Source organism: Paenibacillus tengchongensis (assembly GCF_008973665.1).
GTDB classification, from domain to species: Bacteria; Bacillota; Bacilli; order Paenibacillales; family Paenibacillaceae; genus Paenibacillus_AQ; species Paenibacillus_AQ tengchongensis.
This window is the reverse complement of the sequence record NZ_WACP01000018.1, coordinates 1-115,343: the sequence shown is the minus strand read 5'-3', so window position 1 is coordinate 115,343 and position 115,343 is coordinate 1. Positions and strand designations below refer to the sequence as shown.

Genomic DNA, 115,343 nt, shown 5'->3' with positions numbered 1-115,343 from the left:
ATTACGAAGAGCTGGACAAGGTGTTCCGCGTCAATGCGCTGGGGGCGCTGCGGATGTCGAACGGGCTGATTGGGCCTATCCTGCGGAGCGGCAGCAAGCTGATTGTTAATATATCCTCCGAAGCCGGCAGTATCGGGAGCTGCTGGCGGACAGGCTGGTACGCCTATTGCATGTCTAAGGCGGCCCTGAATATGCAGTCGCATTTGATCCATAACCAGATTGCGCCGCAGGGCGGCAAGGTGATGGTCCTTCATCCCGGCCATGTGCAGACTTACATGCAGGGCAAGCTGGATACGGAAGGGAAGCTGACGCCGGATGAATCCGCCGGACATATTCTTGCGCTGGTGGACAAGCGGCTGGACCCCGGCTATACCGGTGAGGGATTTACGCTCATTGATTATGAAGGCAACACGCTTCCCTGGTAAGAGGGAACCGCCGCCCTTATGCACCAGGATTGAACAATGAATCTATTAGGGAGGTTGAAGTAATGGCAATCCGAACTCTGCTTATCGGAACTTATACAGAGGCTCCATATCATCCGCTGGGAGCTATAGAGGATCGTCTCCTTGAAATCCTGAAAGATACCGCTGAGGTAACTTCAGCAGAAGGTACCGGGCTGCTGCGCCGGGAGACGCTAGAGCCATATGAACTCTGCATTTCTTATACAGACAGCTGGAACCAGGCGCCGGCGGCGGAAGAGACGGCCGGTCTTCTGCAATTCGTGGCCGGCGGCGGAGGACTGCTGGTGATCCATAACGGGATTTCCTTGCAGGCCAGTCCGGAGCTGTGCCAGCTGATCGGGGCTAAGTTTACCGGACACCCGCCGTACACAACGCTTCCCTTTCAGCTTGCTGATTCCGGCCACCCGTTAACGGAGGGGCTGGAGGCCTTTACGATGGACGAGGAGCCGTACCGGTTTGAGCTGGACCCGCTGGCGGAGATTACTGTTCTATTGACGTACGAACATGAGGGGCAGGAGTGGCCGGCAGCGTGGGTACGGAATTACGGGCTGGGCCGCGTCGTATTTCTGATGCCCGGGCATCATCGGCCCTCCTTCGAACGGGAAGCCTACGGGCGCTGGATCGTGAACGCAGCGAAGTGGGCGGCAGAAAGGTTATAGCAACATGGGATTTATTGAAATTCCGCAGTTACTCTATCATTCTCTAAACAGAGATATCCGGCGTTCATTGCAGACGCTGGTGTATCTCTGTTTTTTTGGTATACCGCCGCATTTACCAGGAACAAAATTCCAGTATGCTGCGTCTAAGCCTATAAGACTAGCAATGCACTGGAGGGGAGTCGATATGAGAGCAGTACAAATCCACCGGAAGATCAGACAGGCTGCACTTATAGCATTATGTATACTGCTGGTAACGTTAAGAGGCAGGGCTATGGCGGAGCCGGTTGCTGTAACCAAGTCAACCGAGTTGTTCACTGCGGATATGCAGCAGGCACTGGATGGGGCGGGCGACGATTCAGGTGGAGGTCCCGGCGGCACGCTTGCCGGAGGACGCATCTCGGGCGGCGATGCGGTAAAGGCGGCCGCAGGCTTTCTGCAGTCCCGGGCGTATCGGGCTCGCCGATGTATCCGGCTTGCCGGAGGCGAGCCGCCGGGCGATACAGGCGGTACATGAACACGAAGTTATGAACGGCAGCGGCGGCCGCTTCGAGCCGAAGCAGGTTCTGGTGCGTGAGCAGGCGGCAGCGATCCTCGTCCGGTTGCAGAAGCTGCTTCCAGATACTTTTACTAATCCAATAACCGCCAGCGGTAATGTGAAAGGATGAGACTATGATGTCGGCTCAACAGGATCACAGCAATATACAGGAAACGATAGATGAGTTCTATGCCATCATTTCGGGAAGAAAAGGGGAGGAAAGAGATTGGGATACATTCCGGTCGTTATTTCTATCGGGAAATTCAATTTTAAATCCTGTGAAATTTAATGCCGAGAAAGAGCCGGTGTCCAAACCGCTAAATGTGGATTCATACATCCATGGGCTGAAGAGTTTTCTGCTTGCCAATGATTTTTACGAATACGGATTAAACTATGAAATTAGCGTGTTTGGCCACATTGCACAGGTCTATAGTGAATATGAGGCAAAAAGAAGCAAAGAAGATCTGGATATCATTAAGCGGGGCATCAATCTGGTTCTACTGACTTATGACGGGGCAATGTGGAGAATTCACAGTATGCTCTGGCAGGATCGTTAATGATCTAAGATAACGGTGACCACCTTCGCTTTAGGGTCTGCTGTCAAGGAGAGGGGGCTATTTCCCCCTTTTCCTCCGCAGCAGCATCACAGCAAACAGCAATACAGGAAGAACCGCCTGAAAAACCGGCGCAATGTAATTGACTATCACGCCCCGGCCGAGCTGAATATGATGGGTATAGTTAGGCGATATAAAGGACATCGCGAAGAGGGCAGCCCCAACCGGTATCACCCATTTTTTGTAACCCACGCCTGTGATTCTTTCCAGACCGATTACCGCTCCGCTGAAGAAAGCGGCCAGCTTGATGCCAAGGCCCAGAAATAACAGCAGGGTGAAGAGCGCATCCATCCGTTCCAGGATTTCCGCCAGGTCAATCATTTGCACGGTTTCCAGAAGAGGCAATGTGCTGTATACCGCAAGCTTCGGACCCATCACAAAGATGATCAGCTGATTGATGAACGTCAGCGCGACCGCCGTTAACAAATAAGCCGTAATGACCACTCTGTTGAGATGCCCTTTCTGATTCGCATGCGGGTAGAATACCAGGAACAATACTACCTGGCCGAAGGGGAAGGAGACAATCTCGGGAATTGCCGCCTGAAAGGCAGGCTTCCATCCATTCTCCATGACTGGCAGCAAAAACTCGGAGTGAAAAAGGCCGGTAGCCGGTATCAGAATACTGATCAGCGTGTAGCCGAAGACTACGACCGGAAACAGGATCACGCTGACCCGAAAAAAAACCTTGAACCCGCAACGGACGGTATTCGATACGACGACAATTGAAATGAGAGTGATGATCCACAGAGGCGTATTGTTCAACAGCGTCAGGATCGTGATCTCGCTTAAATCGCGTAAATTCCGGGAGGCCTCGTAGCTGAAGTAGCCTACAAACAGAAGGTTCATGACGGTCCCTAAATATTTTCCCATATACCGCCTGAAGAGCAGGAAGAGGTCCAATTGAGGGTCCTTATGGTGGATAGCCAAATGCAGCAGCAGCAGAATCAGGCCGGCACAAGCCCCGGTAAGCATGGCCAGCCAGGCATCCTGCTTAGCTTCGCCTCCGATCAGAAACAAGGTAGTGCTGCCCACTTCAAACAGCGAGAGACCCATTGCCAATTCAGAGACTCGAATGGTATTGCGGCTCATTGATCTCTTCTCCTTCAGTTGAAATCAGGCCGGTCAGTCTTCTCCGAGCAGCCTGCTGAAAGAATCCTGGAATAACCCCGGCCGCGTAAGATCGACCTTCACCTGGATATCGATATCCATGGCTGCCAGCTCTTCAGGCCAAGTGTCTTTCAGCGTATTCCAGTCGCGGGGATACTTCCGGTGGATTTTATTCCCGATTCCGGCAAGGTCAAGTTTGGTTTGCTGAATGGAGGCCCAACCTTCCCTTATCTGGGCTTCGATCACGCTCTCTACCTGTGCCAGCAGTTTCTCCCAATCCGGAGTTGCTGAAATATGTTCGGAGGAGGTGCTCTCGACCAGCTGTGCCTTAACGTTCGCCTTAACGGCCAGTGTGTAATGCAGCGGCCCTTTGACCGGGGTCACCTTAACCTTTGCTTTGCGGACCTGAAAAGCGGACAGCCCGGAATCTGCATCCGAGCTAATGGTAGTAAATTGAACCTGGTCGTTCAGCCAGGAGAGCCCCAGGCTTTGCTGCTTGCTCAGCGTCCCGACCATTTTGTCTTTATTAAAAATACTGAGCCGCGAAATCCTTAACTTACCGGCCGGCGAGGTCTGCTGATAAACAGCGACGGATTCCAGCTTGGCCCCGTCCGGTCCGCTGACGGATAGCTCGGGCACCCCTGCAGCACCGCTTTCGGAGCTGATGTGCAGAGCGAGTTCATGGATCGATACCGCAGGGAAGAATGAAGCCAGCTGCTGATTCTGCTTCATAATATTGGACAGCGCTTTGCCGGGCAGCTTCTCCGGAGGTACCAGCTTCTTCAGGTAATCTTTGGCTTGTCCCTCCACAGTGAACACTTTGACCGTCTCCCGGGCATCGGGATTCCGGTAATAATTGTCGAGGATTTCGGCAATCCCGGCTTCGGCGGCCTCTTTGCCGATGACGATGATATTGGTGTGGGCAAAATACAGCTTGCGCGGATGCTCAAGGCTGCTGGCAGCAACGGCCTCGCGGATCGTGGTTCCTTGTGTGGAGAAGGTATGAACCGCTCCCTGAGACCCCCCGCCCCCGCCGCCGCCGGAGCCGCTGCCCGAGGACATCGCAGAAGGTACAATTACTTGGTACGTAATGGTCCAGTGGCCCTGATGCCCGTCATATCCGGTTGCCGTGGTGATTCCCAGCTCGTTCAGCTCCGTGCGGTTTCCGCAGCCGGCCAGGTAGAGACACAGAAGCAGCAGGATGAGAGTTCCGCAGTTGCGCCGCACATTGATCGCTCCTTTTATTGGTCAGAAGGGTCGGTGTCCTGAACCCGGCTAATGATGTTATTCGCGCCCTCAGGATATTGATGAGGCGTTTGTCTCGTAATTTTGTCGCCGGATTTCACCTTGGGCCGGGTCTTCATCGCCCACCAGGGCACGCGGATCAGCAAATCCTTCATATTGGATTTATAGAACGGGCTGTACGGCATGAAATAATCCGCGCCGAACGATTGAAGCGACAGCAGATGGGCCAGAATCGGGATCGTTCCTGCCATGATGCCGAATAGCCCCAGCGTTCCGGCCAGGAACATGAGAATAAACCGCAGCAGCCGGACGGAGATGGCCATGTCCACATATGGAATAACAAAGTTGGAAATCGCCGTGAACGAGACCACGATAACCATGGCCCCCGAGACAAGCCCTGCCTCCACCGCAGCCTGTCCGATCACGAGCGCGCCGACAATAGAGATCGCCGGCCCGATGGCGCGGGGCATCCGGACCCCGGCTTCACGGATGACCTCAAAGGTCAATTCCATCAGCAAGGCTTCCATCAAAGCGGGGAATGGCGAACCCTCGCGCTGTGCCGCCAAGGTTACGAGCAGCGTGGTGGGGATCATCTCCTGCTGAAAGGTCGTCAGGGCAATAAAGATGGAAGGCAGCAGCAGGGAGACCATAAATGAAATCAGCCGGACGATCCGCAGAAAGGTGGAGATGTCGTACCGCTGATAATAATCCTCCGGAGTCTGAAAGAAATTAAAGAAGGTGACCGGCGCGACCAGCGCAAACGGCGTTCCATCCACCAGAACCGCAAATTGCCCGTCCAGCAGGCTTCCGGCAACGGTATCCGGGCGCTCTGTATTGAGCATCGTCGGAAAAACCGACAGGGGCGCATCCTGAATGAATTCCTCGATATATCCGCTTTCCAGAATGCTGTCTGTCTTAATCGCCCGGAGTCGCTTATTGACCTCCTTGACCGCTTCCGCGTTGGCGATTTGTTCGATATAAACGACAATGACTTTGGTTTGTGTGATTTTGCCGATTGTATGCGTAACGAACCTCAGATCGGGACTGCGGATTTTGCGGCGGATCAGCGCCATATTGGTGGCAATCTCCTCCGTAAAGCCTTCCTTGGGTCCGCGGATGACCGTCTGGGAGGTCGGCTCCCCGACAGCTCTCCGTTCACCGCCGGTTATCGATACCTCCACGCCCGCTGGTATGCCTTCCGTAAGAATGACTGCGCTGCCCGAGAGGATGGCCGGATAAATCTCATTCTGTGTTTGGATGATTGCCGTATTACCCGAAGGCAGAATGCTCTGGAAGAAGCTCAAAGCTGTATGTTCCCCGGCCATGTCCGCAGGCGGGGATGTCACGACCTGAATCAATACCCCGATAAGCTCGGTCAATAGCGAGGCATCGATCAACCCTTCAATATAACAGACTGCATAGAGATCACTGCCGGATTGATCTCTGAAATTGCGGATGATAAAGTCAGGGCTATCTCCCATTTGGCGTTGCAGTACTGTCCGTGTATGGGAAAGGGAAGGATGGATGGCTTGCCCCGAAGACTGCTGAGCGGACGGGTTCACCTTCTCTTTGTTCCGTTTACCCTTCTGCGGAGATTTCATCACTTTCTTCAACCAGCGCATGAACATGAGAATCCTCCTGAATATTTCCTGATGCTGCCCTGGAATATAATGTGCGGCAAATCTATTTTTTTTATACAGGAACGATACTCTGGGTATGGTACAAGATGTATGAATAGCCGCTCCCGAACATAAAGTGTACAAGTCAGTACTTGCAAGGGGGAGTGAGGAGGTTGAGTGTCCAGCTATTGTTCAGTTATATCTTCCTGGGGTTAACCTTAGCTGCGCCTATGGGGCCGGTGAATTCCGCACGGCTCGACAAAGGGATTAAGAACGGGTTCTGGAATGCCTGGGTTGTCGGGGCCGGATCGATGATTGCCGACGGCATCTTCATGCTGCTCATCTACCTGGGGATGGTCCGGTTTCTGAATTTGCCGGAGGTCCAAATCTTTCTGTGGCTGTTCGGGGGGCTTGTGCTGGTGTATTCCGGGGTGGAGAGCATGGTCTCCGCGGAGAAAATCGATATTCAGGCTACGATGCGCAATAAAGAGTCCCTGTTCCGGAGCTTTATGACCGGCTTCATGGTCTCCATCACCAGTCCGCTGTCCATCCTGTTCTGGCTGGGCATTTACGGCTCAATTCTGGCTAAAACCGCTTCCTCCTACGGTACGGCCCACCTGCTAATTTACAGCAGCATGATCTTCCTGGGACTGGCACTGTGGGATCTGTGTGTAGCTTCGCTGACGACAGGGCTGCGGCGGTTCCTGAACGAACGGATGCTGAAGGGCATATCCATGATTTCCGGCGCCTCTCTGATCGGGTTCGGCATCTATTTTGGCATACAGGGGGTCATGGCGGTCTGGGGGTAATCTGCCCGGTTTGTAACCTTTTCTCCGGCGGCTCATATGATACATGGGTACAGCGAGGGCTTTTGCCCATAAATAGGAGATCAATTGGAGGAAACCTGACATGCCAACGGTAAGCATCCCCAAGGGTTACGAAACGATTTTGGATCTGCATCAGACGGAGCAGGCGATCAAAGCGGCGAAGGAATATTTTGAACAGAGATTAGGTCAAGCGTTGAATCTGCAAAAAGTGTCCGCCCCGCTGATTGTCAGAAACGGGAACGGAATCAATGATAATCTGAATGGCGTGGAGCGGATCGTTTCATTTGATGCGATCGACATAACGGACGGGGAGCTGGAAATTGTCCAGTCCCTGGCCAAGTGGAAGCGGGTAGCTCTGGAGCGGTATCATTGCAGCGTGGGCGAAGGTCTGTATACCAACATGAATGCCATCCGTAGAGATGAGATTCAGGATAACCTGCATTCCATCTTTGTGGATCAATGGGACTGGGAAAAGGTGATATCCGCTGAGCAGCGTGATCTCTACACCTTGAAGACGGCGGCCATTCAGATCTTCCAGGCTATCAAGGCTACGGAGATTTATCTGCAGCAGGCCTTCCCGGTGCTTAAGCCTGTTCTCCCCGAGACTCTCTATTTCATCACCTCGCAGGAGCTGGAGGCCCTGTATCCGGAGCTCTCGCCCAAGGAGAGGGAGAACGAGGTGGCCAAACGTTACGGCGCCGTGTTCATCATGCAGATCGGCGGCGAGCTGCTCTCCGGCGGGAAGCATGACGGCCGGGCTCCGGACTATGACGACTGGAAGCTGAACGGGGATCTGGTCCTGTGGTATCCGGTGCTGGAGCAGGCGTTCGAGGTGTCTTCGATGGGGATCCGCGTGGATAAGCAGAGCCTGATCGAACAGCTTCAATTATCCGGTGACGAAGAGCGGGCAGGGCTTGAGTTCCACCAGTTGATTCTGCAAGACAAACTGCCTCTCTCCATTGGCGGAGGCATCGGACAGTCGAGATTGTGCATGTTCCTGCTCAAGAAAGCCCATATCGGTGAGGTGCAGGCATCCGTATGGAACAAGCAGATTCTCCGGGAGTGCAGGGAGGCCAACATCGAGCTGCTGTAAGACGCAGCCGCCCGCCCATAAGCAGCCTGCTCAAGGAGCGGGCTGCTTATGATTTGACGCGGATTTCTTCCATACCCGGGTCATGATCCAGGTGACGATCGAGATTAACGCCACTAGCACCAGGCTGACGACAAACCCCAGACGGATGCTTTTCTCCATAATCGTTCCGGTTACTGCCAGGACAAGCAGCAATAGCCCGGCGATGGACAAGCCTTTCTCCTTCACTTTCAGCTTCAATATCTTGTAGGCGGAAAGAATAATGAACCCCCAATTGTACATCTGCAGAATGCCGGCTGCGGTGGTGATGTAGGCATAGATTTTTCCCGGCAGCAGCAGCGAGGTGACTACAGAAGCCGTTAATCCGGCTGCGGCCAGTGCCAATGAGGGCAGAGGCAGGCTGCGGAACTTGAGCTTCTTCCGGAAGATGCGTGGCGCATCGCCATCCTTGGCAAGCGTGACCAGCAGGTTCGTCACGGCGAACAATGAGGCCGTCATCGTGGAGAAGCCTGCGGTGAGGATTGCTGCGTTGAAGACATGGGGAAAGAAAGGAAGCTTATATTGGGAAAGCGCAGTCACAAACGGGCTTTCCTTCTCGGTAATGGCTTCATAAGAAACCATGGTGATGACGAACCCGATCGAAATGACATAAATTACGGTCAGCATAATCAGCATGACCTGCCCGGCCTTGGGAGCATCCTTCTTGTCCTTGAGCTGCATGGACATGAGGCCAATGGTCTCAATGCCGCCGTAGGCGAAGAAGGCATAGATCAGCGATGACCAGAACCCGCGGTAGCCTGCCGGAAAGAAGGCGCTCAGCGAATCCGGAATTCCTGGCCGGTTGTCACTGCCCCCGTGTACCCAGCCTATCAACGCAACAGCAGCGAGGATAATAAACATCATGATGGCGGCGGTCTTGGTCACCGCCAAGATGTTCTCAACCTTGTCGAAGCCCTTGGTCCCCAGCAGAACTACGGCGATGGAGAGCACGGCATAAATTGCGGCAAATATCCATAACGGGATATTCGGGAACCAGAACCGCGACAGAATCGCCAGGGCCGTCAACTGGCTGCCCATAATCAGAATTTTGGAGCTCCAGTAATTCCAGCCGCAGCTGAACCCGGCCCAGCGGCCGAAGGCCTTCTCGGCGTAGAAACAGAAGGAGCCCTCCTGGGGATCGGCGGTCGTCATCATAGCCAGCAGATGGTACACAATATACGTTCCGGCTGCAGCGAGCAGAAACGAGATCACCATGGACGGCCCCGTGATCCGGATGCCCAGACCCGACCCCAGGAAATACCCGGTCCCAATCGTACAGCCGATGCCCAGCAGGGAGAGCTGCCACCATTTCAGCTCCCCGCCCTGGCCGGATGTCTTCTCTTTCTTCTTCTTTCCAACCGATGGATTCATGACACACCTCCCTAAGAAGGTAATGTGTGTTAACGGAGGAGGGATTATGCGGGCGTACAGTTCTGGAAGCAGGAGTCATCCCTTTAAAACCGGCGAATCCATATCAGTTTAAGCCAATGAGTTGGAAAATCGCCACTTAATTTCAACGGTATGGGGCTTGCCGCAGGTTTAGTTAGATAATCGCTACTTAATTTGGCCCTTATTTATAATGTGCGCTGATATCCTCCGGATTAAGTGGCGAAAATCAAATTAGATCAGCGGAGACGGTGGAAACGGTACAATTAGTGGGCGGAATCCAACTGATGCATAACGATTATATGCGAAAGGCGGATTTTGGTTTTCAATTCCACATAGTATAATGAACTATATCCGGCAGAGAAAGGGCGATGAGTGAAAATGAAATTCTCCGAATATCCATACAAGCGTCCTGATATGGACAAATTCAAACAGGAATTTGCGATTCTGCTCAAAGGGCTCGAAGCAGACACGGTAGAGGAGCAGAAGGCATCCGTGTCAGCCATCAATCAGCTGCGCAGCGAATTCGATACGCTGCAGAACCTGGTTTATGTCCGTCATTCGATTAATACCGAGGACGAATTCTACAAGGCGGAGCAGGAATTTTTTGATGAAGTGGGGCCTGAATTCCAAGAGTACATAACCGACTACTACAGGGCGATCGTCCATTCCAAGTACAGGGCGGAATTCGAGCAGGAATGGGGCAAACAGCTGCTGGCGCTGGCCGAAATGTCGCTGAAGACCTTCAGCCCGGACATTATCGGCGATCTGCAGCTGGAGAACAAGCTGTCGACGGAATACACCCAGCTCATTGCCTCGGCCAAAATTAGCTTTGAAGGCGAAGAGCGTACGCTGTCCCAGCTCACGCCCTTTGACATGTCCCCGGACCGTGAGGTCCGCCGGGGTGCTTTTCACGCGAGATATGACTTTATGGCTGCGCACGAAAGCGAGCTGGACCGCCTGTATGACGAACTGGTCAAAGTCCGCACCGGCATTGCCCGGAAGCTCGGCTATCCCAGCTTTGTGGAGCTTGGCTATGACCGGATGAACCGCACCGCCTACGATGCCGGTATGGTGGCGGGCTTCCGTAAGCAGGTGCTCGAATATATCGTTCCCGTAGCACAGAAGCTGAAGCAGCGCCAGGCGGAACGCCTGGGTCTGGACCCGCTGAAATTTTATGATGAGGGCCTTAACTTTATCAGCGGCAATGCCGTTCCGAAGGGGGAGCCGGACTGGATCGTAGCAGGCGGCGCGAAGATGTACAAGGAGCTGTCGCCGGAAACGGATGAATTCTTCACGTTCATGCAGAACAATGAGCTTATGGATCTGCTGAGCAAGCGCGGCAAGCAATTCGGCGGATACTGCACGTTTATCAGCAAATACAAAGCCCCGTTCATCTTCTCCAACTTTAACGGAACCTCAGGAGATATTGATGTGCTGACCCATGAAGTGGGCCATGCCTTTCAGGTGTATTCCAGCAGGGAGCTGAATGTGCCTGAGTATGCATTCCCGACCTATGAAGCTGCGGAGATTCATTCGATGAGCATGGAGTTCTTCGCCTGGCCGTGGATGAATCTGTTCTTTGAAGAGGATGCGGACAAATACCGCTTCACCCACTTGGCCGACAGTCTGGAATTTATCCCGTACGGCGTGGCTGTCGATGAATTTCAGCATTATGTCTACAGCCACCCGGAAGCGACACCGCTGGAACGCAAGCAGGCCTGGCGGAAGATTGAGCAGAAATATCTGCCCCACCGCGACTATGACGGCAACCCTTATCTGGAGCAGGGCGGATTCTGGCAAAAACAGACCCATATCTACCGCAGCCCGTTCTATTACATCGACTATACCCTGGCCCAGCTCTGCGCCTTCCAGTTCTGGAAACGGGCAAATGAAGATTTCAGCGCCGCCTGGAGCGACTATCTGCGGCTCTGCAAGGCCGGCGGCAGCCAGGACTTTGTCAGCCTGGTGAAGCTGGCCGGGCTGATCTCACCGTTCGAGGACGGCTGCGTTCGCTCGGTCATTGGTGAAATTGAAGCGTGGCTGGATGCAGTGGATGATAAGGCGATGTAAGGTGAGGCTGACAGGCTGGTCTTTTGAGTAAACAAGATAAACCGTACCGTGCAAAGGGAGTTCTTTGCGGGTACGGTTTTCTTTTGCCCCCAATGACCTTGAGACTCTATATAATGTTATAATATTGAAAAAAATAATAAATTAAGTTAATATTTTTGAGTGAAATTCTGGAATATTCATGCTTTTATTACAAAATGGAGGTGGAGGTTTGAAGGATCCGGATGTACTGGAAACAGAATATTATCATGACTCCCATGGTAAGCCCATTCAATCAGTTCAATATTTAGGTAATTGTCTCACAAGGAATATTTATTTTATTTTGAAAGACAGAGTAGACAATCCTTATCTCTTAAAAAGTGCTTATATTGATGATTTTTCCATGAACCTCGTTACGGATTCAACAAGTACAATCATTAATATTCAAAACAACGATATAAAAAATCCTGCTTGTTATGTAACCGAACACAATAAAATCGGGCTGATTAATGATGGCCTCCAAGCGATAAAATACATAGAAATGCTGCTGGATCAAGGTGAAATTGTATTTGTTAATACCTTGATGAAGCAGGTTCCCTTCTACAAATCCTTTATAAACAATGCGGCCCAGGACCCCTACGAAGTAGCGGACTATCATTATTTTTTGATCTTAGGCCATACCGACCATGAATTTTACTATTTGGATAATCACGTGAATTACGGGAAGAAGCATAGGCCATATCCCGGCAATAAAAGCATAGGGGTGGATTCCAAATCCAATTTCATACATGCTTTTGATCTCCAGTTTAACTGCTTCACTCTGATGCCTGACTATTCTGAATTGGCAGGCTTAAACTCGCGGATACCCTATGTCATTGGGCAATCCATTGAGAACTATAAGTCTGTCGGCATCGGCTGCGAGGAGGATCAGACAGTGTACTTTGGAAGGAGCATGATTCATAAATTTATCGATGTATATACCGGAGGACAAATTCACTTGAACGATCGTATTCCTAACAGGGAGCATACCGTGTACTCCTTATCCAACACAGTCTTTAACCGGAACAATGACCGAAAAAGAGTGCTGCTCATGTTCCTGGAGAATTTGCCGGCCGGCCCATCCAAACAAAAACTGATTGATAACATTGAGAACAATCTGGTGAAGTGGGAGATCGTAAAAAACAAACTGACAAAAAAATATTTTCAGAATGCTTTTGGGTATGATGCGAAAATACGCCATTATCTTGAAAACGCTTTAGAAGCTGAAAATAGTTTATTTCAAACCTTAGAGGATGAATGGGATTGGATTTATACCTATTTAGTCTTTAAATAATGGAGGAAGAAAGCCGGCGTCTCCAAAAGCACGTCTCCAATGTGTTCAGCAAGAAACACCCGATCGGATCAGCCGTGATGAAGCGGGCGCTGTGAGCGGCTAAGGAGCTGGGGTATCATCCCACCTACTGGTCGCGCCAGCAGGGACTGCCGAGGAACCGGATGTTACATGCCAGGGGGGCTATTGTGTCAAAAAGCAAAGTAATTGGTTCATTATAGGTGTTATTGTAGTGTGATTTGCATTGACCTCTTCCGTTTATTTCTTTGCTTCAAATCATTAATACAGAAAATATAGCTTTAAAGAGCTTCTATGTAAGGGAAATAGAATGGACGGGAGTGAGTCCCGTCCCTGGCGGTAATGATAAGAAGACCTGAAAACCTTGTACAAACAAGGTTTTTTTATTTTGGATTCTAACAAAAAAGTATGCGAACGGGATAGATACTCGGATTCTCACAAGTTACTCTAAGACTTACTGGGTTTTTCAGAGAAATCGCTCAGTTTATGTGCCAGTTCTTCTTGTCCGGTTAAGACCTCGACCATGATGCCAGATCCCAGACGAAAACCATAAGTGAAGATGGATGCCAACTCCATACTATGGGTTTGATTATATAGGTCAAGTAGTTCCTCTAGTTCTCTAAACTCTTCCTCGGTGAGGTATCTTCCTTGAAATCAGAAGAAATATATGGACAAGTGCTAAAGACAATCCGGAAGAAACAAAAGATGAGCCAAGAAACACTTGCCTTCCGGAGTAATCTTGACCGTACGTATATATCCATGTTGGACGTGGTATTCATCAGCCAACTTTAAATTCATTGTTTGCTCTTGCTAAGGCTCTGAAATGATTTGGATAGATGCTTAATTACTGTTTTTAATAGGGGGAGAATGGAGATGTGGAAGTTTTCTGGAAAGTACATTCATTGTGTAATTAGGTTACAGGATTCCTGCTTAAATAATATAAGCAATAAAAAATGAATCCTGTAGCCTTAAAGTGCAAAAGATACTGCAAGAGTATTGGTATATTGATCTTAAGGTGGTACTGGCAGACGAACAGGACTTAAAATCCTGCGAAGATGACCATTGTATAGGTTGAATTTCTATCCTCAGCAATACAGTGAAAACCTTGAGCGATCAAGGTTTTTTGATTTTTGATTATTCTTTTATGCGTGATAGGTTTTTTCTTTTCTACACCATCCCCCAAGTGACCCCACTCACACCCCTCCGCAACAAACAGTGTATAGTCAGATTTGTAATATCTTTTCACCCCCCACCCCAAACTTTCAAAATTTGATTTCAATCCTCCTTTTGACCCCGGTGCCCATTATAGAATGAGGGTGTTGATAAACATTATCATTTGGAGGGTGAAGAGAGATGAGAGAAATGACTGTTGCGGATATCCAGATTGCGAAAAATACGTATTGGGTAGGCAAAATCGACAACCGGGAGGTTCCTTTTCACCGGCTGATTCTGGCCAAGGGGACGACCTATAATTCATATTTGCTCAAGACCGGCAAGCCTACGGTGATTGATACGGTGGACATGGAGTTTGGCCGGGAGTATGCGGACCGCATGGCGGAGCTGATTGATCCGCTGGACATTGCGTACATTGTGATCAACCACACCGAGCCGGATCATTCCGGCGGGCTGGCGGCGCTGGCGATGCGGGCGACGAACGCGACGATTGTGTGCACGGAGATTGCCGTGCCGGAGCTGCAGGAGATGTATAAGCTGCACAGCCGCAACTTCCTGGCGGTACGGGATGGGGATACGCTCGACATCGGCGGCAAAACGCTGCTGTTCAAGGAGACGCCCTACCTGCACACCGCGGAAACGATGATCACCTATTGTGTGGAGGATCAGATTCTGTATCCCTGCGATATCTTCAGCACCCATGTGGCGGTGGAGAAGCTGTTCAGCGATGAGGCCGGGTTCGATATTACCGACGATTTCAAGGGCTATTACAGCGCTATTATCCACCCGCACCGCAGATATGTCCGCACCCTGATGGAGGCCGTCAAGGATCTGGAGATTGCCATGATCGCCCCTTCGCACGGGTTCCTGATCCGCGAGGACGTCCGCAAGTACATTGACCTGTATGCCGAGCTGAGCCGGGAGACGACAGTGGGGAAGAAGGCGGCCATCGTCTACACCACGCTGAAAAATAACACGAAAAGAATGGCGGGCATCCTCCAGAGCACCCTCCAGGAGAACGGAATCGCAGCTGAAGTATGGGATGCGGATAAAAGCGACCCGTCCGCCATCCTGGACAGTATCGCCGCAGCGGACGCTGTGTTCATCGGCAGCTCGACCCGCTACGCCGATATGATCGGCAACCTGGAGCCGCTGCTGAAGGAGCTGCAGCAGATGAATCTGGAAGGCAAGCTGGCGGCGGCCTTCGGCTCCTATGGCTGGAGCGGCGAAGCCATCGAAGTCATTCAGGACTACCTGAATGGTACGAATATGACGGTGCAGAGCACCTCGGATGTCATCAAAACCACCGGGATGACCCATGTGGAATTCCCGATCCGCGTCCGTTTCTCGCCGAAGGACGCCGAGAAGACGCAGAAGATCAAGAACGCGGCCGAGTTCGTATCCGATCTGCTGCTGAGCGCGATCTAAGGGGGAGAGCGGAGATGAGCAAACATTATGTTATTGTCGGCAGCGGCGTCGCGGCAGTCCATGCCGCCAAGGCGATCCGGGACCGGGATGCGGAATCGGAGATTACGATTTACGGCGAAGAGAACCACCTGCCTTATAACCGCATCAAGCTGACCAAAGGCCTCTTCAGCGACCTGCACAGCGAGAAGGTGCTGATCAAGAAGGAGAAGTGGTACCGGGACAACCGGATCACGCTGCATACCTCCAGCCGGGTGACGTCGATCCATCCGGAGCGGCAGCAGATTGAGACAGCAGACGGCAAGGTGACGGCGTACCATAAGCTGCTGCTCTGCATGGGGGCGCGCAACCGGGCGTTGACTGTGGACGGGGCGGGCCTGAGGAATGTCCACACGATCCGCGAGCTGGGCGATGCCGACCGGCTGAAAGACAGCCTGACCAGCGGACAGCGTGTCGTCGTCATCGGCGGCGGGGTGCAGGGGCTGGAGACAGCCTGGGCTCTGCATGAAGGCGGCTACCCGGTAACGATTGTCGAAGCCGCCCCGCGCCTGATGGCCAGACAGCTGGACGAAGCTTCTTCGGAGAAGCTTCGCCTGATTCTGGAGCAATCCGGGGTACAAGTGAAGCTCCATACCGGAGTCACTGCGATCACGGGCGAAGAGGCAGTGTCGGGCGTAGTTCTGGATGATGCGACGGCCATCCCTTGCGGGCATGTGGTGTACTCCATCGGCATCGTGCCGAACACGGATGTGGTGCAGGAGACGGGCATCCGCACCCGTGCGGGCGTGGTGGTGAACAGCCACCTGGAGACGAGTGCTCCCCATATCTATGCTGCCGGAGACATCGCGGAGTTGGACGGATTGGTGGAAGGCTTATGGGGCGGGGCCATCGAGCAGGGCAAAGTAGCCGGAGGCAATATGGCCGCCGCCGAGCCTGCCGCTTACCGGCGTACGGTTCCGGTAACGTTGTTTAATGCCTTCGGCTGCTCGCTGTTCTCCATCGGGAACACGGATGAGCGCCAGTGCGACCGGACGGTGGCAGCAGAGGTGAACGGCGTGTACAAGCGGATCTATGTGAAGGACAACCGGCTGACGGGAGCGATCTCCTGGGAAGGCGCTGCGGCCTCGCTGCTCTATAAATCAGCCGTGGAACAGGGCGTCAGCCTGGAAGGGCTGGATGTGGAGAACGGCAGCCTCGAAGCGATTATGGCCGGTGTTGCGGCGCGGCTGCAGGAAATATTGTGATATAGATTGAACATGAATATTTCCAAAAAAGGGAAGAGTGGCGGAGGAGAAGTTTGAAACTGGAGGAGCGATAGCGTCCGCCTTTGTCTGCAGATTTCTACCGGAACCCGGTAACAATCAGAGAAATCTGCAGACAACAGCGGCCGGAAGTTCAAACGTTCTCTGGAGTCACTGCCACCCTAATTCAGAATAAGTTCAATAAATTACAGGAGGAATTAATCATGACCAAATATGTATGCAAGCCCTGCGGTTATATATACGACCCGGCGGTGGGCGATCCGGATGAGGAGGTGGCACCGGGTACGGCTTTTGCGGATTTGCCGGAGGATTGGGTCTGTCCGGTGTGCGGGGAGGATACGAGCCATTTTGAGCCGATCGCAGAGAAAGGGGCAGCTTCCTAGGAAGCTATCTCCTAGCTTCAGCCAGTAGAAGAATCAAGGAGGGATACGATATGCCGGAACATTCCTGCCGGGACGCTGCGGAGCCTTGTACCCGTAAGGTCCCGATCTTCGCCTCGCTCAGCGACGGGGAACTCGGGCGGATCAGCGCGATGATCAGGCACCGCAAATACGCCAAGGGACAGGCGCTGATTCTGGAGGAGCAGCCGACGGATACGCTGTATATTATCCAGCAGGGACAGGTGAAATTGTCCAAAATGACGCCGCAGGGCAAGGAGCAGATTCTGCATGTGCTGAGCAGCGGGGAATTTTTTGGCGAGCTGAACATTCTCAGCAGCGAAGAATTGAGCAACTTCAGTGCTTACGCGCTGACGGATACGGCGATCTGCATGCTGACCCGCACGGATATGGAGCAGCTGATGGCCGAGAACCCGGACATTACGATCAAGCTGCTGAAGACCGTCGCCAAGCGGCTGGCGCATACCGAGAATCTGGCGCAGAGTCTCGCGACCAAGGACCCGGAAATCCGCATCGCCTCCATGATTCTGGAGCTGAGCGATAAGTACGGCAAGCCGCGCAGCGGCGGCATTACGGTCAAGCTGCCGCTGTCCCGGGAGGAGCTGGCCAGCTACGTAGGCGTCACCCGGGAGACGATCAGCCGGAAGTTCGCCCGGTTCGAGGACTTGGGCCTGATCGAGCTGGTTGGCAACAAGCAGCTGATCCTGAAGGATCGCGTGTCCTTGGAGCGATATATGGCAATGGTTTAGAAGAGCACGGGCCGTCCCGGATTGTATCGGTGGCGGCCTGTTTGCATATGGATTCGCTGACTACTTGCTGAATGCGCCGATGGGTTATTTTGTTATACTTATGGCAAGAATTTAGAGTAGGAGGCAACTTAATGGACCCCATGAAAGACATGCATAAATTCATTAAACTTACCGGGGAACGGGCGAGGCTCGATGCCAAGGCAAATGGGACATATATTGTATATAAATCCAAGTAGAGGTCAAATCGTAAAGGAATTTTTTAACGGCGAAATAGTGGTTATCAGCGATCAAGAGACAACCCATGAATGAATCTTCCGCAATGATGCATGTATTTGCCGGAAACAATGGTAGCGGTAAAAGTACGATCCGGAATTTTGGGCAAACGGGCCAAATGTATGCGAAAAATCGAATACAATGCGCTCATGCGCGGGCAAACGGTCCAAATGTATTCGAAAAATCGAATACAATGTGCTCCTGCAAGGGTAAATAGCCCAATTGTATTCGAAAAATCGAATACAATGCGCTCCTGCGTAGGCAAACGGGCCAAATGTATTCGAAAAATCGAATACAATGTGCTCCTGCGTAGGCAAACGGGCCAAATGTATTCGAAAAATCGAATACAATGCGCTCCTGCAAGGGTAAATAGCCCAATTGTATTCGAAAAATCGAATACAATGCGCTCCTGCGCGGGCAAACGCACCAAATGTATGCGAAAAATCGAATACAATGCGCTCCTGCAAGGGTAAATGGTCCAAATGTATTCGAAAAATCGAATACAATGTGCTCCTGTGTAGGCAAATGGTCCAAATGTATTCGAAAAATCGAATACAATGCGCTACTTGCTTTCAGAGGGCCCGTATTTCATATACGCTTTGATCTCATGGATTAGAGCATCCACGCTCCTTCCATTCATTGGCTTACCGGGAAAGCTCATTTCGCCATGCTCATCACTCTCGTACGCTGACAATACATAGTTATCGTCTACCACATAATAGGTTCCAAATTTTGTGAAGCTATAATTGCCTTCAGGATGCGAAGGGGCCTTGAATAATATAGTAACTAACTTTGTGCCCGGTGCTAAATCCGGTTCAATATCCTGAAAGTCAGAGTTGTAGTATAGGTTAATATACTCCTCTACCGGGTCTCCGGCGATAAGTTCAGTAACTTTTACTCTAAATTGGGTGAACTGAGCCTCTGCAAAAGAAAAACCCATACTTCTATGTTTCTCGTCCAATTTTCCTTCAGGCGTATTTGCATCTCCAATCAGATTCAGCGTGTATTCGGGCAGCTTTTCCAATACCTCGACTACGGCCGCTGTTTGCGAGACATCCAGTATTTTGGGAAACGATAATTCTTTAGATACGGCTTCTGTCAGTGTGCCAAGAACCACCGGATACTCTTCCCTCAGCTCCGCAATACGTTCGGGTGAAAGTGACTTGTTCTCCGCTTCTCCGCTTCTCAATAAACTTACACCTGTACCACCGGCAGCGAAGATAAAGACAATAAGCAGCCATAAATATTTACTTGTTACAGTCTTCACTTCGTTCCTCCTTTCTTGGAATATCTGGTATAATTTCGCTAAGATGGATAGGGGGTATAGCTTTGAAGAAAGAATTCGGTGTGCTGATGCTTAGCGCCATTCTGCTTTCAGGGTGTGGAGCAGCCAGGCCCATAACAGATACGGTACAAGTGGACGATTCGCCCCGTGAACAAGCAACCATTCAGCCTAAGCATGGGACAGGTTTAAAGAAGAAGGAGCCCGATCATGTATTAATGAAACTTTATGCTAAAGACAGCGGAGCTGCACTGTATGTAAAGGGGAAGGAAAAGGATTTTGCATGGAACTTCCCAGGTGATACAGGGACTGCCCCGCAGATGTTCTATACAGACCTGACCGGTGACGGGAAGGAAGAAGCCGCCGTAATTATTCATATCGGAAAAGGAACAGGCCTGGATAACTATGAGATTCATGTCGTTAACGCCGGGGATCTATCCGAGATTAACGTCCAGACCTACGAGGATATTGTTGCAAGCCGGATTGAATCACAAGTTTCCAAGAATGGCGATGGCACACTGGCAATTAAAGTGCAGGTGCAGGAGAAGGAACTTAACTTTACTTACGGGTTCGATCCGGCGCCACATTACAACCAAGAAGAACTTGCCTTCGGCGGTATTACTATTTATTCCGTGGAAGATCAGACCATAAGACTAAGACTTCCAGGCTCAGTTGGAGTATCTCCCACCTATGTGTGCGATTTCGATATCACTTATAAATATGATAGCATCAACAGCAGATTTATTGCGGATCAGATTGAAGTGACTCCGGTTGAAGGTTAATATGACCATATTCCACCAGGGAGAATCCTGCATTCCGAAATCCGCTGCTCAGCGTTGCCTGCCCCGTCTTCCATGGCTTCGATGTTCAGGATGATGCGGCTACCGGCTGCTTCATCATGCGCTCTCAGAAGGATGTGAAACCACACCGTTCTACTAACGTATAACCCTTATTCAAATTTTTCCATTCTGGAGCAGAACCGGAGGTGAACTGGACTGGAGCATTTTTATGACTTGGTTCAATTGGTATTCTCAATCGCTCTCATCTCTTCCGTTGTGTTACTTCCATTAACTTATATCTCTTTACAAAAGGTACACCAGGGTCATGAAATTGCTGCAGCCGGTTCAACCTGGTTTGTGGCCGTCAGACTGCCTGAGCCCACCAGCATTCAGCGGTGGATCGCACGTATCGCCAGACGAAGAGAAGCGCCTGATGATGAAGACCATGGTCCTTCCCCACATTGAACTTCCATACTTTCAATTAGGGAGGACCACGATGAAAAAGTTTCAATGGCTGCAGCAATGGGCCAAGCCCATTCTCATTATGTTGATAGTAGTTATTCCAATCTTTATACTCAGCGGGTGTTCGGATGCATCCCAATTAAGCTCCATCAATGCCGATTCAACCGGGATATTTAACCAATTTATGATATATCCATTGTCGGTCTTGATTACATTCTTCGCGAATGCATTTCACGGAAACTACGGATTATCTATCGTGCTGATGACTTTCCTTATCAGACTGGCGATCATGCCGCTCATGATGAATCAGACCAAGAAACAAATGGACATGAAAGAAAAGATGGCCGTCCTCCAGCCGGAGTTAACTGCACTTCAGGAGAAGTATAAGAACGATGCTAGTGCGGAGGCCAAAAAACAACAGCAGGCCGAGATGATGCAGCTCTACCAGAAGCATCAATTTAATCTTTTAAACATGGGGTGTCTACCGATGCTTCTGCAATGGCCGATCACTCTCGCATTTTACTACGCCATCCGCCGTACTCCGGAGATTGCTGCTCACGATTTCCTGTGGTTCAGCTTGGGGAAGACGGATCTGATATTGCCGCTTATTGCCGCTGCGGTGTATTACGTTCAGTTCCGCGTGTCTCAATCCATGTCAGGGCAGAATCAGCAACATCCGAATAACCAGATGGCTTTGATCGGATTGTTGTCGCCGGTCATGATGGGGGTATTTTCTTTTCAGATGCCCGCTGCATTACCGTTATATTGGGCAGTTGGCGGTATATTCATTATCGTGCAAACGATCATACTTAATAAAATGTACAAGAAGCCTGATGGAGTACCATTAGTTCCAGAAACACCAGCAGAATAATTACAAGGAGCAGGACATCAGTGTCCTGCTCCTGTTGATGCAACCAGCTGTTCCCCCTGTCTGAAGAGATTGATGTTTATGCGGCAGAACAGGAGAGCGCTATGCGTGTAAAGGACGGCAAAATAGACATAATGGGTCCATTATATTTAATTTCCCGCTCCAAGATTCAGAAAATGAAAGAAGAGTGAAGCAGACTGAGGATGATGGAAAAGCATGATGTGAAATGCTCTAGACCTATTGAAATCGGGGTCCTTCCCGAACAACAACTAGGCTACATGATCGTCTCATTCATTGAGGGGAATTGAAGCATCAGAAGAGCTGCCGCTGTTAACAGAAGACGAGCAATTCAACATTGGTATTCAAGCGGGCTTGGAATTAAAGAAGATCAACCAGGTTACCTGTCCTGATCACATGGAGTCTTGGGATGAAAGAATGGCCGCCAAGCATCATCGATACCGAATGGAGTATACCGAATGCGGAGTTGTGATAGATAACGAAGAGAAGTTGTTATCCTTTATCGATGACAAACTGTATTTAATGAAGGAAAAGCCCAATATGTTCCAACACGATGATTACCATATTGGAAATCTTATCGTTAAGGATGGGGAGCTTGCAGGTGTCATTGATTTCAACAGGAACGACTGGGGAGATCCCATTCATGAATTTGTGAAAGTCGGTCTTATTGATGTAGAGGTTAGTGTGCCTTTTTCAGCCGGTCAAATTCTGGGATACAATAATAACAGTGAGCCTGACGATGAGTTCTGGCAACTTTATTCCCTCTATCTGGCTATGACTCTGATCTCATCAGTCGTATGGATCCTGAAGGTAAGGCCGGATGAGTTAGATTCAATGATGTTGAAGATCCACAAGGTTATGGATGATCATAACAACTTTGAATTAACTGTCCCTAAGTGGTACAGCGAGTATCAAGTTAAGGAGGAACGGAACGAAATGGAGTTCGACCTTCGAGAATTAGCGTGGTTTGCAGAACAGGCTGTAACAACAGCGGGTGACAGAATTTCCGAATTACGCAGCCGGGAACCCATTGAAGTGAATTACAAAGATGCGGGTGAACTTGTGACATCTGCGGATTTGTTATCGGAAAGAATCCTTCAAGAAGCCATCATGGATAAATTTCCAGGTCACCGAATTCTTTCGGAGGAAAATGGAGTACACCGCTGGGATAGCTTTAAGTTTGACGGCCCGGTTTGGGTGATGGACCCCTTAGATGGAACTGTTAATTTTGCCCGGAACCTGCCGCATTACGGCGTTTCATTGGCTTTTGCCCTTGATGGCGTAGTGCTGGCAGGAGCAGTATATGCGCCAGATTTAAATTGCACCTATGTTGGGATTAAAGGGGAAGGCTCCTACTGCAATGGTGAGCGTTTACGAATCCGTAAATGCACTTCGCTGTTAGATGCTGTCATTGGCACAGGTTATCCGCATGATCCGGTACAAGTGCAGCCAGCCATAGAAAGAGTAAATCGGCTCCGAAGAAACTGTCGTGACATTAGGCGTTTTGCCGCACCAACCGTAGATATTTGTTATGTGGCGTCCGGACAATTAGATGCGCATACGGAAAGCCTTTCACCGTGGGACGTAGCCGCAGCAGGCCTGATTGCACGGGAGGCGGGAGCATTGTATTCCCATGTACAATCGGTGCCCGATGGCATCCCTAATGAACTCTATGGTGAAGAGGTCGTATTCTCGACCCCTGGAATCTTCGATGATCTCTTGACATTATTGCGGATTTAAATTCAAGCATTACGTTATTTATCTGTACACGACTTCCGGGAGGTACTAAGTGAATACGATTAAGGGATACACCTGTAGTTGCTGTGGGGAGTATCGCAATGAACTTCCAATCAGTTATGGAACATTTGCTCCAGTTTATTATGAATACACTCATCCTGAGGAGCGGGAACAAAGGTTTGAACTGAGCGAAGACTTATGCGTAATGGACAACGAGCACTATTTCATTCGCGGGTGTGTTGAGATTGCGGTAATCGGGACTGATCAGACATTCATTTGGGGAGCATGGGTATCATTAAGTGAAGCGAATTTTAAAAAAGTACAAAAGTATTGGGATCGCCCGGAATTGTTAGAGCCGATGCTTGGATGGTTCTCAACGGTTCTTCCCTGTTATCCTGACACCTTAAATTTAAAGGCGAAGGTTCATCACAGACAGGGTATTAGACCCTACATTGAACTCGAACCAACAGAGCATCCGCTGGCAGTAGAAATCAATGATGGAATGTCTATTGAACGAGTTCAAAAAATAGCTGAAGATTTCTGTGAAAATAACAAAAGGCCTCCGTGGCCTTTTGAAGATTCACAAAATGTAGCTGTCATTACCTTAGAGAAGATCATGAACAGACAAAGTTCCGTTTTATATGTAACCCATGACGCGGAGGATGGAATGTGGCAATTTCTTGATGGTGACGAGGTAAATGAAGAAGAAGCGCGCTTGATATCATTAATGGAGATGGTCAACATTGATTCAACTTTGACTCAACTTTATGATCTTCCTCGGGGGTGGATGGCATGGAGAGAGAATGAGGAGAGTGAGTGGTTAAGAGCACCTAACAAGTGATATTAATGATTAAAAATTCACAATGTTTGATAGAAGATATCCACATGGCTAAGCTGCTCGCAGCTCAGCGTACGAAGAAAGCCGGGGGATCATCCCTTAACCAAAAGCTGGATTTCATAGCTCGCCTCATCAATATTGTCCGTAATCGAAAGATCGACCTGGATGACGTTCCAGGCTCCGCTCTGGACGGTCAAATGATGCCGGCGGCAGTATAGCAGCATGCTGCGCAGGGTTTGGCTGCATTTAGCATTGCTGAGTCCGGTGTAGTAGGAGCAGACATAGGTGCCTTCGGGCACCTTTTTTGTCTTGGTGCCAGCTTTGCTGTCCGGTTGTTCAAGGATAAGAAAAATTTCCGATTCCTTCACCTCGAGGGAGGTGTCCGGACCCGTCCGCTCATCCAGCAGTGCATTCACCTGTCTGGACTCAATGTAATGACCCAGCCGGTTGTTGGCGATCAGGGGGATGGACTCCTGGGCTATGGTCTCCAGCTCCAGGATCCCGTACGACAACGATTCCGGATTCTGCATGTCCACCGTCCGTGAGAGGGTGATGTAATGGCGTTCGGGCAGCTCTCGGATCACGATATCCGACTCGCGGTAGGTATCAACAAAATCCTCAATATAGCGGATGCGCTGCTCCAGAGTGGTCGAAATCTGCTGCATTCCGGCAATTTGTTCGTTTAGCCGCCGGGTCGTCTGCTTCAGGAGCTGGATGGACTGATTCATGTTGCGGTTATTCATAAACTGGCGGACTTCTTCGACGGACAGGCCGATCCTTCTTAACTCCATAATCGTACCAAGCACCTCGTACTGAAGAATGGAGTAATAGCGGTAGCCTGTATTTGTATCCGTATGTGCAGGATTGAACAGTCCGATCTTATCGTAATACCGGAGTGTATCGATGGGAATCTCGCGCAGCTTCGCCATCTGGCTAATGGTTAGTTTATCCTTTTTCATCGTAACTCCTCCATAATTAAAGATATAATACCTGACATCGATTGCGGATCATCGCCTGATTTTAGCGAAAACGAAATTATACGTTATATAATATAACATAAAGTTGTTGACTCTGGAGTAACTCCATAGTTTATTCTTTCATACATAGACAGACAATACTGATTGCTATGGGCGGTCAGCGAAAGGATGGAGTAGGATGGAGAACAACAAGTCTTTGAAAAGGGTTTTGTCACTAAGCGGGGTAACATTGTTCGGGCTTTCGTTTATGGCTCCGGCAACGGTATTCTCGACCTACGGCATTGCGGTATCGGCAAGCGGAGGAATGGTGGCTTCGGGGTATGTAATCACCCTGGCGATTGTGCTTCTGTCAGCGATATCCTATGCCAGACTATCGAAGGAATTTCCCGTTGCCGGTTCAACCTTCTCCTATGTACAGAGGATTATCGGTCCGAAATTTGGCTTTCTTGTCGGCTGGACGATGCTGCTGGATTATCTGCTGAGTCCGATGATCAGCTCCCTGCTGTTCGGAATCATGGTCAATGCCTATTTTCCGTCCATCTCCATATCGGCGTGCATTCTCGTCTTCCTCGTGTTTATTGTCGCCATCAACATTATCGGAATCCGGATCACCGCCACGTATAACATGCTGATCGTCATTTTCCAGATTGTGTTTATTGTGCTGTTCTCCGTATTATCGGCGTATGAGCTCATACAGGGCGGGGGCGCGGGTACTTTATGGTCGCTGAAGCCGTTCCTGGACAGCTCGGTATCCTGGGGGAATCTGATGACCATCATCCCCATCCTGTACTTCTCCTTCCTCGGGTTCGATGCCGTTACTACACTGGCTGAAGAGACGGTCAATCCGGCAAAAGTGCTGCCGAAAGCCATCTATATCGTCGTCCTTTCCGGCGGTGTGCTGCTGGTGCTGGCTGCTTACTTTATGCAGATGATCTATCCGGATTTCACCTCCTTCACGAATCCTGATGCAGCGGCGGTCCAGATCATCCAGCTGGTAGGCGGCAATCTGTTCGGGAGCTTATTCCTGGCCATGACGATAACAGGCGCGACAGCATCGGCGGCCTCATCCTGCAGCAGCGCCTCGCGGATGCTGTTCTCTATGGGCCGGGAAGGCATCCTGCCGAAACGGCTGTTCGCCTATCTTCATCCCAAATTCTCCACACCGGTCTGGAATATAGCACTGATTGGCTTAATCGGCTGCTCCGCCCTATTTCTGGACCTCACTTCCGCTACGCATTTAATCAGCTTCGGGGTGCTGATCGGATTCGGGTTCGTTAATCTCGCCGTCTTCATGTACTTCTATATCCAGAAGGGGTTACGGGGAGTCAGCGGGTTCATTGTGAATCTGCTGGTGCCGCTGATTGGGGCCGTGATTACGTTGGCTTTATTGTTCACCCTCGGCCAGGGAGCGCTGCTGCTTGGAGGGGGCTGGCTGGCCGCCGGATTTCTCTATCTGCTGATCCGCACCAAAGGTTTCGCGGAGGATACACCGCAGCTTGTTGAAGAAATGTGAACCCTGGCACTGAACTGAAACTCAAGTACTTCATCAAAAAGGAGCTAATGATGCAGCAGGAAATCTACGTTGAGAGTGAATTTGCCCCGCTTCGGCGTGTGGTATTGGCCGAGTCTGAGTTTGCAACGCCGGAACGGCCGCTGAGCGCAATGGACTCGGAGTTTCTGACACAGGAGGCCCAGGCCCTATTCCGGGATCAGCCCGGAAGAAATCACGCCGAGAGCTACCCGGAGCGGCAGGCCCGGTGGGAGGCGGAACGCCGGAGCTTTGAACAGGTACTGCAGCGTTATGGTGTCGAGGTGCTCCATCCCCGCAGGCTGACAGAAGCGGAGAAAGAGACATGCCGCGCAGAAGGCTACAGCAATTTTTTCGTACGTGATCCCTTCTTTACGGTTGGCCATGCGGTTGTGGAGGGCTCGCTGCGTTTCCGGCACCGCCGCCAGGAGGTGCTGCCCGTCCGTGAGATTATGAAGCAGCAGGTGATGCCGGCCGATTGTCTGTACGTCGCGGTTCCGCAGCCGGAGGTTGCGGACAAAGAGGACCTTACGCTGGGAGCAGGCCCGTTTCTTGAAGGCGGGGATGTCATTGTTCTGGGCAAGCATGTGTTTGTCGGTTCCTCGGGTCTGGCTTCCAACCGCTTCGGTGCGGAATGGCTCCGTAAACTGTTGACACCGTTCGGCTATACCGTTGAGCTGGTACGCCTGAAGTCAGGTGTGCTGCACTTGGACTGTGCCATGGGACTCGTGCGGGAAGGTCTGATGATTGCCTGTGAAGCTGTGTTCCTCGACGGCATTCCTGAAATGCTCCGTACATGGGACAAGATACCGGTCACGAAAGCGGAGACTTCCTTGCTGGCTACGAACGGGCTGCCGATCAATGAGTCGGTATATGTTCTGGACCCGGCATTCGGCCATTTAGGCGAACAACTGGAGCGCAGAGGCATTAAGGTGGAAGCCGTTGATTATGCCATTACCAGAAGCTTCGGCGGTTCCTTCCGGTGCAGCACCCAGCCGCTGAACAGAAGCTGAACAGGGGGAGATCAGACAATGACCATTACAGAGCCTCAACACCTGTTTCAATTAACAGAGGCTACCATTGACCAAATCCAAGCCGCTATGCAGGCAGGCGCATTGACCAGTGTGGAATTGACCGTTATGTATCTCAACCGGATCTACCATTACGACCGGAACGGCATCCGCTTGAACTCGATTCCAGTGATGAATCCGGATGTCTTGGAGGAAGCTGCCGCCATGGACCGCCTGCGTGCCGAAGGCGTCATTCTCGGGCCGCTGCACGGCATTCCCTTCACGGTAAAAGACAGCTATATGGTCAAAGGGCTTACGGTTGCCGCAGGCTCGCCCGCCTTTGCGAACCTGACGGCCGGAGTAGACTGCTTCATGGTCCAGAAGCTCCGCGAGGCCGGAGGTGTCCTGATTGGCAAAACCAATATGCCGCCGATGGCGGCTGGCGGTATGCAGCGGGGTCTCTACGGCCGTGCAGAAAGCCCGTATAACAAAGACTATCTGCCTGCGGCCTGGTTCTCAGGCTCCTCGAACGGCTCAGGTGTATCGACTGCAGCCAATCTGGCGGTATTCGGGATGGCCGAGGAGACGGTATCCTCAGGCAGATCGCCTGCCTCGAATAATGGCTTGGTGGCCTATACACCGTCCCGGGGGGTGCTTTCCATCCGCGGCAACTGGCCGCTTTTTCCGGTAAGGGATGTGGTTGTTCCGCATACCCGGTCTGTAGATGACCTGCTGCATGTGCTTGATGTAATCGCGGTCGAAGACCCGGTTACGGCAGGGGATTTCTGGAGGGCACAGACGGCAGTCGGCTTGCCTGGAGTAAGCGGGATACGGCCCGAAACGTATCTTTCATTGAAGGACAAGGAGGCGCTGCGCGGCAAACGGCTGGGCGTTCCTAAGCTATACATTGGAAAAGACACCGAAACCCCCATTCATATCCGTCCATCCATTCTGAAGCTGTGGGAATCAGCCGTGAAGGCTTTGGAGCAGCTGGGTGCCGAGGTTGTGGAAGTTGATCTGCCGCTGCTGAAACAGTACGATCAGGATCCGATTCTGCTTAAGCCTATGGAGGAGCGGGGGATGCTTCCACCGGGATGGATGATCCGGGAGTGGGATTATCTGAATCCGTATGCTGCCGAGATGTTTCTGCAGAGCGTCGGCGATCCCCATTATCCTTCCTGGTCTGAAGTAGATCCCGCTACGGTCTTCCCAAATCCAAGAGACTCCGTGGATGAGCGGCGGGGACGGAATAATGCCCGTTATGCAGAAAATATCGAAATGATCCGCCGGGGCATACAGCCGCTCGATGCTTTGCCCGGCTTTGCTGAGGCGCTGCGGGGACTGGAAGCCATCCGTAAAGCGGATTTTGAGGAGTGGATGACCCGGCAGGGACTCGACCTGATGGTGTTTCCAGCCAACTGCAACATTGGCAGGGCCGACGCGGATAAGGATGAAACAGCGTATGATGAAGCCTGGGAGAACGGCAATTTTTTCTCCAATACGAATCATCTGATGCGCCATCTGGGTATTCCCAGCATGTCTGTCTGCATGGGGATCATGGAGGATTCAGGCATGCCGGTCAATCTGACGATGATGGGAGCGGCATACAGTGATAATGAACTGATCCGCTGCGCCTATGCCTATGAGCAAGCTACACGTAATAGACGTGCACCATTGCGGACTCCGGCACTGCAGGGTGAGGTGGTGTATTACTCCCAAGGGAGGGGGTTCCCTATAATTAATCGCGTGTTTGGCGTTAAAGAGGGTACAAACATGACTACGAGGATACAAGGGAATACGCTGAAGGTGGAAGGTGAGCTTCCGGAGCCGGGAAGCCATGCAGAAATCAAGCTTTATGTGAATGGTGTGAAAGCTGTAGTAGAGAAGCGGGGGAATCTATGGGAGGCCTCCGTTCCGATAGCTCCTTTTCTGATGGACTGTAATCAGGTAACCCGTACGCTGAATCTCCTGTTACTCTGTGCACATGCGGACGGACAATCTTATGTGCAAAGCAAAACATTACCGCTGCCCTTCCTTAATCTTTCATAAGAGCTGTGAGGTACCTCAGAATCGGAGATGACATGCGATATTTAGCGCAACAGTTAGTGCATGTTTTGCGTTAAATGTTAGAGGTGATCTGATGAAAAAAACTTTGCTGTGCCTGCTGCTGATCGTAATGACTGGCTGTTCTGCCTCAGATTTATTTTCAAACACTCCTGCTGTGTCATCCGAATCGTCTTATGCTGATTTCATTAACGTAGGAGATAAGCATTATGTAAATGCTTGGGAGTTAGCGTTAGTGGACCCTGCGGGAATCGAGGAAATCGGTGAAGTTGAGCTGGGAACTGTAGTGCCGGAAGGCACCTCTGTGTACTCGCTTCCTGATTACCCGGAACACAATGTGGTTGTTGTAAAAACCGATAGCAAGGATGCCGGGATGTTAACCAATGTTACCGGTTATCTCGTCTATGTCCGCTATGAGGGGGACGGGGAATCTTACTACCCGGAAATTGAAGATCAAGCCGTGAGTCACATCCAAATTTATAAGGCGGGTGAATTGTTCAGAGAATTGAAGGGAGAAGAGGCAAATGCTTTTCTCCAGTTATTTGAACAGCATGGGGCATACAATGAATTTTCATTTGAAGACGCCCCCCAATACACCGTTCTATTTGTTGGTGATCATGTATTAGGCCATAACTACGGGATTATGGAAAAGAACGGGCAATTCGGGCTAACTCACCTTGAAAGTAAACTGCCGGATGCGATATACGGCTATTTCAAGTAGCTGTTGTTTAATCAATGCAAGTTCGACAGTCGAATAAACCATGAAGACAGCCGGTCGCATGATCGGTTGTCTTTGTTTTGGGATTTTTTTCAACTGAATTCTTGAGTAATATTGTTATTTGTGTTATACATGTAATATAACAAACAAACGAGGGGTTGGTTGGATATGGAACGCCGGAGCGCAGCTGCGGCCATAAGGAGGGATCATGTTGTTCATTGAGCTCGATCTGCAATCGGAAACGCCGATTTATACACAACTGGTTGACCAAATCGTCGAAGGGATCGCTTCCGGTGTCTTGCAGCCGGGGGATCCGCTTCCATCGATCCGCAGCTTGGCGGAGGACCTCGGGATCAACCTCCATACCGTTAATAAAGCCTACAATTTGCTTAAGCAGGAGGGCTTGCTTCAAGTACACCGGAAGAAGGGCGTTATCGTTCAACCGGACGGGATGCCTGGCGTGACGGAGGCGTTCGAGGAGAAGCTCCGGCGGCAGTTGCGGTCGCTTGCGGCGGCGGCTGCGGTACGGGGCATGGCGGAAGAGGTATTCGCGCAGGAGAGCAGGGCGGTGTACCGGGCGATGATTACGAACCGCGGGGGGGAATAATGTTGGCACAAGGACCAGTAATGATGATATCCAGCATTTATTTGATGATTGGGCTGATGCTTAGCTTACAGTCCTATCTAGGATTGCGGACCGTGCTGTTCGGCATTGTGCTGCCTGCGGAGTCTCTGCAGGACCCTGCCGTCCGTGCCATCCGCCGGAATTACGCTGTGCTTACCGGCGGCTGTGCCTTCGTCATCGGCGCGGGGGCCTGCTGGTTATGGTTGCGACACCAACCGGCGCGGGGTCTCCTGATTTGGACGGCAGCGATCCTGCTTTCCATTATTGCCTCAGGCTTCACTATGTGGATCAGCCGGAGGTCCGCGCAGCGCTTGAAGGCAGCCAGAGGCTGGGAGATTATTGTGCAGAGGAAGCGCGCAGCAAGCCTTGCGGCCGGATGGAAGCATAGCGCGGTGCTAAGCCCATGGTGGTATTCGGCAAATGCCGCCGTGATGGCGCTATGCATCTTCTTTGCTGTTGCGAGGTGGGATGCGATTCCGCAATGGTTGATTCTCGGGAATTTTCTCTTTAACAAATCCGTGTGGGTCGTGTTCATACTGAACATGGTGCAGGCGCTAAATATCACCGTGTTCCTCTGCTATCATGTGCTGATCAGCCGTGTAAGGACATCGCTGGATCCCGAGGACCGGGAAGGTTCGCTAAAGAAACAGCTAAAGCACAAGAGAATCCATTCCATTCTGGCTTGGGGTGCTTCGCTCCTAATGGTTATATTCTATGGGGTTGCGCAAGGCATAGCGTTGTACGGCTGGAAGGGAGATTTGCTCATGCTCTCCGGCATTTTGCTCTGTGCAGCCCTCTTCTCGGTACTGTTCGGCGTCATGCTGTACCTGCGAATCCAAGGCATTGATCAGATAAAGGACGTTCCGTCGATGGAGGAGAGACACTGGAAGTGGCTCGGCATCTATGTAAATCCGGAAGATCCGGCGTTGATCGTTCCGAACATTAACGGCTTCGGCTGGACGATCAATATGGCCAACCGCCGCGGTATACTCATCGTGGCCGCGACGTTAGCCATCCCGGTAATCGAGTTGATCTTGATTTGGCCTATTCTTAGATAAAAAAGGCTACAGCTGAAGGGGGATTTCAAATGTTCAAAAGCCGGCGGATCATCTTGGCTGTGTTCATTCTGTGTCTGTTGCTAACTGGCTGTGACGACAACACACCCGTGGAAGAGATGCAGAACATTGCAGAGGCACTGAATGCATCTGAAATTGAAGTGATCGGGTCAAATACTGCTCCGGGAACCGTTTCAACGGCGGAAATGGACTCGCCTGCTAACGAGGCTAAGATTACATACGAATTCACCATGAAAGCTGCACGGGAGAAAGCCGAGCTCCTCACGACAACCTATGGTACGAACAGTGTGCAATATGCCCTTATCGATCAGGGCCGCATCATCGTATCCGGCCAATTCGGCAAGAATGATGAGCAGGGACAGCGTCCGCTCACGAAAGACACGATGTACGGAATCGGCTCGACGAGTAAAATGTTTACCACGGTTGCCGTTATGCAGCTGGCCGATCAAGGGGAAATCAGTCTCGACACGCCGGTCGTCCAGTATATCCCCGGGTTTACGATGAAGGATGAGCGCTACAAGCAGATTACGCCGCGCATGCTGTTGAATCATTCCTCCGGGCTGAAGGGCTCATCGTTTACGAATGCCTATTTATTTGAAGATAACGATACTTATGCCCACGACACACTGCTGAAGCAGCTGTCCGCTCAAACCTTGAAAGCAGACCCGGGAGCTTATTCGGTCTACTGCAATGACGGATTTACGCTGGCCGAGATTCTGGTCGAGCAGGTCAGCGGCCTGGACTTCACCTCTTATATCCACCGTTATATTACGGAACCATTGGGTATGACCAATACGAAGACACCGCTTGATTCTCCGGATAATGCGAAGATGGCGGGACTCTATTATCCTACACTTACAGGGCAACTTCCGGGCGAGACGCTTAACGTGATCGGAACTGGAGGCATCTATTCTACGGCGGAGGATTTGGCCCGGTTCTCAATTGTTTTTACGGGAGGTGCGGAAGAAGTATTAGCCGGTACATCGGCTGCGGCCACGGCACAGGACGAGTACAAGACACCCTTGTGGCCTGATGATGCGGACAACTCCGTGGAATACGGACTAGGCTGGGACAGTGTCCATCTGTATCCCTTCAGCGAATACGGAATGAAGGCGTTGACCAAGGGCGGGGACGTTGCTCTCTCTCACGCGTCGCTCGTGGTGCTTCCCGAGCAGGACATGGCGGCAGCAGTTGTCACTTCCGGCGGGAGCAGCACGTACAATCAGCTTCTGGCGAACGAAATTCTGCTTCAGGCGCTGAAGGAGAAAGGGGCCATTGCTGAATTCAAGACTGAGAAGTCATATGGGGCACCGGTAAAGGCGGAAATGCCGGAGTCCGTGCTGCAGTATTCAGGTATTTATGGCGCAAGTGGTACAACAATGAACATAGATATTGCCGAAGGCGGCATCATGTCCGTTACTTCGGAGCAGCCATCCGGTAATTCAGTTCAAATGTACTGGTATTCGGCGGACGGCACATTCCGGAATGCGGAAGGGGATACGATGATCAGCTTTGTGACGGAGGAGAACGGCCGTACCTACCTATGGCTTCGTCAATACGCTGTAGTGCCGGGTCTTGGGCAAACGGCGATATCCATGTACAGCGCCGAGAAGCTCCAGCCCCAAGATCTTCCGGCAGAGACCCTGGAAGCATGGATGCAGCGCGACGGAAAGAAATATTATCTCCTGACTGAGAAGTATACGTCGCTCGCTTATTTGGTGTCGGCATCCAGCCCACTCCATGTGTCGAAACAACTGCCGGGGTACGTGCTGGATAAGCGGATCACCGGCCCGGATACGGCCGTCTCCGAATTGCAAATTCCGGGATCGAACGGACGGGATCTCACAGGCCTTACGTTCTTTACACAAGACGGCGTTGAATACCTGGAGACGGGGGGCATCCTCTTAGTGAACGAGGATGCCGTGAAGCCTTTTAACTTCGCCAAGAAGACAACCGTTACGATTCCGCCCAACGGATACGCCAGGTGGTATGCGATAAGCGACAAAGACGGGGGCAAGATGCTTAAGGTGAGCATGTCTCCGAACGCTTCCTACGCCGTATATGATGCCAAGGGAACCTGTGTCTACTTCAGTGTCATCGGAGGCAAGGAGCAGGTCGAACTGCCTGCGGGAGGAACCCTAGTGTTCGCCGGGGATGCCGGCACGGAGTTCGAGGTCTCCGCAGTAACGCCGCAATAGCTACCTGTATTATTTTTAAAAAGAGATTCCAGTCTTTGCGTATTGCCCTTTACTTAACGCGGATCGAGGCGTATAATCCGTTCAGTTATAGAGTTGAGAAGAGGGGATCTGAACATGAACAACGGGTTGGTCAACGCTATTCTTGCGTATATCATGTGGGGGGTTCTCCCGCTGTATTGGAAGCTGTTCAATGATGTGCCGGCAGGCGAGATTCTGTCGCACCGGGTGGTCTGGTCGTTCGTCTTCATGGGGATTCTCGTTGCCGTCCAGCGCCGCTGGGGAGACATGAAGCGGATTGCGGCCAGCCGTTCACAGCTGCTGTCACTTGCCGCCAGCGGACTGCTGATCGCTGCGAACTGGCTCATCTTCATCTGGGCGGTCAACAACGGGCATGTCGTTGAGACAAGCATCGGCTATTATTTAAATCCGCTCCTGAACGTGTTGCTGGCGGTTGTCTTCCTTCATGAGAAGCCAAACCGCGGCCAGTGGCTCGCAATCGCGATTGCCAGCGCGGCGGTGCTCATCATCGCCATTGACTACGGGCGCTTCCCGTGGATCTCGATCTCGCTGGCGACGACGTTCGGCCTGTACGGCCTGGCCAAGAAGAAAATGGTGCAGGACGCTTCCGTAGGCTTGCTGTCGGAGACGGCTGTAGTACTGCCCATCGCGCTCGGCTACTGGATCTATCTGGCGGCTGCAGGAGAGTCGACGGCTTGGACGCTATCTCCGTCCATGCTGATTGGGCTGCTGCTCTCCGGTGTGGTTACGGCCCTGCCGCTGCTGTTCTTTGCGCGGGCGGCCGCCCGGATGCCGCTGTCCACGCTCGGCTTCGTCCAATATATCGGGCCGACGATCATGCTATTGCTGAGCGTATTTGTGTTTAAGGAATCGGTCTCGCCGGTTCTGCTGATCGGCTTCGCGCTCATCTGGACAGCGCTCGTCGTCTATGCAACGTCATCGGTTCGCGCCGCGAAGCTCGCGAAGGCGAATTAGCGCATTGTGGCCGGACAAGCTTGGATCAAGCTAATTCCATATCTCCTGATAAAGTTAGAGCGGGAGGTCAACCTAAACGAAGACAGCCGGTCCCGAGGATCGGCTGTCTTCGTTGCGTTAGAGGCAGCTTTGCCTGGTGGAGCAAATGTAAACCGCACCCTAAGCGTTCACCAACCGTAATCTGCAAATAGTTGGATAATCGCACACTGATTTAGCTGTTTTTAAGGATTTCAACCATTTAATTCGATTATCGCCACTTAGTTTGGACCATTAGGGGGGAATCGTTAAGTTTCGGTGAGATTAAGTGGCGGTTATCCATCTAAGTTCGCGATTATGCCTGTACAGGTGAGATTAAGTGGCGATTTTCCAACTATGGGGGGACGGCGAATTGGGAACGAGGTGCTGCTAACAACGAACGGCGAACGGCGAACGGCGAACAGCGAACAGCTAACAAAGAACAAAGGCTCTCTTTCGTTCATCATAACTTTGCAGAGCGGGCTGCCGGCGGATTCTACAGCAAATGCGACTCACCTTAGCTTTTATAAGAAAACCGCATATTTTCCAACTATTATGTAATCTATCCACCCTATATAATCTGATCGCGGTTCAAGGATACCTTCGGCAATCCGATTTATTCCCAGGGCGGCAACATACTCAAGGTCGGCAAAACGTACTATTGGTACGGCGTCAAATACAACGGGGCTGTTACGTATTACAATACCCCAGTTCGAAGAACGGTGATACAAGCTTTGCAGCGGTTACCTGCTATTCTTCGACCGACCTGGTGAACTGGACCTTCCAGGGGAATGTCATCACAGCCGGAGCGGAAGGGACAATCTGGGACCCCGATTGGCTGGGCCGCCTCGGTGTCGTCTATAACACCAATACGAAGACCTATGTCTTAGTTACGCAATACGTCGGCCCTGCTGGCAGCGGAGTGGCCTTCGCTACCAGCAGCACGCCGACGGGGACGTTCGCCTTCCACCACGTTCAGACTTCAATAGCGAACGTAGTCAACAATATGTCGGGCGACCAGTCAACGTTTGTAGACGATAACGGCAAAGCTTATCTGATCTTCAGCATTATAAGCGGAAGAAACCGGACCTATGTATCGGACCTGCGCGCTTCGGACTATAATATCGAGCCCGCAACCGAGGTGTACCGCAGCACTATAGGCGACGCGAAGGCAATGCCATGTTCAAATATAACGGCAGATACTATATCGCATCCTCCGACTTGCATGGCTGGAATGCCTCTTATGCCTATGTAATTTCTGCGGCGAATATTAAAGGGCCGTACTCGGCAGAATCCATTATAGCGGGTTCGGAGAAAGACTACTCCCATGTCTCGCAGACCGGATTCTTCGTCCCTGTGCAGGGCAGCGCGGGAACGACGATTCTGTTCGCCGGGGACCGCTGGAGCGATTTTGCCGGCTGGTCGGTTATTTGCTCGTTGAAGCGCCCAAAGGCATGCCGGAGGTCATGGCGGCCGTCAACGAGAAGCTGAAGCAGGACATTAACGCTACGCTGGAAATCAACTATATCGGCTGGGGAGATGTGGCTTCCAAATATCCGCTGATTCTGGCTTCCGGCCAGGATGTCGATTTTGTCTTTGCCGCGGACTGGAACTTTTATGTCTCGGAATCGAATAAGGGGTCTTTCCTGGAGTTGTCCGAGGATATGATTAAGACGAATATGCCCAAATACTATGCGGGTCAGGACCCGGCTGCATACCAGGCGGCACAGGTCAACGGCAAACAGTATATGATTCCGACGACCACACCTGACCGCAAAGTGAATGTTATTGTCCTCCGCAAGGATATTATGGATGAGGCGGGACTGGTCAATCCGACAAAAATCTCTGAGCTTGAGCCGTACCTGGCTGCAGTCAAGCATAGTCATCCCGATATGATTCCGCTGAACCTGGATTCCCAGTATGACCTGCCGACTCCGTTCGGGGCACTGGTCAGCGAGAAGTTTGCTTTCCAGGGTGCACCGATTGACTCCGGCGATCCGTCCGCCGTTGGCCTGTTCACCGACAATGAGGATCCTGCGGGCAAAATACTGAGCATCACCGATGAGCCTGTGCAAAGCGCCTTCCAATATGCGGCGGAGACGATGAAGAAATGGTACGATGCCGGCTATGTGAATAAGAATCCGTACTCTAACAAGGTCCGGTCCAAGGATAATTTCGTCGAGGGCAAGGCAGGCGCTGCCTTCGGCAATTCCATTGATATTCAAGCCACCTTGGCCGCATGCACAGACAAAGGCATTGAAACCTATGTCATGCCGTGCTTTCCCCCACGGGGCATGCTCCTACAAGCAGCTGGCTGAACAACGGTGTGGCCATTGCCGCGAATTCAGCGAATCCGGAGCGGGCGCTGGAAGCGCTCGACCTGATCATGCAGGATGAAGCCTATGTATATTTGACGTACTACGGCATTGAGGGCAAGCACTATGCGGTGACGGCGGACGGTAAGCTGACCCTACCGGAAGGCGTAACTCCCGAGACGAATACATATCCGGCCGATGCCGCCGGGTTCTGGTTCGTCAATAAGGATTATTTCAAACCCGATGCCTCCTGGACCGATTCGTACATTGAGCTGAACAACTCGATTAAAGATTTCCTGGCTCCCGTCACCTATCTGGGCTTCTCCTTTAATTCGGAAAAGGTGAAATCGGAAATTGCCAATCTCAAGAATGTCTCGTCCCAATATTATCTGCCAATCACGATCGGAGCCGTCAAGGATGTAGGCAAAGCATTTGAAACGCTGAATGACAAGCTGAAATCCGCAGGAATTGACAAAGTGAGAGCGGAGGTTGAGGCGCAGACCAGCGCATTTCTGGCGGCGAAGAAATGAAGTCGAAATCCGGGACGGAATGTCCCGGATTTCTTGGTATGTGCGGTTGTTATCCGGGTTGATTTGCAGTCCAACCGGCAGACTCCGTCAGAGGAAGCCGAGCAAGGTACCGCCAGCGGCACCGGCAGCGACAACGATCCAGGGAGGCAGCTTCCAAAAGACGAGCAGGAGAAACAGAATGGACGCCAAAGCAAAATCCGCAGGAGACAACACCGCGGTAACCCAAAGCGGATTATACAGCGCCGCAAGCAGGATGCCGACCACGGCGGCGTTGATTCCGGCCAGCGCCCCCTGAGCTTTAGGGCTCTTCCGCAGGGCGTTCCAGAAGGGCAGCGCTCCAGCAACCAGCAGAAAAGCAGGGAGGAAAATAGCCGCCGTCGCGATCATGGCGCCCATTGCTCCATGGCTCACCGCCCCCAAATACGCAGCGAAGGTGAATAGCGGCCCGGGTACTGCCTGCGCGATGCCGTATCCTGCCAGAAAGTCAGCCTCACTTACCCAGCCTGCAGGGACAACCTCCCGTTCAAGCAGCGGAAGCACGACATGCCCTCCGCCGAACACCAGCGACCCCGACCGGTAAAAGCTGTCGAATAACGCCAGCCCGTCCGCAGCAACCGTTTGCCGGAGCAGCGGCAGCAGAATCAGCAGGCCCGCAAAGGCACTTAAGCAAAGAACGGCAAATCTGCGGCTAACGGGAACATCCAGGCCGGGTGTCTCGGCGACAGCTTGGCTCCTGTACACCAGCATGCCAGCGATCCCCGAAACCAGGATGATCAATGCCTGGGTAAATGCTGTCTGCCACAATAGCGTTACGGATGCGGCCAGGATGACGAGCGTAGCCCGGTTGCGGTCAGGCGACAGCTTCTGCCCCATGCCCAGGACGGCCTGGGCGACGATGGCGACGGCGACGAGCTTAAGGCCATGAATCCATCCTGCGCTGCTGATATCAAACCCCTGCAGGAGGAAGGCGAATAGAACCAGGAAAATGACGGATGGAAGCGTAAAGCCGAGCCAAGCGGTCAGGCCGCCCCATAATCCGGCGCGGAGGATGCCGATTCCGATGCCTACCTGGCTGCTGGCCGGGCCGGGCAGGAACTGGCATAGCGCCACCAGATCCGCATAGCTTCGTTCGTCCAGCCATTTGCGGCGGCGGATATACTCCTCGTGAAAGTAACCGAGATGAGCAATTGGCCCTCCGAAGGAGGTCAACCCCAGCTTCGTTGATACCGCCAATACCTCCAGAAGTGCCCGCGGCTTGCTTTTTGGAACATAAGAGGTTGCATTTGCTTTGCTCTCCACGCCCGGTATTCCTCCCCTGTGCAGTAATCTACAAGCTTCTCTCCAGCAATGCCCCCACTTGCCTGGCCATCATTTGCGGCGGGTACGGCATATTATTACGGATCCACCACTCGATGACCCCGACGTAAGCGGTAGCCGTATACTCCAGCATAACATCTTCGTTTAAATCGGCATTTCTGCCGCTTTCCCGGTCAATCTCACCCTTAAATCCTTCCATCACGTAATCCAGAAGCCGGTTTCTGAAGGAAGGCGCTCCTTTGCTGGCCAGCATCGTCGAGAAAAACAAATGGTTGTTCTCAAAGTACTCAAAAAAAGGGACAAGCCCATTGCTCCAGTCCAGCTTGCAGGCCCATTCATCCATGGCGCCCAGTTCATTCATATGTGATTCGATCAGCTTGTCGAGCAGATCATACTTATCTTGATAATGAAGATAGATGGTTCCCCGGTTTACGTTTGCCTGATCTGCGATATCTTGAATGGTAATCTCATCAAAGCTTTTAATGCTCATTAAATCGATCACTGCTTTTTTCAAAGCTTCCTGTGTTTTGGCAACCCGCCGGTCTAATTTTACCATGAATATTCCACCAGGCTTTCGTGTAAATTGACATATTTCTTGTTTGTGTTGAGTTCTCAACAAACGGCAGAGGATTAACCATTGAATGTTCACCTTCAAAATCTATAATAATAAACACGAGTTGTTTAAACAAGATGATTTGATAAAACATCTGATGTTAATTTTATTCTAAGGAGTTGTAATTTTGGCTAAAGGAAACCGGTTGTTACTCTTTATAATAACCATAGGCGTCTTCGGGATCTTAAATACGGAAATGGGTGTGATCGGTTTATTGCCTTCCATTGCCGAGCGTTTTAATGTCAGTGTAACGCAGGCCGGGCTGCTGGTAAGCGTGTTTGCTTTGGGCATCGCCATATCGGGGCCGGTCATGCCGTTGCTGTTCTCGGGAATCAACCGCAAGAGGGTCATGGTCCTTGTATTGGCCGTGTTTGTTGTTGCCAATCTGGTATCTCTCCTGACCTCCAGCTTTACCGTTCTGTTAATAGCGCGCATTATTCCGGCTTTGTTTCATCCTGTGTATTGTTCTCTGGCGTTCACGGCGGCTGCTTCCTCAGTAAGTAAAGAAGAAGCGCCTAAGGCCGTCGCCAAAGTGTTCATTGGCATTTCGGCCGGCATGGTAGCCGGGGTACCGATTGCCAGCTTTATCGACAGCGCTGTCTCGTATGAAATGGCGATGGCCTTCTTTGGGATTGTCAATGCTGCCGTGCTCCTTGCTACCCTCCTGTTTGTGCCATCGATGCCCGTTGGAGAAAGGCTTTCTTATGGCTCCCAATTCTCGGTGCTGAGGAAACCGGTCTTATGGATTTCCCTGGTGATTGTTATTTTACTAAACTCGGCAGTGTTTGGCGTATACAGCTATCTGACAGAATATCTGAAATCGGTAACCCATATGTCTCCCCATTCGATCACATTAACGTTGTTTATCTTTGGCGGAGCCAATATGATCGGGAATCTTGTCGCAGGAAAGCTTCTGACTCACAGTGCTGCGAAGACAGTCGTCATGTTTCCGCTGCTGATGGCTGCCGTTTATCTTCTAGTATTCTTTACCGGCCAGTTTGCTGTCCCTATGGCTATGGTAACGTTCATTTGGGGGATACTGGCGGGAGGGATCATGGCTAACATCAATCAATATCTGGTGATGTCTTCAGCTCCCGAGGCGCCTGATTTTGCCAATGGGCTATTTATCTCCGCCTGCAATGTAGGGACAACTGTGGGTTCGGCTATCGGCGGGGTGTTTATCGCTCAGATGGGGACTGCCTATGTGGTATGGGTAGGATTACTTTCTCTGATTATTGGATTTGCAGGGATTATATTCAGAAACTACAGGTACGCATCCCGTCCGGCAGGCCATGAAGCTGGGCTGGTAATCGAATGAGGCTGTTTCATAGAAAGGAAAGGCAGAAATGGATATGAAAAGACCGTACATCATTTGTCACTTCCGGCTATTCCCGGAACAGATTATGTAGCGGATCCCGGTGCCGAAAACTATGCGGTCGCTGTAGACCCTTCCGGAAAGTTAGGCTGGACCACCAATAGGATTACGGACGATGAGGACGGACCGGCTGGGCCATCATATAATTGAGGTGCTCTCGGAGCAGGTATCAGACGCTTATCTGGCTTATCTGAGGAAGCTTGGAATCTCCTATATTTTTGGCGGAAAAGAGCAGTTGAATTTCACAGTAGTAGTAGAAAAGCTGAAAGCACTATTCTTCATCGACGAATTGCTCCTTGAAGGCGGGGGAGTGATCAACGGGTCCTTCCTAAACGAAGGTTTAATCGATGAGCTTAGTTTGCTGGTAGTCCCCCTTGCAGATGGTTCGCCTAATCCATTGACCCTATTTGAACCGGTTGCCGGGCTGCAGCAAGCCAGACCCGTTCATTTCCGTCTGAAAAGCGTGGAACAACTGGACGACGGCGGGCTATGGATACGGTATTTGCTGCTTTCCTAAAATAAGAACAGCCTCTGATAAACGGTCAGGGCTGTTCTTATTTTCGTTCCGTTTAGGAAAGAAAATCCCATGTAGTTCATTTTGTCCTATTAATTATTCTCATTGTACTAACTGTGAAATGCCAATCTGCTCTACAATATGAAGTACTAGTTCAACAAGGGGGCAATTGCAGACGTGAGAAGCGGGACGGTAAGAAACAAGCGCAAATTGGATGAGGATTGGAGCTTTTATAAAGGGGAAATTCGGATTCCCTATGCGGTGAAGGCCGGGATGACCGGCGGCATTACCGATGCGGGCGTGCTCCGGGACGGGGAGTGGCTGGATATTGCGTATCATGACCGGGGAATGGGCGAGCAGAAGCTGGAATGGACTTCGGTGAGCCTGCCGCATGACTGGTGTGTGGAGCAGCAGTATGTTCAGGATGAACTACTCGGTGCGAGGGACGGCAGCCATGGATATTTGCCGGGCGGGATTGGATTCTACCGCAGAACCTTTACGCTTCCCGCAGAAGCTGCGGGGAGCAAATGGCGTATCCGCTTCGACGGCGTCTCCGGCACCTCCACGGTCTGGGTCAACGGGCATCTGATCGGCTCGCATCATGGCGGCTATATCGGGTTCAGCTACGATCTGTCCGATGTGCTCCGCTACGGCGACGAGGGTGTCAATGTTATTCTCGTCAAGGTGGATGCCACCGAATGCGAAGGCTGGTGGTATGAGGGCTGCGGCATCTACCGGCATGTGTGGCTGGAGAACACGGACCTTGTGCATGTGGCCGAATACGGCACCTATGTAACAACACCGGAAGTTGCCAAGGAACAGGCTACAGTTAATATCCGCACCCGCATCCGCAATGAGTATACGGAGGACCTTCCGGTAACCCTCCGGACGGTGATTTATGATGGGACCGGCGTGCAGATCAGTGCCGGATCGGTAGATGCCCATGCCCAGTGGTATGCCGAGACGGAGCTGGAACAGAGCTTCCAGGTAGTGCAGCCCAAGCTCTGGAGTCCGGACACACCGTATCTGTATAAAGCAGAATCAACGGTGATTTGTGAAGGGAAGGAGCTGGACCGGTATGAGACGGTATTCGGTATCCGCAGCATCCGCTTTGATGCCGGTGAAGGGTTCTTCCTGAACGGCGAACCCCTGCTGATTAAAGGAACCTGCAACCATCAGGACTTCGCCGGAGTCGGCGTGGCGCTGCCGGACAGCCTGATTGAATACAAGCTGCGGCTGCTGAAGGAGATGGGCTCGAACGCCTACCGCAGTGCGCATCATCCGCCTACTCCTGAGCTGCTCGACATTTGCGACCGGATCGGGATGCTGGTGATGGACGAGAACCGCAAGCTCGACAGCAGCCCGAACGGGCTGAGCCAGCTGGAGCGGATGCTTTACCGGGACCGCAACCATCCCTCTATAATCATCTGGAGCCTGGAGAATGAGGAGGTGCTGGAAGGTACGGTGACGGGGGCGCGTATTCTCAAGACGCTGGCGGATACGACACGCCGGATCGATCCGACCCGTCCGACCTGCGCCGCCCTGAACCATGGCTGGTACGAGAACGGCTACAATGATGCGGTAGAGATTACGGGGTACAACTACGGCCACCGGGATCACCTCGACCTCCGCGACCATGCGCAGCACCCGGAGCGGCTGATGATCGGCAGTGAATGCGCCAGTTATACGGCCACCCGGGGCATCTATGAAGATGATCCTGCCAAAGGATACTGCTCCGAATACGGCACGAATATCCCTTCCTGGGGCTGTACACCCCAGCAGGCGTGGAGCGATCTGGTGAACAACCGGTTCCTGACCGGCGTCTTTATGTGGACCGGGTTCGATTACCGGGGAGAGCCGACGCCTTATCTCTGGCCGTGCATCAACTCGCACTTCGGGTTAATGGATACGTGCGGCTTTCCGAAGGACAGCTATTATTATATGAAGGCGGTATGGCAGGAGGAGCCGGTGGTCCATGTGCTGCCGCACTGGAACTGGCCCGGCTCGGAGGGCAAGCCGATTGAGGTGCGCGTGTTCGCCAATACCGATACCGTGGAGCTGAGCCTCAACGGAAGAAGTCTCGGTGAGCAGCAGGTGGAGAAGACCGGGTATTTGTCATGGGAGGTTAACTATGAGCCCGGCGAGCTGAAAGCCGTCGGTAAACACGGCAAACTCACGGTTGCCGAGAAAGCTGTGGTAACGGCGGGTCAGCCTTACCGGATTGCCTTATTCCCTGACCGGCAAGAAGGCCGGGCTGACGGCTCGGATACCATTCCGGTACGCGTAGCCGTTCTGGATCGGCAGGGTCATATCGTACCTACCGCCGATAACGAGATCCGCTTTGAGGTGACGGGAGCAGGGAAGCTGCTCGGCGTAGGCAACGGGAACCCGAGCAGCCATGAGGCGGACAAGTCAACGCTCCGGCGCGCATTTAACGGCTGGTGCCTGGCTCTCATTCAGACCTCATCCGAAGAAGGCGCGATCCAATTGAAGGCTGTGTCGGCAGGGCTGGCGGGAGCGGAAACGGTCATTCAGGCCAATTTCAAGGATAATAGCTAATTTCTTCTGAGGCTTTTTATTTCGGGCCGGCGGAACGATAATAGTATAGAATGATATTCTACACAGAGGATGTTTCGCCGAGGTGATGCCAAAATTGAAGAAGTACATGCCTTTCACTTACAAAATGATGATTCCCTACCTGCTGCTGGTTCTCCTGACCGATGTTGTCATCGGTTATATCTCGATTACCATGCTGACGAATTCCAGAACAGAGATGGCGGAGTCCAACATCCGGACAGGGATGGAGCAGGCCCGAAATAATATCCGCTACCAGATGGACGAGATCCAGCGGATGTCGGATAATCTGTTCGGCAACCCGCAGTTTCAGCGGGCGCTGGAGCAGAAGGGGACGCCGTTCGAGATTTATCTGGCCATGATCGATGATATTGTTCCGCAAATTACGGCGCCGCTGCAGCTGTTCGGCAACGATATCCGGTTCATGCTTTATTCGCCGAACAGCGACCTGACAATTATATCCGGCGATAACCTGAATGAACCGATCTATGACAGCGATTATTATATTCTGCCCCTGCAGGAAATATCGGGCAGCGGGTGGTACCAGTCTCTCGAGGGGAACAGGCAGGACAATGTCTGGCTGCAGGTGGATACAGACCGGAAGCTGGACAATCTCTCCCATGTCCGCAGACTGGTCAACTTCAGCGACAACAAGACGCTGATCGGCTTCGTCCGGATTACGGTCTCGCTGGAGGATCTGTTCGGCGGCTTCGACACCTTCCCTGTGGAGGAAGGAATCACCCTGAGGCTGGTAGAGAAGACGGAGGAGTCCATTCTGTTCCAGCGCGGGCCGGCCGATTCCGATGCCGAGCGCAACCAGTTTCTCACCCTGTATGAGCCGATTCCGGCCAGTGACTTCGTTATTGAGGCGATGGTGCCGCAGGAATATCTGACCCGCGATGCCGTCCGGCTGCGCAATGTAATCATCGTAGCCTGTACGATCGGCTTTCTGGTCATGGCCTTGATCGGTTTCGGCGTAGCGCGGATCTCCGGGCGCAAGATGAACCGGATCGTCGGGTTAATCCGTTCCTTCCAGGAAGGGAATTTGCAGAAACGGATCCACTTTTCCGGCAATGACGAGTTTGTGCAGATTGCCGATTCTTTTAATGACATGGCAACCAATATTCAGGAGCTGATCAACAGAGTCTACGTGCAGGAGATCCAGAAGAAGCAGGCGGAGCTGGAAGCCCTGCAGGCGCAGATTAATCCCCATTTTCTCTACAATACGCTCTCGACCATCAGCAGCCTGGCCAATCTTGGGGAGATCGGCAAAGTGACGGAGATGGTCGAGGGATTGTCGCAATTCTACAGGTTGACGCTGAACCAGGGGAATGTGTACATTGAGCTGGAGAAGGAGCTGGAGCAGGTGGGAACCTACCTGGACATCCAGCGGGTCAAATATGCGGGGGCCTTCACGCTGTATGTCGATGTGGACGAGGACATCAAGCATATGCAGGTGATCAAGCTGGTGCTGCAGCCTTTTGTGGAAAATATCTTCAAGCATGCCTGGTTTGACGAATCCGTCGCGATCCGGCTGACCGGCCGCAGAATCGGCGACGCCATTGAACTGAAGATAATTGATAACGGCATCGGCATGCGGCCGGAGGATGTCGAGCGGATGATGCAGGGACCGACAACCGGCGGGGGGTTTGGGGTTAAGAACGTACACGAACGGATCAGACTGAGATACGGGGAGCCGTACGGCGTGACCATTGCCAGTATCTACGGGGCGGGCACTACGGTCCGGCTGCTGCTTCCCGCCGGTCTTAAGGAGAGCCAGGAGACAGAAGAGCAATTCCTCTTATAGATTACCGGGCAGCATCTTTTACAGGCACAGGAGGAAGTGAATGGAATGAGCATCAATGTAATGCTGGTGGACGATGAGGCTGTGGATTTGGAGTGGCTGCGGCGCAGAGTGCTGGCCAGTGAACTGGATATTGAAGTAGTGGGGACAGCCAATAACGGGTTCAATGCCCTGAAGATTATGGAAAAAGAGCAGGTGGATGTGATCCTGTCCGACATCCGCATGCCCATTATGACCGGAACGGAGTTCGCGCGCCGGGCCAAGGAGATTGATCCGAAGACGAAAATTGTCTTCATCAGCGGCCACGAGGATTTCAGCTATGCCAAGGAAGCCATTGAGATCAATGCCTCCGGGTATCTGCTAAAGCCGGTCAAAGCCAAGGACCTGTACGATATGCTGAAGTCCTTGTGCCTCTCCATTGAACAGGAGCGGGAGCAGAACCGGTCCTTCAACGAAGCACTGTCGCTGATCCATAAGGAGCTGATCCTGCGCTGGTTCGAGGAACTGGACCCGGAGCCCGCCGAGCCGCATTTGCGCAATGCCCTGATTCCGCTGCTGCTCAAGGGAACGGCCGCAGCGATTGTGGAGATCGATGACCTGGAATGGAAGCTCAAGGACTTGTCCGAAGAGGAGGCCCGCGCGAAGACGCGACAAATGGCCGGATGGATGAAAGCTGGTGTCGAGGAGGCCCAGATCGGGACCCTGATTGCGGCTCCGCAGCACCGCTTCGTGATACTGGGCAGTCTGCCGGAGGACAGCTTCCTGAACCTGCTGGGAGAGCTGGTCCGCAAGGCGGCGGAGTCCTCGCTGTTCACTGTGACCGTCGGCGTCGGCCGGTACGCCCAGACGGAAGCGGGCCTGCATGAATCGTATCAGCAGGCGCTGGCCGCACTCAGCGCGAAATGGCTGCTCGGCAAGAACCGCCTGATCCGCGATAATCTGGAGCCGGTGCCGCGCGGGACGCCCGGCGCCCAGGTGGAACAGACGGTAGACCAGCTGCTGGAGGCCATTATTCAATACGATCTGGTGGCCATCGACGACCGGCTGCTGGAGCTGTTCCTGCATGCCGGCAAGAAGGATGTCTATGAGCTGATCATCCGGATCACCTCCAAGCTGCATGCCGATCTGCAGCAGCAGAACGAGAATCTGTACGAGCTGCTCCAGTGGGAATCCCATCAGCCGGAAATCCTCTTCCAGTTCGAGACCATACATGACATTCTGTCCTGGATGAGACGCCGGTTCTTTGAACTGTCGGAGCTGCTGTATGTCAAGCGGCAGCGGCAGAAGCGCAGACTGATTGATGAAGTGACTAAGTATGTGGAGGAGAATCTGGAGCAGAAGATTACGCTGAAGGAAGTAGCTGCCCATTTTAATTTCACGCCCAATTATCTGGGGTTTCTGTTCAAGGAAGATTACGGCCTGCCCTTCAATGACTACGTGAAGGAGCGCAAGATTAGCCGGGTGCTGGAGCTGCTGAGAGATCCCACCCTCATGGTCTATGAGATTGCCGAACGCATGGGCTATAAGAATCTGATCTATTTCAACCGGCAATTCAAGCAATTGACCGGGATGACGCCGGGGGAATACCGCAAGAAACATAAAGTATAGCGAGCAGAACGTTGCCCGGACCGCAGAGAGCGGCCTGGGCAACGTTCTCTTTAACATATAAAAATTTAAGAATCTTCGGGTCCCCGCAAAGTACTTGAGTCAGCCTCCATGTAAAGGCTCTACTTTGTGGGGCTTTTTTTATATCATCGTTGGAAAAGTATTAGGATTTGTTGGCTTGCTCAATCCACAAGGCCTTGCGGCCTCTTTATACTAATTACATAGAGAGATTGAGGACAGGAAAGGGGATTCGAGATGAAGCAGAATAAATACGGGTTCTGGTATAAGGTCAAGAAACATAGAACCTTGCTTCTGATGCTGACGCCGGCGGTGCTGTTTTTTCTGATCTTCGCCTATGTACCGATGGCGGGGATCGTGCTGGCATTCAAACAATACAACTACAGCGGCGGTGTTTTTCACAGTCCGTGGAACGGGCTGGACAACTTCAAGTTTTTCTTTGATTCCGGGGATGCCTGGCGCGTAACACGCAACACGGCGCTGTACAATATTGCTTTTATTGTTGTGAATAATGTACTGCAAATATTTGCCGGTATCCTGCTCTTCGAAGTTGCGGGAAAATGGTTCAGGAAGATCACACAAACGATACTGTTCCTGCCATACTTCATTTCCTGGGTTGTAGTCGGCGCCATTGCCTACAATCTGTTCAACTTCGATGTCGGCACGCTGAATGTGCTGCTGAAGGGACTGGGCATGCAGCCGGTGGACATTTACAATACTGCCTCCTACTGGCCGTTTATTCTCGTCATTGTATCCGCATGGAAGGCGCTGGGATACGGAACAATTATGTATCTTGCAGCCATCACCAGCATTGATACCGAAATGTACGAAGCGGCCCAAATTGACGGTGCGAACATCTTCCAGCGCATTATGAAGATTACGATTCCGAACCTGATTCCTACCGTAATCATTCTGGTGCTGCTGGCGATCGGCAACATTTTCCGCGGCGACTTCGGGATGTTCTACAACATGGTCGGCAACAACGGCCTGCTGTTCTCATCCACCGACGTTATCGACACCTTCGTATTCCGCTCGCTGACCACTTCCAATGAAATCGGAATGTCCGCTGCGGCCGGCTTCTATCAGTCCCTGCTGGGCTTTGCGACGATCATGCTCGCGAACTATGCCGTACGCAAATACGATAAAGACCGCGCACTGTTCTAGAAAAAGGAGGTAGCTCAAGTGAGTTCAACTACGGCAAAAATTCCTGCAACCAAGGCACACAAGCGTGCCAATATAGACAGGCTGACGCTGTCCCTCGTCGGATACGTTACCCTTACCCTGCTTGCCATCTTCTGCATTGTGCCTTTCCTGCTGGTGATCTCGGCATCACTAAGCGAAGAAAGCTCAATTATAGAGAAGGGATTCCAGCTAATCCCGTCCAGCTTCTCTACCGAAGCGTACAGCTTGCTGTTCAAGTATCCGGCTGATATGCTGAGAGCTTATGGCGTGACGATCACGGTTACGGTCATCGGCACGGCGCTGGGATTGTTTCTGACCTCGATGACGGCGTATGTGCTGTCCCGGAGAGATTTTGAGTGGCGCGGGGGCTTCTCGTTCTACTTCTTCTTCACCACCTTGTTCAGCGGCGGGCTGGTGCCTTCGTACCTGCTCATCATTAACTTCCTGCACCTGAAGGACACACTGCTGGTGCTGATTCTGCCGATGCTCCTGAACGTGTTCTATATCATCGTCATGAAGTCGTTCATGAGCAGTATCCCTGATGCGATTACGGAATCCGCCAAAATCGACGGGGCCGGCGACTTCCGGATCTTCCTGCAGCTGATTATTCCGTTGTCCAAGCCGGCACTGGCAACCATCGGATTGTTCATCGCCCTGGCCTACTGGAATGACTGGTATAACGCGCTGCTCTATATTTCGAAGTCCGAGCTGATGCCGCTTCAGTATTACCTGTACAAAATGCTGGGCAACATGGATGGTATGCGCAAAGCAATGATGTCCTCCGGGGCGGTCGTAAATTCCGATCTGCCGACGGAAAGCCTCAAGATGGCGATGACGATTGTCGCTACCGGGCCGATACTGTTTGCTTATCCGTTCATCCAGAAATATTTCGTTCAAGGTCTGACCATCGGTGCTGTCAAAGGATAATTCCGGGGCAACCCGGTTATCAATATATTTCTGCAAACCAATTCATCAACAGGGGGAATACAGGTCATGATGACTAAGAAAAAGAAACTCTCCGTTACACTGGCAACTATGATGGCGCTGGGCTCGATTCTCAGTGCCTGCGGCGGAAACAATGCCGCCAATACCGGCGCAGAAGCAACGAACGCTCCGGCTAATGCTACAGAAGGGGCAGCCGCCAATTCCGGCGCCCCGGATACATCCAAGGAAGTCAAGCTGAAGATGATCCTGGTCGGCGGCCAGCCCGGTGACTACGATAAGGTATTCGGCGAGCTGAACACCATCCTGAAAGAGAAGATCAACGCTACAGTAGAGACGGAATTCCTGGACTGGGCGGACTGGACACAGAAGTATCCGCTGAAATTTGCCGCCAATGAGGATTTCGACCTGGTGTACACCGCGAACTGGGCGTTCTATAATGACCAGGCGCTGAAAGGTGGTTTCCTCGAGCTGACTGAGGATATGCTGTCCACGTATATGCCGCAGACCTGGGCAAACATGCCGGCAGTAAACTGGGATCAGGCCAAGGTAGACGGCAAAATCTACATGGTGCCGAACAACAATGTTGAAGTAACCGATAAAGTGGTATTGTACCGTGAGGATCTGCGCAAGAAGTACAATCTTCCTGAAATCAACAGCCCGGAATCTTACGCCAATTACTTGAAAACGGTTGCTAAAGAAGAATCTGGAATCAACGCCTTCGGAGCAAAGCCTGCCGATGGCTGGAAATTCCATGAACTGGACCAGACGTTGCTGGAGCAAAACAACAATTTCAATCTGGTGGATGCCAACCTGCTGCCGCTGGCCTACAAGCTGGACGATGCTTCGGGTCAAATCTTCAACATCTATGACACGCCGGAATTCACCGAACTTCTTAAATACTACAAAGACCTGGCCGACAATGGCGCCTGGTCCAAGAACGTAGTCAGCAACAAAAATGACGTATGGCAGGATATCAAAGCCGAAAAGGTGTCCTCCTATGCACACAATCTGGGAACGGTAGCCGCCAACCTGGCTGAAATGCGCCGGGATAAACCGGAAGTTGAGCTGGGCATTGCCGATCTGACACCGGACAAGAAGAAAATCGCCGCCATCGCCACCCAGAACGGTATGTCCATCCATGCCACCTCCAAGAATCCGGAGCGTGCGCTGATGCTGATCGACCTGCTGCAGAATGACAAGGAAATTCACGACCTGACGATGTATGGCATCGCCGGAACGCACTACAATCCGGAAGGCGATGACAAGTACACTGCCGGTCCTGCAGCTGCCAACTACACCGGGTTCTCGAACTGGGGCTGGAACTCCCCGCTGAACCGTCAGGATGCAGCGTATCCGAAGGAAGCCGACGATATGTTCAACGAATGGCAGGCCAATGTGTACCACTTCCCGCTGGAAACCTTCGTCTTTGATACGGCGAACGTGAAGAACGAAGTGGCCAACATCGGTAACGTAATGCTGCGTTATGCCATTCCGCTGGAATACGGTCTGATCGACGATCTGGAGAAAGGCCAGGCCGATCTGATTAAGCAGCTGAAATCGGCCGGTATCGATAAGGTTCAAGCCGAAATGCAGTCTCAGGTAGATGCATTCCTGGCAGCTCAACAGCAATAAAGTCATGCTTCCGGGCTGCTCCAAAGCTATGCTTTGGAGCAGCCTTTACTATACAAGCAAGGTAAGTGGCTCCAGTATTTACAACATCACTCGGGGAGGTTATTAGGTGAAAAGCAGGAAAAGAGTTCTCGCCCTTATTCTATTCATGGCAATGCTTCTGTCTACAGTACCTGTCGGTGCACCGGCACAGGCGGCAGCTTCCGCCGCTCCCGCAACGTTCGCCAAAGGCGCGGATATCAGCTGGCTGCCGCAGCTGGAGGCGCTGGGATATAAATTCTACAATGACAATGGGCAGGAAGAGGATCTGCTGCAGATCCTGAAGGATCATGGCATCGACTCGATCCGGATCAGGGCCTGGGTGAATCCTTCGGATGATCCGTCCAATGGACATAACAGTACGGAAGAAGTAGTTGCGCTGGCTTCGCGTGTAAGCGCTCTCGGCTTCAGGGTGATGATTGATTTCCACTACAGCGACAGCTGGGCGGACCCTGGAAAGCAGATTACGCCAGCCGCATGGGCGGACGCGGATCTGGAGCAACTCAAGGTCCATGTCTCGGAATATACCTCCGAAGTCATGAATGCGCTTAAAGCAGCAGGCGTTACTCCGGAATGGGTGCAGATCGGCAACGAAATCAATAACGGCATGCTGCATCCGCTGGGAAGCTACAGTAATATCTCCAATCTGGTCCAGCTGCTGCAGGCGGGCTCCAGTGCAGCCAAATCGGTATTTCCCGACATCAAGGTGATTATCCATCGGGCAAACGGGGCGGAAGCGGGGGTTGATTCCTTCTATGCCGGACTCGTAGCCGCCGGTCTTCAGGACAGCGATTACGACATCATAGGGCTGTCTTATTACCCGGATGCCATTTATACCTCCTCGATTGATGAGCTGAGTGCGAATCTGAATAAGCTTGAGCAGAATTACGGCAAGGAAGTGATGATCGTTGAAGTCGGAGGGAACGTGTCCGAGGATGTGGATAGCGTTCACAACATGCTTGTTGCCGTGCAAAATAAACTTCATGCTGTGCCAAACCAACGGGGAACAGGTATTTTCTACTGGGAGCCTACGGGAATTATGTTCGACTACCCGTTATCCGCCTGGAACCGGGATGGCAGTCCGACCATTGCCATGGATGCCTTTATGGACGGTGCGGAAGAAATCAACCGCTATCCGGTGGAATCGGTAACGCTGGACAAGCTGCAGACGACGGTTGAAGTAGGCGGGAATGATCAACTGACCGCTGTCTTCAGTCCCGCGAATGCAACCTACAAGGGAGTGAAATTTACCAGCTCCAATCCGGATGTGGTCAAAGTGGACCTTTACAAGGGAACGATTTCCGGGATTTCAGCCGGTACGGCGACAGTTACGGCGGTAACCTATGACGGCGGGTTTAAGGCGGTGAGCGAAGTAACCGTTATCCCCAGCTCCAATCTGATCCATAACCCCGGGTTTGAGGACGGATTGAATTCGTGGACCCTGACAGGAGATGAAAGCGCGGTCACGATCGAAAATGACGTGTACTCCGGATCGTCGGCACTGCACTATTACAGTCCGTCTCCTGCCGAATTCACGGTAGCCCAGACCGTCACGGGGCTGGAAAGCGGAACCTATTCCTTGTCGGCCTGGGTATCCGGCGGCGGCGGTGAAGAAGTATCGGAGATCTTCGCCGGAGATGCGGCACAGAGCTTCACCAATACCGGCTGGAGAGAATGGAGCAACCCGACGATCCATAATATCGAAGTCACGGATGGAACGCTGACCGTAGGCGCCCGTTATAAGCTGGCCGATGGAGAGTGGGGTAATCTGGACCACTTCGAGCTGAAAAAAATAGACAATACCCAGCTGACAGATTTAACGGTCAATGGCGTCACGGTTTCCGGCTTCGATCCGAAGATTCAGGAGTATCATGTAGTTCTGCCTTATGGTACGGATACACTGCCGGTAATAGCGGCGGCGACCGAGGTGGGAGGAACCGCAGAGATTACTCAGGCGGCTGCATTGCCTGGCGCCGCCAAGGTAGTTGTAACGGGCGACGGGACAAGAACGTATACGGTTCACTTTACGGTGGATTCGAATCCTGTAATCAACTCAAGCTTTGAGAATGTCAAGGAAGACGGTACGCCGGAAGGATGGACCCTTCCTGACGCTACGCCGTTGACTGAGGGCTCCGCTTACACCGGAACCAAATCGCTTGGCTTCTGGAAGGAGACAGCCTATACCTTTGAGGCCTACCAGGAGCTTACCGGCCTGGCGAATGGAACGTATACGTTGACGGCCTGGTCGCAAGGCGCCGGTGATGAAGTGCAGAACGAGCTGTTCGCTGTTGCCGGTGAGCAGACACCGTTAACCGCCAGCTTTGCGAATAAGGGCTGGAATGTGTGGAACCAGGCATCGATTGAAGAGATTAAGGTGACAGACGGCAAGCTGAAGATAGGGGTAGCCCTGGATGCCAAAGCCAAGAACTGGGGCTCTTATGACGACTTCGTGCTGGTGAAGACCGGCGACGCTCCAGAGCCGCAGCCGCAGCCAGAGCCGCAGCCGCAGCCAGAGCCGCAGCCAGAGCCGCAGCCACAGCCAGAGCCGCAGCCAGAGCCGCAGCCGCAGCCAGAGCCGCAGCCACAGCCAGAGCCGCAGCCAGAGCCGCAGCCGCAGCCAGAGCCGCAGCCACAGCCAGAGCCGCAGCCAGAGCCACAGCCGGAGACGCAGGTTCCGCCAACCAGCGGAGAAACAGGCAATCCTTCTTCCGGGAACGCTGCCGGAGGCAGCGGTGCTGTATCGGCTGAGCCAGCCGTTACCGTTATCGGTAACACCGCAGTCTATAGCGTGCCGGTCAAGGCGACAACCGATGCCGCAACTGGTGTATCCACGGCTAAGCTGGATACGGCTGTCATCAGCGGATTGATCGAAAAGGCTAAAGCTTCAGAAGCAGCCGGACAGAAGACAGTTATTGAACTCAAGCTGGAGGCCGCAGCCAATGAACAGGCTATCCATTTGTCTGTTCCGAAGGAAGCTCTCAAGCTGCTGACAGATGGCACATTAGCCGATTTAAGGGTGGACACAGGCATTGCCTCAGTCACATTTGATCATCAATCGGTAGCAGCTATGAACAGTGCGGCAGCGGATAGCGAGTTCAGTATAACGAAGCTTGCCGTCTCCGGCTTCCCGGAGACGGTCCGCAGCAGCATCGGGGACGGGCCTGTAATTGACGTTTCGGTTAAGGCAGGTACCGCTGAAATGACTCAATTTAACGGCGGGACAATCCAGATCAGCCTGCCGTATGTTCCTAAGCCGGGTGCACAGATGAACGCCATTGTTGCCTATTATATCGACCAGGCTGGCAGCTTGAAGGCTGTCAGGGGAGGTTACGATGCTGCTTCGGGTACGGTAAACCTTCAGACCCGTCATCTGTCCCGTTATGCGGCAGGTTATAACGAAGTGAAATTTAGTGATGTCAGCTCCGGGCATTGGTCTAACGATGCGGTTGCTTATCTGGCGGCACGTGGGATTGCCAACGGTGTAGGCGGAAATGAATTTGCACCGGAGAGCAAGGTGACGCGGGCAGACTTCCTGATGATGGTCATGAACGCTTACGGAATCGAAACGGATGCCTCCATCACCGGTAATTTCGCCGATGCCGGAAACAGATACTATTCCGGCTATGTGGGCACTGCACGTAAATTGGGATTGGTGTCCGGTACCGGTGACAATCAATTTAAGCCGGAGGCTGTCATCAGCCGCCAGGATATGTCCGTTATGCTCTATAACATTCTGAAGCAGCTGGGAGAACTGCCCGGCGGGGAAAGTGTAAAGAGCTATGACAGCTTTGCGGATGCAGCCGCTGTATCCGTCTATGCCCAGGAGGCGATGAAGGCTTTGGTGGAAACAGGCCTCATTGCGGGAGACAATAACCGTCTGGACCCTCAGGCCCATGCTACCCGGGCACAGGCTGCGCAAATGGTATACAACGCTATCAAGTAAGGTAAGAGATAAGCTCAATGTGAGAAGGCGCCGGAAGCATTTCCGGCGCTTTTGCCGCAGGAGAATATTGACTTTCAAGGGATAAGCCATACAATGTATAGATGAATCTTGGAAGACCATAGAGTGGTTTGAGCCGGAGGTGAGCCATGGCGAATAACAGGCGGCGGGCGTTTGGGAGAAGCTTCAAATTCAGCACCAAGCTGATTATTGCCCTATCGGCCGCCAATATTCTGATTTCCAGCATTACAGGCATCATTACGTACCGCATCCATCTGTCGCTGTTCAACGAAGAGGTCAGCCGCCAATATTATATGACCACAGAGCAAATTCTGGCCCAACTGGATTCGCGGGTCAATGATATGTACCGGGTGACCGATTATATCACGCTGAATCCGTCGGTCAGCCAGGCGGTCATGGAGCAGAGTGAAGGCTCCGGCTCTTATGAACGGATGAAGCTTGAACAGCTGCTCGACAAGGAGATCTATCAGGTCCGTCTGGACGCGCCGGAGATTATGGGGATCCGTATTTATGACCTGAAAGGGAATATTCTGAACCTGGGTTCGTTCTCCGGCCGGTTCAATAATTTTACAGACTCATTTATGGACGATATGATGACAAGACTTGCGCCGACCGGCGGAGAGTACGTCTGGAGCCGCGCTGTTGAAAGCGATTTCCTGCCGGCGAATACCGCCAACGCCAATGTGGTGCTGGCCGGCCGGCTGATGCGTACGCTGGAGCTGGATACCTACGGGATCATGCTGATCCTGTTCAACAATTCGCTGTTTGAATCCCATATGAAGGATCTGCGCATCCATGAGGATACTGAAGCTTACTTATTCGATGGAGAAGGCCGGCTGGTCTACACACTGAATGGCACGGACAACCCGGAGACGCCCGTTCTGGCCGGAATGCCGGCAGCGGGCAACATGGTGCGTAAAGAGCATGGCGTGTCCTACATGTACACCCGGCAGGAGTCCGAGAAGGTCGGATTTACGCTGGTGAGCCGGGTATCCCTGGCACAGATTCAAAGCGGCAGCCGGGTGATTCTGCAGGTGGCGGTGGCTTCGGCCCTGGCCAGTCTGGTCAGCCTCTGCATCATTATTACGGTGATCAGCCGCATGCTGCTGCGTCCGATGGGCAGTCTGGTGCGGGGTATGAGGCATGTGCGGGAGGGCAGATTCGATACGCGGATAGAAATCCGCAGCCGGGATGAGCTCGGGTATTTGGGCGAGAGCTTCAACAATATGACCGCCCATATCGAGAATCTGATCTATGAAATCTATGAACGCAAGCTGAACGAGAAAGAAGCGGAGCTGAAGGCGATCCAGGCTCAGCTCAATCCTCATTTTCTGTATAATACGCTGGGCATGTTCTTCTGGAAGTTCTACAGGCTCGGTGATGAGCGGTCGGCCCGCCTGATTAACAGCCTGTCGGAAATGCTGCAGTATACCCTGGAGCCGGTCCAGCAAATGACGACGCTGCGGGATGAGCTCCGGCAGATCAACAACTATCTGGACATCCAGAAGGAGCGGTCCCCGGATTCGCTCACCGCTGAGATTACGGTACCGGAGGAGCTGCTGGATTGCCGTATGTTCCGGCTGCTGCTGCAGCCCATTGTGGAGAATGCGTTCGTTCACGGCTTCCGCAATAAAAAGACGGACCGCCGCCTCCTGATTAGCGGCCGCCTCCAGCCTGCCGGGGAAGTCGCCGATCCGCTGCTTGTTCTGGAAATCAGCGACAACGGCAGCGGGATGGCCCCGGACACGGTTGAAAGTATTCTGCATCCGCCCCCGGAGCATATACACGATAAACGGAAGCGGATCGGGACAGGAAGCGTGATCCGGCGGATTGAGCTGGCCTACGGGCCTCCCTATGGCGTTGAATTTGAGTCGGTGTCCGGCGAAGGAACGCTGGTGCGCATGAAATTGCCCTACCGGCTGCAGGAGAGTGAAGAGACGTGATTGGGAAATTGCTTGTCGTAGACGATGAGATCTGGTTCCGGGAGGGACTGGTGCAATTAATTACCGGCAACCAGCTGGGCTGGGAAGTGGTCGGCGAAGCCTCTGACGGGGAAGAAGCCATGCAGGCGGTTGCCATGTACAAGCCGGACTTAATCATAACGGATATCAATATGCCGGTAATGGACGGGCTGCAGTTCATGGAATGGCTGTCCCGCCATCATCCGGACATCAGGGTGATTATTCTGACCGGTTACCGGGAATTCGAGTATGCCCAGCGCGCGCTGCGCTATGGAGCGGTGGAATTTCTGCTGAAGCCGTTCTCGCTGGATGAAGCTTACCGTGTCTTCCGTAAAGCCTATGAGGAGCTGCGGCTGAAGCAGCTGAAACGCCGGGTCGCCAGGCAGGAAGAGCAGACCGGGCTGTTCCGGGCGGCGTTATTCGGGCTGCCCTGCGAACGGTCTCTCCGGGAGAATTGGGAACGGCAATGGCAGGGAGCCGATTTCTGTATCCTGCAGGTTCATGGCTATGAGCTGCCCGGCAAACCCTATACTCCGGGCGACATCGGCCTTCTGCATTATGCCGCAACGAATATTTTGCAGGAGCTGCTGCAGAGGCATGCCGTAGAAGGGCTTTATTTTCCGTTGCGCAAGGAAGCTTTTGCTTTCCTGCTGAAGCCCGGCTCCAGCGCGAAGACATACCGCATAGATGTCCAGGAGGCTTTACGCCGCTACATTGAGCTGAATTCAAGCTGGCTGGAGCTGGGAGCGGTGCAGCGGTTTGCCGATCTCGCCCGGCAGTACGGGGATCATTCGGGTGAAGGAAACGGCAGAATGGCGGAGACGGCAACGATCGACGGTTTCGCGCTGCTGAAGGAGGAGCTGCTGGCGCTGCTTGTGACCAGCGATCTGCCGGCGGCGGAACGCAGGCTGGAGAATTATGTGAACGAGGCGGCTTCCACCGGACTGCAGACCTGCAAATCAAGAATTTATACCCTGATTACCGTGTTCTCCAGTATTCTGCTGACCGATTTCAAACATCTCAAAGCAGCTGTAGCGGGCGAAGAATTAAGCCCTTCCCTGATTCTGAAGTTTCAGTCGGTGCAGGAGCTGGTGTCCTGGGCCAGGGAGAAATGCTCAGAGTTTACGGGCATATTCGGCGACTGGCTGAACCGGCAGCAGGACAACGCCGTGCTGCAGGCCAAGCAATACATTGAAGAGCATTATCAGGAGGACTGTTCGCTGCAGACCGTCGCTGCGCATGTACATGTCACGCCCAATTATCTCAGCAACCTGTTCAAAAAAGAGATCGGCACCGGCCTTACGAATTATGTCGCCCAGCTGCGGATCGAGGAAGCCAAGCTGCTGCTGCAGCGCAGCCGCCTGCGGATGACGGATATTGCCGGGCAGGTCGGCTTCGATAATTCCAGTTATTTCACCGTTGTCTTCAAGCAGCTCACCGGGGAGTCGCCGCGCGAATTCCGCAAGCGGGCGCTGGACCGGCGAGAGTAGAGACCACCAGACTGCCGGAACGCGACGCCAGCAGACACAGTTCCATAACAGGCTCCTGGAGCCGCCCGGCCTTGCACGCCGGGCGGCTCTTTAATGTGTAGAATTTCAAAAAAACATCGTAGGAAATTAAAAGTTCCAGCCGGGCGCACCCGGTACAATCAATGTATAAGCAATAAACAAAGAGAGTGCGATGGGAAAGGAGTACGTGATGGAGATTGCAAAGGCAGCTGCGGCTGCACAGACGAACGGTCCTGAAGCAGGGGGGAGATTCAGCGGGCCGAAATGGAAACGCTTCAAAACGAACATCCCCTTGCTGCTGATGTTCACGCCGGTCATCCTGTTTTATCTGATTTTCCGGTACGCCCCCATTGGCGGGCTGGTCATTGCCTTTAAGGATTACAACTTTTACGACGGGGTATTTAACAGCCCATGGGTCGGCTTTCATTATTTTGAGGTCCTGTTTCAGGACCCCCGGACCCTGGAAATTATCCGCAACACCCTGATGCTCAGTATGCTGAGTCTGGCCGTTGGCTTTCCGGTTCCGATTATACTGGCGATTATGCTCAATGAAGTGCGCAACATGGCCTTTAAACGGACCGTCCAGACCATAGTGTACATGCCGCATTTCTTGTCGTGGGTCATTATTGCCATGCTGGTAAGCACGGCGTTTGCCATGGAGAACGGATTGGTCAACCGGATTGTGGAACAGCTTACCGGTGAAGCTTATCCCTTCATGTACGAGAAGCTGTCCTGGGTCAGCATCTTTGTCGGATCGGGCATCTGGAAGGACATGGGCTTCAATGCCATCATCTTCTTGGCCGCTCTGTCTGCAATCGACCCCAGCCTGTATGAAGCAGCGGGAATGGACGGGGCCGGCAAGCTGCGGCAAATCTGGCATATCACCCTCCCCGGCATCCGTCCGACGATTATCCTGCTGCTCATTCTGTCGATGGGCCGGGTGATGGAGGTCGGCTTTGACCAGGTGTTCATGCTGCAGAATGCCAATGTGAACCAGATTGCCGATGTCATCAGCACCTACATCTACCGGATCGGCCTGCAGGGGGCGCAGTTCAGTCTGACTACGGCGATGGGATTATTTGAATCACTGGTGGCGTTTATCCTGGTATTTACAGCTAATACGATCGCCCGTAAATTTGACCAAGGTCTTTGGTAAGGAGGAACACCCGATGCGGGACAGCAAAAGTGAGAAGCTTTTCTATCTGATGAACTATGTATTGTTGACGATAATTGCGCTAAGTTGTATCACACCGCTCCTGAACGTAATCGCTTTATCGCTGAGCGGAGCGGATGCGGTGGCCAGTGGGAAGGTCACCCTGTGGCCGGTGGAGCTGAGCCTGTCATCCTTCGAAAGCTTGTTTACAGGAACACCGATCATGCGTTCCTTCTGGAACAGTGTGCAGATTACTTTAGTCGGAACGGCGCTGAGTATGCTCGTTACCATCCTGGCGGCCTATCCCTTATCCAGAAGGCAATTTTACAGCCGCCGTTTCTTCACCCTGGCGATGGTGTTCACAATGATCTTTAACGGCGGGCTGATTCCAACCTATCTGGTGGTGCAGAATCTCGGACTTGTGAACAGCTACGCCGCCTTGTGGCTGCCCGGTCTCGTCAGCACCTACAATATGCTGCTGATGCGTTCCGCCTTCGAGCAGCTGCCTGGAGAGGTGGATGAAGCGGCCAAGATCGACGGCTGCGGGGAGACGGGGATTCTGCTGCGGATTGTTCTGCCGCTGTCGAAGCCGATGCTGGCCACGCTCGCCCTCTTTTACGGAGTCGGTTACTGGAACTCCTTCATGAGCGTCATGATTTATATCAACGATACCGCGAAATACAATATGACCGTTCTGGTGCAGAACATGATCAAATCCACATCCATGATTCAGGACTTCGCGGACCCGACCATGCTGGCTACCATGACACCGGAAGGGATCCGTTCCGCCGCGGTCATTGTCATGATTGTTCCGATCCTGGCGGTGTATCCGCTGCTGCAAAAGTATTTCGTAAAGGGTGTTATGCTCGGTTCGATTAAAGGGTAACGGGCCGGACGTTCTCCATATTTAAACTACACGAAAGAGGGGTTTCATCAATGAGGTTAATCCATAAACTGCCGAAATTCATGTTAATTGCCGGCTTAGGGGGCAGCCTGCTGGCGGGATGCTCGGGTAACAACGAGCCGGCTGCGGGAAACACAGGCAATGCGGGCAATACAGGAACGAAGGAACGGGGCAGCATCTCTTCGACGATCTATGACCGGGGCTCGGTTCCGAATGGAATGGGGACGATTGAAGACAATATGTGGACCAAATGGATCAACGAGAACGGTCCGGCCAATGTCAAGTTCGTAGCCATCCCCCGCTGGGAGTCGCAGTCCAAGCTGAATGTACTCCTGGCATCAGGGAGCGCACCGGACGTAATCTTCGAATTCGGCACCAGCATCCGCAACCAGATGTTCGACCAGAAGCAGCTGATGCCGCTGGATGATCTTATTGAGCAGCACAGTGTGGAGTATAAAGCGCTACTGGAAAAATATCCTCAACTGAAGCAGGCCGGGATCAAATCGGACGGCAAGCTGTATGAGTTCGGCCGGATGAATGAGGTGTACCCGCTGGTGAGCGTGTTCATCCGCGAGGACTGGCTGCAGAAGCTGGGCCTTGCAGTTCCGGCCACAGAGGAGGAATTCCTCGCGGTCGCCAAAGCCTTCACCGAGCAGGACCCGGACGGCAACGGCGTGGGCGATACCTACGGGATCGGCGGCTTTGAATTCGGCGATAACGCCGGGCTGTTCCGGTATATCTTCAACGCCAACTGGGTCAATCTGGATGAGAACGGCGAAATTCAGGTGGGTCCCGAGAGCTTGAAGAAAGAAGCGGAGTTCAAACGGGCCCTGTACGAAGCCGGGGTCGTAGACAAAGACTTCCTGAGCGACAAAGACGGCTCCAAATCGAAGCAGGATTTCCTGAACGGCAAGATTGGCATCTACGCTTTTATGACGAACGATTATATGGGCTTCGCTTCCCGCGAGCTGGATACGCTAATGAAGAATGTACCGGATGCCAAGCTGAAGATTATGCCTCTTCCCAAGACGTCCGCCGGACAATTCACAACCGTCTGGAACAATCCGGTCCAAATGACCGCTGTAGTAAACGCCCGGGCCAAGAATCCGGAAGCCATCATGGAGTACATTGATTTCCTGGTCAAGCCGGACACCGGACGCACCTTCCGGTACGGCATCGAAGGCGAGCATTATAACTTAGAGGTGGACGGCAAGCCGGTCATTCTGGACCAGGAGAAATACAAGAATGAAGTAAGCTGGGCCAGCGATTTCGCGATGGTATACAGCCGTCTGGAGGAAGGCAAATACGGATACGCGGAAACCCAGTTCGATGAAGCGATTCCGGCCCAGAAGGAGGCGCTGCGCCTGTTCCGGGAAGCGGTCGATACGTATATGACCGACCTGCCGGTGGGTGAGGGCTTGACCCACTCCGAGCATATGCCGCAGCTGCCGAAGGAGCTACAGGTGAAATTCAGCAATGTCACAGCCGCTGTCCATGATATTTATACCAGAGCCATTATCAGCGGCAGCAAATATTCGATGGAGCAGGCAGCAAGCGACGCCCAGAAGCAGTGGGAAACCGGCGGCGGTGCGGAAATCGTGGAGTGGTACAAGGAATGGTGGAGCAAGGAGAAGGACAATGTCCTGATCTGGGACGATTTCTACGAAATTTATGAGCAGCAGCGGGCGGAGTTTAAAGCCGAATAGTCATAGGATAGCCGCCGGGGGAGAGCTCCGGCGGCTTGTTAAGTGCGTGTCGTTATACTTGCCGGTACTCCAATGCTATTAGGTGGATTTCCGCACACTAATTTAGCGGTTTAAAGGGGTTTTAGCCAACTAATTTGATAATCGCCACTTAATTCGGTCGCTATTGGCGGAATCATTGATTTTCGGCCATATGAAGTGGCGATTTTCCAACTAGTCTGGAAGAAATCACCGTATAGGTGAAATTAGGTGGCGATTTTCCAACTGGATAAGTTAAACAGAAGAACCTGTGCGATCATGCATTCACCACCCGCCTGTACGTGCTAATTTAAGACATCGGGGTTGTCTGATAATACGATTGAAAATGCGGTTTAGTAGCCTTACAGAGATGCGTGAACTATAATGGTCTTCGATATAGGAGACGGCATTCGCCAGATGCCTCAGATTGCTGGGCATACTCTTCTCTTGGTTGTCATATTGCCTGGGTAAGTGCAAGACAAGCTCCATAAACCTGGACAGCTTCATCGTCTGATATCTTTTCTGCTTCCTGATATATTCGTCTATTACATGAAAGGACGTGGATGCGGACGGTAAACCGGCATTAACGATGTACAAATAAAAGGGACTCCCGGCGATCCGCCGGCGGGAACTACTCCTTCTTCTTCCGGTACGCTTTAGGTGTCATTCCGTAGGTTCTTTTAAACTGCCGGGTCAGGTAATTGCTGTCGTTGAAGCCGCACTCGAAGGAGATTTCGGTGATAGGCCGCTTCGTCTGCTTCAGCAGGGTAGAGGCCCTCTCCAGCCGGAGGCGCTGAACATAAGCGACGGGCGTGGTCTGGTAATAAGCCTGAAAAATCCGGTTCAGGTGGCGGACGGAAACCCCGGAGCGCTCAGCGATTTCTTCCAGGGTCAGCGGTTCCAGATAGTGGTCCTCGATATAGGAGATCGCACTGGCGAGATGCATCAGGCTGTTGGCTACGCCCTTCTCCTGATGATCGTACAGCCGGGACAGGTACACGACAAGCTCCATGAAGCGGGAGGCGAGCAGCGTCTGATAGCCGGGCTGCTTGGATTCGTATTCCTTAATCATCGCGGCCGCCAGCGCCGAGACATACTCCAGGTTCGCAATGGACATGTTCAGCTTGCTCTTATACGCATTGATGTTCCGGTAGAACGGTTCCAGAATGAACAGCGCCTGATACCCGTTCAGCGAACGCAGGTCGGAGCCGGCGGCTTCCAGCATTTTCGGCTTATACATGACATTGCAGATCCGGAAATCATGCGGGGCTTTATACGCATGGCGGGTTCCGCCGTTCAGGACAAAGGCATTCCCTTTCTTGATGAAGGATTCTTCATCGTTGACTACATGGGTGGCATGGCCGTGCAGCACGATGACCAGCTCGGAGAAATCGACATGCTGATGCAGCGACATGTCCTCCTCATGCCCTCCGTATTGAATGAAGAATGGAAACTTCTCATCAGAGGTAAACCAGTTTAAATAGACATCATCACTCAAGCGCTGCCCTCCCGTCCCCCTGTAAATTGATGTCTATATTATGCTGTTTTTTGACTTGATAATCAAGGTTTCTCCCCGGAGCAGAAGCTAAAATGAAAACGGAACCAAATAAATATATCTGCCAATAAGGGGGAAACACCATGAATCAGACCTTGCCCAAACGGTTCGGCATCGCCCTGTTAACAACGATGCTGCTGATCTCGGCCGGGTGCAGCAGCAATGCGGACAATGCAAATAACGCAGACAACGCAGGCAATGCGGACAATGCCGCAAACAGCACACCGGAGAACACCGGAGACGACACCAGCCCGATTACGTTCACTTTCTTCGGCGCCGATGCCAACCCCAACTGGAACAATATGCAGGATGATGTCGGGAAAGAGATTACAGCCAAGACAGGTGTTACGTTAGATGCTGAATTTGATGTAGGCAGCGGCGGCGGACAAGACAAAATAGCCATGATGGCCGCCAGCGGAGAATATCCGGACATTATTTACGCCAAAGGGGAGCTGGGCAAGCTGGTGGATGCCGGTGCCATTATCGACCTGACCGAGCTTATTGACAAGTACGCGCCCAACATCAAAAAGGTCATGAGCGAAAATATGAACCGGATGAAATACAGTCTGGACGATCAGGCCATCTATTCGATCCCGACCAACGTCGGCGTAGACCAGCAGTATTTCGATATTACGAGCGGCTTCCAGATTCAGCACCGTGTCCTCAAGGAGCTGGGATATCCGGAGATCAAAACGGTCCAGGATTATGAAAACGCGCTCAAGGCCTATGTGGCCAAGCATCCGGAGACCGACGGACAGCCTACCATTCCGCTTACGCTGAATGCAGACGGCTGGAAGATCATGATTACCGTGACCAATCAGGCGGCTGCGACGACGGGCGGTGCAGGAGACGGCGAATATTACGTAGTCCCTGAAACCTATGAGACGATGCTGCACTACAAGCGTCCCGAAGAGAGAGAGTATTTCCGCTGGCTCAATCATATGTACAATGAGGGGCTGCTCGATAAGGATTCTTTTGTGCAAAAAGAGGATCAGTATAAGTCCAAAATCTCCAGCGGGCGCGTACTCGGCCTGACTTCTGTAGAATGGGAATACGGCGAAGCGGAGAATGCGCTGAAGGCGGCGGGCAAGGACGAATATACTTACGCCCATTTCCCGGTGACCCTGGGTGAGGAGTTTAAGGAAAACTCCCTGCAGGCGATCGGGGTGGACGGCTACGGTATCAGCATCAGCAGCTCCTGCGAGGACCCGGTCCGGGCGATCAAGTTCATTGACTGGTTATCCTCGGAGGAGGGGCAGGTGCTGCGCAACTGGGGCATTGAAGGCAAGCAGTACAATATCGTGGATGGCAAACGTGTGATTCCGGACGAAATCCGCGAGCAGAAGACCAATAACGCGGCTACCTTTGCCAGACAGACTGGCGTGGATCTGTACTCCATCTTCGGCGTCCGTTACGGGGACGGGGTCAAAGATTCGACCGGCAATTACTATACCACCAATTTCCCTGAGCAGATTGTCGCCAGCTATTCGGAGGCAGAGAAGGAATCCCTGGCCGCCTATAATGCCACTACCTGGAAGGACCTGTTCCCTGCCGAAGATGAGTTCCCGGTCAAGGAATGGGGCGCACTGTACAATATGCAGGTTCCGACAGACGGCGATTACCAGGTCATTTATCAGAAAACGCAGGATATCGTCGGCAAGCGGATTCCGGAGATCATTCTGGCGAAGCCGGATCAATTCGACAAGCTGTTCGATGATTTCCTCGCCGAATTGGACCGGGCCGGGGCTGAGAAGATGGAAGCAGAATATACGCAGCTGGTCAAAAATAGAGTGTCGCTCTTTACCGGCAAGGAAGTGCAGTAAATTCTGCTGTGGAGGCCCGCACCAGGGATGGTGCGGGTTTTTGCAGGTTAAGCCGCCATGGTGTATGTATGGCCTGATCGTGCTGTTTTCAGACCGTAATATTAAGGTTTATGGACGAAACCCGCCCTATAATAAGGTTGAATCTCAAGATGGAAGACAGAGGAGCGATGCAATTTTGGCAGTTGAAATGAAAATTATGACGTACTCTAATCCGGTCATAAGCGGATTCCATCCCGATCCCAGCGTCTGCCGGGTCGGTGACGACTACTTTCTGGTAACCAGCTCATTTGAATATTTCCCCGGCGTGCCGCTGTTCCACAGCAAGGATCTGGTGAACTGGCAGCAGCTCGGGCATGTCCTGACGCGGACCTCGCAGCTGAATCTCCGCAAGGCGGGCAGCTCGGGCGGGATCTATGCACCGACGATACGGTATCACGGCGGAGTGTTTTACATGACGACCACCAATGTATCCGGACGCGGCAACTTCTACGTTTACACGGAAGATCCGCGCGGGGAATGGTCGGATCCCGTGTATGTGGACCAGCCGGGCATCGATCCCGATCTGTTCTTCGATGAGGACGGGTCCGTCTACTATACGACCGCACATGACGCTATGGGCCAAGGGGCGTATCAGAGCCGGATCGATGTGTTGACAGGCGAGCGCCTGTCGGATATCCGCCTGGTGTGGAACGGAAGCGGCGGCCAGCATCCGGAAGCCCCGCATCTGTACCGGATCGGGGAGTGGTACTACCTGATGATTGCCGAGGGCGGCACAGAATACGGCCATATGGTAACGATCGCGCGGAGCAAAAGACCGGACGGACCGTTTGAGGGCTGTCCCCACAATCCGATCCTCTCCCACAGAAGCCTGCGGAGTCCGATTCAGGCCACGGGTCATGCCGATCTGATTCAAGCGGAGGACGGCAGCTGGTGGTCGGTATTTCTGGGCATCCGGCCTTACGGGTACCCGATGCACCATCATCTGGGCCGGGAGACCTTTCTGGCGCCCGTAACCTGGACGGAGGAAGGCTGGCCGGTCATCGGATATCACGGAACCGTGGCCGAAACGATGCCGGCGGGAACCCTCCGGCTGCAGCCCGGGGCTGTACCGCAGGTGCGCGATGATTTTGACCATAGTGTACTGGCGCCCTGCTGGACCTTCCTGCGGACACCCGACCAGGAGAACTGGTCACTCACGGACAAGAGCGGCTGCCTGACGCTGTACGGCTCGCCGGTGACACTGAATGAAGCAGATACCCCGGCCTTTATCGGGAGAAGGCAGCAGCATTTCGCCGGCCGCTTCGCTGCACATCTGACCTTCGCGCCACAGCACAACGGGGAAGAAGCGGGACTGACGGTCTTTATGAACGAGCGCTTCCATTATGAAATTGCGGTAGCCTGCATTGCCGGTGAACGCAAGCTGATCTTCCGCAGACGGCTGGGCTCGCTGTGGAAGGTTGAGCATGAAATGCCCTGGCTGAGTGAAGCTGTCGTGCTGACGGTCCGGGCCGACCAGAACCTTTATGTCTTTGAATATGCGGAAGAGGGCAAGGAACCGGCGGTATTCGGCAAAGGGGAATGCGGACTGCTGTCCACCGAGGTGGCCGGCGGGTTCACCGGGGTGTTCATCGCCATGTACGCCACCGGCAACGGGGAGCGCGCGCTCACTCCGGCGCATTTCGACTGGTTTGATTATGAAGGGAATGAATAGGACGAAGGGGAGGACCCGCAAGGGGGCTCCCCCTTTCTGCTTACGGACCCAGGAGGCGTTATTTCCTAGACCGGAATTCCCAGCGTTATGGACACCAGCGCCCTCCCTCTGTCCTTAAGGGTTTATCCCGTCAAGTATCGGCGATTGGACCGGCACACGCACTATAATTAGCAACAGTAGTCGCTTTCAGTAGACAGTATCGCACCCACGCAACACTATCCGCCGGCAGTGACACTACCTCGTAGTAACATTAATCCCTGTAGTAACATTATCCATCTAGCAATTCGTGGACAGCAATATCAGCCCGCCTCAGCAATACTACTCGCCCAAATTATCAGCTCCGTCAGCAGCAGCAGTATCCCGGTTGAATTTCCTTAGCGACATGGACGTATAACCTTACCCATGTCTTATTAACTTAACGGGATGGTCCAGCAAGCACCTGTTCCCGGGACCTCCCTTTTCCTGTCTATGGAAGAGCATATCTGCGGTAACTCTGGTAACCACCGAGAGCGATAAACACCCGTTGCTGCAGAAGCTCTCGGCTGCGGGCCAAGAATTTGTCTATCCGGTTCGTGTGCTCACCACCACGGAAGCGGCGGCGCTGGTGCAGGGGCTGGCGAGGGACCGGGCGGAGCAGTGGGCCGTTCCAGCACACTGGCACAATAATGAGGACGGGTCTGCATTCCGGCAGTGGAAGGCAGGGCTGCTGGAGCGGGCCGAGCAGACCCGGCAGGAGCGCGAGAAGCGGGAGGATGAACTGTCCCTGTGGCAAAAGACCGGGCAGCATTTCCGGCAGTTCCTGGATAAGTTCCCGTTGGCCGCCTCCCAGGCGCTGGAGCAGCAGCTTCAGGCGAGCCGGGAACGGCTGATCGGATATACCGAAGAGCATAAACGGAGTGAGCAGAGGCAGAAGCAGCTTGAAGCGGCGGCGGACAAAATCCGCAGTGAGCTGAGCGAGATGCAGGATTTGATCCATCAGCTCGGAGATTGGCTTAAAGACGGACAGCGTTATTTAACGCTTAATGTTGAACGGGAAGAACTGGAGAAGGCGCTGGCGCCAGTCAAGGAGCAGGTTGCCAGTCTGGAGAAGCAGCTGCGGATGAAGCAGTACCATTTAGCGAGAGTTCAGGAAGAATACCAGACTGCGCTGCAAGAGCAAAGCGATGCCAATATGAAGCTGCAATTGCTGCGTAAGGACGAGCTGTACGAGAACGTTCAAAGCTTCGCTTATGCGGATACAGACCGTTCGTTAGCGGAGCTTAAGGCCGAACATAGAGTGCTGGAGCAGGAGCGCGCCGGTCTCCTGAAAGAACGCAGCCAGCTGGAATCCGAGCAGAGGCATGAACGTGACAAGGCGTCACTGGCCGACAAGGCGATGACTGAGCTGCGCCGTGAATATCCGGAGCTTGATGAAGAGATGAGCCTGCCGGCCCAGCCGGAAGCCAAGAAGCAAGACCTGTGGCGGCAGATTGAGGAGTACCGCAAGGGGCGTGAGCGGGCGGCGGAGCAGCTGCATAAGGTTCAGTCCAAGCTGCAAAAAAGCGAAGGCCGTATCGCTATTCTGCAGCAGCAGTTCGCAGAGCGGTTCCCGGAACAGGAGTATGCAGCGGTTAATGAATTCAGGCAGACGATGGAGGTAAGAATCCAGCGGATAATCCATCTGATGGAGGAGACGATTCAGACCCATGACCGTGATCTGCAGGAATTCATTCAACGGATTCACACGCACCTGAAGCATATTGTTCAGGAGCTGAAGGAGCTGCCCAAGAAGACGCGCGTTAAGACAGCCGACGGCTGGCGGGAGATTTACAGCTTCTCCATTCCGGAATGGGAGGACCAGGACGGCAAGGACCGCATCCGCAGCCATATCGAGTGGATTATCACCCAGTTGGATCGCTATCAGGTTACGGACGAGCAGGGCAAATCCCAGCAGGGAGACATCCGTAAAAGTCTGGAGAAGTGGCTTGATTCCAGGCGGCTCCTGCAGGTTGTACTGAAGGGTGAGGCGATGAAGGTGACCTGCCGCAAGGTGATGAATGACCATCAGGTTACGAAGGCATCGTATTCCTGGGAGCAGTCGAACCGCTGGTCCGGCGGGGAGAAATGGAGCAAGAATATGACCCTGTTCCTCGGCCTGCTCAACTATGTCGCCGAGCGCAGGCAATATATTAAGGATACTATGAAGCTGCACCGCACCGTTATTCTGGACAATCCGTTCGGTAAAGCATCCAGCGATCATGTACTGAGCCCGGTCTTCTTTATCGCTGAGCAGCTGGGCTTCCAGATTATCGCCCTGACTGCGCATGCGGAGGGCAAGTTCTTGCAGGACTATTTCCCGATTGTCTACAGCTGCCGTCTCCGCAGCACCTCCGATGCCTCCAAACAAATCATTGAGCCGACCCAGCAGATACAGCATGCCTACTTCCGGGATAAGGCTCCTGAAACGTTGGAGCGGATGGATTCGCGGGTAGATCAGTTGGAGTTGTTCTAAGTTTACAAGCGAGGGAGGAGCTGTCTCTAAAGCCAAAAATGGCTGATGGGGACAGCTTCTTCGACGTTTCCGGGAATCCCCGGCGAAACGGGAAAAAGGGCCTTTTCCGCTTTCGACCAGAGGGCTGGACTTCTGTGCTCAACGACGGTTTTTGCTGAATAGAGTCATAGAGTCAACCTTTTTGCCCCCATTCAGAATGAGCTGTCCCGATCTTGGGTAAAAATGGTTGAACACTGAAGATTGACAACCTGTATATACAGGATTACACTTTGGGAAGTGTTTGAACTTGTATATACAGGTTTAATGGTTGAGTAAAGCTATACTTTCTGGAGGTGTTTCATGTGAGTCAGCCCCGGTATTCGGAATGGTGGCGCCGCTCGGCGGTGTATCAGGTCTATCCGAAGAGCTTCAAGGACACGACAGGCAGCGGAACGGGAGATATCAAAGGACTTACGGAGAAACTGGACTATTTGCAGAGTCTTGGCACCGATATTGTCTGGCTGCAGCCGGTCTATGTTTCGCCGCAGCATGATAACGGTTACGATGTGGCCGATTATGAGGCGATTAACCCCGATTTCGGGACGATGGCGGATTTCGACGAGCTGGTGGAGGAGCTGCACCGGAGAGGCATGAAGCTGATGACCGATATTGTGGTCAATCATACGTCAACGGAGCATGAATGGTTCAAGCAGGCGGTCTCCGGCAGGGACAATCCGTTCCGGGACTATTATATCTGGAGGGACCCGGGACCGGGCGGCGGTTATCCCAACAACTGGCAGTCGAAGTTCGGCGGGCCGGCCTGGCAGTTCGACGAAGCCTCGGGGCAATATTTCCTGACACTGTATGACAAGACCCAGGCGGATCTCAACTGGGAGAACGAGAAGGTGCGCCGGGCCGTCATCGATATGATGCTGTTCTGGGCGCGCAAAGGCGTGGACGGCTTCCGCATGGATGTCATTAACGTGATCTCCAAGGACCAGCGCTTCCCGGATGACGACGGCAGTGTGCCGCCGGGAGACGGACGGAAGTTCTACACGGACGGCCCGCGGGTCCATGAGTTTATTAAAGCGATGTATGAAGAAGTGTTCGGCCCGTATGAAATGGTGACGGTCGGCGAGATGTCTTCAACAACGCTTGAACATTGTATTCGCTACTCTAACCCGGAGGAGCGGGAGTTCTCCATGACCTTCAACTTCCACCACCTTAAGGTGGATTATCCGAACGGGCAGAAGTGGGAGCTGATGCCTTATGATTTCGAGGCCATGAAGAGGCTCTTTACGCAGTGGCAGACCGGGATGCAGCAGGGCGGCGGGTGGAACGCGTTATTTTTCAACAATCACGATCAGCCGCGGGCTCTCTCCCGGTTCACCGACGATAAGCGCTACCGCGTGGAGAGCGCCAAGCTGCTGGCTACTACGCTGCACGGCATGCAGGGAACGCCGTATGTGTATCAGGGTGAAGAAATCGGGATGCCGAATCCGGTCTGGCAAGGTATTGAAGAGTTCCGCGATATCGAGTCGCTGAATATGTACCGCATTCTGCAGGAGCGCGGCTTAAGTCCGGAGGCGGCCCTGAGCATCCTCCAGGAACGCTCGCGGGATAATTCGCGCACGCCGATGCAGTGGGATGACAGCCCGAATGCCGGGTTCACCACGGGAACGCCGTGGATTAAGGTCGACGAACGCTATCCGGAGATCAACGTCAAGCGGGAGCTAGCCGATCCGGATTCGACCTTCCATCATTACCGCAAGCTGATTGCGCTGCGCAAGGAGTATTCCATTTTCACGGAAGGGGTATTCCGGCGGCTGGATGAGCAGCATCCCCAAGTCTTTGCTTATGCCAGAACGGCTGAAGGGGAGGCGCTGGTCGTGGTCTCCAATTTCAGCGAGCAAGAGGTGACTTACCGTTTCGGAGAAGTGCAGTGGGCAGATTTAAGAGCGATTGGGAAGAATAGGCTCCTGATTGGAAATACGCTGGAACCGCCGGAATTGCTGCAAGAGCTTCAGCTTAGTCCATATGCATCTTATATGTGGCTATTACAAAAGTAAGAGCGCTGGAAATCGGTTAGAACAAGCATCCTAAGAATACATCATCAGGCAAGGAGATGAACCTATGGCAATTAACCGCAAAGACGTCGAGGAAATTGTCCGGGCGGTCGGAGGCAAGGAGAATATTGAAGTTGCCACGCACTGCGTCACCCGGCTGAGATTCTCGCTTTATGACGAGAGCAAGGTGGATTCCGCCGCTCTGGACCGCAACGATCTGGTTAAGGGTCAATTCTCGACCCAGGGACAATTCCAGATTGTAATCGGCCCCGGTACGGTGGACACGGTATACGATGAAATGATTAAGCTTACCGGCGGCTCCCGCGCCTCCAAGGATGAGGTGAAGAATGCCGCCGCGCGCAAGCAGAATCCGCTGCAGCGGGCGATCAAGACGCTGGCCGATATTTTCATTCCGATTCTGCCGGCTATCGTAACCGCAGGGTTGCTGCTCGGGATCAATAATATCCTGACCGGCCCCGGCATTTTCTTCGACGAACAGTCACTGGTTCAGGTGTATCCGGCCTGGAGTGACATTGCGTCCATCATCAACACGATTGCCAGCACGGCCTTCACCTTCCTGCCGGCGCTGATCGGCTGGTCGGCCGTGACCCGCTTCGGCGGCAGCCCGCTGCTGGGGATCGTGCTCGGACTCATTCTTGTTCATCCGGATTTGCTCAGTGCTTACAGTTATGCCAATGCTTCGCTGGAAGGTACCGTTCCTACCTGGAATCTGTTCGGCTGGCATGTGGAGAAGATCGGCTATCAGGGACAGGTGCTGCCGGTGCTCGTCTCAGCCTATATCCTGGCCAGCATTGAGAAGTTCCTGAACAAGCGGGTGCATGATTCGATCAAGCTGCTGGTCGTAGCTCCGGTGACCTTGCTGATCACAGGCTTCCTGGCGTTCACCATTATCGGGCCGCTGACCTTTGCCATCGGCAATGCGATCACCGACGGTCTGGTCTACATCTTCGATCATTTTGCGCTGCTCGGCGGCCTGATTTACGGCGGTCTGTATGCCGCTCTGGTCATTACCGGGATGCACCATACATTCCTGGCGGTCGACGTTCAGCTGATCGGCAGCGAAGGCGGCACGTTCCTCTGGCCGATGCTGGCGCTGTCGAACATTGCCCAGGGCGCTGCGGCGCTGGCGATGATATGGATTGTCCGCGAGCAGAAGACCAAGGGCCTTGCGGTGACGTCCTCCGTATCCGCCTTCCTCGGCGTAACCGAGCCGGCGATCTTCGGGGTGAACATCCGCTACCGTTATCCGTTCATCTTCGGGATGATCGGCTCGGCGCTGGCCGGCATGCTGCTCACCCTTAACGATGTCCGCGCTTCATCCATCGGGGTAGGCGGGATTCCCGGCTTCCTGTCGATCTTCCCGGACCAGTGGGGCGTCTTCTTCATCGGGATGGCGATTGTGCTCATCGTGCCGTTCCTCCTCACGATGTTGTACGGCCGCACTGTTGTACGCCGGGGTGAGAAGGTGGCGACCGCCGGGGCCGCAACGGCAGGCACTGCTGCAACAGCTGCAACAGCTGCAACTTCTGCAGCCGCAGCCAATGAACTGAGCAGCCGCAGCTCCGTTCAGGCTTCGCGGGAACCGCTGAACATTCTGGAGCTGGCTGCGCCGCTCAGCGGCACGGCGGTTCCGCTGGAGCAGGTGCCCGATCCGGCCTTTGCCGAGAAGCAGATGGGCGAGGGTATTGCCATCGAGCCTTCCGAAGGCAAGGTGTATGCGCCGTTCGATGCTACCGTGGCCCATGTCATCAAGAGCAAGCATGCGCTGATTCTGGAGCATGCCAGCGGCGTGCAGGTGCTTATCCACGTCGGGATTAACACCGTGTCGCTCAAGGGCAGCGCCTTTACTGCCCATAAGAATATCGGCGACAAGGTGAAGGCCGGCGAGCTGCTGCTGGAGTTTGATATGGAGGCGATCCGCGCCGCCGGACTGCCTCTGATTACACCGATCATTATCCCTGCCGGGCAGGAGATGGTGGAGCGGATTGAAGAGAAGAGCGGGCCGGCTACCGCCAAGCAGACAGGCGTGCTGACGATTCATTTGAAGGGGTGAGGGCGCCCCTCACGCCTTTGGCGATAAGCCTGCGCTGAAAATAGTGGCACTACTTACCTCTATTTTCAGAGGATAGGCGAATTTAATGAGAATAGTGGCATTTTCTCCCTCTATGTCTGCAGGATCCGGCCAAACTGGCCGTTTCTGCAAGAATAGAGGGAGTTTTTACCTCTATTCTTATTCCACAGTGGAAATACAGAAAATAGTGGCAGTTTTTACTGCTATTTGGCGGCATTTTCCGCACCCGGAGCTGGCCCGATGCTTGCGGCGGCATGGCATGATACAATAAGGGCGGTGATCACATTTGAGAGAGAATATCTACTTACAAATCTATAAGGACTACAGCTCGCAGATCCATTCCGGCCAGCTGCCGCCGGGCGCCAAGCTGCCCTCCGAAAGCGAGCTTGCCGAGGCCTACGGCACCTCGCGGGAGACGGTGCGCAAAGCGCTGAACCTGCTGTTCCGCGAGGGATATATTCACAAAATCAAGGGCAGAGGCTCGTTTGTGCTGGACATGACCCGGATGGATTTCCCTGTTACCGGCCTGATCTCCTTTAAGGAAATGGCCGATACGCTGGATGCTCCCTCACGGACGCTGGTGGAGGAGACCGGCAGGGAGCCGGCAGGCAATGCTCTGGCAAGGCAGCTGCAGATTACGCCGGAGGCAGAGGTCTGGAAGGTGATCCGCGCCAGAGAAATTGACGGCGAGCGGATCATCCTGGATAAGGATTATTTCCGCGTGGACATCGTCCCCTGGTTGAGCAAGGAGATTGCGGAGAACTCCATTTACGAGTATCTGGAGCAGGAGCTGGGGTTGAAGATCAGTTACGCGAAGAAGCTGATCTCTGTGGAGCCCTCGGCGGAGGAGGACCACCGGCTGCTTGATTTGAAGCAGTACTCCCATATCGTGGTCGTGCGGAACTACGTGTATCTGGAAGACACAGTGCTGTTCCAGTATACCGAGTCCCGGCACCGGCTGGATAAATTCCAGTTCGTCGATTTCGCCAGACGGGTGCGGCGGTAAGGAGGATGGCCGGAAGCTGATTGTTGCGAAAGGGACAACGGCGACTATAAGGAAACGCCCAACGAGTTCTACGGCGAAGCCTATACCGATGAGCTGGTGGTAGAAGGCGGGAAGGTCGAGTAACATTACCGCTCAGGAAAATAGAGCTGGCGCATTTGCAGATGATCTGCAAATGCGCCAGCTTTTGCTGTGAGTCCGGGCGGAATTCTTTAGCTTTAATTGTTTTTATCACATTGAGGTTTTGGATATCTGAAGAATTCAGAAACAAGGGGTATGAAAAAAACAGTAACCTGAATTTTAGCGTGAGGGCTATAAGGGGTTTGCCGTTAATGATGAATATCCGAAAAATATCCAGCAATTGTTCTTGAAGAAGAAATTATAATGTGCCGTCACCCTACAATAATCACTGATGAGCAGCAGAAGCTTCGTCTGCCTTCACACAGTCAATGGCGACAACGATCGCAATCATGATTGCCTCCATCTCCTCATCCCATATATCAACCTTGTAGCTGTCGCCCCATGTGAACCACTCCTTGTTTACTTCACCTACAACAGATCCATGCTGTAAGACCTGAAAATTCATGTCCCACCAATTTCCATGCACCTCAATATCAGCCGAATCAATCGTATAGTGTGCTTTGAAAAAAGAGAACTCCTTCTTAATCGTTAATATCTCTCGGCCATCAACCTCAACAAAAAACTTCGGTAAAAAACTGAATACTTTTTTCGTAATCAGGGCGACTTCATCTCCGGCTGTGTTCCTAATGGAGAACGTCTTTGGAATTTGCATAAAACTGCCCTCGACATAATAGACATCCTGCTCCTGCTGATTCTTTACTGTGAATTTTTCACTTAGGCTGAACACCTTCTGCTTGATATACAGTTGCGTCATCCACCAGTCCTCCATTTCTTCTCTCAGCTACAATATAAACCCAGTATACCAGACAACCTCACGGATATGCCGGGCGGATTAGGCCAATGCGAGAATAAAGGCATTTTCTGCCTCTGATTTCAGCCTGTGGCCCACTTTCAGCAGATTGGCATGAAGGCTCTTGCAGTATGGATTGGTGGGGGCGCCAGAGTAAAGAGAGTGATTCATTCCTCATTTCTTCCCGTAACATATAAGCAGGTTTGGATATTCCGGTTCCTGGCATTTAAGAACTCTTTCTCCAGGATCATTCCAAGATCCATGGCCACTCTTCTCGAACCGTGGTGGTGCACCGGCATGTTGGCGCAAATTCGTTTCAGCCCCAGCTCTTCCACCCCGTATCTCAGCACCGCCCGTGCCGCTTCTAAGCCGTAGCCCTGTCTCCAGTTGGCTGCCTGGATAATGTAGCCCAGGTCCATTTCCTGCTTCCCGTCGAGCTCTGAGACCCGAAGACCGGCATCGCCGATAAACGATCCATTGCTCTTACAAAATACGCCGAGCCTGCCGAGTCCGGAAGGGTAGGTCTCCATGCTTTGTCTTAACCATTGCTGACTCTGTTCCAGGGTAAACGGTGCAGGCCAAAATTCCATTGTCACCGGATCCGATAAAAGGTCATGCAGCCGATTTAAATCCTCCCGGTCATATGGGCGAAGGAATAACCTCTCTGTTTCCAATATCATTGATAACCCCTCCAATATGAGTGTTCCAACAGAAATATATGCTTTAAAAACTCCGGCTCTCCCCGCACCGCCCGGGCTGTGTGCCTGCTTCAAGCTGCTGCATGTACTCCCGTGGAGACATGCCGGTGACTTTCTTGAACACTTTGCTGAAGTAAAAGGCACTCTCATAACCAAGCTTCTCGGAGACTTCGTAGATGCGGCCTTCTCCCCGTACCATCATTTCCTTGGCAGCGGCGATCTTGGTTTCCGTAATGTATTCCACATAGTTGGTCCCGGCTACCTTGGAGAATAAATGGCTGAGGTAATTGGGGCTGAAGTTGAACACATCGGCCACCTGGTTGAGCGAGAGCTTTGTGCCCAGGTTGCGCTTGATGTACTCCTGCACATTTTTCACAACCTGCTCCTTATAGCCTTGTCTCCGCGCCGACAGCATCTCCGAGCAGCCGTCGCGGAACTGGACCAGCCAGCTTACAACCCCTTCAATCGTGTGCATCTGGTAAATCGCCCGGTAGCCCTCAGGTTCATGCTCGAAAATCTGTTCCACGATATTCTCGCCGTCCGCCAGGAGGGATGTGGCCATGTACAGAATATTGCAGGCCGCGTCGGTGGCGGGAACCAGCAGGTCGGACCGGCCGCCATAGAACTCGGTCATTCTCGTAATAATCGAGTAAAGCGCCTGAGTATCCAGCTCTTCAAAAGCGCGGCGAATCTCTGAGCGGGATTCCGAGAAATCAAACAGGGGATGCTCCTGGTCCGGCGGTTCCCCCTCCGTAAAGAATACGAAGGAACGTCCGCTCACGGCAGCCGGCAACGCCCGGCGGGCCGCGAGGTAGCTCTCCCGCAGCAGGTAGGGGTCTTCCACGGCAAACCCGGCGGCCCCGATAATCGTCACATTGAAATAATTATGCAGCACAGAGGCCATATCGGCCAGCCGGCGCTCCAAGCCGGGCTTCCATTCCCGGGGATCGGTGGAGGGTACCGGCAGGGTGACGGCAAAGTTGCGCAGGTCGAGGCTGGTGACATAGCAGGGACCAGAGGAAGACAAGGTATCCTTGGCCAGCTGCACGGTACTGGAGCACAGGGCTACGAGCTTATCCCCCCGGGGCGGAACGCTGTCCGGTCCGAGAATTCGGCAGATGGCCACGAGATAGGCGGACCCGGGCAGATCGAGGTCCAGGTCTTCTTTTTGCAGCAGGTACTGGTTCTTGTTCTCGAACAGATTGTTGAACAGCCGGATGAACAACTTGTCGCGCTGGGCCTGCAGGTTGCTGCGGTGGACCAGGTTAGGATAGCTCTCCAGGGACTGGTAGGTCTCCAGCAGGCCGATAGCCTTGCGGACCGACGCGGCCAGCGTGTCCGGCGTCAGCTCCAGCTTCACCAGATAATCCATCGCCTGCACATTGATCGCCCCGCGCGCGTACTCAAATTCCTCATAGCTGGTCAGGATGATAAAGAGTGGGAGGCGGCCGTATTTCTGGCGGACGGAAGCGGCGACCTCGAGGCCGGTCTTGAGCGGCATTTTGATATCGCTGATGACAATGTCGGGCCGGAGCTCGTCGATCATCTCCTCTTCCTGGGCGCCGTTGTGGGCGATGCCGACGATTTCGATGTTGAACTGCTCCCATTTGAGCATGGACTGGAGTCCGATGCACACCAGCGCTTCATCGTCGGCGATTAACAGTTTGATCAAGATCATCCCTCCCGGATTTACATGTATGAATGCTCCTTCTGCTGAAACGGTATGAGGATCGTCATTAACGTGTAAGCACCGGGCTCGCTTTCGATGGAGAGTCCGTAATGGCCGCCGAAGGCTAAGTGCAGCCGCTCGTTGACGCTGCGCAGCCCGATATTCTCGATCAAGCCCTTTGCACCCGGCTCCGGCTCGGCCAGAATGGCGGCAATCTGCTCCGGGGTCATGCCGATTCCGTTATCCCGGACGGTAATGAGGAGATTGGCGAAGCCCTCTTTACGGACCGTGACGGTGATCTGGCCCCGGCCTTTCGGCTCAATGCCATGGAAGATGGCGTTCTCCACCAGCGGCTGCAGGGTAAACCGGGGGATCAGCCCCGTCAGCAGCTCCTCGCCCTCAATCTGCTGCTCCATGCTGAGCGTACCGCCGTAGCGGTATTTCTGGATCAGAAAATAATCATTCAAAAGGCTCAGCTCATCCTGCAGCGGGACCAGCCGCCGGCTGTCCTTGGCCATGCTGCGCAGCATGCGGGACAGGGAGGTGGTCATCTCCACAATGCCGGTGGCATTCTGGATCGTCGCCATCCATTTGATCGAGTTAAGGGTATTATACAGAAAATGCGGGTTGATCTGGCTCTGCAGCATCCGGTATTCCAGCTCCTGCTTCTGCTTCTCGTCCGCAAGCCGGCTGTCCATCAGGGTGAGGATGTCCTGGGACAGCCGGTTGATGCCTCTGCCGATATCACCAAGCTCGCTGTTCCATTCGATGTTGCGGTCGAGCAGGAAGTTACCCTGGGCGATCTTGTCGATCCGCTTCTTGAGCTTCTCCACCGGCAGGCTGATGGTGCGTGTCAGGTAGAGCATAATGATGCCGCTGGAGACGATCACCAGAAAGCAGACGCCGAGCATAATCAGAATCCAGATGTTGGCCTTCGGGGCGAACTGGTCACCCGATATCGTCTGGGACAGGATGACGCCGCTGCGTACGGGATAGGAGACGGAGATTTGCCGCTCTCCATCATCCATGGCGATCATCGACAGGCTGGTTTGCGCGCCAACCGGTTTGTCTGCGGTGTAAGCGACCGGCTTGGCCGGGTTGTTCACAGGAATTACCTGATCATTAAGAAGCTGATAAGGATGGTCGCCGAGCGTCAGCAGGAGCTGCGAATTTGCCGGCAGCGCGTAGCCCTTCAGCTTGTCGGTAATCACCGAGGTGTTGGCGAGCAGATAGACGGTGCCGATCCGCGCGCCCCCGTCTCCGTAGATCGGCAGAATGAACGGAATGCCGGAGGAAGGGGATAACGGGTCGCTGACGACCTGGTCCCACTTCTCAACCGTCTCTCCGTCCAGCCCGGGAACCGTGCCGATATTGTGCACCGTGAGCGGTGTCGAGGCACTGACAGAATTGTCCACCTGCAGAAATTTGCCGCGGTGATCCGTCACGATCAGCCGGCGGACATAGCCGTGCGAGCGGTTGACACGGAAATCCTCCTGCATGGAATTAAATACATTCACCGCATCCTTGGCGCTGGCCTCCTCCGATCCGAAATAACCGGCAAGCAGCGTATTGGTAGAAGAATTGGTGCTGCAGGTCATCGCCAGCTGCGACAGATTGAGCAGGTCCTGTTCAATAATATGGGAGACGAGCTGCAGGTTGAACTCGGTCGCCTGAATCGTCGTTTTGCGCTGGTAGTAGGTGATCAGCTCATAGCTGAAGAAGGAGAGCAGGGTCGCGATCAGCAGCGCGAATAGGGCCATGATTAAGATGATGCGGCTTTTAATAATAGACTTCCGTTTCGTGTTGAACCCTCCTTAATCGCTCAGCAGGGCCGGTGAACCTGCCAGAAGTGTGTATCCAGCTAGAAGTTAAGCGTTTTCATATTACACGATGCCCCGTACAAATACCATAGCATATTTTCACATACCCGATGCAGCGGAAGATGCAGAAACGGAAATTTTTACAGGTTTAGCGTGAAATTTTACAGGCCGGGGACAAGGCGCACCGCCAAGTGAGCAAGAAAGTGAAGGTTCTCTGCCGGAAAATGTATGCCCTTTCATCGCGAAAGCCGTTACAATTTGAATAGATTCGGAAGACCGGATCAAGGGTAACCAAACCGCTCTGAAAAGGGGACATGAAGATGAATATGAAAAAAGTTGCGGGTCTCACCTTCGCCGCAGTGCTCACAATGAGCTCGCTCGCCGGATGCGGCGGCAACAACAATAATGCTGCTGACAACGCTGCGACGGCTGCACCGGCTGCGGCCAGTAATGCAAGCGCTTCCTCTGAGCCGAGCCAGGAGCCGGTGACACTGAAGTGGGCGCTCTGGGACTGGGAAGCCACCGCATACTACAAGCCGCTGATTGAAGCCTACCAGAAAGCGCACCCGAATGTGACGATTGAATTCGTAGACCTGGGTTCTACCGACTATATGACGATGCTGAGCACCCAGCTGTCCGGGGGCGCCGATCTGGACGTGCTCACGATTAAAGACATTCCGGGCTATTCCAACCTTGTGAAGCAGAATCATCTGGAGCCGCTGAAGGGCTATATGGGCGACAACAGCATCGATCCGGCGCTGTACGGCGGCACGGTGGAGCAGATTGAAGTGGACGGCGAGGTCTATGCCCTTCCGTTCCGCAGCGATTTCTGGGTGGTCTACTACAACAAGGACCTGTTCGATAAAGCGGGCGTCGAGTATCCAAGCAACGATATGACCATTGCCCAATACGACGAGCTGGCCCGGAAGCTGACCTCCGGCAGCGGTGCGGAAAAAGTATACGGCGCCCACTACCACACCTGGCGCAGCGCCGTGCAGCTGTTCGGCATTCTGGACGGCAAGAATACCGTGGTCGACGGCAACTATGATTTCCTGAAGCCGACCTATGAGCAGATTCTGAAGGAGCAGGAAGACGGCATCGTCATGGACTATGCCACCCTGAAGACCTCCAGCACGCACTATTCCGGCGTATTCTACAACAACTCCGTCGCTATGATGAACATGGGCAGCTGGTTCATCGCCACCCAGATTGAGAAGGTGAAGAGCGGCGAATCCCAGGCGACCAACTGGGGCATCGTGAAATATCCGCATCCGGAAGGCGTGGAGGCCGGAACGACTCTCGGCACCATTACTTCCCTGGCCGTGAACCAGAAGTCCGAGCATAAGGAAGCGGCGCTGGAGTTCATGAAATTCGTGACCGGCGAAGAAGGCGCGGGCGTCATTGCCTCCACCGGTACCATTCCTGCCATCAAGAACGATGCAGTCATCAGCTCCATTGCTTCGATTGAAGGCTTCCCGGCCGATGAGAACAGCAAAGCGGCCCTGACTACCGTAAAGACTTACCTGGAAATGCCGATGCATGAGAAGAGCGCAGACATCGAGCTGATCCTGAACGAAGCCCACGACAATATTATGACGAAGAATGTCACCATCGACGAAGGCATCAAGGATATGAACACAAGAGTGGGGCAGCTGCTGGGCAACTAGAATTAGGCGGAAAAATAGCGGTAACGGCAGGGGCGGGCGGAGGCCCGCCCTTATGTTATACGCGTCCTTCGCAAGGCACCTGATGAAGCACCCGTGCGAAGACACCGCTTTGTGGGGCTATATATCGAAGGTTTGGAGGAGAATCTATGCAAAATGAAACCGCACTGCGTCCGAAGCAGACCCCGAAGCGCCTGCTGTCCAAGGGCGTCCGGGACCATCTGGTGGCCTATAGCTTTATTGCGCCGAACTTTATCGGCTTTGCCATCTTTACGCTGGTCCCGATGTTCTTTGCCTTTGTGCTGGCCTTCGTCAAATGGGACGGCGCAAATCCCATGGAATTCATCGGGTTCGACAACTTCGCCCGGCTGATTAAGGATACGACCTTCCATAAAGCGCTGTGGAACACGATCGTCTATACGGTCGGAGTTGTGCCGTTCACCATGGCGGTCGCGCTGGCGCTGGCCATCCTGCTGAATCAGCAAATCATCGCCCGCAATTTCATGCGGACTGTATTCTTCTTTCCGTATGTCGCTTCTCTTGTTGCCGTGGCCGCAGTTTGGAACTTTATCTTCAGCCCGACGATGGGCCCGGTCAACAACATTCTGCACCTGATTACCGGTGTGCCGATTGAGGAGCTGCCGCGCTGGGCGGCCGACAAGCAGTGGGCGATGTTCACCGTCATTCTGTTCACCGTGTGGAAGAACATGGGCTATTACATGGTCATCTACCTGGCAGGACTTCAGGGCATCAACCCGGAGCTGTATGAAGCGGCCGAACTGGACGGGGCGAACGCCTGGCGGAGATTCCGCAACGTGACGGTGCCGCAGCTGGCGCCTACGACCTTTTTTGTCCTGATGATTCTGATCATCAATTCGTTCAAGGTGTACGATATCTTCATCAACCTGTTTGCCGGCGCCGACAACCAGCTCAACGATTCAACGCGAGTCATGGTGTACCAGATCTACAACACGGCGTTCCGTTCGCTCGATTACGGATATGCCAGCGCTATGGCGATTGTACTGTTCCTGCTGGTGCTCGGCATTACCATCGTCCAGTTCCGCGGCGAGAAGAAGTACGGACAATAGGGGGATACGAACGATATGACAGGTACACACAAAGGGTTCCGAATCGCAACAAAAGTGCTGATCTACTTGCTGCTGGCCGTGGCCGTATTCTGCATGCTTGTGCCGTATCTATGGATGCTGTCCTCGTCGCTCAAGCTGAACAAGGACGTCTTCTCCTTCCCGATGCAGTGGATTCCGGCGAACCCGCGCTGGGAGAATTTCCAGGACATCTGGACGCGGATTCCGCTGGGACGCTTCATTTATAATACGGCCAAATTGTCGGTGATCGTGACGCTCCTGCAGCTGCTGACCTCCAGCTTTGCGGCGTATGCGTTCTCGAAGCTGCAATTTAAGGGGAAAAACATTTTGTTCCTCGGCTACATCGCCACCATCGCCATTCCCTGGCAGGCTTACATGGTGCCGCAATTTATCATGATGCGCCAGCTCGGACTGAACAATACCCACATGGCGATTATCCTGCTGCAGGCCTTCTCGGCCTTCGGGGTGTTCCTGATGCGCCAGTTCTATCAGGGCGTACCGGATGAGCTGTGCGAGGCGGCGCGGATCGACGGGCTCAGCGAATACGGGATCTGGGCGAGAATCATGCTGCCGCTGTCCAAGCCGGCCCTGTCGACCCTGACGATCTTCACCTTCGTCTCGACCTGGAACGACTTCCTGGGGCCGATGATCTATCTGACCCGAACCGAGCTGAAGACGATCCAGATCGGCCTGCGCATGTTCATCTCCCAGTACTCCGCCGAATACGGGCTGATTATGGCCGCCAGCGTCGTGTCGATCATCCCGGTGGTCATCGTGTTCCTGGCGCTGCAGAAGTATTTCGTGCAGGGGGTGGCGTCCTCGGGGATTAAGGGGTAAAAGGTACGCGGGAGCTGTCCTATAAGCCGTGAAATGGCCGGGACAGCTTCGTTTTTTAACCGGGACTAACCTCTTTATTAAGAGAAAGCTACGCCGGTGGACGAATAACGATATATGTATTTTTGCAAAAGGGCACCCAGGTTGTCCACAAGGCCTCAAAGTCACGGATGGATATTTTTCGGTTATAGTAGACCCCGTTACAATTAATGGTGTGTTCCAGTGAGTCTGCTAAATACAGAGATTCATCATCATAGCCGACTACGGGGACAAAGTGTAAAAACTTCTGGTCCGGATGAACTCTTATAAAAGCGATGACCGGATTCCCCTGATGCACTTGTTTCTTCAAAGTACGGACATTCCCGCAGTAAAATGAAGCATTATAACCGCGTTTCCTGAAGAACACGAGTATGCCCTTGGGACTGACCGTTCCGTCAAACAGTTTTCTGGGGTAGTCTTTATAGAGCTGGTTACCGTCCGATTCAATGCCGAAATGCCTCAGAACGTACGCACTTGAAAAGGCAGCGCATTCATAATGATGCTGAATATCCAGCTTATTCAAGGATTGGATACAGTACGAACGAGGAATTGCGCTTTCCTCAACCAAGTCTTTGCGCGGAAGCTTGAAATACCAGGAAACCAGGACGGCTGTGGCTATAACAGTACCTAGGACCGAAAATAGAATAATCCCCATTGTATGCTCTCCTATTCAATGATCTCCGTGAACTCCATCTATTATATATGAATCAGCAGAAGTCCTGATGTTCTGTTCTTCACTCCTGCCGGCCCGTCAGCAGACCGGACTTGCCGTACTTGCCGGGCGGGATGCCGGTAATGTTCTTGAACGTGCGGATGAAGTTGGCATAGTCATTGAAGCCGGACAAATAGCAGGTATCGGAGACGGAGGTGCCGGCGGACAGGAGCTGCTTGGCGAGTGTGATTTTCTTGAGCAGGATATATCGGTACAGCGTTCCGCCCGTCTGCTGCTTGAACATGTGGCTGAGATAGTATTTATCCAGTCCCAGCGCTCCGGCGATTTCCTCCAGGGACAGGCTGCTCTGCAGATGATCGTCGATATAGCTCATGGCCGACTGGATATGCGGCGAAATAATGCTGGCGACCTCGGAGCGGGTCCGGGTGTACAGCTCATCCACCAGCACCAGCAGCTGGACCAGATAAGTCAGGGCGAGCACATCGCTGCCGTGACGGGGCTGCTGCAGAATGCCGGTCAGCTGCGAGGACAGGCCCATATATTCGGCCAGCAGCGGTTCGTCCATGTGCGCCAGATTGTGCTCACCCGGCCGGCGGTTCTGGAAGCAGGCAAGCAGATTAGTTGCGGCCGTGCAAAAGGGATACACCTGGGGGGCCTTGAAATGGACCGTTAACCGCTCATAGGGCTCCGGGGACAGATTGATGATCTTATGAATCTCCTGGTTGTTGAATATAAGCACATCGCCCCGCTGCAGGGGGTAGCTGTACTGCTCGACGAAGACGTTGACCCTGCCCCCGAGGAACAGAAAGATTTCGTAATGGTCATGCACATGGAAATCCCGGGTCGGGGAGACCGGCGAATTGCCGTGGCCCGCCAGAATATCGCCTGTAAATGCCGTGTAGTATGAGTCATGCCTCATAGGACCCGCCCCCTTCGGATTGATCGCAATAATCGCAATAAATCATCATGAATCGCAAGGACATTGCAATAATTCAACAGTAAACTATAGAGGTAAATTGCGCAAACGGAAAGGAAGGAAGCTCGGATGAATCTTACGGATACGCGAAAATATTGGCTGGACACGATGCTGCGGATCGGCCATCCGGTGCTGGAGGCATTGAGCCGGAACCAATTGCGGGAGGAGCTCCCCACCGGGTTTCATCCGGACCGGAGCGCTTTCGCCCAGCTGGAAGCCTTCGCCCGGCTGGCCTGCGGCATGGCTCCTTGGCTGGAGCTGGAAGGCCTGGAGGGCGAGGAAGAGCAGCTGCGGGCCCGTTATACCGGGCTGATGCTGAAAGCGATGGATGCCGCGACCGATCCCGGGTCGCCGGATGTTATGAACTTCAAGGCCGAGGGCCAGCCGCTGGTCGATGCGGCCTTCCTGGCCCATGCGCTCGTGCGCGCCCCGAAGCGGCTGGCCGGGGGGCTGGACGGCCGGGTGAAGGGCAACGTGCTTGCAGCGCTGAAGCAGACGCGCCGCACGGCGCCCAGCGGCAGCAACTGGCTGCTGTTCAGCGCCATGGTAGAGGCGGCGCTGTATGTGCTCGGCGATCCGGACTATGACCGGATGCGCGTGGGCTATGCCGTCCATATGTTCATGGACTGGTACAAGGGCGATGGGGTATACGGGGACGGCAAAGAGTTCCACTGGGATTACTATAACAGCTTTGTCATCCAGCCGATGCTGGCGGATGTGGTTACTGTGTTTGAACACGAATCGGCGCAGTATGCGGCGCTGAGACCGGTCATCCTGGAGCGGGCACAGCGCTACGCCGCCATCCTGGAGCGGATGATTGCGCCGGACGGAACCTATCCGTTCACCGGGCGGTCCATCGTGTACCGGTTCGGCGCTTTCCAGCTGCTGGCGCAGGCGGCTTTGCAGCACTTCCTTCCGGAAGCGCTTCCGCCGCAGCAGGTGCGCTGCGCCCTGACAGCCGTCATCCGCCGGACGATGGAGTTCCCCGGCAATTTCGACGAGCGCGGCTGGCTGCGCCCGGGCGTGTACGGCTATCAGCCGGAGCTGGCGGAGGGCTACATCAACACGGGCAGCCTTTATTTATGCGCTGCCGTGTTTTTGCCGCTCGGCCTGCTCCCGTCCGATCCGTTCTGGGCCGGTGCAGATATGAAATGGACCTCCCAGCGGATTGCCTCGGGCGAGAATGTCATGCGGGACCAGGCTTTGGGGAAATAGCTTAACTTGCAGGAGGAAGGAAACATGACGAAGCAGGAACTGTTTGCCAAGGTACGGGAAATGCATCCGGTATCTTTAGAACTATATTATCCGGACGGCGACGCAGCGGCCTTCTGGGAGCATGCCGCCGGATCCGCGCATCTGGCGCCTGACCTCGCCGAGATCCGCGCAGAGGCGGAGCGGCTGGACGGGCAGCCTATCCCGGAGCTGACGCCGGAGCTGTTCTCCATCTTTGCCCGTACCGGTTCACGGCTGGAGTATGAGCAGGTTTATTTTGAACGGAGACGAAGGCTGAACACGTATGTCTTCCTGGCGCTGCTGGAGCCGGAGAATGCGCGCCATCTTGAACAGCTGGAGGACATCCTCCAGGCGGTATGCGCTGAATATACCTGGTGCCTGCCGGCGCATCTGCCCCGGGAACCGGAGGAAATCGGCGATATTGACAGCCATATCGACCTGTTCTCTGCGGAGACCGGTTTTACGATTAGCGAAATTGCGCTGCTGCTGGGTCACCGGCTGCCGCAGGCATTGAGCTTGCGGCTGCGGCAGGAGGTGGAGCGCAGGCTGTTCCGTCCTTTTTTGGAGCAGGGGCCTTATGGATGGGAGACCGCCCGGCATAACTGGGCGGCAGTCTGTGCCGGGTCGATCGGCGCCGCTGCTCTGCTGTCGGTAGACGATGCTGCGAGGCTGACGGATATTCTCTACAAGACCGAAAGCAGCATGCGCTGTTATCTGGAGGGCTTCGGCGGGGATGGGGCGTGTGCTGAGGGACTTGGCTACTGGAATTACGGCTTCGGTTATTTCACCTATTACAGCGACCTGCTCCGCTCCCGGAGCGGAGGGCAGCTCGACTGGTTCCGGAGTGACAAAGTGCGGCGGATCGCCCGCTTCCAGCAGCAGTGCTTCATCGACGGCAGCCTGGTGGCGAACTTCTCGGATTCGCGGCCGCAGGTGCGGGTGATGATGGGGTTATCCCACTATCTCGCCGGAGTTTACCCCGGCGAGGTCGGCCGCCCTCCGGCCGCCCTCCGTGCGCCTTATACCGAAGACCACTGCAGCCGGTTCGCGCACGCGCTCCGCAATCTGCTGTGGCCGCGCTCCGTCGCCGGGAGTTCCGCCTGGGACGCGGCCAGTGTATACCTTCCCGATGCCGCCTGGCTGCTGTCGCGGCATGTATCGGAGGCGGGCACGTTCGGGTTCGCCGCCAAAGGCGGCCACAACGACGAGCCGCATAACCACAACGACCTCGGCCAGTTCATCCTGACCGGCCGGGGCGAAGTATTCGCTGCCGACCTCGGCAGCGGGGAATATACGGCCGGTTATTTCGGCGCCGACAGGTATCAGTATGACTGCAACGGCTCGCAGGGGCATTCGGTGCCGATCATTGGGGGCCGTTACCAGCAGGCGGGCCGGGAGTTCCGGGCCGAGGTGCTGCACGCGTCGGCGGGCAGCACGGATGAGCTGACGCTGGACCTGACACAGGCGTACGGCATAGCAGGACTACGCTCGCTGACCCGTTCGCTGCTCTGGCATAAAGACGGGCTGCCCCGTCTGGAACTGCGGGATGAATACCGCTATGAGGGGGCTCCGGACAGCTGGACCGAACGCTTCGTCACCTGGCGGGAGCCGGAAATCCTGCGTCCGGGGGTTGTCCTGCTGCCGGGAGCGGGAGCCGGCGGTTTCGAGGTATCCTATGATCCCGGCGCCGTTCAGCCGGAGATTACCGCACAGGTGTACCGGGATCATCACGGCCGGGACCGGGTCTGGCATAGCCTGGACTTTCATGCGCTGCAGCCCGGCAGCAGGGGCTGCTATAGCTTTACGTTTCAATATACATCAGCAGGTGAAGACCAACTTTAAATAAAGGCGGGATCAGTAAGATGAATATGACGGAACATGAGACTTGGGTAGAGGAAGCCTGGAGCAAGACACTGGAGAAGACCTTGAGTAACAGCAAGCGGATCGGCGCTGAGTTCCCCCATGCCAGCCAGAATGGAAAGTACGTGCTGGAGGGGGCGGACTGGTGGACGGCCGGCTTCTGGCCGGGCATGCTCTGGCAGTTGTACGCCGAGTGCGGCGAAGAGAGCCTGAAGGCGATTGCCGAGAGCTGCGAGCAGCGGCTCGATGAAGTGCTGGACAGATATGTCAGACTGGATCATGACCTGGGCTTCATGTGGCTCTTGACCAGCGTGGCCAACTATAAGCTGACGGGCTCGGGAGCCTCGCGGATCAGAGCCCTCAAAGCGGCCAATTATCTGGCCGCCCGCTTCAATCTGAAGGGCCGGTACATCCGGGCCTGGAATCCGTGGCGCGAAGGCGAGGACAACAGCGGCGTCGCCATTATCGACTGCTGCATGAACATGAGCCTGCTCTTCTGGGCGTCCGGGGCGACAGGAGACCCGCGCTACCATCATATTGCCGAGGCGCATATGGACACGGTGCTGGAGCACTTTATCCGCCCGGACGGCTCGGTGTATCATATCGTGAACTTCGATCCGGAGACGGGCGAGGTGAAGGAGAAGCTGGGCGGACAGGGCTTTGCGCCGGAATCGGCCTGGTCGCGCGGCACGGCCTGGGCGCTGTATGGCCTGGCGCTGGCCTATCATCATAGCGGGAAAGCGGAGTATCTGTATGCCGCCCAGCAGGTGGCGAACTTCTTCCTCACCAGGCTGCCTGAGGATCATGTGCCGCACTGGGATTTCCGCACCGGCGGCGCTACGGGAGACCTCCGCGACACCTCTGCCGGTTCCTGCGCGGCCAGCGGCCTGCTGCTGCTCTCCGGTCTGGTGCCTGAGTCGGAAGCCCATGTATACCGGAACGGGGCCATGAAGATGCTCGAATCCCTTTACCGTAATTACGGCGCTTGGGACAACCGGGAGGAAGAGGGGCTGCTGCTGCACGGCACAAGCCATTATCCGGAGAACCGGAACGTTGATGTGCCGCTGATTTACGGCGATTTCTTCTTCGTCGAGGCGCTGGCCCGGGTGAAGGATGCCGGACCATTCTACTGGGAATAGGGGGAACGGATGATGAATAGCGATCTGACAACTGCGGTACCCGGAATCAAAGACAACCCGCTGCTCACCCGGCAGGATCTCGTGCTGGCCCTCAGCCAGCTGACCGGGCCGCTCAAGCCGCTGTACAGTCCGGGCGGTGCCCGGCTGAGCGTAGGCAAGACGGGCGCCGGCTACCCGGCAGAAATCGCGGAGATGGAAGGCTTCTCCCGGGTGCTGTGGGGGCTGGTGCCACTGCTCATGGGCGGTGGAGACAGTGATCTCTGGGAGAAGGTGCTGGACGGCATCCGCCACGGCACCGATCCCTCGCATGAAGAATACTGGGGCGAGGTCTGGGATTATGACCAGCGGCTGGTCGAGATGGCCGTGTTCGGCTTCGCCCTGGCGGCCGTTCCCGGGCGGATCTGGGAACCGCTCTCTGCCTTGGAGCGGGACCAGCTGTACAACTGGCTGAACCAGATCAATGCCCACCCCTGCCATGACTGCAACTGGCTGTTCTTCAACGTGCTGGTCAATGCCGGATTCAAGAAGCTGGGCCTTCCCTTTGATGCCGGACAGATGGAGCGCAATTTACAGCGCATGGATGCCTTCTATCTCGGCGAAGGCTGGTACAGCGACGGGGTGGGCGGCCACAGCGATTACTACGGCCCCTTTGCCATCCATTATTACAGTCTTCTGTATGCCAAGCTGATGGAAGATGACGACCCGGAGCGCTCCCGGCTGTTCAAGGAGAGAGCCCGGCTGTTCGCCCCGCAGTTCATGGCCTGGTTCGCTCCGGACGGCTCCGCGCTGCCGTATGGCCGCAGCCTCGCCTACCGGTTCGCCCAGTCGGCGTTCTGGAGCGCCTATGCCTATGCCGGGGTCGAAGGAATTCCCGCCGGTGCCGTCAAGGGGCTCGTGCTGCGCAACCTGCGCTGGTGGTTCAGCCGGCCGGTCTTTGACGACCGGGGCGTGCTGACCATCGGTTACGCCTATCCGAACCTGATCATGGCGGAGAGCTATAACGCCCCCGGCTCGCCGTACTGGGCGCTCAAGACCTTCCTGCCGCTGGCCTTCGGCGAAGACCATCCCTTCTGGCAGGAGGCTGAGCTGCCGCTGCCGGAAGTTCCGGCAATCACGGTACAGCATCCGCCCCATCTGGTCATGGTCCGCGAGGAGGGGGCGGGGCATGTGGCCGCCTTCAACAGCGGTCACTTGTCCAGCAACGCCCATACGCATACCTCGGCAAAATACGAGAAATTCGTATACTCCACCGGCTTTGGCTTCAGTGTGCCCCGCGCTGAATGGGGGCTCGGGCAGGGCGCATTCGATTCCATGCTTGCCCTGAGCGAAGGCGGGGACAATCTGTACCGGGTCCGGCGCCAGAATCTGGAGTCTGAAATTACGGATAATGTGCTCCGCTCGGTATGGAAGCCGTGGGCGGACGTCGAGGTCCGGACCTGGATTGTCGCCGGGCTGCCCTGGCATATCCGGATTCACCGGATCGCCACCGGACGGCCGCTGGATGCGGCCGAGGGCGGCTTCGCCCTCGGCCAGGAGACGGAGCTTGAACAGCGGATCACCGGCCAGGAAACGGTAGTATCGACAGGCTGGGGAACAAGCGGCATCCGGGGGCTGCTGGGCTACGGCAGAGCGGAGCTGGTCTGGCCGAATCCCAACACCAATCTGCTGCGTCCGCGGACCGTGCTGCCGACACTGACGGCGTCCTTGGCGCCGGGTGTCCACTGGCTGGCCTCGGCTGTATACGGCGATCCGGCGGAGGCTATAGCTCCGGACGAACAGTTCCGCAGGCTCGAAGCTGTGCTGGAGCAATCGCCGGAATCCTTGCTGAAGGTGAGTTTCGGGGAGGGCCCAATTACCATTCTGACGACCGGAGGAAAGGAAATTACTCTCGATATCAGGTAGCCAATTTCATATCTAATGTATTTCGTACAGCAAATTCTGCTGAAACCGCCAGAACCACGAACCCTTCCGAAATCTGCTGCACATTCTGCAGCAGATTTTTTTTTCAGGCCCAATCCGGCTCATCTGTTACACAATCTGCAATCAGGGCGAACGAAGATCGCTCAATTGGTATGCTCTACTAACTCGAAATTTGTTATTGGAAGATATGGTATTTTAACTTAATATTCTTTTATATGGAATATTTAGGGTGGAGTAAGGGGGACACCAATCCATGAATCTCAAAGCGAAAGCCTATTTGGCGATGACGATTGCGATGACGCCAGTTGGCAGTTCTTTTGTCGTATTGTCTACTATGCAATTGTCGTTACGGTAATCGGTTTTATACTTTGGTATTATGGAGTGTCTAAAGTTCCGGCCAGCACGTCGGCTGTGTTTACCGGGCTGATTGCTGTGTCAACCTTGTTCCTGTCCTATCTTTTTTTACAAGAAAGCTTTCAACTGGAACATCTAGTCGGAGTGCTACTTGTTTTATTTGGCATTTTTATAACGGCGTATCCTTCAAGAAAGCACACTCGGGATTCCTCCTCATCGCTCGAGGTTCAAGCTTAAGCCCAACATTTTCATTAAATGCTCGAATCTGGATCATCGATTGCCCAATACCTATTCAGAAGGGATCACTCACCTGACTGTCGAATTTAATATCTTGAAATTGCTGCATTACGATACATAAGGGGGAAATGAAGTGGAAAGTCAGAAGTCATCGAATAGTTCCTTTGAACTGGTATTAGTAAATGCACTGAAAATTCCCGGCGTTAAAGTAAACCGTAAGGAATTTCTGGTGCATGCACTGGGGGATAAGGTAACCTCTGCACAGCTGCATGAAGCGCTGGATAAAGGGCCTGTTGAGGCGGGGATACCGCTGCACCTGCTCGATAAAATTGCCAAATCGCATATCGAGAAACGGACGCTGCAAAGCTCGGGCGCTTCGTTTGCCGCAGGTCTTCCCGGCGGATTGGCGATGGCTGCAACGATTCCGGCCGATACGCTGCAGTTCTTCGGTGTTGCGCTGCGGATGGCGCAGGAGCTGGCCTATATATTCGGATATAAAGATATGTGGGATAACCAGAAGATTGACAGTGAGCGTGTAAAGGGAGAGCTTACATTATTCTTAGGGGTCATGTTTGGTGTCGGCGGCTCGGCATCGGCAGTCAAAATCCTCTCGGCGAAGCTGTCCCAGCAAATGCTCAGGAAGCTCCCGCAGCAGGCGCTCACCAAGACGGTGTACTACCCGATCATTAAGAAGGTCGCCGCATCCATCGGTCTGAAGATTACGAAAAAGACCTTTGCCCAAGGCCTGTCCAAAGCCATTCCGGTTCTCGGCGGCGTCATCTCCGGCGGTCTGACCTACGCATCCATGAAACCAATGGGCAGCCGTCTACGCAGCACCCTGCTCGATGCCGTAGACGGATATTCCAATGAGGACTTCAGCCGGGATTATGAGGATATCCAGCGGGAAATTATTGATATTACCGATGAGGTCATCGAGGATTCCGGCATTGAACCGTTTGAAGCAGAATCCGTTCCTTCCGAAGACAACAGTCAACCGTTCAGTGTGGCGGATGAAATTCTGAAATTCAAGCAGCTTCTGGATGCCGGAGTCATCACCCAGGAAGAATTCGATCAGCAAAAAGCGAAACTGCTGGGCGCATAGCCAGCCAGTCCGAACGTTCATATGACAGCCTCCTCTGGATGATCGCCCGGCGCTGCCGGCGTCCGGAGGAGGTTTTTTTCATTAATCGTTCTGTTCAGCCCCGCTGCGTGCGCTGATTTCACATCATCCCTGTATACTTCTCCCGGTACTCCGAAGGCGGCAGCCCCGTCATCAGCCGGAAGGCTTTGGAGAAATAATGGACCGACGAGAAGCCGTGCTTGGCGGCAATGCCGGTAATGGACAGATTGGAGTAGACCAGGTCCTCGGCGATGCGGTGGAATTTAAGTCTTTTTAAATAATGGTTCGGTGTATAGCCGGTGTCCGATTTAAAAAGGTCATGGAACCGGCTCTTCTTCAGCCCCAGCGCTTCCGCCCACTCATAGAGACACTGCTCGCTTAATGCCGGCGGCTCTTTCTCGATACGTGCAAGAATGCGGGAGATGCGGGGATCGCGGGCGCCGTTCTTCACCGCCCCAGCGATAAATTGATGCAGGAACATCTGAAAGGCCCCGTTATAGGCCAGCTTGTCCCAAGGATTGCGTTGTCCGAGCAGCTCGGGCGGAGGCGTAAGCGCATTGAAATAGGAGATCCAGAGCTGGAGGCTGGAGCTTCCGGTGATTCCCTGCAGTTCAAGCTCAGGCTGGGGCGAGATCAGCTCCGTGCGGAAGCTCCCGGGTTCGCCGAAATAATCCCGCTGATAGCTGAATTCCGGCCGGCTCACATATTTCCAGTCAAAATAAACGCACCGGTGCACCATTGGAGTGTCCGGATCAGCCGTCCAGCGGTGAACGGTACCTGCGGCGATATAAATCAGGGTACCGGTCTGCACGCTGCAGCTGCTGCCGTTCAGCTCAAGCTCCCCCTTGCCGGATTCCACGAGGATAACGGCGCTGGCGCAGCAGATGCGCAAAAGGCAGGACTCGCCGGGAGTGAAGGCATACTTCTGGGCGAACAGCAGCAAAGGATTAAACTCCGAATAGACCGTGACATAGTCCACCCGGAAGCGGTAAGTGGGGATTCTCATCAACGATACACCTCCAAATTGCCGGAATAGAGCGAACTTCCCTAAGTATATTGGAAAAAAAGACAAATGACCAAGCCTTTCTCCAAAGACATGGAGATGCCTCTGACCTATACTGAGGGTGTCAAAGCAAAGCGGCACAGCAGAATAGGAGATGATGGATGTGGACGGAATCAAGGAGAACGTAGCGGGGAACGTAACAGGGAGCGGCCGCAACAAGCTGACCCTCAAATATCCGGCTTCATGGTGGAAGAACCAGTGGCGGGAAGGGCTGCCTGCGGGCAACGGGAGGATCGGCGCTTCGGTCTTTGGCGGCGTCAAGGACGAGACGGTGCTGCTTACCCATGAGGATCTGTGGCATTGGGGCCGCAAGGACCCGCTCCCCGATGTAAGCCATACGCTGCCGGAGACCCGCAGGCTGATGGATGAAGAGAAGTACCTGGAGGCGAGCTGGCATCTGACCAATGCCCTGAAGGAGAAGGGCTATGAGTCCCGCTTGGCGGCCCGATTTCCGCTGGCTGCACTTAAGCTGACGATGACATGCGGGCAGGCGTTTCAACAATACCGCAGAAGCCTCGACATGGAGACCGGGGAGGTTACAGTCACCTGGAAAGACGGCGCGACGTCCTTCACCCGGAGACTGTTCGTATCCCGGGCCGATGATGCCATTGTCTATGAGCTCGGTACAGACGGGGCAGCGCTGGAGGGAACACTGCATCTCGGATTCCACCCGACGGACACCCCGGAGCTGGCCGGGGCCTGCCGGGAGATGGAGGATACGGTCAGCACCAAAGCGGAGAACGGCTGCTTCTATTATGCCGCCCGCAATGACGACGGGACGGACTATGGGGCAGTCATGTGCATCCTCCCGGCGGATGGCGGGCCGGAGGCAGCGGGGCAGGAGGCCATCGCTTTCCGCGGAGCATCGCGTGTGCTGGTGCTCGTTAAAGTATTCATCAAAGGTCAGCGGGACCGGGATTGGGGGCGGCTGAAGAATGAGCTGTCTGCGCTGGAGACTGATTACGGGCTGTTACTGGCTGCCCATGCCCGCATCCACGGGCGGCTGTTCCATTCCGCCGAGCTGGAGCTCGGAGCTGACGGGGGCGGGCGGGCGAATGAGGAACTGCTGCTGGACGCTTACGACGGGGAAGCCTCAACCGAATTAGTCCGCAAAATGTGGGCTTTCGGCCGCTACCTGTTCATCTCCGGCACCCATGCCGGGGGCTATCCGTTTGGGTTATACGGCCTGTGGAGCGGCGACTATGAGCTGATCTGGTCCCACAACATGGCGAACGAGAATGTGCAGATGATGTATTGGCATGCACCGGCCGGCGGCTTGACGGAGCTGATGCCCGCCCTCTTCCATTACTACGACGGCATGATGGACGACTTCCGGGACAATGCCCGTAAGCTGTACGGCTGCCGGGGCATTTATATTCCGGCCGGGTCTACGCCGGGTATCGGCGTGCCGAACCAGATCGTACCGGTCATTATGAACTGGACAGGCGCGGCCGCCTGGCTGGCGCGGCATTATTACGAATACTACCTGTATACAGGCGACAAGGCGCTGCTGGCGGAAAAAGTGCTGCCGTTCATGAAGGAAGCGGCGCTGTTCTACGAAGATTTCGTGACGCCCGGGGAGGACGGGCTTTACAAGTTCTACCCGTCAGTCTCCCCGGAGAATACACCGGAGAATTTCATGCCGGCAGACGGCAAGCCGCTGGCCCACCCGATGCCGACGACAATCAATGCGACAATGGATTTTGCCCTGATGAAGGAGCTGCTCAGCCACCTGGTGGAAGGAAGCCGGGAAGCGGGCATGTACAGCGGCGAAATCGGCAAATGGGAAGAGATGCTCACTCGAATCCCCGGCTACCAGGTAAACGGGGATGGGGCCATCCGGGAATGGATGCATGAACGGTTCGACGACCGGTACAATCACCGTCACCTGTCGCATATTTATCCGATTTTTCCGGGGCAGGAGTTCACGGCAGAAGAACATCCGCAGTGGTTTGCAGCCTTCGAGAAGGCGGTCAAAGAGCGGCTGATCGGGGCCCAGACCGGCTGGTCACTTGGCCATATGGCTGCCATCTACGCGCGTCTCGGCGACGGGAATCTGGCGCTCGGATGTCTCGACATCCTCTCCCGCTCCTGTCTGCTGAACAATTTCCTGACACTGCACAATGACTGGCGGAACATGGGCGTCTGCATGAACATGGAGGAGGCCCCGATCCAGCTTGATGCCAATATGGGCTGGGTCAATGCCGTCCAGGAGATGCTGCTCTACGTATCTCCTAGGATGGTGAAGCTGCTCCCGGCGCTCCCGGACCGGTGGCAGAGCGGTAAGGTGCAGGGGCTGCGGTTCTGTACCGGAACCGTCTCGTTCTCGTGGAACAAGGCGGAGGGCTGTTTTGCGGCAGAGCTTGCCGCTGAGCGGGATACGGCGGTGGTGCTGAAGCTGCCGCCCGGGTATGAACACGCGGAGCTCTCGGGACAGGAGGTACAGTATACGCCTTCCGCGCTAGGAAGCGGCTGCTTCGAGGTGATCATGAAATCCGGCGGCAGGCTGGTGGTATCTGCAGATTGATGAGGCCGCTGGCTACCGTCGTCGGATTTCTTAGCTTTCCAATAATTGGGGACGAAAATCCCGGGAAAGATCCAATTAGTTGGAAAATTGCTACCTAATTTCGCCGGGCTGGTGGTTATCATAGATTTAGTTGGAGAATCGCCACTTAATAAGGCTGTGTATGAGCGTATGCTCCAATATCATCCCAAATAAGTGGCGATTATCGAATTAGATAAGCGAAATCCGTAATAACGGCAAAATTAGTTGGCGATTATCCATCTAACAAGCTTTCCCCTTGGAAAGCTTGTTGTCATGCGCGGACGCTGCTCCTATCCCTGTTGCAGACTTTTTCTCCTGAAAATATACACGTCATTCTCCTCCGAAGGCGGCAGCACCATGGCGGAAATAAATCCCCTTTAATTCTCCTTTTTGAATTTATTTAAGCAAAGATTTAATAAATCTGGTTTCTCCAAATGGAATACTTGAAATTTATTTAGTTCCAAGGTTTAGTTTCTACCACTTCATATACGGAGGATTGAGCTGAGCCTTGGTCTCTGACAGCAATCCACCGATGGTCATCCATTCCAGGGATGGTATGGATGGTGATTCTGATTTCTTTCCATCCCTTCTTAACACCTATAACCTTGCCCATATCGGTTGTATGAGCTGAAGTTACACTATATGTATTCCCGTTATAAAAAACATAAGTGCCCTCCGCATTCATTGAAGCTCCCCAGGACTGATTAATGGAATTCAAATTATCCACAGCTCTATATAGCACCAAGCTTATTAGTAATAATGGAATCGCAATAAGGAAAATAATGTGTGGATTTTTTTTCAAAATACCTACCACCCTCTCCATTCCAGAAATACATTTATGGTGTTATTTTACTCAAGGTTTCGCCGTTCCGTGCTGAAATGTCTCAATGCACAATCCTCAGTACTCCGTAATGCCAGATTAGGGCAATTCTTTTTATTGTTATTTTTTCCCTTGCGGAGTCAGCCGAAATTATTATATTGTAAGTTTCAGTAAGAAAATATCAAATTTATCATGGGGCGCGTCCGCGCAGCTCTATCAAAAAGGAGCGGGAATATGACCTTATCCACATTAAGCACGGATTCCAGTCTGCTGCAAGAAGTGAATTACCGGAAGGATCGACTGGAGGCGGTTAACCGGTTCTTCGAGGATCTCAATCAGCGCAAGGTTGTCGACGGTTACATTTATTCGCTGAGCCGTTACGGAAAAGTGTTCGCCGAACAGGCCGGCGGCCGCCTGTGTTACGAGGAAGAGAGCACGGAACAAATGCAAACGGATACAATCTTCCGGATTGCTTCGATTACGAAGCTGTTTACGGCAGCAGCAATTTGGCAGCTCTCAGACGACGGCAAGCTGCACATGGGCCAGCCTGTATGCTCCCTGCTCAAGGAATTCGATGCCGAGCCGTTCCGGCCGATTACCATTGCGCATCTGCTGACCCATACCTCCGGGATCGCCCCGGATTACGGGACCGTCAGCGACGCTTACTACCAAGGCGCCTGGTTCTATATTTATCAAACCGGGCTTGGCAAGGAGAACTGGATCAGCGCCGGGCTGTCCTATGGCCTCCGGTTTCCGGTAGGCACCCAGTGGATGTACTCCTCCTTCGGATATGTGCTGCTCGGCGCCATTATCGAGAAGGTAACGGGAATCCGTGCAGAAGAATACATAACAGAGCACATTATTAAGCCGCTGGGCATGAGCGATACCTCATTTGATCCGCAGCCCGAGAAAGCCCACAGATACGCTATCCGCCACGAGCGGGCCAAAGCCATGTTTCAGAAGCTGCAGAGCGGTGAGCTGACCGTGGAAGACCTCCATAAGGATGAGGAGATCAGAATGCCCAGTACCGGCGGAGGCATGTTCTCGACCGTGGCCGACCTGCAGAAGTTCGGCAATATGCTCCTGAACGACGGGAAATATGAAGGCGGGCATATCCTGAGCCGGATGGCCGTCCAGCGGATGACGAAGCGCTTCAATACGGAGAAGCTCCCGAACTACGCCTGGGGGGCGGGTGGCGACGACCGGGCGTACGGACTGGGGCCGGACCTGCGTTACAATGTGAGCACCTCGTATACGGAAGGCACTTTTTTTCATGAAGGGGCAGGCGCCTGTGCATTGTTTATGGACCCGGTAGAGAAGGTTAGCGCGGTGTGGTATGTGCCTTTCCATAACGAGGTATGGGACGGGATCGGGATCATGGGAGCGCATAATGTCATCTGGTCCGGTCTGGAATAAGTTGAACCAAAGGCAGGAAGTGAACGATGTTTAAGACCATAAAGCACCGCTTTCAGGTGATGAGGGCGGTTGCTTTCGTGACGTTTAAAGAGTGGAGCGCGTACCGGTCGCATTCCATGGTCTCTATCTTTGTAGGACCGGTCTATTTTCTGGTGCAGTATTACATCTGGACGTCCGTATACAGCGGGGAGCCGTCCATTAACGGAATGTCTCTGCCGCAGATGCTCACTTATTTCTGTGCGACGCTGCTGGTTAATTATCTGACGATGGATTTTGCCGACTGGAACCTGCAGATGCTGATCCGTACCGGAAAATTCATCACCTTCTCGCTGCGGCCGGTCAATCATATGTTCTTCGCGTTATCGCAAAAGGTGGGGCACCGGGTGCTCGGCCTGCTGTTTGAATGTATACCGTGCTTTCTGATCTTCTATCTGGTATTCGATATTAACGTGCTGCCTGCGAATGCGTTCTATGCGGTACTTTCCATCGCTATGGCGTTTCTGATGAATTTCTTCATTAATTACAGTATTGGGATGACCGCCTTCTGGATGGTGCAGTCCTCCAGTATCCGCAATATCTTTAATCTGTGTGCGCAGGTATTCTCGGGAGCGGCCATTCCGCTGGTGTTCTTCCCCCGCCCGCTGCAGGTTGCGTCCTTCTTCCTGCCCTTCCAGTATACGGCCTTTGTGCCGGCGATGGTGTATACCGGGAGCTATACGCTGGCTGATATCACCTTGACGATTCCCCAAGTGCTGCTGCTGCAGCTGCTTGCCGTCATTGTGGCCGGAGCCGTCTGCCGTCTGCTGTATGCGGTGTCTTTGAAGCATTTTACGGGGGTGGGGGCATGAAGCGGCTGCTGCGCATTTATAGAGTGTGCGTCATGGCCAACCTGGCCACGGCGGTTTCGTACCGGATGAATTTCCTGCTGAACTGCCTGATTACGCTGATCGGGAATGTGCTGTTTCCGCTGGTGACGGTCATTATCTATAATTCCAATGCTTCCTTTGCCGGCTGGACGTTCCACGAAGCGCTGTTAATCCAGGCTGTATTCATTCTGTCTACCGCTTGCGCGAGTATGCTGTTCAACGGCATCATGTGGAGCACGATGTCGCATGTGGTGGAGGGCAGTCTGGAAGTGCTGCTCATCAAGCCGGCTCCCGGCCTCTTTCTGCTGCTGGCCCAGGCCTTTAATATCGAGAGCATCGGGCTGCTGACGGGTGGGTTGGTGATCTTCGGATATGCGCTTGGCGGTGTGGGAGGCATGTCCCTGGTGACGTGGCTGTTATTTCTGCTGCTGTTCGCGGCGGGCCTGCTGGTCATGCTCGGTGTGGTGCTGATCGTCGCGGCGATATCGTTCAAATGGGTGGCGAACTCGCGGCTGCCGGAGATGTTTGAGAGCGTGAAGGCGTTCGGACGGTATCCCGGGACTATTTTCCCCAGAATGCTTGTTGCGATCAGTTCGTTTATCTTCCCGGTCTCGATGATTGCGTTCTTCCCGGCTTCGGCGCTGATCGGGCGGTGGAAGGGCTATCATCTGGCAGCCATTCTGCCCTGCCTGCTGTTTGCCGGCTTCGGCGTATGGCTCTACAACCGCATGCTGCACAGCTACAAGAGCGCCGGGGGATGAGGGCAGCAGCAATTCAGTGAGAATCCTTGGAGAGCTTACGGAAGAAGAAGGGGAATGCCATTTGGAGATTATTTCGGTTAAGCATTTAACGAAGCAATATGAGACGTATCACCGCGGTCATGATGCCAGGAGTGTGTTCAAAAGCCTGTTTCACCGCGAGAAATCGGTCATCACCTCGGTGGACGATTTGTCGTTTCAGGTGCCGCAGGGCGAGATTATCGGCATCCTCGGCCCCAACGGGGCGGGGAAGTCAACGACGATCAAAATGCTGACCGGTGTGCTGTATCCCACCTCCGGTGAGATCAATATTATGGGGTTCAATCCCCATAAGCAGAAGAATCAATACGTCAAGCAAATCGGCGTCGTGTTCGGGCAGAAGTCGCAGCTGATCTGGGATATTCCGCCGCTGGACAGCTTTCATATGAACAAGGAGATTTACGATATTCCGGCGGAAGACTTCCGCAAGCGGCTGGAGCGGCTCAAGGAGATGTTCGAGGTCGCAGATATCATCACCAAGCCTACCCGCAATCTCTCGCTGGGAGAGCGGATGAAATGCGAATTCATCATGGCGATGCTCCACTCGCCGCCGGTGGTCTTTCTGGATGAACCGACCATCGGCCTGGACCTGATCGCCAAGCAGCGCATCCGTGAATTCATTCAGGAGATGAACCGGCAAGGCACCACCTTCATCCTGACCACGCATGATCTGGAGGATGTGGAGCGGCTGGCGAACCGGGTGCTTATTATCCATCAGGGCAAAAAGGTATACGATAATTCACTGGCCGGGCTGCGGCTGCACCTGGGCGCGAAGAAGGTAGTCCGGCTGTCGGCGGCTGCGCCGATCGGGAATATCGACTACCCCGGCGTGGAGATCTCGGAGCAGATCTCGGACTACGAGGCCGAGCTGCTGATCGACACCGGGCAGTGTGCGCTCGGCGCCTTCCTCCACCGGATCAGCGAGAGTGTGGACATTACCGATATCTCGATCAAGGAGATTCCGATAGAGAAGATTATCGGCTCGATTTATGAGGAGCCGGTGGCTGCAATGTAGCGATGTCATTGAATAAAAATAATAGCCGCTGGTCCTAAACGGGACGAGCGGCTGTTTGTTTAGCTGTGTCTAGCCGGAATTACTGCAGCGGCAGCGTATACGTCTTCTTCTTCGCGTACCCGTCCATAATCGGCGTGTAGACGAAGGTGAGCAGGCTGCCCTCACGCTTCGTCAGCGTCAGCATCTTGGGGATGACGTAGGGATCGCTGCCGTCGGCGCGCTCCCAATCCGGCCAGTCGGCCGGCGAGATCAGCTGCTTGCTCAGATCGACAGCCTTGCCGGTTGCCGGGTTCACCGCATACAGGCGGGCCGTCTGCTGCGAGCGGGCGAGCAGGACATCGGGCGCCGCATATTCCACGCGGAAGCGGTAGCCGCTCTCCGGGTCCTGGCCGGTAATCTCAGGAAGATTAAGCGGGCTGCCGAGGCTGCCGTCTGCCTGAATATACTGGACTACCAGCCCGTCAGTCAGGTAGAGCTGTGTGCTTGCGGGCCCGGGTGCTGCCGCTGGGGTGGCGGCAACATTGTAATGATAGGTCATCTGCTTGACCACCGTTTCACCCTGCAGAAGCGCCTGGTAATTGTTCTCGAAGTCATTGAACATGGCGTAATGCTTCTCCTTCAATTCAAGCAGTACCGTGTCCGGCCCGGCGGCAGTAATGCTGAGTCCATGCAGATAAGGGGTATCCCGCATGTCAAGCTGGCCAAGCCGTTTCGGTTCGGAGTGTCCGGCCGGCCGCATGTACAGGCTGCCATCTGCCTGGGACACCCAGTAGCTGGTGCCATTCAAGGATGCGACCGCATACCGCGGCGCGTCGGTGATGTAAATTTCACCCGCGTGGCTGCGGGAAGCTCCGCCGAGCGCCCGGGCACCTGCCACCAGCGGCACATACAGGGTGCCTGCGTGTACCTTGGGGGCGGCGGCTATGGTACCGGCCGTGCCGTTCAGGGAAATGCCGGTTGATCCGGCAGTCAGCTTCACCCTCCGGTCCGGGCGCAGCAATTCAGCCGTCTTCATTCCGGCATTCCAGGCGAGCGTATAGCCCATGGCGGAGGCGAGCGGCTTCAAGGGTACGTAAGTGGTGCCGCGTACCAGCAGGGTGGAACCGACATCAATATGCTTGTCGTTCAGCAGGATGTCGTTTGCCGTAATTGCTTTGGCTGCCGATGCGGCAGAAGCGGACGGCACCGCCAGTTGCCCCGCAGGCACAGCACCGGCAATAACGCCGCATAATGCTAGCAGGCCTGTGGCAGATACTATTTTTGCGAATCGGTTCATGGATATACTCCTTCCAGAATTAACCTGACGCCATTTAGACGCTGTTCATCCGGGAAGGTTGCGGGAATAAGGAGCGTTACTCCTCGTCCCGGCTCATCTCTTTAATCAAGGCATAAGCGATGTAGCCGATCATGCCCAGGAACAGCCCGGTGCCGACGACGATGTAGACCATCGTGAAGATTTTGCCGAGAGATGTTTGGGGGACGAAGGTGGGATGGCCCAACGTGCTGAGCGTGGTTACGCAGACATAGATGGCGTCGAGCACGGAAAGACCTTCTTCTTTTACATAAAAGATTGTACCGGACAGCAGCGTCATCAGCACAAGCACCAGCAGCGCCTGGAACTGCTTCAGCTTCAGCGCATGCCAGAGGCCTTTAAGTAAACGTTTGAGCGTCAGGAGAAAAGAGATCATGCAGTTGCACCTTTCATTAATAGTAATGTAGAGCTTCCGGATAGGCAGCGAATTCCGCTGTAAACAGGACGACAGTCCCTTGGACAGCCGCGTCTCCGGAACCGAGAGCGATCTCACCGTTCATCAGTTCAACGATCCGCTTGCAGATGGCCAGGCCGAGACCTGTGCCTTCCGTCTTGCGGGTGATCCCGTTATCGACCCGGTAAAAAGGCAGAAACAGCTGACTCCGCTTCTCCGGCGGTATGCCGATCCCGGTATCCTTGACCGTGATTTGCAGCCGTGTCGCCGCGGAATCGGCACGGAGCACCTTAACCAAGACGGAAACACTTCCCTCCTCCGTAAATTTCACCGCATTCCCCAGCAAATTCAGCAGCACCTGGCGGAAGCGCCCGTCGTCGCCGATCAGAATCTCCGGAACCTCCGGATCAATGATGGTATAGACCTGCAGATTTTTGCTTAGGATGGAGGGCATCAGAAGGTTGAGCGTCTCAGCTATCGCTTCCCGGACACTGAAAGCTTCCTTAAGTAGCTGCCCGAAGCCGGATTCCAGCTTACTGTAATCCAGAATATCGTTTACGATCCGCAGTAAGGAGCTCCCGCTTTTCTTAATTGTGGTGATGTAATCCTCCTGCTGGGAGTCAAGCCCGGTTGCAGCCATCAGCTCTGCCATAGCCAGTACGCCGTTCAGCGGTGTGCGGATTTCGTGGTTCATCATGGCGATAAATTCGTTCTTGGCCTGGTTCGCCAGTTCGATGGCTTCTTTCTCGATCAGCAGCTGTTTTTGCTCGTTGAGCAGCTGTCTTTGTACGGATAAGGAGGGAAAGATCACGTCCTCCGGAGTGGGATATCTGTAAAGCGGCGACTTGAAAAACTCCTGATCAGTCATCACGTATTCATGCTCCCTCATCAGGTTCGTCTGCAGGGAAGCAGAGATCGCAACAGCGTTATAGGCGCATATAGAGACCATGCCGAAATCCCGGACAACGCAGGAAGTATGTCTCTCATACGTCATTAAGTTGCCGCGAATTTTACTTTCGTCGTGGTCCCCCCAGGTCATGACATTGGCCCAGGTGCGGATCGACACCTCCTCCTGCCGGAACGACGCCGTGATTTCTTCGAAATGCGCCAAGATGTGCCGGAAATCAAAATCCCCCCGGCAACCGTAATAGTCTATATTATCGGCATAATGCAGGTAGTGAAGCTGGTCAGGGGAAATCATGCCCTCAAGCATATTTGAAATAGCCTGATAAGTGTCAGGCTGCTCAATAAGCAGAATATGATGGCCATGTTCGATAGCTGTTGCAATATAGGACACGGCGTTATCAATGTAGCGGGCGGAATCCTCAAATAAATAGATGATGTGGCCTCCGTCATTAACGCTGGTCAAAGAATTTATAGTTATGGCTTGTCCGCTCATCGGTGAACTCCTCAATGCTAGCTGTTTTACTTTCTACTATAAATTATAAAGTTACCTCCGTCACCTCCATTGTTGAAACATTAACAAGGAAATATGAAACGGTCAAATCACATTTGTACTTCACACTTTCAGAAGGTTACGGACTCAGATGCACCTATTGTTCATTCTCCTGGACAATGGAGATTGTTACGGACTTCATGCGCTTATTTGCCTGAATATAAGCGTGAACTCGCGTGATAAGCTTGAATAGGGGCCCCTGAGTCCGTTTAATCCGGCAAAAACAGTTTCTCTGACTAAATAACGGTCGTCCGGTCCGTAGGGAAAAGGGGGGTGTAGGCCTCACTAACTGGGCACAGAATGGAGGGGGAGGGACGGAGGGTCTCCCTGACTCCACGCTCCTTGTGAAACTTCACGCCTCTGCACCCCCGCCAATCCCTGCACGGCCTGGGAGCAGCCGGAGCATGAAGCGGTTCTGCTGCACGGCGCGGCCGGCGGCACCTCGCTGACCGACGTGTCGCTGATCTACGGCGACTATTACTACATTGAAGCCGCCACCAAGCTGAACGGCTGGAAGCACCGGATCTTCTAGCGGCCGGCCGGTCTGGAATAGCCCTTGCGCTGATGGAAGGACAGTGAGCGGTAGGTGCGGGCGAGCTTGCGGACCCGCGCTTCCCCCAGCCTGGACATCGCGGTATGCAGCGATTTATTGGCGGCGCTGCGCATGATCACCAACCCGGGATTCCGGCTGTAGACATAGTTGGCATACGTCTCATATTCGGAGAAGCCGAACTGCCGCTTCTTGTTGATGCTGTGCAGAATCGCGGCATGCCAGCGCATCCCGTGCCGCGCTTCGATGCTCCGCTTCAGCTCTCCCAGCTTCGTCTTGTCGAACAGCATGTAGTGGGTGACGAACGAACGGGGAGAAGGGGCGGGAGCGCCCATCAGCTTCCGGTACGTGCGGAAGTATTCCGGCTGGCTCCAGCTGCGGCAGTAGAAGATCTGCTTGCCTTCCTTACGGAAGCTGTGGGGGCGGATCAGCACGGTGTCGGCGTCGATGACCAGAAAATGCCGCTCGCGGCAGATATGGTCCCCGTTCAGCTTGAGCAGCTGCTGGTACAGCCAGCCCGAGCGGTTCCAGCGGGAGGAGGAATAATGGATATCCTTCTTGGTAAAAGGCAGAACAGTGCGCTCATCGACAAAGATGCAGCCTTTGCGGTTGCACAGGCTGCGGATGCTGGTGCTTGCGGGCGAGACAATGTAAATATGGCTGATCGGATGTCTTACATACCGGCGCAGGCTGTCGATTACAAAGGGAAGGGTGGCGAGGTCCTTTTCAATCGCCGGAATCAACACGTCTATGGCCGGACCGCTGTGCGGCTGGTTAGCGGAAGCGACTGACACTAGTCTTCATCTCCGTTCGCATATTGACGCGCGGCCAGGCAGGTCTTACGGATGCCGGCATGGTCTGCGCCTTCCTTCAGCGTATGCCGTGCCCCGGCCCGGGGTCCGGGTAATCTGTCACTGAATTGTTACAGCAGGCCCGGGCGGATGCATTGTTCCGCCGCAGAGCTCCTCGCATAGGATGCATTGACAAAAGGAGAGGAGGGTGTGTCCTCCTTGCCGACAGGAGAGTGCATATGTGAAGACAAAACCGCCTAAATTATTGCAGAGCAAGTGGCTGAAGACCAAGCTGCTGCTGCGCAGCGCATCCATTAAGCCATATATACCGGATACCCGGAGATTCGGCAAAAGCCATCTGGAGCAGATGATCCGCATGTATGGCATGATCTATGTTAAGCCTGAGCGGGGAACCTACGGCAACGGGGTCATCCGCGCCGAGCGGGGAGAACGGCAGGGATACAGCTACCAGTATGAAGAGACGGTCAGGCATTTCGATACGTTCGACGCCTTCTACAAGAGCCTGGCCAAGAAGACGGGCAAGCGGAGCTATCTGATTCAGAAAGGCATCCACCTACTCAAGAAAGACGGCCGCCGCTTTGACATCCGGGTCATGGTGCAGAGAAGTCCCAAAGGCGAATGGGAAGCGACCGGTGTCATCGGCAGGCTCGGGCATCCGCGCAAAATCGTAACCAATTATCACAGCGGCGGCAAGCCTACGGCCATTGAGTCGCTGCTCAGCTCGCATCTGTCCCGGCGGCAGATCGAGCAATTAACCGGTGTATTGAACAGCCTGGGCGTCCGCACGGCGGCCCATATGCAGAAGACCTATCCGAAGATCCGCGAGATCGGGCTGGATGTCGGTCTGGACAAATCACTGACACCGTGGATTATCGAGGTGAACATGAGGCCCGATCCGTATATTTTTAACCAGCTTAAAGATAAGGCAATGTACCGGAAGGTAATGAGGTACCGCAAGGCTTATATGAAGCCATAGTAAGAACGGAAGACACTGCGGCTGATGCGGTGGCATGAGCTGCAGTGTTTTGTTGGGTTACCGGAATGTCGGGGTTCTGCAAAATGCATGGATTGGTCCTTGCCCCCGCTCGCTTGCGGGGTTATTTGACGGTATGGAGGCTGCAGTTGTCGCAGCAGTTTCCAAGCAGGCGGCGGTGGACTATACTATGAGTCAGACCGAAATGTTAGGGGAGGAGCAGTTATGGGTTATTTGGAGGAAATCACCAGGAACTTGTTCAATTACAGACCGGAGCTGACCCGGCAGGCGGATTTTGATTCATTCTGGGCGGAGACGATTGCGGAAGCCAAGGCTGCTCCCTTGAAGGCAGAGAGACGAAAGCTGGAGGATTATCCGGTCGGACAAGCCGGTGTATATGAAATCCGGTTTCAGGGTATGGATGGGACGCCGGTGTACGGCTGGTACCTCGTGCCTGAGTTTATGGGCAAAGACCGTTATCCCTGTCTGGTGCACTACCACGGTTTCAATGGCAGCCGCGGCGAGCCGTCCGAATTCATGCACTGGCTGCTCCTGGGCTTTGCCGTCGTATCGATCGATTGCCGCGAGCAAGGCGGACGTACCGGCAGCCGGGCGCCGTCGTCCGGCGGCTATTCCATGAATCTGGCCAGCAAAGGCGTCCGCAGCAAATATGAATATTACTTCCGTTATCAGTATATGGACTGCATGAAGGCAATCGATTTCGCCTGCGCCCAGCCGGAGGTGGACCCGGCACGGATTATGGTGGAGGGCGGCAGCCAGGGCGGAGCGCTGACCATGGCGATGGCCGCGCTGGACGAGCGGCCGGTGGCCGCCCTTGCGGATGTGCCGAGCAACAGCAATCTGGTACGGCGGATCGACGGCCAGCACGGCTCTTTCGCTGCGGTAGCGGATTATCTCCGCCGCCATCCGGAGGAGCTGGATCTGGTGCTGGAGCAACTGAGCTATTTTGACACGATGAATATGGCTGAGCGGATTACGTGCAAGGTGCTGGCCTCGGTTGCCCTGAAGGATGAAACCTGTCCGGCTGAGATGTATTTCGCCACGTATAACCGGATTCCCGGTGAGAAGGAGATCCACATCTATCCGTTCAACGGCCATGAAGGCGGCGGAGCGAAACAGACGGAAATCAAGCTGGACAAGCTGAGGCAGTGGTTTCCGGAGTGGTTCAGGGAGTAATGCAGGTTAGAGGCAGGCAATAACGGGTATTCACTGGAAAAGGGACCAAGGAGGTGCAAAGCCATGAACATAGACTTGCCGCCCGAAATTCCCCCGAAGGTTGTGCCCGAGGTGAACCCGGACCGCATATCCGATCCGAAGCCGGCCGATATCCCGCCGGAAATTATCCCGGAGAAGCATCCGGAGGTGCCGCCGCAAATCCCGCCGGAGGTTGAACCGCGGGAGCCGCTTTGAGCTGAATGCGCTATAACCGATGTCAGTACCGGAATTATGCAGCGAAGCCTCTCCATTACCTGCCTCGGGGGCGGGTGACGGAGAGGCTTTATTGATACTCAGGCTGCAGCAACATTATCTGAGGGGCTTGGCTCAATAAAAGGTAATGGAAAAAGGAACCGTCACACCCGCCCCGGCGATGGAGGTAACCTTAACCATAAAAATCGAGCCCTGCGGGCCGTAGGCTGTGCCGCCGGACATGGTGAGGGGGTTCATCGTGCCCAAATAGATCGTATTGCCGCCGTTCACCAGGTAATATTCGGCCTTGATGAGCGCGGCATTGACGTTGGTGATCTTGGCGTACACGTTAAGGTTGCTCGGCGTAGTATTAGGGAAGAGGAAGATCGCCGGTGCGCTGTTGTCTACCGTACGGTCGAACGTTACCCCCCGTTCACGCATCACTGCCGGATTAGCTGCAGCGGCGGTCGCCGTTAGCGCAAGCAGCACCAGAAACGCCATAAACACGACCATGAAGCGTTTGGAATTTTTCATACCCGTTGCCTCCTCATTCATGATTTGGGCTTGAGCTAACAATCGCCTGATTGCCTAATTGAAGGTAATGCCGAAAGGGATCGGCGTGCCGGCGGGAGCCAGTGAGGTAATCTTGACCATAAAGCTCCAGCCCGGCATCAGATAGGAGGTTCCGCCTGTCATGGACGGAGGCGCCATGGTGCCGAGAAATACAGTGTACGTGTTATTTACAAAATAGTACTCTGCTTTGATAAGTGCCGGGTTGGCCGTAGTGACTGTAGCCGTAACTGTCGCGTTGTTTGCGGTAGTATTGGGGAAGAGGTATACGCTTGGCTCAGAGCCGTTCACTGTGCCGTAATACGTCACCCCGCGCTCACGCACGGTAGCCGTGCTGGCCGAGGCCGCAGTCGCCGTCAGCGCAAACACCAGCATCAACGCCATGAACATGACCATAAAACGTCTGGAAACCTTCATATTCATTGCCTCCTTTATATTTTGCCTCCTATGGATTACAATTTTCCTCCTACTGACAAAATAGACGAACGAGACTCCTTGCGGATCTGAAAGACGCTATTTGGCGGATTTGCTGAATATAAACGGTGTAACGGGCCGGAACGACGTTATTCTTGCGATTGCCCACATTTGCGCTCCAGGAAGACCAATAAGGGCTTCCCGGTCCGTTAATGTTCAGCGCAGATGCTTTTTAGCCCAATAAGGGCTCCTGAGTCCGCAAGCGCCAGTCCCGCGCGATCAACATTGTGTGCTGCCTATTCCCCCGCCAGTTATGGCTGAACTCCTGACACCAAGGTGCCGTTCTGGTACAGGGTCACATGATTCCAGGTGCTATACGCAGTCTTGGTGGCGTCGAAGGAATAGTCGTTAGACTCGTTAAAATTGCTCCAGTCGCTCTTGTGCAGGCGAAGCTGGATGTCGCCGGTCTGGGCGCCGGGAGCGAGGGTGCCTGCACCGGAAGTGAACGCCAGCTCGACGTAGGAATCAGCCGTGGCTGCATTCGCTGAACCGAAGGAGGTGGTGATGTTGGCTGCGCCGACCTGCGCCCAGTCAATGAAGGCGTTCACCGACTGCGCGCCGTCCTTGGTGAAATAGTAGCGGAGCTTCAGCGTACTCAGGTTAACGGCGGTTGAGCCGGTATTCTTGATATTGAACTGCGGTTTGATCTGGTTATCGGCCGGGTTGGTGTCTCCGGCGCGGTAGTACAACGTAAGGGTTCCGGGAGCCGAGGTCGCCGTCGGCGTCGGCTGTACTGTAGCTGTCGGTGTCGGAGTTACAGTGGCGGTCGGTGTTGCGGTCGGTGTTGCAGTCGGAACTACTGTAGCTGTAGGTGTTGGAGTAGGCGTTGCCGAAGGTGTCGGCGTTGCTGTAGGCGTGGCGCTTGGCGTCGGAGTCGGCACGGTGCCGTTATCCGGTACGGGCACGTACCCCGGTGTCGTGTAGATTTTGTTCAGAACAGAGGTGGCTAGAGTGCCATAAGGTCCGTTCACCACGCTCTTGCCCCAATCGGTCAGTGTACCTGCCGGGCCGGTGGCGAGGTCAAGGTATTCCACACCGCCGCCGTTGCCGTACCAGGACCAGGCCAGCCAGCCTACGCCAAGCTGCTGCCCATAGCTCATGATCGTCGCTTCGTCGACATCGCCGCTCGTATGCTTGTGGCCGAATTCGCCGATGATTACGGGCACTCCAATAGCCAGCGCGTTATCGATATTGCTCTTCACCGTGGCGGCTGATCCGCCGGAATATTCATACATATGGATGGAGAAAATTGTGTTTTTCAGCGGGTCGCTGTTAAATACGGCGTTGCCGCTGGTGAAGATGGAGGTCGGATACTGCCCCCAGCCCGCAGCATCCACGATCAGCGTATGCTTGAGACCTGCGGCCCGCAGGGCGGGAATTACGGTCTGGTAGCCGGCAGCCCAGTTCGCGGTGCTCCAGGAGCCGAACCACTCGTTGGCAATATTGATAATGACGCGGTCTTCCTTGCCGATCAGCACGTCCTTGATACCGATAAAATAATTGGCCGCAGCGCTCAGATCCGACACATTGTCGGAGCCTGTGGCATCATGCACTTCGAGTACAGCAATCATTTTGTACTGGTCGAGCAGCGTGAGGATATTCTGCACTTCTGCCGCAGTATCCTTGGTCCATTTGACACCGTTTGCAAGCACGATGCGCACTGTGTTGGCGCCGGTGGCGGCAATGGCCGGAATCGCGGCCGCCAGATCATTTTTGTACCAGGTATGGGCATGGTTGACCCCGCGCATCACAAAAGGGCTGCCGGTGGCATCAAGCAAAGTGGTGCCGCTTACATGAAAGCCTTTTACAGGAGTTCCTGCCGCTGCCGCTTGCTTCTGGGGAAGGGAAAGACTGAGGATCAGGGCACAGGCCAGGGCGATCAGACTGATGCTGCGGAACGAAAATGGTCGTCTTCCTTTCATCATAGTTCCTCCTCTTAATGGGGTATTGCAAAGTTTCCTGAAACCGGATGTTAAGCATGAAGTTCTTGTGCTTCAGAAGCCGAAGAAATACTGCTTGCAATTACTAATCGGTTAGAAACAACATCCCAGAAGCTTGTCCGGTGTTCGTTCCGGATTGACAAGTTTCGGCATGGACCACCTCCCCAGATGTTTCCAACATAACATATAATAGTTAAAATGGAAATGTTCTGAAATGGCTTTTTTCGCGGAAAATGTCATGTATTTTGAGGAGGTGCTATAAATCCCGGACTCTAATGCGGGGAGCCTTAGTTGGAGATACAGATTAGCGAGATGCCCCGTCAGTGCAAAGCTAAAAGCTGACAGTTGGCAGACTGGTAGTGGGCTTGGATTAGTGGTTAAGGACGCAGAAGCCGTTAATTTCGGCTTCTGCACACCTGGACTGCCTAAACGCACACCAGAGCCGTTATTTCATAATGATAGCGCATACATAAACTTGTGCAGCGGAAATAAGGTTAGCCCGGCAAAACCGGGTTTTTAGCCAAATAACGTCTGTACAGTCCGTAAGCAGCAGGGGGTGTACAGTTTGCCGGCACCATCCGGGTCAACACAGTATAGCCGCTCGCCGTGCCGCTCGCCGTGCCGCTCGCCGTGCCGCTCGCCGCACCACTGCCGTCCGCGCCGCTCACCCGCGCCGCACCACTGCGCCGTCCGCCGCCGCAGACCGTCCCTGTACAATTGCAACGTCTTTACCGTTGCCCCTCCAGGTAAGCTACTAACCGCTCTGCGACCGCTTCATAGCTGAAACACGCAATCTCGTTCACGGAATACCCAGGCTCCAGGCTTACAATGAACTCGCGGCCAAGATAATACCCGGTATCGCTATGCCCAAGAAAGCTGTTCCAGTCACCGAAGAAGTCCCGGACGCTTTCCCGGTGCCGGCTCCGCCGCAGATACTCTTTAGCCAATCCCGCACGGTTCCGGTTGCACCAGTCCAGCCAGCCGCCGTCGTCCTGATGATAGAAATCATCCTGGTTCAGCAGTGCCTGTTCGTATCTCTGGGCGAAACCCTCAATATAGAGCTGCCAGACCGCCTGCTGCTCCGGTTCGGGATACTTCATATGGATGGAGCTTCCGCGCAGCTCTGCATGGGCGATATGGCAGAGCTCATGACACAGCAGACCGGATATGGCCTTGCGGCTATGCCATTTCAGCTCGGCAATCTTCTCAGCTCCCAGCAGCACTGCACGGGTACCGTCTACAGCCGTTGCCCAGCCTGCCCCGTTGCAGAGCCCCACATAGAAATACACCGGCACTTCACGCGAGAAGGGAAATAGGGAGGTAAAGCGTTCTTCAATTTCCGGCATCAGCGCGGCGAAATGCCCGTGGGCTTCCACCAGCAGCGGCCAGTCCCCGGTCAGCGCCCTTACCGCTACTGGTGTGACTTCCCTCTCCAGCGAATAGCCTTTACTGTCTTCCTCCAGCATGCTTTTCAGCCCGGGGAGGCAAGCACCGGCATTTTGCTGCCAATAGTCTAAATACCGCTCAGGCTGCTGCAGGGTCAGCTCCCGCAACGCATTTATTCCGGTAAAAGTATCGACGATGTACAGACCGCTCACTACCGCTCACTACCTCTCATAAATTTATAATCCGCCACGGGTCGGACGCGCCCGTATCCGCCATGCTCCGGAGCCTCTTTCCCGTAAAATGCTCCAGTAACCTATTTGACAACACTTGCCATAATCCGAATAACCTGAACTAACTCTACCCGAAGGGGGAACCGTTGAACACCGTTGCCTTTATTTTGCCTGGCCCTGGACGTTTATCTTAAGAAAAAAAATTACTTCTAGCCCGGCGGCGGCCGGAAGACTGATGAAGATTCGCTCAGTCTGTCCGGGATTATTGTACCAGCCATTATGTAAGCCTCGCTGTAAACTTTACGTTATCTGACAATTCCCGCCAGCCGCTCCTTCATATATTCCCCCGGCGAAAGTCCGGATTCCCGCTAAAATAACCGGGCCAGGTATTCGGGTTTAAGGTACACCATCTCGGGTGAGCAGGTTGCGGGCCAGTCGTCGCCGTAATGGGCGTGGATATACCGCTTGATCTCCTTGGCACCGAATCGGACTGGGGAGGCGAAGTCACGGTATATTATTGCCGTGTGCACAAGGTAACGCAAATATTCCTCCATATCCTCGACGGACCTGAGCGTGAGCCTCAGCCTCAGCGGATCTTCTTCGCCGCTGCCGGGCTGGCTGCAGACAACGTGAAAGTGGAGGTCTTCCGCATGCTGGACCGCGCACAGATCACGTTCAGGCTGTAGGAGCGGATCCACGGGATGGGCCGCTCGTGACCGTCTCCAGCGCACGCCCTGGCGGAGCTGGCGTCAATGGAGCTGGAGCCGCTGCTGTTCGGGGCGTTGTGTGGGATTCTGGCGGCCCATTGCCGAACGCCTTAATCAAGCTGGCTGGCTCCGGGAATTCAACGACGGCAGCCGCGGACCCAACAGGGTCCAAATCTGCCACCGTGTTTTTACAACTACAAGCTGGCTAATGAACATGGTTCATCCTGCACTGCACCACAGCAAGCAAACAAGGCTACCCCATCGTCACGGCAGCGACGGGAGTAGCCTTGTTTTATATTTGAATTGACTTGGGCGAAGAACTAGTTTGATTTTCGCCACTTATATCGCTCGGTTATGCCGGTTAGACTAGATTAGTTCGATAATCGCCACTAGCGTTGCATTAACCCTGACATGTAATTAGATGCTGTTTATTAAAGTATCTAAAGGGATGTTTTTACATTTGTTTTTGACTGCCAAGCTA

At 53.8% G+C, this 115,343-nt stretch carries 93 protein-coding genes and 2 pseudogenes (1 of these 95 running past the window's edge); 67 read left to right on the top strand and 28 right to left on the bottom strand.

The features are described from left to right. The 5 genes from F1381_RS24950 to F1381_RS24930 all read left to right on the top strand — a co-directional run. Nucleotides 1-425: the 3' portion of an SDR family oxidoreductase gene (locus F1381_RS24950; protein WP_151737528.1), read on the top strand. Its footprint begins 301 nt before the window's first position; only the last 425 of its 726 coding nucleotides appear in the window; its start codon lies beyond the left edge, outside the window; its stop codon occupies nt 423-425. A 62-nt stretch (nt 426-487) separates the two neighbouring features. Then, nucleotides 488-1,120 carry a ThuA domain-containing protein gene (locus F1381_RS24945; RefSeq protein ID WP_151737527.1) on the top strand — a complete coding sequence of 211 codons (633 nt, stop codon included), beginning with the start codon at nt 488-490 and terminating at the stop codon, nt 1,118-1,120. A 184-nt stretch (nt 1,121-1,304) separates the two neighbouring features. Further along, entirely contained in the window at nt 1,305-1,634 is a 330-nt protein-coding gene (locus tag F1381_RS24940) for a hypothetical protein (protein WP_151737526.1), read from the top strand. After that, a complete protein-coding gene (locus F1381_RS29315) occupies nt 1,594-1,785 on the top strand; it encodes an S-layer homology domain-containing protein (RefSeq protein ID WP_187355557.1) in 192 nt (63 codons plus the stop codon). The genes F1381_RS24940 and F1381_RS29315 overlap by 41 nt, the downstream gene beginning before the upstream one ends. A gap of 7 nt (nt 1,786-1,792) precedes the next feature. Then, nucleotides 1,793-2,212, top strand: a complete 420-nt coding sequence (locus F1381_RS24930) for a hypothetical protein (RefSeq protein ID WP_187355556.1) — start codon at nt 1,793-1,795, stop codon at nt 2,210-2,212. 57 nt (nt 2,213-2,269) lie between these two features. Here F1381_RS24930 and F1381_RS24925 read toward each other — a convergent pair whose 3' ends face one another. From F1381_RS24925 to F1381_RS24915, 3 genes are read right to left on the bottom strand one after another with little or no spacing between them, the layout of a single operon-like run. Beyond that, complete coding sequence (locus F1381_RS24925; protein ID WP_151737523.1) at nt 2,270-3,358, bottom strand: GerAB/ArcD/ProY family transporter; 1,089 nt, start codon at nt 3,356-3,358, stop codon at nt 2,270-2,272. Nucleotides 3,359-3,391: 33 nt separating this feature from the next. After that, on the bottom strand, nt 3,392-4,603 hold the full coding sequence (locus F1381_RS24920; protein WP_151737522.1) for a Ger(x)C family spore germination protein: 1,212 nt from the start codon (nt 4,601-4,603) through the stop codon (nt 3,392-3,394). 14 nt (nt 4,604-4,617) lie between these two features. Continuing rightward, a complete protein-coding gene (locus tag F1381_RS24915; protein WP_151737521.1) occupies nt 4,618-6,249 on the bottom strand; it encodes a spore germination protein in 1,632 nt (543 codons plus the stop codon). Between the two features lie 164 nt (nt 6,250-6,413). On the opposite strand from F1381_RS24915, the gene F1381_RS24910 reads away from it, so the two are divergent. Both F1381_RS24910 and asnA read left to right on the top strand, forming a co-directional pair. Beyond that, on the top strand, nt 6,414-7,049 hold the full coding sequence (locus tag F1381_RS24910) for a LysE family transporter (protein ID WP_246188195.1): 636 nt from the start codon (nt 6,414-6,416) through the stop codon (nt 7,047-7,049). Between the two features lie 100 nt (nt 7,050-7,149). After that, nucleotides 7,150-8,160: an aspartate--ammonia ligase gene (gene asnA, locus F1381_RS24905; RefSeq protein WP_151737520.1), complete on the top strand. Its 1,011-nt coding sequence runs from the start codon at nt 7,150-7,152 to the stop codon at nt 8,158-8,160. A 30-nt stretch (nt 8,161-8,190) separates the two neighbouring features. Here asnA and F1381_RS24900 read toward each other — a convergent pair whose 3' ends face one another. Then, on the bottom strand, nt 8,191-9,567 hold the full coding sequence (locus F1381_RS24900; RefSeq protein ID WP_151737519.1) for an amino acid permease: 1,377 nt from the start codon (nt 9,565-9,567) through the stop codon (nt 8,191-8,193). A 396-nt stretch (nt 9,568-9,963) separates the two neighbouring features. Here F1381_RS24900 and F1381_RS24895 point away from each other — a divergent pair, with 396 nt between their 5' ends. Both F1381_RS24895 and F1381_RS24890 read left to right on the top strand, forming a co-directional pair. Then, the gene (locus F1381_RS24895) at nt 9,964-11,655 is read left to right on the top strand and encodes a M3 family oligoendopeptidase (protein WP_151737518.1); all 1,692 of its coding nucleotides are present in this window, start codon (nt 9,964-9,966) and stop codon (nt 11,653-11,655) included. A 178-nt stretch (nt 11,656-11,833) separates the two neighbouring features. Further along, the gene (locus F1381_RS24890) at nt 11,834-12,964 is read left to right on the top strand and encodes a hypothetical protein (RefSeq protein WP_187355555.1); all 1,131 of its coding nucleotides are present in this window, start codon (nt 11,834-11,836) and stop codon (nt 12,962-12,964) included. A gap of 462 nt (nt 12,965-13,426) precedes the next feature. On the opposite strand, the pseudogene F1381_RS29310 reads toward F1381_RS24890, so the two are convergent. After that, a pseudogene (locus tag F1381_RS29310) lies at nt 13,427-13,606 on the bottom strand (DUF6809 family protein); the annotation flags it as partial. A 78-nt stretch (nt 13,607-13,684) separates the two neighbouring features. On the opposite strand from F1381_RS29310, the gene F1381_RS29305 reads away from it, so the two are divergent. After that, the gene (locus tag F1381_RS29305; RefSeq protein ID WP_425495296.1) at nt 13,685-13,771 is read left to right on the top strand and encodes a hypothetical protein; all 87 of its coding nucleotides are present in this window, start codon (nt 13,685-13,687) and stop codon (nt 13,769-13,771) included. A 247-nt stretch (nt 13,772-14,018) separates the two neighbouring features. Here F1381_RS29305 and F1381_RS24880 read toward each other — a convergent pair whose 3' ends face one another. After that, nucleotides 14,019-14,258: a hypothetical protein gene (locus F1381_RS24880; protein WP_151737516.1), complete on the bottom strand. Its 240-nt coding sequence runs from the start codon at nt 14,256-14,258 to the stop codon at nt 14,019-14,021. 83 nt (nt 14,259-14,341) lie between these two features. Here F1381_RS24880 and F1381_RS24875 point away from each other — a divergent pair, with 83 nt between their 5' ends. From F1381_RS24875 to F1381_RS24860, 4 genes are all read left to right on the top strand, one after another. Continuing rightward, nucleotides 14,342-15,580 (top strand): FprA family A-type flavoprotein, encoded by a 1,239-nt coding sequence (locus F1381_RS24875; protein ID WP_151737551.1) that lies wholly within the window; start codon nt 14,342-14,344, stop codon nt 15,578-15,580. Between the two features lie 14 nt (nt 15,581-15,594). Continuing rightward, entirely contained in the window at nt 15,595-16,821 is a 1,227-nt protein-coding gene (locus F1381_RS24870; protein WP_151737515.1) for an NAD(P)/FAD-dependent oxidoreductase, read from the top strand. 221 nt (nt 16,822-17,042) lie between these two features. Next, nucleotides 17,043-17,222 carry a rubredoxin gene (gene rd, locus F1381_RS24865; protein WP_151737514.1) on the top strand — a complete coding sequence of 60 codons (180 nt, stop codon included), beginning with the start codon at nt 17,043-17,045 and terminating at the stop codon, nt 17,220-17,222. A 50-nt stretch (nt 17,223-17,272) separates the two neighbouring features. After that, complete coding sequence (locus F1381_RS24860) at nt 17,273-17,986, top strand: Crp/Fnr family transcriptional regulator (protein ID WP_151737513.1); 714 nt, start codon at nt 17,273-17,275, stop codon at nt 17,984-17,986. A gap of 835 nt (nt 17,987-18,821) precedes the next feature. Here F1381_RS24860 and F1381_RS24850 read toward each other — a convergent pair. Continuing rightward, on the bottom strand, nt 18,822-19,526 hold the full coding sequence (locus tag F1381_RS24850; protein WP_151737511.1) for a hypothetical protein: 705 nt from the start codon (nt 19,524-19,526) through the stop codon (nt 18,822-18,824). A gap of 62 nt (nt 19,527-19,588) precedes the next feature. Here F1381_RS24850 and F1381_RS24845 point away from each other — a divergent pair, with 62 nt between their 5' ends. The 4 genes and pseudogenes from F1381_RS24845 to F1381_RS24825 form a co-directional block, all read left to right on the top strand. Further along, the gene (locus tag F1381_RS24845; protein ID WP_151737510.1) at nt 19,589-20,323 is read left to right on the top strand and encodes a hypothetical protein; all 735 of its coding nucleotides are present in this window, start codon (nt 19,589-19,591) and stop codon (nt 20,321-20,323) included. Nucleotides 20,324-20,645: 322 nt separating this feature from the next. Continuing rightward, complete coding sequence (yidC, locus tag F1381_RS24840; RefSeq protein ID WP_246188194.1) at nt 20,646-21,653, top strand: membrane protein insertase YidC; 1,008 nt, start codon at nt 20,646-20,648, stop codon at nt 21,651-21,653. A gap of 291 nt (nt 21,654-21,944) precedes the next feature. Continuing rightward, nucleotides 21,945-23,408, top strand: coding sequence for an inositol monophosphatase family protein (locus F1381_RS24830; RefSeq protein ID WP_151737508.1), 1,464 nt, complete (start codon nt 21,945-21,947; stop codon nt 23,406-23,408). Nucleotides 23,409-23,457: 49 nt separating this feature from the next. Then, a pseudogene (locus F1381_RS24825) lies at nt 23,458-23,958 on the top strand (DUF2199 domain-containing protein); the annotation flags it as partial. A 377-nt stretch (nt 23,959-24,335) separates the two neighbouring features. On the opposite strand, the gene F1381_RS24820 reads toward F1381_RS24825, so the two are convergent. Beyond that, the gene (locus F1381_RS24820) at nt 24,336-25,202 is read right to left on the bottom strand and encodes a MerR family transcriptional regulator (RefSeq protein ID WP_151737507.1); all 867 of its coding nucleotides are present in this window, start codon (nt 25,200-25,202) and stop codon (nt 24,336-24,338) included. A 196-nt stretch (nt 25,203-25,398) separates the two neighbouring features. On the opposite strand from F1381_RS24820, the gene F1381_RS24815 reads away from it, so the two are divergent. The 11 genes from F1381_RS24815 (at nt 25,399) to F1381_RS29015 (ending at nt 38,292) form a co-directional block, all read left to right on the top strand. After that, entirely contained in the window at nt 25,399-26,733 is a 1,335-nt protein-coding gene (locus tag F1381_RS24815) for an APC family permease (protein ID WP_151737506.1), read from the top strand. A gap of 50 nt (nt 26,734-26,783) precedes the next feature. Beyond that, the gene (locus tag F1381_RS24810) at nt 26,784-27,761 is read left to right on the top strand and encodes a dimethylarginine dimethylaminohydrolase family protein (protein WP_151737550.1); all 978 of its coding nucleotides are present in this window, start codon (nt 26,784-26,786) and stop codon (nt 27,759-27,761) included. An 18-nt stretch (nt 27,762-27,779) separates the two neighbouring features. Then, entirely contained in the window at nt 27,780-29,807 is a 2,028-nt protein-coding gene (locus F1381_RS24805) for an amidase (protein WP_151737505.1), read from the top strand. Nucleotides 29,808-29,898: 91 nt separating this feature from the next. Next, a complete protein-coding gene (locus tag F1381_RS24800; protein ID WP_151737504.1) occupies nt 29,899-30,543 on the top strand; it encodes a hypothetical protein in 645 nt (214 codons plus the stop codon). A gap of 208 nt (nt 30,544-30,751) precedes the next feature. Next, the gene (locus tag F1381_RS24795) at nt 30,752-31,147 is read left to right on the top strand and encodes a GntR family transcriptional regulator (RefSeq protein ID WP_151737549.1); all 396 of its coding nucleotides are present in this window, start codon (nt 30,752-30,754) and stop codon (nt 31,145-31,147) included. 2 nt (nt 31,148-31,149) lie between these two features. Further along, nucleotides 31,150-32,223: a DUF5808 domain-containing protein gene (locus F1381_RS24790; protein ID WP_187355554.1), complete on the top strand. Its 1,074-nt coding sequence runs from the start codon at nt 31,150-31,152 to the stop codon at nt 32,221-32,223. 116 nt (nt 32,224-32,339) lie between these two features. Beyond that, entirely contained in the window at nt 32,340-34,439 is a 2,100-nt protein-coding gene (locus F1381_RS24785; RefSeq protein ID WP_425495295.1) for a serine hydrolase domain-containing protein, read from the top strand. 114 nt (nt 34,440-34,553) lie between these two features. Further along, nucleotides 34,554-35,432, top strand: a complete 879-nt coding sequence (gene rarD, locus F1381_RS24780; RefSeq protein ID WP_151737501.1) for an EamA family transporter RarD — start codon at nt 34,554-34,556, stop codon at nt 35,430-35,432. A 784-nt stretch (nt 35,433-36,216) separates the two neighbouring features. Continuing rightward, a complete protein-coding gene (locus tag F1381_RS29025) occupies nt 36,217-36,702 on the top strand; it encodes a glycoside hydrolase family protein (RefSeq protein ID WP_246188193.1) in 486 nt (161 codons plus the stop codon). Nucleotides 36,703-36,877: 175 nt separating this feature from the next. Next, nucleotides 36,878-37,765 carry an extracellular solute-binding protein gene (locus F1381_RS29020; RefSeq protein ID WP_246188192.1) on the top strand — a complete coding sequence of 296 codons (888 nt, stop codon included), beginning with the start codon at nt 36,878-36,880 and terminating at the stop codon, nt 37,763-37,765. Next, nucleotides 37,723-38,292 (top strand): DUF3502 domain-containing protein, encoded by a 570-nt coding sequence (locus tag F1381_RS29015; protein WP_246188191.1) that lies wholly within the window; start codon nt 37,723-37,725, stop codon nt 38,290-38,292. The genes F1381_RS29020 and F1381_RS29015 overlap by 43 nt, the downstream gene beginning before the upstream one ends. A gap of 87 nt (nt 38,293-38,379) precedes the next feature. Here the strand turns inward: F1381_RS29015 and F1381_RS24765 are convergent, their stop codons facing one another. Together F1381_RS24765 and F1381_RS24760 are read right to left on the bottom strand one after the other, a co-directional pair. Further along, nucleotides 38,380-39,591: a chromate transporter gene (locus F1381_RS24765; protein WP_151737500.1), complete on the bottom strand. Its 1,212-nt coding sequence runs from the start codon at nt 39,589-39,591 to the stop codon at nt 38,380-38,382. Nucleotides 39,592-39,619: 28 nt separating this feature from the next. Then, entirely contained in the window at nt 39,620-40,165 is a 546-nt protein-coding gene (locus tag F1381_RS24760; protein WP_151737499.1) for a TetR/AcrR family transcriptional regulator, read from the bottom strand. Nucleotides 40,166-40,349: 184 nt separating this feature from the next. Between F1381_RS24760 and F1381_RS24755 the strand changes: the two genes are divergently transcribed. From F1381_RS24755 to F1381_RS24675, 14 genes are all read left to right on the top strand, one after another. After that, on the top strand, nt 40,350-41,540 hold the full coding sequence (locus tag F1381_RS24755) for an MFS transporter (protein WP_151737498.1): 1,191 nt from the start codon (nt 40,350-40,352) through the stop codon (nt 41,538-41,540). Between the two features lie 172 nt (nt 41,541-41,712). Next, entirely contained in the window at nt 41,713-42,114 is a 402-nt protein-coding gene (locus F1381_RS24750; RefSeq protein WP_222850486.1) for a dihydrofolate reductase family protein, read from the top strand. Nucleotides 42,115-42,288: 174 nt separating this feature from the next. Continuing rightward, nucleotides 42,289-44,670, top strand: a complete 2,382-nt coding sequence (gene galA, locus F1381_RS24745) for a beta-galactosidase GalA (protein ID WP_246188190.1) — start codon at nt 42,289-42,291, stop codon at nt 44,668-44,670. A gap of 85 nt (nt 44,671-44,755) precedes the next feature. Then, nucleotides 44,756-46,492, top strand: a complete 1,737-nt coding sequence (locus F1381_RS24740; RefSeq protein WP_151737547.1) for a sensor histidine kinase — start codon at nt 44,756-44,758, stop codon at nt 46,490-46,492. 45 nt (nt 46,493-46,537) lie between these two features. Further along, nucleotides 46,538-48,097 (top strand): response regulator, encoded by a 1,560-nt coding sequence (locus tag F1381_RS24735; protein WP_151737497.1) that lies wholly within the window; start codon nt 46,538-46,540, stop codon nt 48,095-48,097. 252 nt (nt 48,098-48,349) lie between these two features. Beyond that, nucleotides 48,350-49,276, top strand: coding sequence for an ABC transporter permease (locus tag F1381_RS24730; protein ID WP_151737496.1), 927 nt, complete (start codon nt 48,350-48,352; stop codon nt 49,274-49,276). Nucleotides 49,277-49,348: 72 nt separating this feature from the next. Then, a complete protein-coding gene (locus F1381_RS24725) occupies nt 49,349-50,221 on the top strand; it encodes a carbohydrate ABC transporter permease (RefSeq protein ID WP_425495294.1) in 873 nt (290 codons plus the stop codon). Nucleotides 50,222-50,290: 69 nt separating this feature from the next. Further along, nucleotides 50,291-51,871 (top strand): ABC transporter substrate-binding protein, encoded by a 1,581-nt coding sequence (locus F1381_RS24720; protein WP_151737545.1) that lies wholly within the window; start codon nt 50,291-50,293, stop codon nt 51,869-51,871. A gap of 145 nt (nt 51,872-52,016) precedes the next feature. Next, on the top strand, nt 52,017-55,850 hold the full coding sequence (locus F1381_RS28485) for a glycosyl hydrolase 53 family protein (RefSeq protein ID WP_187355552.1): 3,834 nt from the start codon (nt 52,017-52,019) through the stop codon (nt 55,848-55,850). 146 nt (nt 55,851-55,996) lie between these two features. Beyond that, nucleotides 55,997-57,811 (top strand): cache domain-containing sensor histidine kinase, encoded by a 1,815-nt coding sequence (locus F1381_RS24695; RefSeq protein ID WP_151737495.1) that lies wholly within the window; start codon nt 55,997-55,999, stop codon nt 57,809-57,811. Further along, nucleotides 57,808-59,319, top strand: coding sequence for a response regulator transcription factor (locus tag F1381_RS24690; protein WP_151737494.1), 1,512 nt, complete (start codon nt 57,808-57,810; stop codon nt 59,317-59,319). Before F1381_RS24695 ends, F1381_RS24690 begins: the two co-directional genes overlap by 4 nt. 208 nt (nt 59,320-59,527) lie before the next feature. Continuing rightward, nucleotides 59,528-60,493, top strand: coding sequence for an ABC transporter permease (locus tag F1381_RS24685; RefSeq protein ID WP_151737493.1), 966 nt, complete (start codon nt 59,528-59,530; stop codon nt 60,491-60,493). Between the two features lie 13 nt (nt 60,494-60,506). Continuing rightward, the gene (locus F1381_RS24680; protein ID WP_151737492.1) at nt 60,507-61,376 is read left to right on the top strand and encodes a carbohydrate ABC transporter permease; all 870 of its coding nucleotides are present in this window, start codon (nt 60,507-60,509) and stop codon (nt 61,374-61,376) included. A 50-nt stretch (nt 61,377-61,426) separates the two neighbouring features. Next, nucleotides 61,427-63,100 (top strand): extracellular solute-binding protein, encoded by a 1,674-nt coding sequence (locus F1381_RS24675; protein WP_151737491.1) that lies wholly within the window; start codon nt 61,427-61,429, stop codon nt 63,098-63,100. A 646-nt stretch (nt 63,101-63,746) separates the two neighbouring features. Here F1381_RS24675 and F1381_RS24670 read toward each other — a convergent pair. Then, nucleotides 63,747-64,613 carry a helix-turn-helix domain-containing protein gene (locus F1381_RS24670; protein WP_151737490.1) on the bottom strand — a complete coding sequence of 289 codons (867 nt, stop codon included), beginning with the start codon at nt 64,611-64,613 and terminating at the stop codon, nt 63,747-63,749. 140 nt (nt 64,614-64,753) lie between these two features. Here F1381_RS24670 and F1381_RS24665 point away from each other — a divergent pair, with 140 nt between their 5' ends. The 6 genes from F1381_RS24665 to treR all read left to right on the top strand — a co-directional run bounded on the left by F1381_RS24665 (nt 64,754) and on the right by treR (nt 75,838). Beyond that, the gene (locus F1381_RS24665) at nt 64,754-66,493 is read left to right on the top strand and encodes an ABC transporter substrate-binding protein (RefSeq protein ID WP_151737489.1); all 1,740 of its coding nucleotides are present in this window, start codon (nt 64,754-64,756) and stop codon (nt 66,491-66,493) included. Nucleotides 66,494-66,689: 196 nt separating this feature from the next. Then, a complete protein-coding gene (locus F1381_RS24660) occupies nt 66,690-68,204 on the top strand; it encodes a glycoside hydrolase family 43 protein (protein WP_151737543.1) in 1,515 nt (504 codons plus the stop codon). Nucleotides 68,205-68,727: 523 nt separating this feature from the next. After that, nucleotides 68,728-70,695, top strand: coding sequence for a coiled-coil domain-containing protein (locus tag F1381_RS24655; RefSeq protein ID WP_187355551.1), 1,968 nt, complete (start codon nt 68,728-68,730; stop codon nt 70,693-70,695). A gap of 341 nt (nt 70,696-71,036) precedes the next feature. After that, complete coding sequence (treC, locus tag F1381_RS24650; RefSeq protein WP_246188189.1) at nt 71,037-72,743, top strand: alpha,alpha-phosphotrehalase; 1,707 nt, start codon at nt 71,037-71,039, stop codon at nt 72,741-72,743. A gap of 64 nt (nt 72,744-72,807) precedes the next feature. Continuing rightward, entirely contained in the window at nt 72,808-74,814 is a 2,007-nt protein-coding gene (gene treP, locus F1381_RS24645; RefSeq protein WP_151737487.1) for a PTS system trehalose-specific EIIBC component, read from the top strand. Between the two features lie 304 nt (nt 74,815-75,118). After that, entirely contained in the window at nt 75,119-75,838 is a 720-nt protein-coding gene (gene treR / locus F1381_RS24640; RefSeq protein ID WP_151737486.1) for a trehalose operon repressor, read from the top strand. A gap of 403 nt (nt 75,839-76,241) precedes the next feature. Here the strand turns inward: treR and F1381_RS24635 are convergent, their stop codons facing one another. The 4 genes from F1381_RS24635 to F1381_RS24620 all read right to left on the bottom strand — a co-directional run bounded on the left by F1381_RS24635 (nt 76,242) and on the right by F1381_RS24620 (nt 80,893). Continuing rightward, nucleotides 76,242-76,730 carry an LURP-one-related/scramblase family protein gene (locus tag F1381_RS24635; RefSeq protein ID WP_151737485.1) on the bottom strand — a complete coding sequence of 163 codons (489 nt, stop codon included), beginning with the start codon at nt 76,728-76,730 and terminating at the stop codon, nt 76,242-76,244. 203 nt (nt 76,731-76,933) lie between these two features. After that, nucleotides 76,934-77,446: a GNAT family N-acetyltransferase gene (locus F1381_RS24630; protein WP_187355550.1), complete on the bottom strand. Its 513-nt coding sequence runs from the start codon at nt 77,444-77,446 to the stop codon at nt 76,934-76,936. Nucleotides 77,447-77,489: 43 nt separating this feature from the next. Then, nucleotides 77,490-79,136 carry a response regulator transcription factor gene (locus tag F1381_RS24625; RefSeq protein WP_151737483.1) on the bottom strand — a complete coding sequence of 549 codons (1,647 nt, stop codon included), beginning with the start codon at nt 79,134-79,136 and terminating at the stop codon, nt 77,490-77,492. A gap of 17 nt (nt 79,137-79,153) precedes the next feature. Continuing rightward, the gene (locus F1381_RS24620; protein WP_151737482.1) at nt 79,154-80,893 is read right to left on the bottom strand and encodes a sensor histidine kinase; all 1,740 of its coding nucleotides are present in this window, start codon (nt 80,891-80,893) and stop codon (nt 79,154-79,156) included. 380 nt (nt 80,894-81,273) lie between these two features. On the opposite strand from F1381_RS24620, the gene F1381_RS24615 reads away from it, so the two are divergent. The 3 genes from F1381_RS24615 to F1381_RS24605 all read left to right on the top strand — a co-directional run bounded on the left by F1381_RS24615 (nt 81,274) and on the right by F1381_RS24605 (nt 84,560). Then, on the top strand, nt 81,274-82,620 hold the full coding sequence (locus F1381_RS24615; protein WP_246188188.1) for an ABC transporter substrate-binding protein: 1,347 nt from the start codon (nt 81,274-81,276) through the stop codon (nt 82,618-82,620). Between the two features lie 146 nt (nt 82,621-82,766). Then, entirely contained in the window at nt 82,767-83,705 is a 939-nt protein-coding gene (locus F1381_RS24610; RefSeq protein ID WP_151737481.1) for a carbohydrate ABC transporter permease, read from the top strand. 15 nt (nt 83,706-83,720) lie between these two features. Continuing rightward, nucleotides 83,721-84,560 (top strand): carbohydrate ABC transporter permease, encoded by an 840-nt coding sequence (locus tag F1381_RS24605; protein ID WP_151737480.1) that lies wholly within the window; start codon nt 83,721-83,723, stop codon nt 84,558-84,560. An 88-nt stretch (nt 84,561-84,648) separates the two neighbouring features. Here the strand turns inward: F1381_RS24605 and F1381_RS24600 are convergent, their stop codons facing one another. Together F1381_RS24600 and F1381_RS24595 are read right to left on the bottom strand one after the other, a co-directional pair. After that, nucleotides 84,649-85,251 (bottom strand): C39 family peptidase, encoded by a 603-nt coding sequence (locus tag F1381_RS24600; protein WP_246188187.1) that lies wholly within the window; start codon nt 85,249-85,251, stop codon nt 84,649-84,651. A gap of 79 nt (nt 85,252-85,330) precedes the next feature. Continuing rightward, nucleotides 85,331-86,188, bottom strand: coding sequence for a helix-turn-helix transcriptional regulator (locus tag F1381_RS24595; RefSeq protein ID WP_151737479.1), 858 nt, complete (start codon nt 86,186-86,188; stop codon nt 85,331-85,333). A 126-nt stretch (nt 86,189-86,314) separates the two neighbouring features. Here F1381_RS24595 and F1381_RS24590 point away from each other — a divergent pair, with 126 nt between their 5' ends. The 6 genes from F1381_RS24590 (at nt 86,315) to F1381_RS29005 (ending at nt 94,090) form a co-directional block, all read left to right on the top strand. Continuing rightward, nucleotides 86,315-87,460, top strand: a complete 1,146-nt coding sequence (locus F1381_RS24590) for a DUF2264 domain-containing protein (RefSeq protein ID WP_151737478.1) — start codon at nt 86,315-86,317, stop codon at nt 87,458-87,460. A 24-nt stretch (nt 87,461-87,484) separates the two neighbouring features. Continuing rightward, nucleotides 87,485-89,320: a hypothetical protein gene (locus tag F1381_RS24585; protein WP_187355549.1), complete on the top strand. Its 1,836-nt coding sequence runs from the start codon at nt 87,485-87,487 to the stop codon at nt 89,318-89,320. A gap of 20 nt (nt 89,321-89,340) precedes the next feature. Further along, nucleotides 89,341-90,477, top strand: a complete 1,137-nt coding sequence (locus tag F1381_RS24580; protein ID WP_151737477.1) for a glycoside hydrolase family 88 protein — start codon at nt 89,341-89,343, stop codon at nt 90,475-90,477. A gap of 12 nt (nt 90,478-90,489) precedes the next feature. Beyond that, a complete protein-coding gene (locus F1381_RS24575) occupies nt 90,490-92,379 on the top strand; it encodes a DUF2264 domain-containing protein (RefSeq protein WP_151737540.1) in 1,890 nt (629 codons plus the stop codon). 267 nt (nt 92,380-92,646) lie between these two features. Then, entirely contained in the window at nt 92,647-92,988 is a 342-nt protein-coding gene (locus F1381_RS24570; protein ID WP_151737539.1) for a DMT family transporter, read from the top strand. Nucleotides 92,989-93,121: 133 nt separating this feature from the next. After that, nucleotides 93,122-94,090 carry an SHOCT domain-containing protein gene (locus F1381_RS29005; RefSeq protein ID WP_151737476.1) on the top strand — a complete coding sequence of 323 codons (969 nt, stop codon included), beginning with the start codon at nt 93,122-93,124 and terminating at the stop codon, nt 94,088-94,090. Nucleotides 94,091-94,208: 118 nt separating this feature from the next. On the opposite strand, the gene F1381_RS24560 is transcribed toward F1381_RS29005, so the two are convergent. Beyond that, nucleotides 94,209-95,114, bottom strand: coding sequence for a helix-turn-helix domain-containing protein (locus tag F1381_RS24560; RefSeq protein WP_151737475.1), 906 nt, complete (start codon nt 95,112-95,114; stop codon nt 94,209-94,211). Between the two features lie 160 nt (nt 95,115-95,274). Here F1381_RS24560 and F1381_RS24555 point away from each other — a divergent pair, with 160 nt between their 5' ends. Further along, nucleotides 95,275-97,698 (top strand): glycosyl hydrolase family 95 catalytic domain-containing protein, encoded by a 2,424-nt coding sequence (locus F1381_RS24555; protein ID WP_246188186.1) that lies wholly within the window; start codon nt 95,275-95,277, stop codon nt 97,696-97,698. Nucleotides 97,699-98,170: 472 nt separating this feature from the next. On the opposite strand, the gene F1381_RS24550 is transcribed toward F1381_RS24555, so the two are convergent. Next, entirely contained in the window at nt 98,171-98,518 is a 348-nt protein-coding gene (locus F1381_RS24550; protein WP_151737474.1) for a hypothetical protein, read from the bottom strand. A gap of 252 nt (nt 98,519-98,770) precedes the next feature. Here F1381_RS24550 and F1381_RS24545 point away from each other — a divergent pair, with 252 nt between their 5' ends. Genes F1381_RS24545 through F1381_RS24530 form a run of 4 tightly spaced genes read left to right on the top strand, consistent with a single transcriptional unit; the run spans nt 98,771 to nt 102,630 of the window. Further along, complete coding sequence (locus F1381_RS24545; protein WP_187355548.1) at nt 98,771-99,952, top strand: serine hydrolase domain-containing protein; 1,182 nt, start codon at nt 98,771-98,773, stop codon at nt 99,950-99,952. 26 nt (nt 99,953-99,978) lie between these two features. After that, nucleotides 99,979-100,800: an ABC transporter permease gene (locus tag F1381_RS24540; RefSeq protein WP_151737472.1), complete on the top strand. Its 822-nt coding sequence runs from the start codon at nt 99,979-99,981 to the stop codon at nt 100,798-100,800. Next, nucleotides 100,797-101,579, top strand: coding sequence for an ABC transporter permease (locus F1381_RS24535; RefSeq protein ID WP_151737471.1), 783 nt, complete (start codon nt 100,797-100,799; stop codon nt 101,577-101,579). Before F1381_RS24540 ends, F1381_RS24535 begins: the two co-directional genes overlap by 4 nt. Nucleotides 101,580-101,595: 16 nt before the next feature. Then, nucleotides 101,596-102,630 (top strand): ABC transporter ATP-binding protein, encoded by a 1,035-nt coding sequence (locus F1381_RS24530; RefSeq protein ID WP_246188185.1) that lies wholly within the window; start codon nt 101,596-101,598, stop codon nt 102,628-102,630. Nucleotides 102,631-102,709: 79 nt separating this feature from the next. Here F1381_RS24530 and F1381_RS24525 read toward each other — a convergent pair whose 3' ends face one another. The 4 genes from F1381_RS24525 to F1381_RS24510 form a co-directional block, all read right to left on the bottom strand. After that, nucleotides 102,710-103,906: a copper amine oxidase N-terminal domain-containing protein gene (locus F1381_RS24525; RefSeq protein WP_151737470.1), complete on the bottom strand. Its 1,197-nt coding sequence runs from the start codon at nt 103,904-103,906 to the stop codon at nt 102,710-102,712. A gap of 76 nt (nt 103,907-103,982) precedes the next feature. Then, the gene (locus F1381_RS24520; protein ID WP_151737469.1) at nt 103,983-104,318 is read right to left on the bottom strand and encodes a potassium channel family protein; all 336 of its coding nucleotides are present in this window, start codon (nt 104,316-104,318) and stop codon (nt 103,983-103,985) included. A 16-nt stretch (nt 104,319-104,334) separates the two neighbouring features. Next, nucleotides 104,335-105,705 (bottom strand): MEDS domain-containing protein, encoded by a 1,371-nt coding sequence (locus F1381_RS24515; RefSeq protein WP_187355547.1) that lies wholly within the window; start codon nt 105,703-105,705, stop codon nt 104,335-104,337. 615 nt (nt 105,706-106,320) lie between these two features. Further along, entirely contained in the window at nt 106,321-107,136 is an 816-nt protein-coding gene (locus tag F1381_RS24510) for a DUF6492 family protein (protein ID WP_151737467.1), read from the bottom strand. A gap of 238 nt (nt 107,137-107,374) precedes the next feature. On the opposite strand from F1381_RS24510, the gene F1381_RS24505 reads away from it, so the two are divergent. The 3 genes from F1381_RS24505 to F1381_RS28480 all read left to right on the top strand — a co-directional run bounded on the left by F1381_RS24505 (nt 107,375) and on the right by F1381_RS28480 (nt 109,558). After that, nucleotides 107,375-108,130, top strand: a complete 756-nt coding sequence (locus F1381_RS24505; protein WP_151737466.1) for a YheC/YheD family protein — start codon at nt 107,375-107,377, stop codon at nt 108,128-108,130. Between the two features lie 222 nt (nt 108,131-108,352). After that, nucleotides 108,353-109,324 (top strand): acetylxylan esterase, encoded by a 972-nt coding sequence (locus tag F1381_RS24500; protein WP_151737465.1) that lies wholly within the window; start codon nt 108,353-108,355, stop codon nt 109,322-109,324. A 63-nt stretch (nt 109,325-109,387) separates the two neighbouring features. After that, a complete protein-coding gene (locus tag F1381_RS28480; RefSeq protein ID WP_187355546.1) occupies nt 109,388-109,558 on the top strand; it encodes a hypothetical protein in 171 nt (56 codons plus the stop codon). Nucleotides 109,559-109,690: 132 nt separating this feature from the next. Here F1381_RS28480 and F1381_RS24495 read toward each other — a convergent pair whose 3' ends face one another. From F1381_RS24495 to F1381_RS24475, 5 genes are all read right to left on the bottom strand, one after another. Beyond that, nucleotides 109,691-110,089 (bottom strand): hypothetical protein, encoded by a 399-nt coding sequence (locus F1381_RS24495; RefSeq protein WP_151737464.1) that lies wholly within the window; start codon nt 110,087-110,089, stop codon nt 109,691-109,693. A 54-nt stretch (nt 110,090-110,143) separates the two neighbouring features. Further along, nucleotides 110,144-110,542: a hypothetical protein gene (locus F1381_RS24490; RefSeq protein WP_151737463.1), complete on the bottom strand. Its 399-nt coding sequence runs from the start codon at nt 110,540-110,542 to the stop codon at nt 110,144-110,146. Nucleotides 110,543-110,850: 308 nt separating this feature from the next. Next, on the bottom strand, nt 110,851-112,521 hold the full coding sequence (locus F1381_RS24485) for a cellulase family glycosylhydrolase (protein ID WP_151737536.1): 1,671 nt from the start codon (nt 112,519-112,521) through the stop codon (nt 110,851-110,853). Between the two features lie 534 nt (nt 112,522-113,055). Next, on the bottom strand, nt 113,056-113,262 hold the full coding sequence (locus F1381_RS24480) for a hypothetical protein (RefSeq protein ID WP_151737462.1): 207 nt from the start codon (nt 113,260-113,262) through the stop codon (nt 113,056-113,058). 5 nt (nt 113,263-113,267) lie between these two features. Further along, on the bottom strand, nt 113,268-114,137 hold the full coding sequence (locus tag F1381_RS24475; protein WP_151737461.1) for a hypothetical protein: 870 nt from the start codon (nt 114,135-114,137) through the stop codon (nt 113,268-113,270). Nucleotides 114,138-114,601: 464 nt separating this feature from the next. On the opposite strand from F1381_RS24475, the gene F1381_RS24470 reads away from it, so the two are divergent. Then, nucleotides 114,602-114,841: a hypothetical protein gene (locus F1381_RS24470; RefSeq protein WP_151737460.1), complete on the top strand. Its 240-nt coding sequence runs from the start codon at nt 114,602-114,604 to the stop codon at nt 114,839-114,841. Nucleotides 114,842-115,343: the final 502 nt, after the last annotated feature.

Bases quoted from the DNA above. Each gene is read 5' to 3' on its own strand.
- F1381_RS24945 (WP_151737527.1), top strand. From the start codon at position 488: ATGGCAATCCGAACTCTGCTTATCGGAACTTATACAGAGGCTCCATAT.
- F1381_RS24940 (WP_151737526.1), top strand. From the start codon at position 1,305: ATGAGAGCAGTACAAATCCACCGGAAGATCAGACAGGCTGCACTTATA.
- F1381_RS24930 (WP_187355556.1), top strand. From the start codon at position 1,793: ATGTCGGCTCAACAGGATCACAGCAATATACAGGAAACGATAGATGAG.
- F1381_RS24925 (WP_151737523.1), bottom strand. From the start codon at position 3,358: ATGAGCCGCAATACCATTCGAGTCTCTGAATTGGCAATGGGTCTCTCG.
- F1381_RS24915 (WP_151737521.1), bottom strand. From the start codon at position 6,249: ATGTTCATGCGCTGGTTGAAGAAAGTGATGAAATCTCCGCAGAAGGGT.
- asnA (WP_151737520.1), top strand. From the start codon at position 7,150: ATGCCAACGGTAAGCATCCCCAAGGGTTACGAAACGATTTTGGATCTG.
- F1381_RS24900 (WP_151737519.1), bottom strand. From the start codon at position 9,567: ATGAATCCATCGGTTGGAAAGAAGAAGAAAGAGAAGACATCCGGCCAG.
- F1381_RS24895 (WP_151737518.1), top strand. From the start codon at position 9,964: ATGAAATTCTCCGAATATCCATACAAGCGTCCTGATATGGACAAATTC.
- F1381_RS24890 (WP_187355555.1), top strand. From the start codon at position 11,834: ATGCTTTTATTACAAAATGGAGGTGGAGGTTTGAAGGATCCGGATGTA.
- F1381_RS29305 (WP_425495296.1), top strand. From the start codon at position 13,685: ATGAGCCAAGAAACACTTGCCTTCCGGAGTAATCTTGACCGTACGTAT.
- F1381_RS24875 (WP_151737551.1), top strand. From the start codon at position 14,342: ATGACTGTTGCGGATATCCAGATTGCGAAAAATACGTATTGGGTAGGC.
- F1381_RS24870 (WP_151737515.1), top strand. From the start codon at position 15,595: ATGAGCAAACATTATGTTATTGTCGGCAGCGGCGTCGCGGCAGTCCAT.
- rd (WP_151737514.1), top strand. From the start codon at position 17,043: ATGACCAAATATGTATGCAAGCCCTGCGGTTATATATACGACCCGGCG.
- F1381_RS24860 (WP_151737513.1), top strand. From the start codon at position 17,273: ATGCCGGAACATTCCTGCCGGGACGCTGCGGAGCCTTGTACCCGTAAG.
- yidC (WP_246188194.1), top strand. From the start codon at position 20,646: ATGAAATTGCTGCAGCCGGTTCAACCTGGTTTGTGGCCGTCAGACTGC.
- F1381_RS24820 (WP_151737507.1), bottom strand. From the start codon at position 25,202: ATGAAAAAGGATAAACTAACCATTAGCCAGATGGCGAAGCTGCGCGAG.
- F1381_RS24815 (WP_151737506.1), top strand. From the start codon at position 25,399: ATGGAGAACAACAAGTCTTTGAAAAGGGTTTTGTCACTAAGCGGGGTA.
- F1381_RS24810 (WP_151737550.1), top strand. From the start codon at position 26,784: ATGCAGCAGGAAATCTACGTTGAGAGTGAATTTGCCCCGCTTCGGCGT.
- F1381_RS24805 (WP_151737505.1), top strand. From the start codon at position 27,780: ATGACCATTACAGAGCCTCAACACCTGTTTCAATTAACAGAGGCTACC.
- F1381_RS24800 (WP_151737504.1), top strand. From the start codon at position 29,899: ATGAAAAAAACTTTGCTGTGCCTGCTGCTGATCGTAATGACTGGCTGT.
- F1381_RS24785 (WP_425495295.1), top strand. From the start codon at position 32,340: ATGCAGAACATTGCAGAGGCACTGAATGCATCTGAAATTGAAGTGATC.
- rarD (WP_151737501.1), top strand. From the start codon at position 34,554: ATGAACAACGGGTTGGTCAACGCTATTCTTGCGTATATCATGTGGGGG.
- F1381_RS24760 (WP_151737499.1), bottom strand. From the start codon at position 40,165: ATGGTAAAATTAGACCGGCGGGTTGCCAAAACACAGGAAGCTTTGAAA.
- F1381_RS24750 (WP_222850486.1), top strand. From the start codon at position 41,713: ATGAGGACGGACCGGCTGGGCCATCATATAATTGAGGTGCTCTCGGAG.
- F1381_RS24740 (WP_151737547.1), top strand. From the start codon at position 44,756: ATGCCAAAATTGAAGAAGTACATGCCTTTCACTTACAAAATGATGATT.
- F1381_RS24735 (WP_151737497.1), top strand. From the start codon at position 46,538: ATGAGCATCAATGTAATGCTGGTGGACGATGAGGCTGTGGATTTGGAG.
- F1381_RS24730 (WP_151737496.1), top strand. From the start codon at position 48,350: ATGAAGCAGAATAAATACGGGTTCTGGTATAAGGTCAAGAAACATAGA.
- F1381_RS24720 (WP_151737545.1), top strand. From the start codon at position 50,291: ATGACTAAGAAAAAGAAACTCTCCGTTACACTGGCAACTATGATGGCG.
- F1381_RS28485 (WP_187355552.1), top strand. From the start codon at position 52,017: ATGGCAATGCTTCTGTCTACAGTACCTGTCGGTGCACCGGCACAGGCG.
- F1381_RS24695 (WP_151737495.1), top strand. From the start codon at position 55,997: ATGGCGAATAACAGGCGGCGGGCGTTTGGGAGAAGCTTCAAATTCAGC.
- F1381_RS24685 (WP_151737493.1), top strand. From the start codon at position 59,528: ATGGAGATTGCAAAGGCAGCTGCGGCTGCACAGACGAACGGTCCTGAA.
- F1381_RS24680 (WP_151737492.1), top strand. From the start codon at position 60,507: ATGCGGGACAGCAAAAGTGAGAAGCTTTTCTATCTGATGAACTATGTA.
- F1381_RS24675 (WP_151737491.1), top strand. From the start codon at position 61,427: ATGAGGTTAATCCATAAACTGCCGAAATTCATGTTAATTGCCGGCTTA.
- F1381_RS24665 (WP_151737489.1), top strand. From the start codon at position 64,754: ATGAATCAGACCTTGCCCAAACGGTTCGGCATCGCCCTGTTAACAACG.
- F1381_RS24660 (WP_151737543.1), top strand. From the start codon at position 66,690: ATGACGTACTCTAATCCGGTCATAAGCGGATTCCATCCCGATCCCAGC.
- treP (WP_151737487.1), top strand. From the start codon at position 72,808: ATGGCAATTAACCGCAAAGACGTCGAGGAAATTGTCCGGGCGGTCGGA.
- F1381_RS24635 (WP_151737485.1), bottom strand. From the start codon at position 76,730: ATGACGCAACTGTATATCAAGCAGAAGGTGTTCAGCCTAAGTGAAAAA.
- F1381_RS24630 (WP_187355550.1), bottom strand. From the start codon at position 77,446: ATGATATTGGAAACAGAGAGGTTATTCCTTCGCCCATATGACCGGGAG.
- F1381_RS24620 (WP_151737482.1), bottom strand. From the start codon at position 80,893: ATGGCCCTATTCGCGCTGCTGATCGCGACCCTGCTCTCCTTCTTCAGC.
- F1381_RS24615 (WP_246188188.1), top strand. From the start codon at position 81,274: ATGAATATGAAAAAAGTTGCGGGTCTCACCTTCGCCGCAGTGCTCACA.
- F1381_RS24610 (WP_151737481.1), top strand. From the start codon at position 82,767: ATGCAAAATGAAACCGCACTGCGTCCGAAGCAGACCCCGAAGCGCCTG.
- F1381_RS24605 (WP_151737480.1), top strand. From the start codon at position 83,721: ATGACAGGTACACACAAAGGGTTCCGAATCGCAACAAAAGTGCTGATC.
- F1381_RS24600 (WP_246188187.1), bottom strand. From the start codon at position 85,251: ATGGGGATTATTCTATTTTCGGTCCTAGGTACTGTTATAGCCACAGCC.
- F1381_RS24595 (WP_151737479.1), bottom strand. From the start codon at position 86,188: ATGAGGCATGACTCATACTACACGGCATTTACAGGCGATATTCTGGCG.
- F1381_RS24590 (WP_151737478.1), top strand. From the start codon at position 86,315: ATGAATCTTACGGATACGCGAAAATATTGGCTGGACACGATGCTGCGG.
- F1381_RS24585 (WP_187355549.1), top strand. From the start codon at position 87,485: ATGACGAAGCAGGAACTGTTTGCCAAGGTACGGGAAATGCATCCGGTA.
- F1381_RS24580 (WP_151737477.1), top strand. From the start codon at position 89,341: ATGAATATGACGGAACATGAGACTTGGGTAGAGGAAGCCTGGAGCAAG.
- F1381_RS24575 (WP_151737540.1), top strand. From the start codon at position 90,490: ATGAATAGCGATCTGACAACTGCGGTACCCGGAATCAAAGACAACCCG.
- F1381_RS24560 (WP_151737475.1), bottom strand. From the start codon at position 95,114: ATGAGAATCCCCACTTACCGCTTCCGGGTGGACTATGTCACGGTCTAT.
- F1381_RS24545 (WP_187355548.1), top strand. From the start codon at position 98,771: ATGACCTTATCCACATTAAGCACGGATTCCAGTCTGCTGCAAGAAGTG.
- F1381_RS24540 (WP_151737472.1), top strand. From the start codon at position 99,979: ATGTTTAAGACCATAAAGCACCGCTTTCAGGTGATGAGGGCGGTTGCT.
- F1381_RS24535 (WP_151737471.1), top strand. From the start codon at position 100,797: ATGAAGCGGCTGCTGCGCATTTATAGAGTGTGCGTCATGGCCAACCTG.
- F1381_RS24525 (WP_151737470.1), bottom strand. From the start codon at position 103,906: ATGAACCGATTCGCAAAAATAGTATCTGCCACAGGCCTGCTAGCATTA.
- F1381_RS24520 (WP_151737469.1), bottom strand. From the start codon at position 104,318: ATGATCTCTTTTCTCCTGACGCTCAAACGTTTACTTAAAGGCCTCTGG.
- F1381_RS24500 (WP_151737465.1), top strand. From the start codon at position 108,353: ATGGGTTATTTGGAGGAAATCACCAGGAACTTGTTCAATTACAGACCG.
- F1381_RS28480 (WP_187355546.1), top strand. From the start codon at position 109,388: ATGAACATAGACTTGCCGCCCGAAATTCCCCCGAAGGTTGTGCCCGAG.
- F1381_RS24495 (WP_151737464.1), bottom strand. From the start codon at position 110,089: ATGAAAAATTCCAAACGCTTCATGGTCGTGTTTATGGCGTTTCTGGTG.
- F1381_RS24490 (WP_151737463.1), bottom strand. From the start codon at position 110,542: ATGAAGGTTTCCAGACGTTTTATGGTCATGTTCATGGCGTTGATGCTG.
- F1381_RS24485 (WP_151737536.1), bottom strand. From the start codon at position 112,521: ATGAAAGGAAGACGACCATTTTCGTTCCGCAGCATCAGTCTGATCGCC.
- F1381_RS24470 (WP_151737460.1), top strand. From the start codon at position 114,602: ATGGGCGTGGATATACCGCTTGATCTCCTTGGCACCGAATCGGACTGG.